107 protein-coding genes (2 of these 107 cut by a window edge) are annotated in these 115343 nt (G+C 34.6%); 73 read left to right on the top strand and 34 right to left on the bottom strand.

All coding sequences use genetic code 11. From position 1 onward, the window contains the following. On the top strand, positions 1 to 2069 hold the 3' portion of the coding sequence (locus tag B4N66_RS11670; RefSeq protein ID WP_291094980.1) for a gliding motility-associated C-terminal domain-containing protein. Its footprint begins 1411 nt before the window's first position; only the last 2069 of its 3480 coding nucleotides appear in the window; its start codon lies beyond the left edge, outside the window; its stop codon occupies positions 2067 to 2069. 1 nt (position 2070) lies between these two features. Here the strand turns inward: B4N66_RS11670 and B4N66_RS11675 are convergent, their stop codons facing one another. The 7 genes from B4N66_RS11675 to gcvP form a co-directional block, all read right to left on the bottom strand. Then, positions 2071 to 2835, bottom strand: a complete 765-nt coding sequence (locus tag B4N66_RS11675; protein WP_291094981.1) for an ABC transporter ATP-binding protein — start codon at positions 2833 to 2835, stop codon at positions 2071 to 2073. Next, the gene (locus tag B4N66_RS11680; protein WP_291094982.1) at positions 2832 to 3575 is read right to left on the bottom strand and encodes an MlaE family ABC transporter permease; all 744 of its coding nucleotides are present in this window, start codon (positions 3573 to 3575) and stop codon (positions 2832 to 2834) included. The genes B4N66_RS11675 and B4N66_RS11680 overlap by 4 nt, the downstream gene beginning before the upstream one ends. Before the next feature lie 84 nt (positions 3576 to 3659). After that, positions 3660 to 4508 (bottom strand): glycosyltransferase family 2 protein, encoded by an 849-nt coding sequence (locus B4N66_RS11685; protein WP_291094983.1) that lies wholly within the window; start codon positions 4506 to 4508, stop codon positions 3660 to 3662. A 29-nt stretch (positions 4509 to 4537) separates the two neighbouring features. Next, positions 4538 to 5059 (bottom strand): methyltransferase, encoded by a 522-nt coding sequence (locus tag B4N66_RS11690; protein ID WP_291094985.1) that lies wholly within the window; start codon positions 5057 to 5059, stop codon positions 4538 to 4540. Positions 5060 to 5260: 201 nt separating this feature from the next. Next, positions 5261 to 6319 (bottom strand): 3-oxoacyl-ACP synthase III family protein, encoded by a 1059-nt coding sequence (locus B4N66_RS11695; RefSeq protein WP_291094987.1) that lies wholly within the window; start codon positions 6317 to 6319, stop codon positions 5261 to 5263. 127 nt (positions 6320 to 6446) lie between these two features. Further along, entirely contained in the window at positions 6447 to 6824 is a 378-nt protein-coding gene (locus B4N66_RS11700) for a group III truncated hemoglobin (protein WP_291094989.1), read from the bottom strand. 72 nt (positions 6825 to 6896) lie between these two features. After that, on the bottom strand, positions 6897 to 9740 hold the full coding sequence (gene gcvP, locus B4N66_RS11705) for an aminomethyl-transferring glycine dehydrogenase (protein WP_291094990.1): 2844 nt from the start codon (positions 9738 to 9740) through the stop codon (positions 6897 to 6899). A 291-nt stretch (positions 9741 to 10031) separates the two neighbouring features. On the opposite strand from gcvP, the gene B4N66_RS11710 reads away from it, so the two are divergent. From B4N66_RS11710 to B4N66_RS11720, 3 genes are all read left to right on the top strand, one after another. After that, positions 10032 to 13379 carry a CotH kinase family protein gene (locus B4N66_RS11710; RefSeq protein ID WP_291094992.1) on the top strand — a complete coding sequence of 1116 codons (3348 nt, stop codon included), beginning with the start codon at positions 10032 to 10034 and terminating at the stop codon, positions 13377 to 13379. A 148-nt stretch (positions 13380 to 13527) separates the two neighbouring features. Next, entirely contained in the window at positions 13528 to 18450 is a 4923-nt protein-coding gene (locus tag B4N66_RS11715) for a putative Ig domain-containing protein (RefSeq protein WP_291094994.1), read from the top strand. 107 nt (positions 18451 to 18557) lie between these two features. Continuing rightward, complete coding sequence (locus B4N66_RS11720; protein WP_291094995.1) at positions 18558 to 19331, top strand: hypothetical protein; 774 nt, start codon at positions 18558 to 18560, stop codon at positions 19329 to 19331. On the opposite strand, the gene B4N66_RS11725 is transcribed toward B4N66_RS11720, so the two are convergent. From B4N66_RS11725 to B4N66_RS11750, 6 genes are read right to left on the bottom strand one after another with little or no spacing between them, the layout of a single operon-like run. Then, on the bottom strand, positions 19311 to 19766 hold the full coding sequence (locus B4N66_RS11725) for an SRPBCC family protein (protein ID WP_291094996.1): 456 nt from the start codon (positions 19764 to 19766) through the stop codon (positions 19311 to 19313). The two genes, B4N66_RS11720 and B4N66_RS11725, sit on opposite strands and share 21 nt — an antisense overlap. Positions 19767 to 19821: 55 nt before the next feature. Beyond that, positions 19822 to 20208, bottom strand: a complete 387-nt coding sequence (locus B4N66_RS11730; RefSeq protein ID WP_291094998.1) for a hypothetical protein — start codon at positions 20206 to 20208, stop codon at positions 19822 to 19824. A 10-nt stretch (positions 20209 to 20218) separates the two neighbouring features. Beyond that, entirely contained in the window at positions 20219 to 20566 is a 348-nt protein-coding gene (locus B4N66_RS11735) for a hypothetical protein (protein ID WP_291095000.1), read from the bottom strand. Positions 20567 to 20570: 4 nt separating this feature from the next. Then, entirely contained in the window at positions 20571 to 21011 is a 441-nt protein-coding gene (locus tag B4N66_RS11740; protein ID WP_291095002.1) for a hypothetical protein, read from the bottom strand. A gap of 3 nt (positions 21012 to 21014) precedes the next feature. Next, the gene (locus B4N66_RS11745) at positions 21015 to 21323 is read right to left on the bottom strand and encodes a hypothetical protein (protein ID WP_291095004.1); all 309 of its coding nucleotides are present in this window, start codon (positions 21321 to 21323) and stop codon (positions 21015 to 21017) included. Between the two features lie 54 nt (positions 21324 to 21377). Then, positions 21378 to 21881: a GbsR/MarR family transcriptional regulator gene (locus B4N66_RS11750; RefSeq protein WP_291095006.1), complete on the bottom strand. Its 504-nt coding sequence runs from the start codon at positions 21879 to 21881 to the stop codon at positions 21378 to 21380. 283 nt (positions 21882 to 22164) lie between these two features. Here B4N66_RS11750 and B4N66_RS11755 point away from each other — a divergent pair, with 283 nt between their 5' ends. Beyond that, the gene (locus tag B4N66_RS11755; RefSeq protein ID WP_291095008.1) at positions 22165 to 26052 is read left to right on the top strand and encodes a GEVED domain-containing protein; all 3888 of its coding nucleotides are present in this window, start codon (positions 22165 to 22167) and stop codon (positions 26050 to 26052) included. 239 nt (positions 26053 to 26291) lie between these two features. On the opposite strand, the gene B4N66_RS11760 is transcribed toward B4N66_RS11755, so the two are convergent. Both B4N66_RS11760 and B4N66_RS11765 read right to left on the bottom strand, forming a co-directional pair. Further along, a complete protein-coding gene (locus B4N66_RS11760; protein WP_291095010.1) occupies positions 26292 to 27242 on the bottom strand; it encodes a hypothetical protein in 951 nt (316 codons plus the stop codon). Between the two features lie 30 nt (positions 27243 to 27272). Beyond that, positions 27273 to 29294 carry a M3 family metallopeptidase gene (locus tag B4N66_RS11765; protein WP_291095012.1) on the bottom strand — a complete coding sequence of 674 codons (2022 nt, stop codon included), beginning with the start codon at positions 29292 to 29294 and terminating at the stop codon, positions 27273 to 27275. 132 nt (positions 29295 to 29426) lie between these two features. Here B4N66_RS11765 and B4N66_RS11770 point away from each other — a divergent pair, with 132 nt between their 5' ends. Continuing rightward, entirely contained in the window at positions 29427 to 30104 is a 678-nt protein-coding gene (locus B4N66_RS11770; protein WP_291095014.1) for a hypothetical protein, read from the top strand. 87 nt (positions 30105 to 30191) lie between these two features. On the opposite strand, the gene B4N66_RS11775 is transcribed toward B4N66_RS11770, so the two are convergent. Genes B4N66_RS11775 through B4N66_RS11790 form a run of 4 tightly spaced genes read right to left on the bottom strand, consistent with a single transcriptional unit; the run spans position 30192 to position 32738 of the window. Next, the gene (locus B4N66_RS11775) at positions 30192 to 30425 is read right to left on the bottom strand and encodes a hypothetical protein (protein WP_291095016.1); all 234 of its coding nucleotides are present in this window, start codon (positions 30423 to 30425) and stop codon (positions 30192 to 30194) included. Positions 30426 to 30440: 15 nt separating this feature from the next. Then, positions 30441 to 30926: a 5-(carboxyamino)imidazole ribonucleotide mutase gene (gene purE, locus B4N66_RS11780; protein ID WP_291095018.1), complete on the bottom strand. Its 486-nt coding sequence runs from the start codon at positions 30924 to 30926 to the stop codon at positions 30441 to 30443. A 54-nt stretch (positions 30927 to 30980) separates the two neighbouring features. Continuing rightward, positions 30981 to 32144 carry a 5-(carboxyamino)imidazole ribonucleotide synthase gene (locus tag B4N66_RS11785; RefSeq protein ID WP_291095020.1) on the bottom strand — a complete coding sequence of 388 codons (1164 nt, stop codon included), beginning with the start codon at positions 32142 to 32144 and terminating at the stop codon, positions 30981 to 30983. Between the two features lie 48 nt (positions 32145 to 32192). Further along, positions 32193 to 32738: a hypothetical protein gene (locus B4N66_RS11790; RefSeq protein ID WP_188362703.1), complete on the bottom strand. Its 546-nt coding sequence runs from the start codon at positions 32736 to 32738 to the stop codon at positions 32193 to 32195. A 94-nt stretch (positions 32739 to 32832) separates the two neighbouring features. On the opposite strand from B4N66_RS11790, the gene hpt reads away from it, so the two are divergent. The 5 genes from hpt (at position 32833) to B4N66_RS11815 (ending at position 38785) form a co-directional block, all read left to right on the top strand. Then, positions 32833 to 33363 carry a hypoxanthine phosphoribosyltransferase gene (gene hpt / locus B4N66_RS11795; protein WP_291095024.1) on the top strand — a complete coding sequence of 177 codons (531 nt, stop codon included), beginning with the start codon at positions 32833 to 32835 and terminating at the stop codon, positions 33361 to 33363. Positions 33364 to 33399: 36 nt separating this feature from the next. After that, the gene (locus B4N66_RS11800; RefSeq protein WP_291095026.1) at positions 33400 to 33975 is read left to right on the top strand and encodes an adenylate kinase; all 576 of its coding nucleotides are present in this window, start codon (positions 33400 to 33402) and stop codon (positions 33973 to 33975) included. Positions 33976 to 34144: 169 nt separating this feature from the next. After that, positions 34145 to 35368 carry a hemolysin family protein gene (locus tag B4N66_RS11805; protein WP_299518002.1) on the top strand — a complete coding sequence of 408 codons (1224 nt, stop codon included), beginning with the start codon at positions 34145 to 34147 and terminating at the stop codon, positions 35366 to 35368. A 97-nt stretch (positions 35369 to 35465) separates the two neighbouring features. Further along, entirely contained in the window at positions 35466 to 36470 is a 1005-nt protein-coding gene (obgE, locus tag B4N66_RS11810; RefSeq protein ID WP_291095030.1) for a GTPase ObgE, read from the top strand. A 167-nt stretch (positions 36471 to 36637) separates the two neighbouring features. Beyond that, complete coding sequence (locus B4N66_RS11815) at positions 36638 to 38785, top strand: S46 family peptidase (RefSeq protein WP_291095032.1); 2148 nt, start codon at positions 36638 to 36640, stop codon at positions 38783 to 38785. A gap of 72 nt (positions 38786 to 38857) precedes the next feature. Here the strand turns inward: B4N66_RS11815 and B4N66_RS11820 are convergent, their stop codons facing one another. After that, positions 38858 to 45385 carry a carboxypeptidase-like regulatory domain-containing protein gene (locus B4N66_RS11820; protein WP_291095034.1) on the bottom strand — a complete coding sequence of 2176 codons (6528 nt, stop codon included), beginning with the start codon at positions 45383 to 45385 and terminating at the stop codon, positions 38858 to 38860. A gap of 142 nt (positions 45386 to 45527) precedes the next feature. On the opposite strand from B4N66_RS11820, the gene B4N66_RS11825 reads away from it, so the two are divergent. The 3 genes from B4N66_RS11825 (at position 45528) to B4N66_RS11835 (ending at position 48103) form a co-directional block, all read left to right on the top strand. Then, complete coding sequence (locus B4N66_RS11825) at positions 45528 to 46217, top strand: tetratricopeptide repeat protein (protein ID WP_291095036.1); 690 nt, start codon at positions 45528 to 45530, stop codon at positions 46215 to 46217. A gap of 52 nt (positions 46218 to 46269) precedes the next feature. Continuing rightward, positions 46270 to 47625 (top strand): UDP-N-acetylmuramate--L-alanine ligase, encoded by a 1356-nt coding sequence (locus tag B4N66_RS11830; RefSeq protein ID WP_291095038.1) that lies wholly within the window; start codon positions 46270 to 46272, stop codon positions 47623 to 47625. A gap of 169 nt (positions 47626 to 47794) precedes the next feature. Next, complete coding sequence (locus B4N66_RS11835) at positions 47795 to 48103, top strand: GIY-YIG nuclease family protein (protein WP_291095040.1); 309 nt, start codon at positions 47795 to 47797, stop codon at positions 48101 to 48103. A gap of 139 nt (positions 48104 to 48242) precedes the next feature. Here B4N66_RS11835 and B4N66_RS11840 read toward each other — a convergent pair whose 3' ends face one another. The 3 genes from B4N66_RS11840 to B4N66_RS11850 form a co-directional block, all read right to left on the bottom strand. Further along, positions 48243 to 48827 carry a DUF1287 domain-containing protein gene (locus B4N66_RS11840; protein WP_291095042.1) on the bottom strand — a complete coding sequence of 195 codons (585 nt, stop codon included), beginning with the start codon at positions 48825 to 48827 and terminating at the stop codon, positions 48243 to 48245. Between the two features lie 102 nt (positions 48828 to 48929). After that, positions 48930 to 52010, bottom strand: a complete 3081-nt coding sequence (locus tag B4N66_RS11845) for a WD40/YVTN/BNR-like repeat-containing protein (protein ID WP_291095043.1) — start codon at positions 52008 to 52010, stop codon at positions 48930 to 48932. A 69-nt stretch (positions 52011 to 52079) separates the two neighbouring features. Beyond that, positions 52080 to 52814, bottom strand: a complete 735-nt coding sequence (locus tag B4N66_RS11850; protein ID WP_291095044.1) for an outer membrane lipoprotein-sorting protein — start codon at positions 52812 to 52814, stop codon at positions 52080 to 52082. Between the two features lie 96 nt (positions 52815 to 52910). Here B4N66_RS11850 and radC point away from each other — a divergent pair, with 96 nt between their 5' ends. The 7 genes from radC (at position 52911) to B4N66_RS11885 (ending at position 58470) form a co-directional block, all read left to right on the top strand. After that, positions 52911 to 53606 (top strand): RadC family protein, encoded by a 696-nt coding sequence (gene radC, locus B4N66_RS11855; protein WP_291095045.1) that lies wholly within the window; start codon positions 52911 to 52913, stop codon positions 53604 to 53606. Positions 53607 to 53615: 9 nt separating this feature from the next. Next, the gene (locus B4N66_RS11860; protein WP_291095120.1) at positions 53616 to 54182 is read left to right on the top strand and encodes a PepSY-associated TM helix domain-containing protein; all 567 of its coding nucleotides are present in this window, start codon (positions 53616 to 53618) and stop codon (positions 54180 to 54182) included. Between the two features lie 71 nt (positions 54183 to 54253). After that, positions 54254 to 54883, top strand: a complete 630-nt coding sequence (locus B4N66_RS11865) for an ABC transporter ATP-binding protein (protein WP_291095046.1) — start codon at positions 54254 to 54256, stop codon at positions 54881 to 54883. Next, on the top strand, positions 54884 to 56269 hold the full coding sequence (locus tag B4N66_RS11870) for an FtsX-like permease family protein (protein WP_291095047.1): 1386 nt from the start codon (positions 54884 to 54886) through the stop codon (positions 56267 to 56269). Then, positions 56262 to 56834: a hypothetical protein gene (locus B4N66_RS11875; RefSeq protein ID WP_291095048.1), complete on the top strand. Its 573-nt coding sequence runs from the start codon at positions 56262 to 56264 to the stop codon at positions 56832 to 56834. The genes B4N66_RS11870 and B4N66_RS11875 overlap by 8 nt, the downstream gene beginning before the upstream one ends. Positions 56835 to 57002: 168 nt before the next feature. Beyond that, entirely contained in the window at positions 57003 to 57695 is a 693-nt protein-coding gene (locus tag B4N66_RS11880) for a YjjG family noncanonical pyrimidine nucleotidase (protein WP_291095049.1), read from the top strand. Between the two features lie 16 nt (positions 57696 to 57711). Further along, entirely contained in the window at positions 57712 to 58470 is a 759-nt protein-coding gene (locus B4N66_RS11885; protein ID WP_291095050.1) for a hypothetical protein, read from the top strand. A gap of 570 nt (positions 58471 to 59040) precedes the next feature. On the opposite strand, the gene B4N66_RS11890 is transcribed toward B4N66_RS11885, so the two are convergent. Beyond that, a complete protein-coding gene (locus B4N66_RS11890) occupies positions 59041 to 59535 on the bottom strand; it encodes a hypothetical protein (RefSeq protein WP_291095051.1) in 495 nt (164 codons plus the stop codon). Between the two features lie 112 nt (positions 59536 to 59647). Here B4N66_RS11890 and B4N66_RS11895 point away from each other — a divergent pair, with 112 nt between their 5' ends. The 6 genes from B4N66_RS11895 (at position 59648) to B4N66_RS11920 (ending at position 64200) form a co-directional block, all read left to right on the top strand. After that, entirely contained in the window at positions 59648 to 61171 is a 1524-nt protein-coding gene (locus B4N66_RS11895; RefSeq protein WP_291095052.1) for a hypothetical protein, read from the top strand. Between the two features lie 432 nt (positions 61172 to 61603). Then, on the top strand, positions 61604 to 62542 hold the full coding sequence (locus B4N66_RS11900; protein ID WP_291095053.1) for an IS1595 family transposase: 939 nt from the start codon (positions 61604 to 61606) through the stop codon (positions 62540 to 62542). Beyond that, positions 62532 to 62672 carry a hypothetical protein gene (locus B4N66_RS11905; RefSeq protein WP_291095054.1) on the top strand — a complete coding sequence of 47 codons (141 nt, stop codon included), beginning with the start codon at positions 62532 to 62534 and terminating at the stop codon, positions 62670 to 62672. The genes B4N66_RS11900 and B4N66_RS11905 overlap by 11 nt, the downstream gene beginning before the upstream one ends. Next, the gene (locus tag B4N66_RS11910) at positions 62656 to 62880 is read left to right on the top strand and encodes a hypothetical protein (protein WP_291095055.1); all 225 of its coding nucleotides are present in this window, start codon (positions 62656 to 62658) and stop codon (positions 62878 to 62880) included. The genes B4N66_RS11905 and B4N66_RS11910 overlap by 17 nt, the downstream gene beginning before the upstream one ends. A gap of 189 nt (positions 62881 to 63069) precedes the next feature. Continuing rightward, on the top strand, positions 63070 to 63684 hold the full coding sequence (locus tag B4N66_RS11915; protein ID WP_291095056.1) for an outer membrane beta-barrel protein: 615 nt from the start codon (positions 63070 to 63072) through the stop codon (positions 63682 to 63684). Between the two features lie 87 nt (positions 63685 to 63771). Beyond that, positions 63772 to 64200, top strand: a complete 429-nt coding sequence (locus B4N66_RS11920; protein ID WP_291095057.1) for a hypothetical protein — start codon at positions 63772 to 63774, stop codon at positions 64198 to 64200. A 181-nt stretch (positions 64201 to 64381) separates the two neighbouring features. Here the strand turns inward: B4N66_RS11920 and B4N66_RS11925 are convergent, their stop codons facing one another. Continuing rightward, positions 64382 to 64552 carry a WYL domain-containing protein gene (locus B4N66_RS11925; RefSeq protein ID WP_291095121.1) on the bottom strand — a complete coding sequence of 57 codons (171 nt, stop codon included), beginning with the start codon at positions 64550 to 64552 and terminating at the stop codon, positions 64382 to 64384. Between the two features lie 126 nt (positions 64553 to 64678). Here B4N66_RS11925 and B4N66_RS11930 point away from each other — a divergent pair, with 126 nt between their 5' ends. After that, positions 64679 to 64876 carry a hypothetical protein gene (locus tag B4N66_RS11930; protein ID WP_291095059.1) on the top strand — a complete coding sequence of 66 codons (198 nt, stop codon included), beginning with the start codon at positions 64679 to 64681 and terminating at the stop codon, positions 64874 to 64876. 180 nt (positions 64877 to 65056) lie between these two features. Here B4N66_RS11930 and B4N66_RS11935 read toward each other — a convergent pair whose 3' ends face one another. Then, complete coding sequence (locus B4N66_RS11935) at positions 65057 to 67534, bottom strand: WG repeat-containing protein (protein WP_291095061.1); 2478 nt, start codon at positions 67532 to 67534, stop codon at positions 65057 to 65059. 35 nt (positions 67535 to 67569) lie between these two features. Between B4N66_RS11935 and B4N66_RS11940 the strand changes: the two genes are divergently transcribed. The 3 genes from B4N66_RS11940 (at position 67570) to B4N66_RS11950 (ending at position 70289) form a co-directional block, all read left to right on the top strand. Continuing rightward, positions 67570 to 68052, top strand: a complete 483-nt coding sequence (locus B4N66_RS11940) for a hypothetical protein (RefSeq protein ID WP_291095063.1) — start codon at positions 67570 to 67572, stop codon at positions 68050 to 68052. Positions 68053 to 68383: 331 nt separating this feature from the next. Beyond that, complete coding sequence (locus B4N66_RS11945; protein WP_291095065.1) at positions 68384 to 68758, top strand: helix-turn-helix domain-containing protein; 375 nt, start codon at positions 68384 to 68386, stop codon at positions 68756 to 68758. 238 nt (positions 68759 to 68996) lie between these two features. After that, on the top strand, positions 68997 to 70289 hold the full coding sequence (locus B4N66_RS11950) for a mechanosensitive ion channel family protein (protein ID WP_291095067.1): 1293 nt from the start codon (positions 68997 to 68999) through the stop codon (positions 70287 to 70289). A 283-nt stretch (positions 70290 to 70572) separates the two neighbouring features. Here the strand turns inward: B4N66_RS11950 and B4N66_RS11955 are convergent, their stop codons facing one another. After that, positions 70573 to 72006 (bottom strand): T9SS type A sorting domain-containing protein, encoded by a 1434-nt coding sequence (locus B4N66_RS11955; RefSeq protein WP_291095069.1) that lies wholly within the window; start codon positions 72004 to 72006, stop codon positions 70573 to 70575. 238 nt (positions 72007 to 72244) lie between these two features. On the opposite strand from B4N66_RS11955, the gene B4N66_RS11960 reads away from it, so the two are divergent. The 3 genes from B4N66_RS11960 (at position 72245) to B4N66_RS11970 (ending at position 73475) form a co-directional block, all read left to right on the top strand. Next, a complete protein-coding gene (locus B4N66_RS11960) occupies positions 72245 to 72685 on the top strand; it encodes a thioredoxin family protein (protein WP_291095071.1) in 441 nt (146 codons plus the stop codon). A 120-nt stretch (positions 72686 to 72805) separates the two neighbouring features. After that, positions 72806 to 72952: a hypothetical protein gene (locus B4N66_RS11965; RefSeq protein ID WP_291095073.1), complete on the top strand. Its 147-nt coding sequence runs from the start codon at positions 72806 to 72808 to the stop codon at positions 72950 to 72952. 94 nt (positions 72953 to 73046) lie between these two features. Further along, the gene (locus B4N66_RS11970; RefSeq protein ID WP_291095075.1) at positions 73047 to 73475 is read left to right on the top strand and encodes a hypothetical protein; all 429 of its coding nucleotides are present in this window, start codon (positions 73047 to 73049) and stop codon (positions 73473 to 73475) included. Positions 73476 to 73494: 19 nt separating this feature from the next. Here the strand turns inward: B4N66_RS11970 and B4N66_RS11975 are convergent, their stop codons facing one another. Next, positions 73495 to 74772 carry a replication-associated recombination protein A gene (locus B4N66_RS11975; protein ID WP_291095077.1) on the bottom strand — a complete coding sequence of 426 codons (1278 nt, stop codon included), beginning with the start codon at positions 74770 to 74772 and terminating at the stop codon, positions 73495 to 73497. A 245-nt stretch (positions 74773 to 75017) separates the two neighbouring features. Here B4N66_RS11975 and B4N66_RS11980 point away from each other — a divergent pair, with 245 nt between their 5' ends. Further along, complete coding sequence (locus B4N66_RS11980) at positions 75018 to 75773, top strand: rhomboid family intramembrane serine protease (protein ID WP_291095079.1); 756 nt, start codon at positions 75018 to 75020, stop codon at positions 75771 to 75773. On the opposite strand, the gene rlmB is transcribed toward B4N66_RS11980, so the two are convergent. The 5 genes from rlmB to B4N66_RS12005 form a co-directional block, all read right to left on the bottom strand. Further along, complete coding sequence (rlmB, locus tag B4N66_RS11985; RefSeq protein ID WP_248432884.1) at positions 75774 to 76508, bottom strand: 23S rRNA (guanosine(2251)-2'-O)-methyltransferase RlmB; 735 nt, start codon at positions 76506 to 76508, stop codon at positions 75774 to 75776. Positions 76509 to 76572: 64 nt separating this feature from the next. Beyond that, positions 76573 to 77544, bottom strand: a complete 972-nt coding sequence (locus tag B4N66_RS11990) for a hypothetical protein (protein WP_291095082.1) — start codon at positions 77542 to 77544, stop codon at positions 76573 to 76575. Positions 77545 to 77553: 9 nt separating this feature from the next. Continuing rightward, positions 77554 to 79209 (bottom strand): SusD/RagB family nutrient-binding outer membrane lipoprotein, encoded by a 1656-nt coding sequence (locus tag B4N66_RS11995; protein WP_291095084.1) that lies wholly within the window; start codon positions 79207 to 79209, stop codon positions 77554 to 77556. A 10-nt stretch (positions 79210 to 79219) separates the two neighbouring features. Further along, on the bottom strand, positions 79220 to 82411 hold the full coding sequence (locus B4N66_RS12000; RefSeq protein ID WP_291095086.1) for a SusC/RagA family TonB-linked outer membrane protein: 3192 nt from the start codon (positions 82409 to 82411) through the stop codon (positions 79220 to 79222). A 146-nt stretch (positions 82412 to 82557) separates the two neighbouring features. Further along, a complete protein-coding gene (locus tag B4N66_RS12005) occupies positions 82558 to 84231 on the bottom strand; it encodes a hypothetical protein (protein ID WP_291095088.1) in 1674 nt (557 codons plus the stop codon). A 416-nt stretch (positions 84232 to 84647) separates the two neighbouring features. On the opposite strand from B4N66_RS12005, the gene rpsL reads away from it, so the two are divergent. The 34 genes from rpsL (at position 84648) to eno (ending at position 104770) form a co-directional block, all read left to right on the top strand. After that, complete coding sequence (gene rpsL, locus B4N66_RS12010) at positions 84648 to 85052, top strand: 30S ribosomal protein S12 (protein ID WP_129463124.1); 405 nt, start codon at positions 84648 to 84650, stop codon at positions 85050 to 85052. 23 nt (positions 85053 to 85075) lie between these two features. Further along, positions 85076 to 85552: a 30S ribosomal protein S7 gene (rpsG, locus tag B4N66_RS12015; RefSeq protein ID WP_129463123.1), complete on the top strand. Its 477-nt coding sequence runs from the start codon at positions 85076 to 85078 to the stop codon at positions 85550 to 85552. Between the two features lie 10 nt (positions 85553 to 85562). Continuing rightward, positions 85563 to 87719, top strand: coding sequence for an elongation factor G (gene fusA, locus B4N66_RS12020; RefSeq protein ID WP_291095093.1), 2157 nt, complete (start codon positions 85563 to 85565; stop codon positions 87717 to 87719). 11 nt (positions 87720 to 87730) lie between these two features. Further along, on the top strand, positions 87731 to 88036 hold the full coding sequence (gene rpsJ, locus B4N66_RS12025; RefSeq protein WP_026710316.1) for a 30S ribosomal protein S10: 306 nt from the start codon (positions 87731 to 87733) through the stop codon (positions 88034 to 88036). Between the two features lie 117 nt (positions 88037 to 88153). Beyond that, on the top strand, positions 88154 to 88771 hold the full coding sequence (gene rplC / locus B4N66_RS12030) for a 50S ribosomal protein L3 (RefSeq protein WP_291095095.1): 618 nt from the start codon (positions 88154 to 88156) through the stop codon (positions 88769 to 88771). Continuing rightward, a complete protein-coding gene (gene rplD, locus B4N66_RS12035; protein WP_291095097.1) occupies positions 88771 to 89400 on the top strand; it encodes a 50S ribosomal protein L4 in 630 nt (209 codons plus the stop codon). Before rplC ends, rplD begins: the two co-directional genes overlap by 1 nt. 6 nt (positions 89401 to 89406) lie before the next feature. After that, on the top strand, positions 89407 to 89697 hold the full coding sequence (gene rplW, locus B4N66_RS12040; protein WP_291095099.1) for a 50S ribosomal protein L23: 291 nt from the start codon (positions 89407 to 89409) through the stop codon (positions 89695 to 89697). 6 nt (positions 89698 to 89703) lie between these two features. Next, on the top strand, positions 89704 to 90528 hold the full coding sequence (rplB, locus tag B4N66_RS12045; protein WP_248432891.1) for a 50S ribosomal protein L2: 825 nt from the start codon (positions 89704 to 89706) through the stop codon (positions 90526 to 90528). A gap of 10 nt (positions 90529 to 90538) precedes the next feature. Next, positions 90539 to 90817: a 30S ribosomal protein S19 gene (gene rpsS / locus B4N66_RS12050; RefSeq protein WP_129463117.1), complete on the top strand. Its 279-nt coding sequence runs from the start codon at positions 90539 to 90541 to the stop codon at positions 90815 to 90817. Positions 90818 to 90823: 6 nt separating this feature from the next. Next, complete coding sequence (gene rplV / locus B4N66_RS12055; RefSeq protein ID WP_112086728.1) at positions 90824 to 91234, top strand: 50S ribosomal protein L22; 411 nt, start codon at positions 90824 to 90826, stop codon at positions 91232 to 91234. A gap of 8 nt (positions 91235 to 91242) precedes the next feature. After that, complete coding sequence (gene rpsC, locus B4N66_RS12060; protein WP_112086727.1) at positions 91243 to 91992, top strand: 30S ribosomal protein S3; 750 nt, start codon at positions 91243 to 91245, stop codon at positions 91990 to 91992. 19 nt (positions 91993 to 92011) lie between these two features. Further along, positions 92012 to 92431 (top strand): 50S ribosomal protein L16, encoded by a 420-nt coding sequence (gene rplP, locus B4N66_RS12065; protein ID WP_112086726.1) that lies wholly within the window; start codon positions 92012 to 92014, stop codon positions 92429 to 92431. 13 nt (positions 92432 to 92444) lie between these two features. Continuing rightward, positions 92445 to 92636, top strand: coding sequence for a 50S ribosomal protein L29 (gene rpmC, locus B4N66_RS12070; RefSeq protein ID WP_248432892.1), 192 nt, complete (start codon positions 92445 to 92447; stop codon positions 92634 to 92636). A gap of 17 nt (positions 92637 to 92653) precedes the next feature. After that, positions 92654 to 92914, top strand: coding sequence for a 30S ribosomal protein S17 (rpsQ, locus tag B4N66_RS12075; RefSeq protein ID WP_129463113.1), 261 nt, complete (start codon positions 92654 to 92656; stop codon positions 92912 to 92914). 2 nt (positions 92915 to 92916) lie between these two features. Continuing rightward, positions 92917 to 93285, top strand: coding sequence for a 50S ribosomal protein L14 (gene rplN / locus B4N66_RS12080; RefSeq protein WP_007803649.1), 369 nt, complete (start codon positions 92917 to 92919; stop codon positions 93283 to 93285). Between the two features lie 11 nt (positions 93286 to 93296). Then, complete coding sequence (gene rplX / locus B4N66_RS12085; protein WP_291095122.1) at positions 93297 to 93611, top strand: 50S ribosomal protein L24; 315 nt, start codon at positions 93297 to 93299, stop codon at positions 93609 to 93611. A gap of 2 nt (positions 93612 to 93613) precedes the next feature. Continuing rightward, positions 93614 to 94165 (top strand): 50S ribosomal protein L5, encoded by a 552-nt coding sequence (gene rplE / locus B4N66_RS12090; protein ID WP_290858793.1) that lies wholly within the window; start codon positions 93614 to 93616, stop codon positions 94163 to 94165. 3 nt (positions 94166 to 94168) lie between these two features. Continuing rightward, on the top strand, positions 94169 to 94438 hold the full coding sequence (gene rpsN, locus B4N66_RS12095) for a 30S ribosomal protein S14 (RefSeq protein ID WP_291095103.1): 270 nt from the start codon (positions 94169 to 94171) through the stop codon (positions 94436 to 94438). A 140-nt stretch (positions 94439 to 94578) separates the two neighbouring features. Next, positions 94579 to 94977 (top strand): 30S ribosomal protein S8, encoded by a 399-nt coding sequence (gene rpsH / locus B4N66_RS12100; RefSeq protein WP_112086721.1) that lies wholly within the window; start codon positions 94579 to 94581, stop codon positions 94975 to 94977. Positions 94978 to 94993: 16 nt separating this feature from the next. Continuing rightward, a complete protein-coding gene (gene rplF / locus B4N66_RS12105) occupies positions 94994 to 95536 on the top strand; it encodes a 50S ribosomal protein L6 (RefSeq protein ID WP_291095104.1) in 543 nt (180 codons plus the stop codon). A 12-nt stretch (positions 95537 to 95548) separates the two neighbouring features. Beyond that, positions 95549 to 95902, top strand: a complete 354-nt coding sequence (gene rplR, locus B4N66_RS12110; RefSeq protein ID WP_291095105.1) for a 50S ribosomal protein L18 — start codon at positions 95549 to 95551, stop codon at positions 95900 to 95902. A gap of 6 nt (positions 95903 to 95908) precedes the next feature. Then, the gene (gene rpsE / locus B4N66_RS12115) at positions 95909 to 96433 is read left to right on the top strand and encodes a 30S ribosomal protein S5 (RefSeq protein ID WP_112086718.1); all 525 of its coding nucleotides are present in this window, start codon (positions 95909 to 95911) and stop codon (positions 96431 to 96433) included. 14 nt (positions 96434 to 96447) lie between these two features. Continuing rightward, positions 96448 to 96630 carry a 50S ribosomal protein L30 gene (gene rpmD, locus B4N66_RS12120; RefSeq protein WP_291095106.1) on the top strand — a complete coding sequence of 61 codons (183 nt, stop codon included), beginning with the start codon at positions 96448 to 96450 and terminating at the stop codon, positions 96628 to 96630. An 11-nt stretch (positions 96631 to 96641) separates the two neighbouring features. Beyond that, complete coding sequence (gene rplO / locus B4N66_RS12125) at positions 96642 to 97094, top strand: 50S ribosomal protein L15 (protein WP_129463104.1); 453 nt, start codon at positions 96642 to 96644, stop codon at positions 97092 to 97094. Between the two features lie 12 nt (positions 97095 to 97106). Next, the gene (secY, locus tag B4N66_RS12130; RefSeq protein ID WP_291095107.1) at positions 97107 to 98453 is read left to right on the top strand and encodes a preprotein translocase subunit SecY; all 1347 of its coding nucleotides are present in this window, start codon (positions 97107 to 97109) and stop codon (positions 98451 to 98453) included. A 5-nt stretch (positions 98454 to 98458) separates the two neighbouring features. Next, positions 98459 to 98674 (top strand): translation initiation factor IF-1, encoded by a 216-nt coding sequence (infA, locus tag B4N66_RS12135; protein WP_112086714.1) that lies wholly within the window; start codon positions 98459 to 98461, stop codon positions 98672 to 98674. A gap of 12 nt (positions 98675 to 98686) precedes the next feature. Then, a complete protein-coding gene (gene ykgO / locus B4N66_RS12140) occupies positions 98687 to 98803 on the top strand; it encodes a type B 50S ribosomal protein L36 (RefSeq protein WP_084139925.1) in 117 nt (38 codons plus the stop codon). Positions 98804 to 98805: 2 nt separating this feature from the next. Then, the gene (gene rpsM, locus B4N66_RS12145) at positions 98806 to 99180 is read left to right on the top strand and encodes a 30S ribosomal protein S13 (protein ID WP_188362659.1); all 375 of its coding nucleotides are present in this window, start codon (positions 98806 to 98808) and stop codon (positions 99178 to 99180) included. An 8-nt stretch (positions 99181 to 99188) separates the two neighbouring features. After that, positions 99189 to 99572 carry a 30S ribosomal protein S11 gene (gene rpsK / locus B4N66_RS12150; RefSeq protein ID WP_112086712.1) on the top strand — a complete coding sequence of 128 codons (384 nt, stop codon included), beginning with the start codon at positions 99189 to 99191 and terminating at the stop codon, positions 99570 to 99572. Between the two features lie 116 nt (positions 99573 to 99688). Next, entirely contained in the window at positions 99689 to 100294 is a 606-nt protein-coding gene (gene rpsD, locus B4N66_RS12155) for a 30S ribosomal protein S4 (RefSeq protein ID WP_248432898.1), read from the top strand. A 21-nt stretch (positions 100295 to 100315) separates the two neighbouring features. Next, positions 100316 to 101308 (top strand): DNA-directed RNA polymerase subunit alpha, encoded by a 993-nt coding sequence (locus B4N66_RS12160; protein WP_291095123.1) that lies wholly within the window; start codon positions 100316 to 100318, stop codon positions 101306 to 101308. A gap of 63 nt (positions 101309 to 101371) precedes the next feature. After that, positions 101372 to 101878: a 50S ribosomal protein L17 gene (gene rplQ / locus B4N66_RS12165; RefSeq protein ID WP_291095108.1), complete on the top strand. Its 507-nt coding sequence runs from the start codon at positions 101372 to 101374 to the stop codon at positions 101876 to 101878. Between the two features lie 318 nt (positions 101879 to 102196). Then, entirely contained in the window at positions 102197 to 103315 is a 1119-nt protein-coding gene (gene carA / locus B4N66_RS12170) for a glutamine-hydrolyzing carbamoyl-phosphate synthase small subunit (RefSeq protein WP_291095109.1), read from the top strand. A gap of 162 nt (positions 103316 to 103477) precedes the next feature. Beyond that, positions 103478 to 104770: a phosphopyruvate hydratase gene (eno, locus tag B4N66_RS12175; protein ID WP_291095110.1), complete on the top strand. Its 1293-nt coding sequence runs from the start codon at positions 103478 to 103480 to the stop codon at positions 104768 to 104770. 52 nt (positions 104771 to 104822) lie between these two features. On the opposite strand, the gene B4N66_RS12180 is transcribed toward eno, so the two are convergent. Further along, positions 104823 to 105614 carry a helix-turn-helix domain-containing protein gene (locus B4N66_RS12180; RefSeq protein ID WP_291095111.1) on the bottom strand — a complete coding sequence of 264 codons (792 nt, stop codon included), beginning with the start codon at positions 105612 to 105614 and terminating at the stop codon, positions 104823 to 104825. A 576-nt stretch (positions 105615 to 106190) separates the two neighbouring features. On the opposite strand from B4N66_RS12180, the gene B4N66_RS12185 reads away from it, so the two are divergent. The 4 genes from B4N66_RS12185 to B4N66_RS12200 all read left to right on the top strand — a co-directional run. Continuing rightward, a complete protein-coding gene (locus B4N66_RS12185) occupies positions 106191 to 108815 on the top strand; it encodes an autotransporter-associated beta strand repeat-containing protein (protein WP_291095112.1) in 2625 nt (874 codons plus the stop codon). Between the two features lie 193 nt (positions 108816 to 109008). Beyond that, positions 109009 to 113388 (top strand): lamin tail domain-containing protein, encoded by a 4380-nt coding sequence (locus B4N66_RS12190; protein WP_291095114.1) that lies wholly within the window; start codon positions 109009 to 109011, stop codon positions 113386 to 113388. 272 nt (positions 113389 to 113660) lie between these two features. Beyond that, positions 113661 to 114014 (top strand): hypothetical protein, encoded by a 354-nt coding sequence (locus tag B4N66_RS12195; RefSeq protein WP_291095115.1) that lies wholly within the window; start codon positions 113661 to 113663, stop codon positions 114012 to 114014. 338 nt (positions 114015 to 114352) lie between these two features. Then, on the top strand, positions 114353 to 115343 hold the 5' end (the start) of the coding sequence (locus tag B4N66_RS12200; RefSeq protein ID WP_291095116.1) for a fibronectin type III domain-containing protein. It continues 4907 nt past the right edge of the window; 991 of the gene's 5898 nt are visible here — the first part of the coding sequence; it begins with the start codon at positions 114353 to 114355; its stop codon lies beyond the right edge, outside the window.

Genomic DNA, 115343 nt, shown 5'->3' on the forward strand with positions numbered 1-115343 from the left:
TTGTAATTGAAGGTTGTGAAGTAGGATTTGGTTCATTAAATTTGAATGGAGTGAATACATTTCAATCAGTTGTTTTAATTAACGCTCCTCAAAGTTTTCCATTCCCTCTTCCGTATGATGTAAGTTCCAATATCAATACAAATGGTGATTTAATCCTCACAGGATTGCCAGCAGGGAATTATGTTTTCGAATGGATTGATGAATGCGGAGCTCAATCATCTAGTAATGTTACAATTCAGGGATATTCTTTCACCACAAATGTTGAGGTGTTTGAAAATTGTGGTTCTTTTGATTTAGGGTTGTATCATACAAGTAATAATTTTGCAGCTCCCTCATTTTGGTTGCAAAAATTCTATCCTGAATCCGGAAATTGGGGACATCCGGTCACCGGAGTTATTTATGTTGATGGAACTCAACTTTCTGCAATTAATTCTATAAATTTAACTAACAATACAATTAATTTTAATTTATCTTATTTTGGTGAATTCAGAATTATGAAACGCTATCAAGTTGTTAGTAATGGAAACACAGCTCAATATTGTAATGAATTTCTTTATGAGTTTGAATTTACTGGCCTACCCAGAATTAATACTGTTTATAGTTTTTCTTGTGGGAACAATTTGAGAGACGTCATTGTGGACGCATCAGGTGTACCCCCATTGTTATATAGAATTATCGAGAAAGATGGTGAACCCTTTTTAATTGAAAATGGAAACTCAACTACTTTTCTTTCATTAGAAACTGGAATCTATACTTTTCAAATTGAAGATAGTTGCGGGAATTTAAGAAATAGTGAATTTGAAATTTCTGATTCGGTTGTTTTTGAAATTACACCTTCATCTATTTGTACCGGAGAAACAGTGACATTATCAATCCCCAATTTCTCGTTTTTAACGTATCAATGGTGGTTCAATGACAATGTATTACCAATTATAAGTACTTCGAACGTACTGGAAATTCCAAATTTTTCACCTGACGTTCATAATGGAGTTTACCATGTTCTTATAACCAATCCGAATAATCCAAGTAGTTGTATAAACTTGGAACTAGAATTTGAAATTAATTCAACCGATTTATTACCGGAAGCAGGAGAAGGATCTACAGAAACTTTTTGTGGACCGCAAGCCATTTTAGATTTGTTTACATTTTTAACAGGAACGTTTTCAACCACTGGAGTTTGGACGGAGATTACAACAAGCGGTACTCTAAATGAAAACAATTGGGATACCTCAAATTTGAGTCCCGGAGAATATCAATTTAGATATAGGGTTGAAGGAAATTGTGATTCTTTTGATGAGTCATTTGTAAATCTAACCATTTTAGAAACGCCAGGAAATCCAACAGCTTCTGTTGATTCGCTTATTTGTGAAAGTAATTCAGTTCAGCTTTATGCAACAACAATTGAAGATGCAGTTTATCAATGGGTTGGGCCAAACGGATTTTCATCCAATGAACAAAACCCTATAATTGATTCAATTTCTTCAGTAAATAATGGAACATATACAGTTTCAATAGAAACAAATGGCTGTCCATCAACTCCATCATCCGTTGAGGTTTTTGTTAGTGAAGTTCCTGAATTTAGTTTAGAAAATCTTTGTATTAATGATAGAATGATGGTCACGGCTTCACATTTAGGTCAAACACTCGATAATCCAAATCTGATTTTTTCATGGACTGGACCAAATGGATTTACAAGTTCTCAAAATCCGATTGATATAACCGGACTTACAAAAGGAATTTACACTTTAATTGTAACCAATGAATTTGGTTGCTCTGCAGAAGAATTTATTGATATTACTAAAACAATTTGTGCCATTCCAAAAGGACTTTCTCCAAACGGAGACGGTCTCAACGATACATTTGATTTAACTGATTTAGGCGAAAACCTGACAGTAAAAATTTACAACCGTTATGGAATGGTGGTATATGAACTTGATGGTTATGTTAATCAGTGGAGAGGACAAGACAAGAAAGGAAATCTATTACCAAGTGCGACCTACTACTATTATGTTGAATTTGATAATGGAGAAGGCAGAACAGGTTGGGTTTACTTGATGACGACAGAATAGTTTATTCTCCTTTATTTTGAGCTTTTCTGATTTTTTTAAACAGATTAGAAGAATAGACAAAGTCGACAATGGCTTCGTTGTCTGTTTTAAAGATGTCTTTTTTTGTGCCTTCCCAAGCGAGAATTCCCTCTTTGAGGAAGATGATTTTTTCACCAATTTCCATCACAGAATTCATGTCGTGGGTATTTATAACTGTAGTAATGTCGTATTCTTCCGTAATTTCTTTAATCAAATTATCAATTACAATCGCTGTTTTTGGATCAAGTCCTGAGTTGGGTTCGTCACAAAATAAATATTTAGGTTTGTTAACAATTGCTCTTGCAATGGCAACCCTTTTTTGCATACCACCCGAAATTTCAGAAGGTTTCTTTTTGTGAGCATCAACTAAATTTACTCTTTTTAAAACAAAATCAACTCGTTCCTGAATTTCTTTGGGAGTTTGTTTGGTAAACATTTTCAAAGGAAAACCAACATTTTCTTCCACGGTCATGCTATCAAACAAAGCACTTCCTTGAAAAACCATTCCGATTTCTGTACGCAATTCTCTTTTTTCATCAGCAGATAATTCCGAATATATTCTTCCGTCAAACGAAATTGTTCCCGAATCTGGTGAATGAATTCCTAACAATGTTTTGAGTAAAACTGTTTTTCCTGAACCACTTTGACCAATAATTAAATTGGTTTTTCCGGTTTCAAAAACTGAGGAAATCCCTTTTAAAACTTTATGTTCGCCAAATGACTTTTCTATGTCTTTAATTTCTATCATTTGCTTAAAAGTAATTGGGTTAAAATATAATTGGCCAAAATAATCGCCACCGAAGACCACACAAAGGATACAGTACTCGCTTTACCAACTTCTAATGCTCCACCTTTCATATAATAACCGTGATAAGATGGAATGGTCGCCAAAATAATGGCAAAAATCATGGTTTTGATAAATGCATACGCAATGTGAAAAGGAATGAATTCTGTTTGTAATCCCATAATAAATTCGTCACTAGAAGTAAAACCACCATAAACGCCGGCCATCCAACCACCAAAAACGCCTAAAAACATACTAATTCCAATTACAAAAGGGTAGAGTAGAAGGGCGATTATTTTTGGAAAAACCAAATAATTCAATGAGTTAACACCCATTACTTCCAAGGCATCAATTTGCTCGGTAACACGCATGGTTCCTATGCTTGAAGTGATAAACGAACCCACTTTTCCGGCCATGATGATGGAAATAAAAGTTGGTGCAAATTCCAGAATTACCGATTGTCTTGTGGCAAAACCAATGAGGTATTTTGGAATCAACGGATTCGTGAGGTTTAATGCCGTTTGAATTGAAACAACACCTCCCACAAAGAAGGAAATAAACGCAACAATCCCTAAAGAACCAATAATTAAATCATCGATTTCTTTAAAGATTAACGTCTTCATCGCACTCCATTTCAGGGGTTTGTTAAAGACTTCTTTAAGCATCAGGAAATATTTTCCTATATGTGTAAGCATTTTTAGCATGAAGCAAAAATAGGAAAAAGTTTCGGTTTTGGGATTTAGAATTTCCGTTTTATAAAAACAGTTTTGTAAATGAAAGAGTTGTCTTTAAAAAATCTTCCCTTTCATTTTCTCCCAACGATATTTCCGAATGAATTTCGCTTGTTCAGAAGTGACCAAAAGTGGTTTTTTTGCCGATTTGGCTTTCCAAAAACCTTGAAGATAATCGAAAAATAAGAAAGGTTTTTTCTTGAGTAGTGCCAATTTTAACGAAGCAATTGCAGTGATCCAAAATCCATACCCTAAACTATAAAACGCTTCGCCTTGTTTGAAGCGTGCGGCTTGGTTATAATTGGCTCCCGTGGGCTTGAGGTGTTTGACTTGTAATGATTTATCAGTAACGACTTCCCAATTGTAAAATTTACAAAGCAATTCATCTACTGTGTCCCAACCCATAGCTGGTTTTAATCCGCCAATTTGTTCAAAACAGGCTTTTCGGTAGGATTTGAATGCCCCACGAATGTGGTCTTTGTCAGTTAGATTTTCTAAAATCCATTCACCATTTTTTTCGATGTAAGCAAATCCGCCGACCATTCCAATTGATGAATCCGATTGAAAATGATTGATAATTGTTTCAAAGTAATTAGAAGGAAAAATCAAATCGGCATCTGCTTTTACAATAAAATCATAGTTGTCATCAACTGTTTCTAATCCTTTGTTGAACGCTTGTATCACTTTACTTCCAGGAAGATGAATAGCTTCTGAAGATTTATTTATTAAAGAAATAAATGAATATTTTTCTACAAATGATTGTATAATTTCTTTCGTTTTATCCGTAGAACCATCATTAACCACCACAATTTTAGAAGGCAAAACCGTTTGTTCCACGATCGACTGTAAAGTGAGTGAAATAAATTTTTCTTCATTGTAGGTGGGTATGATGATGTAGTAGTTCATTTGGCTAATTACTATTCACTAATTACTAATCACTTTTTTTCTGCGTAAACCAAATAATATCGATTCGTAAAATATCTTAATATAGGTCGGAAACCAATTTTGTTAGTGGGATGCGTAAATTTTACACTATCTATAATTTTAAATCCGTTTTTTTCTAACAACCAATCGAGTTGCCAGTCTTCAAATTCGTGGTAATGGCGATCCCATTTATCTGTCTTGCTGCGGTAGGCCGATGAAAACCAAAGGCGAAGCGGAATGGAGATGAAAAGCTTATCGCATTTTACATTTTGTAAAACGGTGTATGGATTGAGTAAATGTTCGAAAATTTCAAAAGCAGTAACTACCGAATAACTCTCGTTTTGCAAAGCAGATTGGTCGTTGTCTAAATCTTCGCCAGTAGTGTTTTTAACGGAAAAACCATTTTGAATCATGATTTTGGAAAATGGATTTGTAACCCCTAAGTCAAGAATGGTTTCTGATTTTGAAAGGTGTTTTTCCAGAAATTCAAGGGTAATTTTGAATCGTTTGTTGGGAAATGTTTTTTCGTACATGGTTTGTTTTTCGTGACACAAATGTACTAAATAATTTGATGTTTGCACGATATAGCCCTGATTGAAGTGGAAAGCCTTGTGCCACAAAACCTGATTTTTTCTTGCTGAACCAAAGCGACCTTGGGAGCTCTTGGTGCGGCTTAGAAAAAACAGTTTTTGCAAACAAGCTTGTAACGTAAAGCAGGATTAGCTCCTGAAAAATTACATTTTGTAAACAAATGCATTGATGTTCATACCCGAACCTACCGAGGCAAAAATGACGATGTCGCCTTTGTTTATTTCTTGGTTTTCGAGTTGACCTTTCAATAGTAAATCATATAAAGTTGGTATCGTTGCCACACTGGAATTGCCCAAATGATGTATGCTCATGGGCATAATATTTTCCGGGGTTGGCAAGCCATAGAGTTTGTAAAAGCGTTCGATAATAGCTTCGTCCATTTTTTCGTTGGCTTGGTGAATGAGGATTTTCTTTACATCATGAATTGAAATTCCGCTTTCATCTAAGCATTCTTTCATGGCTTTAGGCACTTGACTTAATGCAAATTCATATATTTTTCGGCCGTGCATTTTGATGTAGCGAATGTTTGGATCGTGTGTTTTGTTAAACGATTCGCCAAAAAAGAGGTAATAAGCCTCGTCATAGGTAAATGTAGCAGTGGCATGAGCTAAAATTCCGCCTTCTTCATTGGTAGCTTCCAAGATTGTTGCTCCTGCACCATCGGAATAAATCATGCTATCGCGATCGTGTCTGTCGACCACACGGGAAAGAGTTTCGGCACCAATCACAAGGCATTTTTTAGCCATTCCGGCTTTCATGAATGCTTGTGCTTGAATAATTCCTTCTATCCAACCCGGACAACCAAAAAGCACATCGTAGGCCACACATTTTGGGTTTTTAATTCGCAAACTGTGTTTTACGCGTGAGGCCAAACTTGGTAGCAAATCGGCTTGAATAGCTCCTTTTTTTACATCGCCAAAGTTGTGGGCAAAAATAATATAGTCAAGGGTTTCAGGGTCAATTTTAGCATCGGCAATAGCTTTTTGAGCGGCTATAAATGCAATTTCTGAAGTGGTTAAATCGTCTGTCACATATTTCCGTTCGCGAATTCCTGTAATTTCAAGAAATTTTTCGGCTACCACCTCGTTTGATTGAGCAAATGGAGTACCGTCGCTATTGAGAAAGTGATGTTGTGCAAAGTCTAAATTTGTTACCGTTTGAGTTGGGATATAACTTCCTGATCCGGTTATTTTGATATTCATAATTTATTGCAATATAGAGAGCGAAATTATCAATTATAAACGTAAAAAAGTAAGAAACCATTAATATTGTGATGATTATTATGAAAAGAGTAAGATTATGGTTGAAAAATTATGCAACTCTTAATTTTTAGCCTTTTTTTTGCGATATTTTTATCTGCATAACCGTAGCAATACTCAAGGCTTGAGTTTTAATTTGCTCTGATTTTTCTCCTTTAAAATTTTCGTCAACGGAATGATTAAAATGAGTGAGCCAAATTTTAAATAATTCCGGCGACAGGTACTCTTTTTCGTTGATGTCTAAATGTATTTGAGTCAGGTTTTTAGAGTAACCGCCGGTTCCTAAAATTCCCTGTGACCAAAACGTAACTAAAATAGGAAGATGTTCCTCTATTTTTATTTTGACAACATCGGTAAAAATATAACTGATAGCTGGATCTGCCAAAAGCTTTTTGTAAAATTCGTCAACTAAATGATAAAGGTCTTGTTGGGTTTGGATGTCGTTCATAAGGTTTTTTAGTTTCAGGTTTCAAGTTTCAAGTTGCGAAAACCTGAAACCTGAAACTTGAAACAAATTTATTTACATATAAGCCTCAATCGGAGCACAGCTACAAATCAAGTTTCTATCGCCATATGTTTCATCTACACGACGAACGCTTGGCCAGAATTTATTTTCGGCTACATACTCCAACGGATAGGCGGCTTTTTCTCTTGTATAAGGTAAAACCCAATTGTCTGTCGTAAGCATTGCCAACGTGTGCGGAGCGTTCTTCAATACATTGTTTGAATCCTCTGCACTGGCTTCTTCAATTTCTTTGCGAATGGAAATCATCGCATCACAAAAACGATCTAATTCTGCCACATCTTCCGACTCGGTTGGCTCCACCATCAACGTACCCGCCACAGGGAAAGAAACGGTTGGAGCGTGGAAACCATAATCCATCAAACGCTTGGCGATATCTGTTACTTCAATGCCTTTTGCTTTAAAAGCTCGGCAATCTAAAATCATTTCGTGAGCGGCTCTTCCTTTTTCGCCTGAATATAAAATAGGATAGTGCTCTTCCAAACGAGCTTTCATATAATTGGCATTCAAAATCGCGTATTTTGTTGCGTTCGTAATGCCTTCTGAACCTAACATACAAATGTATCCATAGGAAATTAAGCAAACCAATGCCGAACCATACGGTGCTCCCGAAATGGCTGTGATAGCTTGTGAACCACCTACATCCACCAACGGATTACTTGGTAAAAACGGAACTAATTTTTCGTTTACGCAAATTGGTCCAACTCCCGGTCCGCCACCACCATGCGGGATAGCGAAGGTTTTGTGTAAGTTTAAGTGACACACATCAGCACCAATTGTCGCCGGATTGGTCAAACCAACTTGTGCGTTCATATTTGCACCGTCCATGTACACCAAACCGCCATTGTCGTGAATAATTTGAGTGATTTCTCTAATGGCACTTTCAAAAACGCCATGAGTAGATGGGTAAGTTACCATCAAACACGATAATTCATCTTTGTATTGAATGGCTTTTTCACGCACATCTTCTACATCAATATTACCGTTTTCCATCGTTTTGGTCACGATGATTTTCATACCGGCCATGGCTGCCGAAGCAGGATTAGTTCCGTGTGCCGAAGCAGGAATCAAGCAAACTGTTCGTTGATGATCACCTCTTGATTGATGATACGCACGAATGGTCATCAAACCGGCATATTCGCCTTGAGCACCGGAATTTGGTTGTAATGTAGTTCCGGCAAAACCGGTAATTACGTTTAATTGATGCTCTAATTTTTTAAGCATTTTAGTATAACCTTCCACTTGATCCAGTGGAGCAAATGGGTGAATGGTGTTCCAATACGGCATGCTTAACGGCAACATTTCTGCAGCAGCATTCAATTTCATTGTGCATGAACCCAACGCAATCATCGAATGATTTAACGATAAATCTTTGCGTTCTAATTTTTTGATGTAACGCATCAAACTTGTTTCCGAATGATATTTGTTGAAAACTTCGTGCGTTAGAAACTCCGATTTTCTGTTTAAATGCGACGGATAATTATTTTCTGTAAGATAATCAGAAACTTCAAAAGCTTCTTTTCCGACTGCTTCAGCAAAAATGGCAATTACTTGATTTAAATCGCTAAACAAAATTGTTTCATTCAACGAAATGGAAATGGTTTCATCATCAATATAAAAGAAATTCACTTCATTTTTTTCTGCAATTGCTCTTACTTTTTTCGCATCAGCTTTCACGACAATTGTATCAAAAAACGCGGTATTCGTTTGATAAACGCCTAATTTATTTAATGCATCGGAAAGCGTAGAAGCCATTCCGTGCACTTTATCAGCAATGTATTTTAATCCTTTTGGTCCGTGATAAACGGCAAACATTCCCGCCATCACCGACAATAAAACCTGAGCTGTACAAATATTTGATGTTGCTTTTTCACGTTTGATGTGTTGCTCACGCGTTTGAAGTGCCATGCGAAGAGCACGATTTCCATCGGCATCTTGTGAAACACCGATAATTCTTCCGGGCATCGAGCGTTTGTATTCTTCTTTAGTGGCAAAATAGGCAGCGTGAGGTCCGCCATAGCCCATTGGGATTCCGAAACGTTGTGTGGTTCCTACGACAACGGCAGCACCCATTTCGCCGGGAGGAGTTAATTTTACTAACGATAAAATATCAGCAGCTACGGCCACTTTTATTTCGTTGTCATTTGCTTTTTTGATAAAATCGGCATAATCATAAACTTGACCATATTTTCCGGGATATTGAAGAATGGCTCCGAAATATTCATTTGAAAAATCAAATTCTTGGTGATTTCCAACTACTAATTCTACTCCAATTGGTGTGGAACGTGTTTGAAGAACCGATAACGTTTGTGGTAAAATTTCTTCGGAAACAAAGAATTTACAAACGTTGTTTTTCTTTTGGTCACGCGAACGAACATCAAATAAAAGTGCCATTGCTTCTGCGGCAGCGGTGCTTTCATCTAACAAAGAAGCGTTTGCAATCTCCATTCCGGTTAATTCAATAACCGTGGTTTGGAAGTTTAAAATTGCTTCTAATCTACCTTGAGCAATTTCTGCTTGGTAAGGAGTATAAGCGGTGTACCAACCCGGATTTTCAAAAATATTTCGTTGAATCGCAGGCGGTACAATGGTTGGATGATAACCCAAACCGATGTAGGATTTAAAAACTTTGTTGGTGCGACCTAACACTCGAATGTGATTGGCATATTCATATTCGGTCATGATGTGTTCTAATTCGAGTGGTTTTTTCAATCGAATATCAGACGGAATGGTTTCAAATATTAATTGATCTAATGTTTCAACACCAATGGTGTCTAGCATTTTTGGTAAATCGTGTTCTCTTGGACCTAAATGTCTTAAAGCAAATGCATCTGTTTTCATGTATTTTCTTGAGGTAAAAAAGTGTGTTGTTAATGAAACTGAAACGGGTTCAGTTTTAAGCACACAAAAGTAATTATTAGTCTTCTAATTATTAGTTAAACAACGGCTAATATTTTTAGAATTTTTCAACCAAAAAAGCAGTTTATCAACAAATTTTTATGATTTGGAAGATTTGGGTTTGCTAAAAATTGAATTTTGGTAGTTTAACGAGAATTGAATGTATTACAACGAGTATGTTGCCATAATGTTAATTTCTTGTTTAATTTCGATAAAATTTAATGATCTCAAATTATGAAAAAAATTACTTTTCTAACATTTTTACTTTTAACTTTTCTTCAGTTAGGTGCTCAAAATGTTGTGATTAACGAAATTATTACATCAAACTCAACAGTAATAACTGATGATGACGGTAGTTATGAAGATTGGGTGGAATTATACAACACCGGAACAGAAGCCATTAATTTAGAAGGCTACGGGTTAACAGATTTATCTACAAATCCATATCAATGGGTTTTTCCCGCTTATTGGATTGAACCGGGCGAACATTTACTTGTTTGGTGTTCAGATAAAAATAGAACTGATATTAATTTTCCATTACATACTAATTTTAAAATTAGTTCGGGTGGGGAGGTAATTACGCTAACAAAACCAAACGGAGATGTTGAAGATAGTTATCCGGCTGTTTTGGTACCACAAAATTTTACTTACGGAAGGCAAACAGATGGTTCTGCTATTTTTGTATATTTTCCTGTGCCAACTCCCGGTGAAACCAACAATACATCAACCGGTTATACAGATGTTTTAGATCCGCCAAGTTTTTCTGTAAATGGAGGTTTTTATACATCAAGTTTTGGATTAACAATTAGTCATCCTGATCCTGAAGTAACGATTGTTTATACCACAGATGGTTCTGATCCCAACATTGATAATTTGGCAGGAACCACTTATCAATATAAAAATGAATATCCTTATGAAGTGGGGCAATTGCCATCGGAAACATTTTTGACGAAAAGTTTTCAATCGATGCAATATTCTGCTCCGCTAACCATTGTGGATAGAACAAGCGAACCGAATGATATTTCAACTATTTCATCTACCTATGATGCTGATCCTTCTTATTATATTCCTGATTTTAACATCTTTAAAGGAACTGTTGTTCGTGCAAGAGCATACAAAGCCGGAGCATTGACTAGCGGAATTGTTACAGAATCGTATTTTGTCTCTCCAGAGGGATCAAGCCGTTTTGAAATTCCGGTTATTTCATTAAGTGTTGATGAAAATAAATTTTTTGAATACAATAATGGAATTTATGTTGCCGGAGCCGATTTTGACAATTGGCGTATAGAAAATCCTGATACACCGGCTTTGTTTAATGCAGATGCAAATTATGATCGTTCAGGCGAAACAACCGAGCAAATTGGTCATTTTAATTATTTTGTAAATGGAAATGAAGTATTAAATCAACGTGTTGGTATACGAATTAATGGTGGAGGAACTAGAGCTTTTCAACATAAATCATTACGATTATATGCACGATCAGAATTAGGAGCAAGTACTTTTAATTACCCAATTTTTGCAAATGAAAATTATACCAGTTATAAAAGATTGGTTTTAAGAAATTCAGGTAATGATTTTTTTAACACCTATTATAAGGATGCTTTTACACACGAATTAATTGAAAAAACAGGTTTGGATAATCAGGCATATCAACCTTCTGTAGTTTTCCTTAACGGAGAATATTGGGGAATGTTGAATATCAGAGAGCGATTAGACAGACATTATTTTGAGAGAAAATATGGAATTGTTGAAGCTGATATTGAAATTTTAGCCGATGGTTATGTAATTGATGAGGGTAGCGATGCTCATTTTCAAGCTATGTATTCGTATTTTCAAAATAATTCTTTAGTTGATGATGCTAATTTATCTTATATCAATACCCAAATGGATGTTGATAATTTTAGAGATTATTTTATTACTAATATCTTTATTCAAAACACCGATTGGCCAGGTTGGAATACGTTGTTTTGGAGAAAGAAAACAGCCGCTTTTGAGCCTGATGCTCCTTATGGAAACGATGGTAGATGGAGAACAGCCATCAAAGATACTGATGCAGGTTTTAGTCTGATGTTGGATATAAACGACCACAACACTTTAGAGTTTGCAACTGCGTTAGGAGGTCCAATTTGGCCAAATCCGGAATGGTCAACATTAATTTTGCGTAGATTATTAGAAAACGAAGCGTTTGAATTAAGTTTCATTAATCGTTTTGCAGATATGATGAACACGTTCTTTTTACCGGAAAGAGTGGTTGATTTATCCAATCAATTTGCAGCGGTAATTGAACCTGAAATTGCGGAACAATATAATCGTTGGGCTGCCCCATACAGTTTTGCTTGGTGGTTAGAAAGTCAGAATGTAGTAGAAACATTTGCTATGGAAAGACCGGATTACCAAAGAGAACACATTCGTGCGAAGTTTGGAATTTCAAACGATATTAATGCAACATTAAATGTGAATGATGATACAAACGGATATGTAAAAATCAATACAATTGATATTACTTCTGATACTCCTGGTGTTTCTGCCAATCCATATCCTTGGACAGGAATTTATTTCCACAACATTCCTGTAACGTTAACAGCCATTCCGTTAGAAGGTTTTGCGTTTAGTCATTGGAGTGGTGATGTGGATAGCACAGATGCTGAAATTACATATACTCCAATAGGAAATTTTTCAGTAACTGCGAATTTTATTCCTGCTGAAGTTCCTGCAACCGAGGAACCTATTTATTTTTGGATGATGGATGGAAGTGTAACAAACGATACACCACTAACTGCTTTAAATTCATCTTTTGAAGTAGGAACAGAAGGCGTTTTAAACTATCAATCTTGTTTGGTAGGTTATCCATTTGATAATACACATCCAAACTGGAGAAAAGCATCGATGGAAAGAAGAAACAGTCCGACTGACATTAATTATATGCCGGAAGCTAATAATAATTTGCCTTTTGCTACTTCTAATATGAGAGGTTTGCAAATCAAACAACCTTTCCAAAATGAAGGTTTTGAAAATGCTATGATTTTCAGTTTTTCAACTTTAGGTTATGAAGATATTGTGTTTGGTTTTGCTGCCAAAGATGAAAATGCTGCCGACGGAATTGTGATGGATTATTCAATTGATGGTTCGACTTTTACAAATGCCGGATTAGCCAATTCAAACATGCCATTAACAGCAACTTATCAATTATTTGAAACCGATTTTTCGGCTATCGCTACAGCGAACAATAACGCCAACTTTAAAGTAAGAGTTCGTTTTTCAGGAGATAATTTAACAGCCGATAATGGTGATAGAGTAACCTTTAATAACTTCAGTGTCAAAGGTGTTGAAATGCCTTTGAGTATTCCTGAAAATACAAGTTTAATTTTCAAAGTTTATCCAAACCCTGCGTCTGAAGTTTTGAATATCAATCATTCTTACAGCGATGTTACATTTAATTTATTTACCATCGATGGAAAAATAATTAAAGCCGGAAATTTAGAAAATCAACAAATCAACATTAGCGATTTACAAAGCGGAATTTATTTGTTACAATTAAGTTCTGATGGAAAATCGGAAACCAAAAAGATTGTAAAAAAATAAACTTTTATTTACATAATTAATTGAAAGGAGGGAGTTTATCTCTCCTTTTTCTTTTTATCGATTAATTGGGTTAATGGTCGATAAAACAATTGTAAACATTAAATAAAAGTTAAATTTGAAGATATTTCCACCCAATAATTTTATGCACATGAAAAAAATTATGCGACTTTTTGTTGCCTCAATTCTTATTGCTTTTTATCAGCCAATTGCTGCTCAAAGTTTAGTTGTAAATGAGGTTTTAGCCAGTAATTCATCGGTAAACACTGATGAAGATGATAGTTATCAAGACTGGGTTGAATTGTTTAATGGCACATCAAATCCTATCAATTTAGAAGGATATGGTTTGACAGATAATTCTACTAATTTATATAAATGGGTTTTTCCTGCAGTAACCATAAATCCGGGAAGCTATTTACTAATTTGGTGCTCTAATAAAAATAGAATCATTCCCGGGCAACCTTTGCATACCAATTTTGCAATAAGTGCTAGCGGAGAAACAATCTTATTAACCAATCCGGAAGGATTAGTAGTTGATTTTGCTCCTCCAACTCCTATGTTAGCCAATGTTTCTTATGGTCGTTTGCCAAATGGAACAGGAAATTTTGTGTTTTTTCAAACACCAACTCCGGAAGCGGAAAACATAGGAACTGGCTATACAGAAACGCTAAATCCTCCTCAATTTTCTCAAAATTCAGGTTTTTTTACAACCGGATTCGATTTAACTATTTCGTCCGAAGATGAAGACGTTACTATATTATATACAGTTGATGGTTCTGAACCGGATGAAAATAATTTGACAGGTACAACTTACAGCTATAAAAATCAGTACCCACGATTACCTGGGCAGGAGTTTGGACCTTTTTTGAATAATTCGTTTGAAACATTAACTTATGCAGAACCTATCAGTATCATTGATCGTTCTCCTTTACCAAATAAGATTTCAATGATTTCTTCCACGTATGATTTTGTGGCTCCTTATCTTCCGGATGTGCCGATTTTTAAAAGCACCGTTGTACGTGCAAAGGTGATTAAGCCCGGAGCAATGGCCAGTGATGTTGTAACCAGAAATTATTTTATTACGCCTCAAGGTAACAATCAATTTTCGTTGCCTGTTGTTTCGTTGAGTATTGATGAAGACCAATTATTTGATTATAATGACGGAATATATGTAGCGGGAACTGATTTTGATACTTGGCGAACCAATAACCCAAATCAAGTACCCGATTGGGAAATTGGGAATTTTGCCCGCAAAGGCATTACCGCAGAAAGAGTGGCAAATTTCAGCTACTTTGTTGAAGGTAATGAAGTGATAAATCAAAATATTGGTATTCGAATTCGCGGGAATTATTCCAGAGTTTATCCTAGTAAATCGTTTAATTTTTATGCCAGATCAGAATATGGGGATAACGATATGGACTATGCCTTTTTTTCTGACAGAACGGATGAAAGTTATACTCGACTTTCGTTAAAAAATTCAAGTGGCGATTTTTATCATACTAACTTTAGAGACCCGTTAAATCACGAATTAATTAAAGGTTTACGAGTTCAAACAGAAGCTTATCAACCGACTATTACATTTATAAACGGAGAGTTTTATGGTATTTTAAGTTTCCGTGAAAAATATGATGACAAGTTTTTTAAACGAGTGTATAATATTGATGAAGACGAAATTGATGTTTTAGAAAATAATGCCATAGAAGAAGAAGGTGATAACGTACATTATCTTCAAATGATTAATTATGTTCAAAACAATTCATTAGCAAACGAAGAAAATTATGATTACATCCAAACACAAATGGACACCGATAATTTTCAAGATTATTTTATATCCAATATTTTCTTTCAAAATGTAGATTGGCCTGGGAATAACATTGTGTATTGGCGAAAAAAAACAACAGAGTATGAACCAACTGCACCTTATGGTTTAGATGGAAGATGGCGTTGGGCAATTCACGATATGGATTCAACTTTCGGATTAAGTGGTGGAAGTATCTCCATCAACTCGCTAGAAAATGCAACAGCTACAGGAGGTACAAGCTGGCCAAATCCAGATTGGTCAACGTTGTTACTCAGAAAACTATTAGAAAATGATGAGTTTAAATATGAGTTTATCACTCGTTTTGCCGATGTAATGAACACCTATTTTCATACTGATAGAATTCTCACCAGAATTGAAGAAATGAAAACGGTTATCGCACCGGAAATGCCACGACAATATGTTCGATGGAAAGCACCATCAAGTGATTACAGTTGGAATTATTTCTTGAATAAATTAATTCTTTTTTCAAACGAAAGACCAGAAATTCAACGTGGCCACATTCGCGATAAATTTGAAATCGCAAATGATATTGATGTTACTGTTGATGTTTCCAATGATGAGCATGGTTTTGTTAAGGTGAATACGATTGAAATTGTGCCAACAATTCCCGGAATTGCTGCTAATCCATATCCTTGGACAGGAATTTATTATTCTAATATTCCCGTAAAATTAAAAGCAATTGCTAAAACGGGATATGTTTTTAGTCATTGGGAAGGAGCTTCAACCAGTACAGAAGAGGAAATTATAAATGATTCAGCCGACAGTTTTTCAGTAACTGCCGTATTTATTCCTGAAGGATTTTCGATTGAGGAAAGTGAGCCAATTTATTTTTGGATGATGAATTCAGCATTGCCAAATGATGCTCCAATTGTGTCGATTAACTCAACATTTGAAGTTTTAACTGAAGGTGTTTTAGATTTTCAATCGTGTTTGGAAGGTTATCCGTTTACCAATGCTCATCCCAATTGGAGAAAAGCATCGATGGAACGAAGAAATAGTCCGACAGCGATAAATTATATTCCGGAAGCCAATAATAATTTAGCTTTTGGAGCTTCAAATATGCGTGGGTTACAAATCAAGCAACCTTTTCAATTTGAAGGTTTAGAAAATGCAATGGTTTTTAATTTTTCAACAGAAGGATATAAAGATATTGTTTTCGGATTTGCTGCCAAAGATGAAAATGCCGCCGATGCTATTGTTGTAGATTATTCAATTTCTGAAGGCGATCCGGTTTGGATAACATCCGGTTTAACCGAAACTTCTTTGCCACTTTCATCCGATTTTGAATTGTTTGAAGTTGATTTTTCTTCTATTTCAGGTTCAATAAATAATCCAAATTTTAAAGTCAGATTGCGATTTACCGGTCAAAATATGACGGTTGACAATGGTGACCGAGTTACTTTTAATAATTTTTCTGTGAAAGGAGTTCAATTACCGTTGCAATACCCAACACCAAATGTGTTTACAATTGGCACCGAAATATCACCTTTAATTCCTACCGTTACAGCTGTGGCGGATAGTTATTCCATCGAACCAACTTTACCAAACGGATTAAGTTTTGATGTATCAACTGGAATTATTTCTGGAACTCCGACCGAACTTTCAGCAGTGACTGATTATACAGTAACCGCAACAAATTCTGGCGGAAGTACGAGTTTTGTTTTATCGATTGAAGTGATTGATGTTACTCCATCTTCATTATCCTATTCTACACCAAATGTTTTTACAGTTGATGAAATGTTTTCAAATTTAGTTCCAACAATTTCAGGTGGAGCAGTTTTAAATTATTCCATCGAACCAACTTTGCCAAATGGATTAAGTTTTGATATATCAACCGGAATTATTTCCGGAACACCAACTGAACTTTCTTCAGCAACAGATTACACAGTAACCGCGACAAATTCTGGCGGAAGCACGATTTTTGTACTGTCGATTGAAGTGATTGATGTGGCTCCAACAAGTTTGACGTATTCAACTCCAAATATTTTCACGGTTGATGAAATGATTTCAAATTTAGTTCCAACCATTTCAGGTGGAGCAGTTTTAAATTATTCCATCGAACCAACGTTACCAAACGGATTAAGTTTTGATGAAACAACTGGAATTATTTCCGGAACACCGACCGAACTTTCAGCAGTGACTGATTATACAGTAACCGCAACAAATTCAGGCGGAAGCACGAGTTTTGTGTTGTCGATTGAAGTGATTGATGTCGCACCATCTTCATTATCCTATTCCACACCAAATGTTTATACGATTAATGAAACGATTTCAAATTTAGTTCCAACCATTTCAGGTGGAGCAGTTTTAGACTATTCCATCGAACCAACTTTACCAAACGGATTAAGTTTTGATGTATCAACTGGAATTATTTCTGGAACTCCGACTGAACTTTCTTCAGCAACAAATTACATCGTAACCGCAACAAATTCAGGCGGAAGCACGAGTTTTGTGTTGTCGATTGAAGTGATTGATGTCGCACCATCTTCATTAACCTATTCTACACCAAATGTTTATACAATTAATGAAGCGATTTCAAATTTAGTTCCAACGATTTCAGGCGGAGCAGTTTTAAATTATTCCATCGAACCAAGTTTACCAAACGGATTAAGTTTTGATGAATCAACCGGAATAATTTCAGGAACACCAACTGAACTTTCTTCAGTAACAGATTATACAATTACAGCAACAAATTCAGGCGGAAGCACGAGTTTTGCGTTGTCGATTGAAGTGATTGATGTCGCACCTTCTTCATTAATTTATTCCACACCAAATGTTTATACGATAAATGAAACGATTTCAAATTTAGTTCCAACCATTTCAGGTGGAGCAGTTTTAAATTATTTCATCGAACCAGCTTTACCAAACGGATTAAGTTTTGATGAATCAACCGGAATTATTTCTGGAACTCCGACTGAACTTTCTTCAGCAACAAATTACACCGTAACCGCAACAAATTCAGGCGGAAGCACGAGTTTTGTGTTGTCGATTGAAGTGATTGAGCCTTTATCAATCGATGATACTTTAAAATCAGGTTTTGTACTCTATCCAAACCCGTTTGAGAGTAGTATAAATGTAATTCATTCTTTTGGAAGAGTAAATTATACTTTGTACTCTTTAGATGGAAAATTAATACGAAATGGAGTTTTAGATGCATCTGAATTAGTGATGCCTGAATTACCAAATGGAACTTACTTATTACAATTAGAAACCGAAGGGAAAATTCAAAATTTCAAAATTATTAAAAAATAGATTTTTAGAAATAGAAGTTCAAAAGGAGTTTGTTTATTCAAGCTCCTTTTTTTGATAGCATTTTTCAGTAAAAAGCTGTTTCTTGCAGAAAAATTGTCCTTTTTAATTTGAAATTTCTCAAAAACATACTCGATTTTTACATTCAATCTTCGTTACATATTGCGTTTGCGGTTTTTGCATTGGTTCGAATAACTGAAATTTCACTTCAACTTTCAAGCGATACAACTTTAGAATTGACCATCTTTTTCGGAACAATTGTAGGTTATAATTTTTTAAAATATTTTGAAGCTTTTCAAAAAGGAAATTTCGATTTAAATAGAAATCGCTATTTAGTTGGATTGACTTTTCTTTCAGTAATTGCCACGCTTTTTTATTTTTTACAATTGACTAATTCTCTTCAAATTTATTTCATCAAAATAGGATTGTTGGTTGCACTTTATCCAATTTTGCGAAAATTTGGTTTTTGGAAATTGTTTTTGGTCGGTTTTTGTGTGACAGCAATTACGGTTTATGCACCGATTATTCAGCAAAATGCATTTTCTGATGATGAAAAAATTATTTTGCTTCAACGATTTTTTATCATCTTTAGTTTGATGATTCCGTTTGAAATTTTAGACAGTCAAACCGATGATGATTTGATGAAAACCCTTCCGCAAAGATTCGGAATTTTTAAAACTAAACTGTTCGGAATTGTTCTTTTATTTCCGTTTGTTTTGTTGGAATTTTTTAATGATAAGATTGAAATTTTAAATTTTGCAGCTGCCATTATAACTGCACTTTTTATTGGATTTACTACTTTTAAAAGAGATAAGTATTACGCTTCATTTTGGGTGGAAAGTGTCCCGATTTTGTGGTTAGTTTTATTGCTGATTTTCAGCTAAATTCTTTAAAATTTTATTTCTTGTTTTGATGAAATTTGTCAAATACTTTTTCAAAACAATTTTATCAAAGAATAAATCTAAAACTCCATAAGGTGTTTCATAGTCTAATCGATCAATCATCACTGTATAGTCATTTTCAAATTGAAAGAAATGTTCGTGTTTAAATGATTTAAAATGCCCTACTTCCATTTCGTCCACAAAATAAGAAGGAAATGTAAAATGTGTAATTCGGCTTTTATGCAAAAGTTGTAACCCTAAATGTCTTCCGCTCCAAGTAACGGTTTCGTTTAATTCAATCAAACCTGAAGTTTTTCCATCAATCGCTTTTTCATTTGATTTTGCCGCAGAAAGTTGATGAATATCGATGTTTCTGGCTATATCAAATACAATTTCGATGGGTGCTCTTATCTTGGTGGTAACAATTATTGTTGTCATTTATTTGATCTTTTTTAGACCTGACAGGTTTCAAAAACCTGTCAGGTGTTGTAGATTATCCTCTAAACACGATTCGTTCTTCTACTTGTGGCTGACTCGCTTTTCTTTTTCCTCTAAAAAATAAATACAAATTGATGAAAAGCATAATTCCTAAATAAATAGAAAAACCACCAATTTTACTGCTCAATTCTTCAATCATAACTTGATAGGAGTTGTTGTATAAACTCATTTCCATAATTTTTAAAGCAAATCCGATGTTGAGTAAATAAAATCCGGTTTCAAATAGTTTGTTGGTGGCTTTGGCAATTTCTTCGCGACCTTTAAAAATATCGGTCATATAGACCAAGCTGTTTTTGAACAACGTTTTTGAAACATAAATGGTTAATGCGATTGCAACCGGAAGATAAATTGCGTAGGCGAGAATTGTTTTTGTAGTTTCCATAATATAAAGATTAATTGATTAATTTTTTAATGTAATTTGTAATCATAAAAATGTTGATGTAATGTAGAATTCCGATGATAAAAAGGATAATTGATGTTTTGTAAGCGATGATTCCAACTAATTGATTTACTGTTTCGATTTTCTCCCAACTCAAAATCGTAATCGCACAATAACCGAGATTCAGTAAATAATAGCCCAACAATAAATTTTTATTTACTTTTTTGCATAAATCTTCGTGATTGGGAACCAATTGTGAGACAAACACATTGCCGTTTCTGTACAAAATTTGTCCCACAACAAAAATGATAATTGCTGTTATGGTAAGGTAAATAAAGTAGGAGAGGATGTTGAGGTTCATGGTTTTACAATTTATAATGACCAATTAAATTATGAATAAACAAAGCAGAATTCACAATCGCAAAAAGAACAAATAAGGAATTCATACCATAACTTCCAACTTTAAAAAGTGTTCTTTTAGGGATTTCATACATCGGATAATAGGCAATTTGAGTAGCTACTTTTCCCACCCAATAAGCTGCAATTAATACGGTTAAAGCTACTGCTAAAGCAGATTGTTCTTTTAATTCGTTTGTAAATAAAATAGCAATCAACCCAAATGAAAAGTTTAAACCCTGAATATACCTTCCATACGTTTTGGCGATTTCCTGATTCAAAGGTTTGAGCTGTTTTACATCATTATACCAATCAAAAACTTGATGACGGATGTAAGGATAAATTAGAGCGGTTAAAATTTGACCTATTCCGCTTAGAATAATTAGCCAGTTTGGGATAGTATTAGTCATAATTTAATTTTTTTGAGTGTAAACAAGTAATGATAAATAAATGCACAAAATAGGTGGCATTATCCAAAATCCGTCAGAATTAGTTATTGAAATTCCTACGAAAAATAGTATCACACCAACTAAATAACTAATGATGAAACTATTTTTCAATTCTTTAAACCAAAGTATTATCCCAACAATCACTTGAATAAATCCGGTCGCCATTGTTGAGATTAAAGCAAACACCAACATTCCATCATCAAATATTCCTAAAAAGGCTATAAATAGTGGAATTCCAATTGCAACGGTATTCAAAATCTTTAATTTTCTCATCTTATCTATTGTTTTAAACTTTCAGAAAAAAATGAAAGTTATTATTAAAAAAATTTACTTCATTATTTTCACGACCAATTTTGCCAACCAATTGTCTTTGTATTCAGTGATTTTATCCAAAACATTGTCGGCTTTCAACACAAAATCATACAATTTAGAAGTTTGATCAACAAAATGTTTTTCGGCCGCTGTTCCATCTGATTCAATTGCCGAAACTTCTTTCAATACTTTCAAAGCGGGTTTGATTTCACGTTTGCTGCGTTCTCTCGAAATTTTGACGGCTAACTCGTCTAAATCTTTTTCGGCAGTAAAAAACTCTTTGCGTTCGCCGGCTTTGTATTCTTTGTACACAATTCCCCAATCCATCAAAGCTCTCAAATTCATCGAAGCATTTCCGCGAGAAATTTGCAATTCATCCATAATGTCTTCCATCGAAATCGGTTCGTGCGAAACCATCAACAACGCATGAATCTGTGCCATGGTTTTGTTAATTCCCCATTGCGAACCTAAAGCTCCCCAGGTTTGAACGAATTTATTTTTTGCTTCTTTGAATTCCATGAGACAAAGATATATAAAAGTTTTTAAACTTTCAAAAAAAAATGAAAGTTTATTTTTTCAAATTATAAAAAATTATAAAATTGTCAGACAATTAATCTTTTCAGAATTAATAATAGAGAGAATTTAACTTTTGTGCGAAATATAGTAAACTATAAAGGTTAAACATTTTTTATAAGCTTCGATATATTTCTAAAACATATATTTTTATGATTATTAACCAAATTATTTATTAATGAAAATTATTACAATTTCAAGTTGTTTTCGAGCTGTTAAAACAGTAACGATGAACAACATTTTTTATCTTCTATGCCTATTTGCCTTTTTATTTGGACAAAATGCAATTGGTCAAACTGTTTTGATTAATCCTTCTGCAGAAGGAGGATTTGAAAATGGCTCAACTTTTGAAGCCAACGGATGGACTCCAGTTGGAGATGTTACAAACACATGGACTGTTGGGTCAGCCCCAGGATGGTTTACTGGTTCTGCAGGAGCTTATGTCTCAAATGACACAGGGACTTCATGGGCTTATACAAATAACGCCATCAGTCGTGCTTCATTCTACAGAGATGTTGCTTTTCCGGCAGGGTCTGAATCAATCACATTAAATTTTGATTGGAGAGCCAATGGAAATGATGGTAATTGGGATAATTTACTAGTATATGTCATGGATACTTCAATTGTTCCTTCTAATGTTGGGCCAACAACAACCAATACTACCACAACAGGATGGCCAGGTTATACAAATGGAACAACAGGTTATTTTTTATTACAACGCAATGGTACATCTGTGCCAACTGAAACAACAAATGTAAATTATACTTTTAGTGCTGCACAAATTGCTTATGTTGCCGGTTCAACTAAACGTTTAGTTTTTGTTTGGAAAAATGATGGTTCAGGAGGTGCAAATCCACCTGCTGCAGTAGATAATATATCACTTTCAGCTCTAGTACCAACTTGTACAGTGCCTTTAAATCTTTCTACAAACTCTTTAACATTTAATTCAGTAAATTTAGAATGGAATGAACCAGTTTCTGGATCAATTGGATTTGAATATGAATTAAGAACAAGCGGAGCACCGGAAAGTGGAGCAACCGGACTTGTGTCAAACGGAAACTTAGCTGATGGAGTTTTAACTACTGATTTTCAAACATTGACAGAAAATACAAACTATACTTTTTATTTGAGATCAAATTGTGGTGGTGAATTCAGTAGTTGGATTTCAGTATCTTTCTTAACAGGATATTGTGTTCCTTCATCAACATCTGCTTTATCCTATATTAATAATTTTTCAACAACAGGAGGATCAACAAATATCTCTAATCTAGGTTCTGGATATACAACCGGAGGTTATCAAGATAATTATGACACAGCAACTGTTAGTCAATATGAAACCGGAATAGTTAACTTTTCTACAGCAATTGTTGGTGGAACAGTAGGAACTAGTATTTGGGTAGATTGGAACAATGATTTAGTTTTTGATAACGCAACAGAACGAGTTTTTGTAACAACAGCTTTTGGTGGAAATCAATCAGGTAGCTTTGAAATTCCTGCAGGAACGCAATTAGGCGATTACAGAATGCGAGTTAGAATTGATTTTAATGCAATCGCTCCAGATGCATGTGCGAGCACAAATACAAGAACTGAAGCAGAAGATTATAAACTAACCGTAATTGAAACACCAAGTTGTTTACCACCGTCTAATGTTACAGCAGAAGCAAATTCGCCATTTACTGCAACTATAAATTGGGCAGCTTCCATCACAGAACCAAGTGAAGGTTACCAATACTATTACTCAACAGAAAACACAGCTCCTTTAGCTGGAACAACTCCTTCCGGAGAAGTTGGTGCCGGAATCTTAAATGCTGAAATTGATGAGTTAGAGTCTAGTACAACTTATTTTGTTTGGGTTAGATCGAACTGTGGTTCTGATACCTTTAGCGATTGGACATCCGATTCTGTTAGTTTTAAAACAGAATGTAATCCACCGGTAATCACAGAAACTACTCCCGGATCAGTTTGTGGTCAAGGAACAGTAGATTTGTCTGCAACGGCAAGTGCAGGCACAATTAAATGGTATAATGCAGAAATAGGAGGCGAATTATTAGCAACCGGTGGAACATTTACAACACCAACTATTACTGAAACTACTTCTTTTTGGGTAGAAAGTGCAACAGGTTCAACAGAATCTGCTGGAAAACCGGCTCCACCGGCATCGGCTACAGGAACTTCTATTGCAAATTGGGGAATTGTTTTCAATGCAACAGATGATGTTGACTTACAGTCAGTTTCAGTTTATTCAACTGCAGCAGGTACATTGAACATTAAAGTAACTGATTCAAATTTAGTAGAATTATATTCAACAGGAAATATTAATATTACTGCCGGAGGTACAACAACTCCTAATGTAGTTCCGCTTAACTTTACAGTACCTGCTGGAACAGGGTATAGAATTTTAGTTAAAGCATTCTCTGGTGTAAACTTAATAAGGGATTCAACCACTTTATCTTTTCCTTATGTAGGATCCGATGGTGTTGTTAGTGTTACCTCTTCAGAATGGGGCGGAACTACTACCGGAACGTATTACTATTTTTATGATGTAAAATATTCTACAGGTTGTGCTTCTGAAAGAACAGAAGTTATTGCAACAGTTACAACCGCTCCTGATTTTTCATTAAGTTCAGACAATTTAGCAATTTGTCCGGGAGAAACTTCTGAAGCTTTAATCATCGAAATAGGAGATGAAGACTATGATACATATGTTTGGTCTCCATCAGCAAACGTAACTGGCGACGGTCAAAACGGATGGGTATTTAATCCTTCTGAAACAACAATCTATACATTAACTGCTTCTCAATCTGCAGGAGCATTGTGTGAAACAACTACAGAATTAACAGTAACTGTTAATCCGGAACCGGTTATTACTGTTAGTGATGATACCAGTATTTGTGCAGGAGAATCATCAACATTATCCGCAACTTTATTAGAAACGGTTGTTTTGGGAACAGATACAACATTAACTTCTGCAACAACTCAACCAACAGCATTCTGTAATCGTTGGGATCAGTATTGGAATCAAACCATTTACACTGCAGCAGAGCTTCAAGCAGCTGGGTTTTCAGCCGGATCAATTAATGCAATAACCTATGAAATTACAACAATTGGTTCAGGAACAAATGTTACAAACTTTTCAATAAGAATTGGAACCACAACCGAAACAACTGTGTCATCTTTTGCAACTTCAGGTTTTACAACTGTTTATGGTCCTGCAACGTATGAACATGCGATTGGCTTAAACACCATCACGTTTGATACACCTTATGTTTGGGACGGAGTTTCAAACATAATTATCGATGTTAGACAAGATGGAGCTGATTCAACAAATAACGCAATTACCTATTACACCGCTACAGCACAACCAATGACAATTTCGGCAATAACATCTACAGATTCTGCAGTAACAACATTGCAAGATTTAGTATCTGCTGCATCTGTAACACCATCCACTTCATTACAAAGATTAAACGTTGTTTTTGATGTTACAGGAGATGCTTCTGCCATAGAATGGTTATGGACACCGGGTAACTTGACAACAAGTTCAATCGATGTTACACCAACTCAAACTACAACTTATACCGTTAGAGCAACCAATACAACAACCGGATGTTTTACAGAAGAAATAGTTGAAGTTACAGTTAACACAGTAGCAGCTCCAACCGGAAATGCATTTCAAACACTTTCAGAAGGTCAAACCCTTGCTGATCTTGTAGTAAACGGAGAAAACTTAACGTGGTATTCAGACGATAATCTACAAAACGAAATCCCATCAACCACAGTTGCAGAAGATAATACAACGTATTTTGTAACGCAAACCGTGGGCGAATGTACTAGCGAAGCTCTTGCAATTACAGTAGAAGTAACGCTAAGCACAGGCGATTTCAACCTAGTTTCGTTAAAAGCATATCCAAACCCAACAAGCGATTTCGTAACCGTTTCATACAGTAATGACATCACAAATGTTTCCGTAATCAATATGTTAGGTCAAACGCTTATGACAAAAAATGTGAATGCAAACACAACACAAATTGATATGACATCACTTCCAGCCGGAAATTACTTCATAAAAGTAACCGTTGAAGGAGCTGTAAAAACAATCAAAATTGTGAAAAACTAATTCCACATTTCAATGCACACAAAAGCCACCGCGAGGTGGCTTTTTTTATACAATAAACCGAAACTAATTTTAATTTGGGCGTTCCCCTCCGCAAGCTACGGGTCAGGCTTTTCGTTACAAGTCCTCGTTCGTCGTGCCTCCTCTCTGTGGGCTTTCCACTTCAATCCTTAACGCGGGGAAGTGCTAAGAAGAAAATCAGTGATAATAAATAATTTCAAAGTTAAATTTAGAAGTTGATTTTAGTCAAAATTTATACATTCATCCCTAACTATAACACCGTAGCTTCTTAATTCTTTTTTTAATGTTATCCATTTTTTATCAGATAGTGTGGCACCAGGATAAAGATTTGATTTAAAGTCGTGAGTAATTACCCTTAAACAGTTTGGCATTTTACCTTCACATTCAAATACTACTTCTTTGATGTTGTCTAGAAAATATATTTTTTCTTTCCATGGCAAGTTTGTGTTTTTAATTATCAAGAATTTTTTTGAAACCCCATAATAATGCATTAACCATGAACTAAAATAAAACCAAAATACTGCAAATAATCCAAATAACATATATCCGTTGAAGTTTTCATCTTGTTTTACAAAAAGCAAACCATATGATAAAGGAATCAAAAATCCCCAAAGCATTAAACCTCTAAAACTAAAAATTTGATTGCCACTATAAAAATTGAAAGATTCAAAACGTTCAATATTTTTTTTAATTTCTTGTGGTTTTTCTAATTTATAAATTTCTTTTTTCAAATAGACACTGTTTAGATAGTCTTTAATTTTCCATAAATTAGTATACATATCATCATACAAGAAAATTTCTTCTTCGTTTTTTAATAATATATAACAACCTTCCATTGGAAAAGTCAAAATATATTTGAATGGCATTTTACCAGTCAAATCAATGTATTTAATATCTTGAAAGTTTATTGTTTTTTTATTTATTTGGATTTTTTTATCAAATACTTTTACAAATGGAGCATTTTTATGGTATTTAAAAATTGTGTAAAAAGATAGTATTATAACTGCTATTCCAAAAATTAACATAAATAGTAATTTGTACTCAAATCCTTTTTCTTCAATTTCATCAAAAAATGTTTTGATCATAAATGTCCCTAGTAGGGAAAAGAATAAAAAGCCAAAATATGTGGCAAAGTAAAATTTTAAAATATTTCTTTTAGTTTCTATTATCATAGATAATTTTTTTATTAAAATACTTTTAAATTAATTTACCAACCCCGCTCTCTTCAACAATGCCTCCACTTTCGGTTCCTGACCTCTAAATTTTTTATACAATTCCATCGGTAATTCTGTTCCCCCTTTTGATAGAACGTTGTCTTTAAATTTTGTGGCAACTTCTTGATTAAAAATCCCTTTTTCCTGAAAATAAGCAAACGCATCGGCATCCAAAACTTCCGCCCATTTATAACTGTAATAACCAGACGAATAGCCACCTTGAAAAATATGCGAAAAAGACGTACTCATGCAATTTTCTTCCACATCCGGATACAAAGAAGTTCCTTCAAATGCGGCTTTTTCAAATGCTTTTACATCAGCAATCGTTTGTACTTTGGCGTGATAGGCAATGTCCAACAACCCAAAACTCAACTGACGCATCGTCGCCATTCCTTCCAAGAAACTCGCACTTTCCTTGATTTTTTCCACATACTGTTGCGGAATCACTTCGTCCGTTAAATAATGCTTCGCAAACAAAGCCAACGCTTCCGGTTCGTAGCACCAGTTTTCCATCACTTGACTTGGTAATTCCACAAAATCCCAATACACCGAAGTTCCCGATAAACTCGGATACGTCGTGTTCGCCAACATACCGTGCAACGCGTGACCGAATTCGTGAAACAATGTCGTCACTTCATTAAAGGTTAGGAGGGAAGGTTTAGTTTCTGACGGTGGCGTAAAATTACACACAATCGAAACGTGCGGTCTTTCGTTCACACCATTTCTACTATATTGCGGTTTAAAAGATGTCATCCAAGCACCATTTCGTTTTCCTTTTCTTGGAAAAAAATCAGCATAGAAAACAGCAACTAATTCATCTTGAAAATCCAACACTTCAAAAGTTTGCACATCGTTGTGGTATGTATCGATATCAAAAACTTCTTTAAACCTAATTCCGAATAATTTTTCAGCAATCGTAAAAGCTCCGTTCAACACATTTTCCAATTTGAAATAGGGTTTCAACAATTCATCATCCAAACTAAATAATTTCTGTTTTAATTTTTCAGAATAATACGCTCCATCCCATTTTTCTAACTGATCGATTCTATCAATTTCCTTCGCAAAAGCCGTCAATTCAGCAAATTCTTTTTGAGCGGCAGGTTTGGCTTTTTCCAACAAATCATTCAAAAATGATTTCACTTTTTCCGGATTTTGAGCCATTCGTTCTTCCAAAACAAAATGCGAATGCGATTCATAACCCAATAAATTAGCTCTTTTATGACGTAATTCTACAATTCGTTTTACATTTTCTTTGTTGTCAAATTCATTATTTTGAAAGGCTTTTTTTCCGGCAGCAATGGCGATTTCTTTTCGCAATTCACGGTTTTCAACATACGTCACAAACGGCAAATAACTCGGAAAATCCAACGTGAAAACCCATCCTTCCATTCCTTTCGATTTGGCTAAACTTGCCGCCATTTCTTTCGTCCCATCAGGCAAACCTTTTAAATCAGCTTCGTTGGTAATGTGCAATTGATAATTGTTGGTTTCGGCTAAAACATTTTCGCCATACGTCAATTTTAATTTGGCTAATTCAGTGTCAATTTCACGTAATTTCAGTTTATCTTCTTCCGAAAGTAATGCTCCATTTCGTGAAAAACCTTTGAATTTTTTATCTAACAAAGTTGCTTGTTCAGTCGTTAAAGTCAATCTGTCTTTTTGATCATAAACAGCTTTTACACGTTTGAACAAATCTTCATTCAACGAAATATCATTGCTAAAAGCGGTTAATAAAGGCGAAACGTCTTGAGCAATTTTTTGCATTTCATCACACGTTTCAGCCGAATTTAAATTAAAAAATATCGACGATAATCGATCTAACGCTTCACCTGAAAAATCTAATCTTTCAATCGTATTTTCAAAAGTTGGCGTTTCAGAATTGTTGATGATTTCGTCAACTTCTGCCTTTGCTTTTGCAATCGTTTTTTCAAAAGCCGGTTTGTAATTTTCTAATTTTATTTGTGAAAAAGGTGCGGTGTTGTGTTTGGTTTGAAATACTTCGGTCAACATAAGTTCAATTTTTTATTTTTCAAAAGTACGGATTTCGATACGTTTTATCAATCGATGAATTAGGGTTTATTTTAGAATAATTAGCTTTCCTCATTAAATTTCACTACCTTTTCAATTAATTGAATTTAAAAAATGAAATACAACGTCACGATTAATAGCATTTTGAATGTAAATGAAATTCCGGAATACTGGAACGAACAAGATTATTTAAAATTATTGGAAATATTTAATTTTCCAAACCCTCAAACAATTGCAAAAGAAAACCTTTTGGAATATTTGAAAATGGCCATCACCGATGAAGAACCAACCGATGCGGCGGTTATTTTATTGACTTATAAATTAAGCGAGGAATTAAACGAAGGTCAGATTTCCCAAATTTCAAACGATATGCTTTTGGATAAAGTTTGTGAAGAATATCCTGAAATTGATTTGCACGAACCTTTATTTCACATCAATCAATTATTGTATCTAGCTTACAACGGAAAATTTCCGAATGCAACGGCTACGATTTTAAACTGTGAGATTATCGCTGATAATGAAGACGATAAAAGCGATTTAGGTAACGAACAAATCCTGAAAATTCTAGCTCAAGGTTTAGGCGAAAGTGCGTTGTTAAAACGTTTATTTCCCGAACAACTTTCAGGTAACAAACCTTTTCCGGAAGCCAATGATATTGTGTGGGGATTGGAATCATTAGGTTCAAACCAATACAAATTAATCACTTCGGAATATTGGCTTTCTAAATCCGACTTTGATAAAGGAGAATACCAAGCCGATATCGTTTTTGAAGAAGAACTGGAGGAGGAATAGATTTTATTCAAAATATATTTTAAAAAAAACGGACAAATTACGAATTGTCCGTTTTTTTATGTTTTAATAAATTAGTAGTGATATTATCTAACTAAAATATTTTGAATAGCGGTTTTTAGTTTCTTCCATCCCCATATTATGAGCAATTCCTTCGTTCTTTTCAAGAGAAATAAGAGCTTCATCAATAGCCGATTTTTGTTTTTCGGCCAAAGTAGATTTTGATTGAATTAAATGAATAATTTCTTCAATCAATGCAGGGTTTTCAAGATCTAAGATAACCTTTGCCAATTCTATTTTTGAAGTTTTAATATCCATATTCATTTTTATCAAAGATAATTATTTTTTCAATCCTTCCGAAGCTTTTAAAACTGCATCTTTCAAACTTTCTTTATAAAAAATAATTTTATCCAGCACACATTTATCGTGACTTCCAATAATTTGTGCAGCTAAAATTCCGGCATTTTTGGCTCCGTTCAAAGCGACAGTCGCTACCGGAACACCGCCCGGCATTTGCAAAATCGACAAAACGGAATCCCAACCATCAATTGAATTACTTGATTTCACCGGAACGCCAATCACAGGCAACGGCGACATCGAAGCAACCATTCCCGGTAAATGTGCAGCACCACCGGCTCCGGCAATAATGACCGAAATGCCACGCGTGTGAGCATTTTTACTAAAATCAAACAATTTTTCCGGTGTTCGGTGTGCCGAAACGATATCGACTTCTGTTTCTATGTCAAATCCTTTTAAGATGTCGATGGCTTCCTGCATGACCGGTATGTCGGAGATGGAACCCATGATGATGGCTACTTTGCTCATTGGTTTTTTTGTTTCAAGTTTAATGTTTCAAGTTAATTTGGTCTTTAAAACTGATTACTGTGACTGACCACTGATTACTCTTATGCTATTCTTCACTTCCTCCGCAACTCTTCTCGCTGCCACCATATCTTCATTCACAATCGTTACGTGACCCATTTTGCGGAAAGGTCGTGTTTCTCTCTTGCCGTAAATATGAGGAGTTACTCCATCAATCGACATAATTTTTTCGATGTTTTCATAAACTACTTGACCGGAGAAACCTTCTTCACCCACCAAATTTACCATAATTCCGGCAACTTTGCTAGCTGTATTTCCCAAAGGTAAATCTAAAATGGCACGAAGATGATTTTCAAATTGCGAAGTATAACTAGCTTCAATGCTGTAATGTCCAGAATTGTGGGGTCGTGGAGCTACTTCGTTGACTAAAATTTCATCATTTTCGGTTTGAAACATTTCTACCGCTAATAAACCAACATGATTGAATGATTCGGAAACTTTCAACGCAATTTCTTGAGCTTTTTGAGCCACTTTATCGTCAATTCGAGCTGGGCAAATCACATATTCTACTTGATTGGCTTCAGGGTGAAACTCCATCTCCACCACAGGATATGTTTTGACTTCGCCCGAAACGGAACGAGCCACGATCACAGCTAACTCATTTTTAAACGGAACCATATCTTCAGCAATGCATTCTACATCAGGAAGTTTAACCAAATCTAACGCAGAACGACAAATTTTTACACCGGTTCCATCATAACCAAATTGAGCACATTTCCATACGAAAGGAAAATCTATTTCATCTTTTTTGATGGATTCCAATAATGATTTTAAACTCACAAATCGTTTGAAATTTGAAGTTGGAATGTCATTATCCGCATAATGATCCTTTTGTCTTCCTTTATTTTGAATTTGATGCAATGTTTTTGGGGAAGGATAAATCGGTAAACCTTCTTCTTCCAATTTAACAAGTGCTTCCAAATTTACATTTTCAATTTCAATCGTCAATAAATCAACCATTTTACCGAAACGATATAAGGTTTCAAAATGCATCAGACTTCCTTCAAAAAATTGATTGCAACCAAATTGTGCAGGAGCTTCCGGACTTGGATCTAAAACAAAAGTTTGTATGTCAAATTTTCGAGTTTCAGCCAAAAGCATTTTGCCTAATTGGCCTCCTCCCAAAATACCTAATTTAAAATCGGATGAAAAGTAGTTCATTGTGTTGTTGTTTGGGCAAAGATAAGTAACAATTTATTGAATGAAAAGTTATTTCAGTCGTTTCAAAATATTCCTCGCCGCCGCCTTATAACCCGCAGAATGATTTGAATAATCCTGACTTAAAATTGGTTTTAATTCCTCATAAATCCAATCATATTTTTTTCCTAAAACAAATAATGCTTTCATTGCGTATGCTTTTGAAGCTACTTTTTCGTCTTGAATTAATCGGTCAATCAACGCTTCAATCAGAATGTGTTCTTGCTCTTTGGTCAAATTAATTCCGTTTTTTCGATGATTGCTTTTAGTTAAAAACATTGCAATTCGAGTGGCAGGTCGCAACGAAGAATCATTTTTGATTTTAGGTAACACTTCGCAAAATTCATCAATATAAGGAACTAGCAATTTCAACTTTTTTTCACCTACCAAATCCAAACTCCAAAAGGCTTTGACGTGTAATTCATGCGAAATATCAAAAGCAATCGAAATCAATTCTTTCAAATTTTCTTCACTTTTCATGGCAAAATTACTCACCATAACTCGGCTTTTCACATGAGCAGTGCTTCCTTCTATTTTTTGATATATCATTGAATTCATTCGGTAAATATACCAATTTTACAAAAAAGTCGGAATTCTTACTTCGTAATACTGAAGACTTCCTTAAATTTGCACTTTATTAAAAACCACAACTATGATACACCTTCACGACAAAACATTTGTACCGTTTATTTCTTCGGAAGAATTAAATTTTGCAATTAAAAATTTAGCCAAACAAATGGACGATGATTTTTTTGATGAAGTGCCCGTTTTTGTTGGAGTTTTAAACGGAGCTTTTATGGTTTTGTCCGATTTAATGAAAGAATATCGTGGAATGTGTGAAGTAAGTTTTGTAAAGATGACTTCTTATGAAGGAACGCAAACCACCAATGAAGTAAAACAATTGATCGGTTTAAACCAAAATTTAGAAGGTAGAACGGTTGTCATTGTTGAAGATATCATCGATACAGGAAACACAATCGAAGAATTAAAATCAATTTTTAAAGATCAAAATGTAAAACATCTAAAAATTGCCACTTTGTTTTTGAAACCGGATGCATACAAAAAAGACATCAAAATTGATTATGTCGGAATTCGAATTCCAAACAAATTCATCGTAGGTTATGGTCTTGATTATGATGGTTTGGGCAGAAATTTGCCAGACGTATATCAACTTGCAGAATAACTCTAAAAATCTAACTATCTAACAATCCACATTAAAATGATTAACATCGTTCTTTTCGGAAAACCGGGTGCAGGAAAAGGCACACAAGCTGAATTTTTAAAAGAAAAATACAATTTAACGCATTTATCAACCGGAGATATTTTTCGATTCAATATTAAAAACGACACCGATTTAGGGAAATTAGCCAAAACATTTATGGACAAAGGCGATTTAGTTCCTGATGAAGTGACCATTCAAATGTTGCAAAGCGAAGTAGATAATAATCCAGATTCTGCCGGATTTTTATTTGATGGTTTCCCAAGAACAATTGCTCAAGCCGAAGCGTTGGATGCTTTTTTAGAATCTAAAAATCAAGAAATTACAGCAACGGTAGCATTAGAAGCTGATGATGAAATTTTGGTTCAACGCTTATTAAAAAGAGGAATAACTTCCGGAAGAGCAGACGATCAGGACGAAGAAAAAATTAGAAATCGTTACCAAGAATACAATGAAAAAACAGCTCCGTTAATGGAATATTACAATCAACAAGGTAAATTTCATTCGGTAGACGGAATAGGTTCAATTACAGAAGTAAACGAACGATTGAATTTTGTATTCGATAACTTGAAATAAATACTTATTTATCTAAAAATTGGCAAATTAGTGCTGTTTTTTTTAGATATTTGCAAAATTAAAAGGAGCTTCATCCGGTTCATCGGAATTGTTGCTCTTTTTTTGGTAAATAACACATATGGAAATTTTAATAATTTTATTTTTAATTTTATTGAATGGTATTTTTTCGATGTCCGAAATTGCACTAATTTCAGCTAGAAAAAGTCGTTTAGAAACTGCCGCTAAAAAAGGAAATCCTGCCGCAAAAGTAGCATTGGATTTGGCGAATTCTCCCAATAAATTTTTGTCAACCGTTCAAATCGGAATCACGTTAATCGGGATTTTAACCGGTATTTATTCGGGTGATAAAATTACAACTGATGTAAAAACATTTGTAGCCGGTTTTGAAATTTTAAAACCGTATGCGGATTCTATCGCGGTTGGAATTGTTGTTGTTGTTTTGACCTTCTTTTCACTCGTTTTGGGTGAATTAGTTCCAAAAAGAATCGGTTTAAATTATCCTGAAACAATCGCAAAAGCAGTGGCTGTTCCGATGAAAATTGTATCAAAAATTACAGCTCCGTTCATTTGGCTTTTGACGATTTCTACTGAATTTATTTTAGATTTATTCAGAATCAAACCTAACGCTGACGGAAAAGTAACAGAAGAAGAAATAAAAGCAATAATTAAAGAAGGTACAGAAGTAGGCGAAGTTCAGGAAATTGAGCAAGACATTGTTGAACGTGTTTTTCATATTGGTGATCGAAAAGTGAACTCGTTAATGACACATCGTTCTTCGGTTGATTATCTTTCATTAAATGATTCGATGAGTGAATTAAAAGCAAAAGTATTAGAGGATTTACATTCATTTTATCCGGTTTGTAAAGAGAATTTGGATGAATTAGAGGGTATCGTATTACTAAAAGACTTGTTTACAATTTTTGAAAAAGGTGAATTTGATTTAAAAGCAATAATTAAAGAACCTGTTTATTTAATTGAACATACATCTGCCTACAAGGCTCTTGAAATTTTTAAGAAATCGAAAGTCCATTATGCGTTAATTGTTGATGAACACGGTGTTTTTCAAGGAATAATCACGTTGAATGATATTTTAGAAGCGTTGGTTGGAGATGCGTCCGATTTTTATGAAGAAGAATTTAAATTAGTCTCTCGTGAAGACGGAAGTTGGTTAGTTGACGGACATTATTCGCTTCACGACTTTTTAACTTATTTTGATATGGATGAGCATATTAACGATTATGATGTAACAACAGTAAGCGGATTTATCATCACCGAATTAGGAAATATTCCAAAACAAGGACAAAAATTAATTTGGAACAAACTGGAATTTGAAGTAATTGATATGGATGGCGTTAAAATTGATAAAATCCTAATCAATAACTTAAAAGAATAAAGAATTAGTGGTCGGTTTTCAGTTTTTGTAATCAGTTAATTAATTTTCAGATAACAGATAACAGATTGCAGACAACCGACAACAGAAAATAGAAAAAATGACAGAGGGAAATTTTGTAGACTACGTAAAAATATATGTTTCATCCGGAAAAGGTGGGAAGGGTTCATCGCATCTTCACCGTGAAAAATTCATTGAAAAAGGTGGTCCCGATGGTGGTGATGGTGGTCGAGGTGGTCACGTTTATTTAAAAGGAAACAAAAGTCTTTGGACATTATTTCATTTGAAATTCGTTAAGCATATTCGTGCCGGACACGGTGGTGATGGTGGAAGCTCAAGAAGTACCGGACACGATGGAGAAGATAAATTTGTTGAAGTTCCACTGGGAACAGTAGTTCGCGATCAAGAAACAGGGGAAATTTTGTTTGAAATTACCGAGCACGATGAAGTTAAAATCATCGCTAAAGGTGGAAAAGGCGGATTAGGAAACTGGAATTTTCGTTCGTCAACCAATCAAACACCACGTTATGCTCAGCCCGGAATGCCTGTGGAAGAAGTCGATGTGACGTTAGAATTAAAAGTTTTAGCCGATGTTGGGTTAGTAGGTTTTCCAAACGCTGGAAAGTCAACGTTACTTTCGGTGATGACTTCGGCTAAACCAAAAATTGCAGATTATCCATTTACAACGTTAAAACCTAATTTAGGAATTGTGTCATACAGAGATTTTCAATCGTTTGTAATGGCCGATATTCCCGGAATTATTGAAGGTGCTGCCGAAGGAAAAGGACTTGGACATTATTTTTTACGTCATATCGAACGAAATTCAATTTTACTGTTTTTAGTTCCTGCCGATGCTGCGGATATCAAAAAAGAGTACGAAATTTTGTTGGATGAACTTCGTCGATACAATCCTGAAATGTTGGATAAAGACCGAATTTTAGTTGTTTCCAAATGCGATATGTTGGATGATGAACTAAAAGGAGAACTTGAAAAACAAATGAAAAAAGAGTTCAAAGGAGTGAAATATCATTTCATATCTTCTGTTGCCCAACAAGGTTTACAGGAATTAAAAGATATGTTGTGGAAAATGTTGAACGAAGAATAATTAAAAATTATATATTTCTTACAAAAGCATCCCTAATCGGATGCTTTTTTTATGGAATTCTAAAAATTAAGTTAAAAAATACGATATCGTTGTAGTTTTTAAGTCAAAAATCAAGTGGGAAAACACAAAAAAAAGTATATTCGCAAACATTAAAAATTAATCAAAAAATGAAAAAAATTATTTTAAGTTTTGTGGCATTAATCGCTTTTGCTCCGGCAACCGTTTTTGCTAACGAAGGTATGTGGTTTTTGATGCATATTCAACGTCTAAATCAACGTGATATGCAAAAAATGGGATTGCAATTAACCGCAGAAGAAATTTATAGCGTTAACAATTCCAGTTTAAAAGATGCAATCGTTCAATTTAATGGTGGATGTACGGCAGAAATGATTTCCAAAGACGGTTTGGTTTTAACCAATCACCACTGTGGATATGATGCAATTGCTGAATTATCTTCGCCTGAAAGCAACTATTTAAGGGATGGATTTTGGGCTCAAAACCGCAAAGCCGAATTAAAACCAAAAAGTTTGTTCGTTCGTTTTTTCGTACGTATGGACGATGTAACCAAACGAATTTTAGGTGTTGTAAATGATAAAATGACCGAAGCAGAACGTGAAGCGGCAATCAATCAGGAAACAGCAAAAATTCAAAAAGAAAATGATGGTGGAGGGAAATATACTGTTTCTGTTCGTCCGTTTTTCCAAGGGAATGAATATTACTATTTTGTGTATGAAGATTTTACCGATGTTCGTTTAGTTGGAACTCCAACAGAAAGCATTGGAAAATTTGGGGGTGATACAGACAACTGGGAGTGGCCTCGTCACACAGGAGATTTCGCTTTGTTCAGAGTATATGCTGATGCAAACGGAAGTCCTGCTACCTATTCAGAAAACAATGTTCCATTAAAACCAAAACACCATTTACCAATCAGTTTAAAAGGTGTTCAGGAAAATGATTTTGCAATGATTTTAGGTTATCCGGGTCGTACAAACCGTTGGATGCCGGCTGAAGGAATTGAGCAAAACGTAAAATATGCCTATCCTGCTTGGGTTGAAGGTTCAAAAATGTCGATGGACAAAATGAAAACGCATATGGATAAAGACGATGCAGTTCGTTTAAAATATGCTTCAAAATATGCTTCAATCGCCAATTACTGGAAAAACAGACAAGGAATGATTGATGCTCTTTCTCAATTTAAAACAGCTGATTCTAAAAGAAAAGTTGAAAAGAAATTTGATAAATGGGCAAATAGCAAAGCAAACAAAGAAAAATACGGAACAGTTATAAAAGACATCAACGCTTATTATGCTTTAACAAATGAAAAAGCAAAGCACGATAATTATTTGATGACTTTCTTACGTGGTTCTGCTTTTGGAGTTTTACCTGGTCGTTTAGGAACGCAACTTACCAATTATGCTAAAGCAGATGCTGCTCAAAGAACGCAAATGAAACCTCGTTTAGTAGAAATGATTGAAGGAACATTTGAAACCGTTTATTTGCCTGTTGAAAAAGACGTAATGGCTGGTCAATTATCACTTTATGCAGATAAAGGAAAAGGTTATGCATTGGCTCCAAGCGTTGCAGAATTAGTAGCAAACAAAACCGATTTGGCAAAATATGCTGCAAATGCAATTGATTTAAGTTTATTTACTTCAAAAGAACGTTTATTAGCCTTTTTAGAAATTCCGAATGTAGAATTAATCAATAACGATCCATTGTACAAATTGTCTTCGGATTTATTAGACCATTACAACAAAAAATCGGACGAGTTAAAAGCTGCTGAAGAAAAATACCAATCAGGTTTCAGAAAATTAGTGGCTGGTTTACAAGAATCGAAATTAAGTCCGATTTTATATCCGGATGCCAATTCAACATTGCGTTTGTCTTATGGAAAAGTTCGTTCATTGCCGGCAGATAAGAGAAACGATGCAAAAATCAACAATTATACAACGTTGGAAGGAATGGTGAAAAAGCACAAAGCAGGTGATCCAGAGTTTGATTTATCTCAACCTTTGATTGATTTGTATAACAAAAAAGATTTCGGTCAATATGCTGATAAAGCTGGATATATGCCGGTAAATTTCCTTTCAGATAACGATATTACAGGAGGAAATTCAGGTTCTCCGGTATTGAATGGAAAAGGAGAATTAATCGGATTAGCATTTGACGGAAACATCGAAGCGATGGCTGGCGACGTTATTTTTGATGACAAATTACAAAGAACAATTAATGTAGATATCCGTTTCGTATTATTCATTATCGAGAAATATGCCGGAGCAAAACATATTATTGACGAGTTAACTATCGTTAAATAAGGATTAATATTAATTCAATTAAAAAATCTGCTTCAGAAATGGAGCAGATTTTTTTATTATTAAATTTATGAATTACTCAATTTTTACTTTGGTACTTATAGAATGAGCAGAAAATTCAGGAGCATACATACTTTGCAACGTTGAAATTCCGTCAATAAAACTACCGGAGTGATTGATGCGAACATCGTATTCCAAAACATAAGTTCCTTTCTTAATTGTGTCAAAGAAAAAGTGTGTAGCAACATCTTTTGTACTACGATAAAAATGTAAACCATCTTTCCACTCATATTTCGAAATCACATCAACAGGTTCAAAACTCGAAGCTCTCAAGTCTTTTAAGTGAACAAATTCGAGATCGTTTTCAGTTTTTAAAATTAATCTAATCGTAATTAAATCCCCTGGTTTTACTATTTCTTTGTTCAATTCAAGTAATTTATCTCCATCAGAAGATTTTACTTTTTTATATAAATTTTTAGTAATGGATAAAACCGCTGTACTGTCTGATTTGATGTTTTCTAAATTCTCAAAATATTGCCAATATAAACCACCAAATCCAGCTACAGCCGATTTGTTTTCAACGGAAATAGAACCCATTTCTTTAGTAATTTCCTCTGCATTCCAATTCATTTTGATATAACCTGTTTCTGCTTCTTTATCTTTTTCAGATAATTTTTTGGTCAATATTTTTTCGTTACCAATTTTGAATTTTGTGTTGTCTAAACTATTTGTCCAATCTCTTCCTTGTAATAATAAAGCATAAACTGCTTCAGTAGTAGCTTTTGTAGTTGGCCAATTTTGTAATTGCTTTTGTTTAAGCAACCAAACTTTCATTTCATCGATATATTTTTTATCTTTTTCAATTTCAGCAAAAGCTTCAATTAGTAAAGCTTGTGTTTCAATTGCCGATTGATACCAATAATATCCGTTTTTATTTTCAACCCAATACATACCAAAATCATCATTTCTTGCAACTGTTTCTTTTAAATTCGTTATAATTTTTTCAGCAAAATTTTTGTCTCCAAAACGATGCATCGTTAAAGCCAAAAGTGCTTTTTTGTATAACGAATACTGTAACCAATTCATTTTGAATTCTACTTTCTGAATAGTAATAATAGAGTCAATTTTCTTTGAAACAGGCATTTTTTCAATATAAAAACTTCGAGCATATAAATAATGTAAATTGGAATAGGTATAATAGTTTATACGTTCATTTTTTAAAGTACTGTTTTTGATAAAATTAGCATCAAGATGTGGAACCGCTTTGGATGTAATTTTTTCAAATTTGGAAATGTTCCCAGGAAATAATTTTCCTAAATGACCCAGCCCGGCAACGATGTGTTGTGTGATAAACATATTTTCATCACCACCATCAAACCAAGGAAATGCACCAGATGGCAATTGTTTTTCTTCTAATTTTTTAAATGTATTTTCTTGTGATTCTTTCATCTTATTCAAATCCATGAGCAAAGCCAATCGTTTGTTTTTCAATTCCTCACTTTCTGCATCCAAAAGCCATGGCGTTTCGTTTAACACAATGGATTTGAGTTCTTCATTTTGATTTAATTTTGAAACGGATGTTGGATTCTTTTTCCATGTTTCAAATAAAGCAGCAATTTTTGGGTTGCTGTTGATGATTTCTGTGGCAATGAAATTTCCGTAATACCTTGAAAAAGTCTGCTCTGCACATTCATGTTGAAATTCCATCAAATAGGGAAGTGATTGCAACGCCAACCAAGTTGGATTGGAAGTATATTCCAATGTAAATTGATGACTTTTTAAAGTTTCAGAGGAATTGTTTTTTAAGTTTTCAAAAACATATTCTTTCTTAGAATTTCCTTTCACCCAAATCGGAATACTTTCGGTGATTAGAATTTTATTGCTTAAAACTGGAAGAATATTTTCTTCACCATCCGAAAAATTACCTGATTTTGCTACAATTTTATACTGTAAACCTTGCAACCCCTCCGGAATTGTAATTCTCCAAGTTACCGGAACACTTTCTTTTGGTTTGCAATCGAAATTTCGTGTGTTATTGTTGTTTAATGCGATGCTGTCGATTGCTTTCATAGTAGTGGCATCAAATAGCATTAACATTGCAATTCCTGATTTTGTCTCATTTGTCATATTGACCACTTTAGCAGAAATTGAAATGGTATCTTTTTCTCGCACAAATCGCGGCATATTAGTTTGAACCATCACATCTTTTTGAGAAATTATAGTCGATTCAAAATAGCCGGATTCTGCTTTTTTATTATGACCATATAAACGCAATTTCCAACTTGTTAATGATTCAGGATTCGTAAAATTGAAACTAAATTTTCCATCAGAGTCTGTTTTTAAATGTGGATAAAAGAAGGCTGTTTCATTAAAATTGGTTCGGGTTTTTACTTGAGCGAGTTCTTTTAAGGAGTTTTTAGTAGTGATAACTATCACTCCCGCTGCACCTCTTGAACCATATAATGTGGTAGCAGAAGCATCTTTTAAAATACTCATGGAGGCTACATTTTCTGCTAGAAGTTTTGTGAAAGTTTCATCATCAACTAGAACTCCGTCAACTACATATAATGGATTTCTAGTGCCAGATAATGATGATGTGCCTCTAATCCTTACGCTAACCGAAGACCCAGGTTGACCGGAACCAGTTGATACAGTCAAACCAGTTACGTTACCTTGTAAAATTTCATCTAAATATGCTATTGGAACTTTCTCAATCTCATTGTTAATCACAGCAGTTGAATAAGCCAGCGTACTTTTTTTAGTTGAATTATAACCAACTACCACGACTTCATCTAAAAAAACATCCGTTTCTAACTCAATTTCATAAACTCTATTTTTATCAATTTGAACATGTTCCGATTTCATGCCAACATAATGAATCGCCAACACTTCTCCTTTTGCTGCTTCTATGCTAAAGTTGCCATCAAAATCTGTAGTTGTTCCACGATTTGTTCCTTTAACCAGAACAGAAGCTCCCGGAAGTGGTAGTCCTGATTCAAATACAACTCCTGAAATATATTTAGCATTTTTAGGTGTTTCTGTAACTGGTTTAATTTTATTTAAATATGTTTTTAAAACATGACTATTTTTTGGCTCATTGAAGTTAAAACCAAACCAATTAATTTGAGGGTTTTGAATGTACTGGGAATTATATTTTAAATCTCTTCCTAAATTTTTGATTGTTTTATGGCTAATATTGTAGAAATTCAAATTTGGAAAATTTGGACGGTTTGAATGATTAGAAAAATAAACACCTGACCAACCCCCCGTAGCAAATTGATCCAACGAACTATCATACATGCTAGCTAAAACTTCGCTTTCAATTTTTTGATCAGTAATTTTAAATGACCAGTTTTCCAAACTTCCGGGTTCGATTTTATTTCGAAGACTGATAATTTCAAAATTTAATTTGGATTCAATTGTTTCTTTATCAATGGTATGAGTTTTTATAGCTGAACTATTTTCCCATACAGAAGAAAAATGAAAATAAATATCTGTTTTATATTCCGATTTTTTATTGAATTTAAAAGTTGCTTTTCCATTTTTTAATTGAATAACTTGTTCGTTTTCCGGTACATTGTTTTCACCATAAAATCGAGCGGTTATCCATAAATCAGGAATAATCGATTGGATTTCAATTGCAAAAAAGGTTTCGTTTGGTTTGGAAATGTCGTTGAAAGTAAATAATTCACTCTCCGAATAAGGATTTATTTTTGAATTTAAATCAAAATAATTTTCAATTCTTATGTAATTGTTTTTAACATCATAGGCTTCGCCGACCACTTTGTAACTTCCATTTTTAAAAGTTTTTAAAAAATTTAAAGAAATGTCTTTGCTAATTTTGGTATCAAATGAAATTGTTTTTACTAAAACTTCCTTTGTTTCATGAACCGATTGATCAAACGGTTCGTGGGGAAAAAGTTGCTCAAATTCAACTCTCTCAACTAGTTCGATTTCTGGAATTCCAAATAACCGGTTCTTTAAAAATTTCTTTTGCTGTATTTCATAAATTTTAATTTCGCCTTTTGCATCAATACGATAATTATTTAAAGTTGTGCTTTTTATAATTAATTTGTTTTCATCTTCTTTTATTAAATTACTGTTTAAAATTAATTTTAAATCTAACATTTCTTTCCCCACTTTAAAATATTCTGAGGCACTTCTTGTTTCGCCTTGAATATCTGTAACATCAACTTTGACATTATATCTAATCATTGTGATATTATCATTTGAAACACCTTCTTCCACAGCAGGAAATTGAATGGTAAAATTTCCATTTTCATCTGTAGTTGTTTCAGAGTTTATATAGTCATCCTCACTAGAGTAATAACTATCTTTTGCACCTGTATTTTTTGAAACGGTATAAGCAACTTTCGCATTCGTTAGATTGTTTCCTGCCAAAGCTTTTGCATTTCCACTAATTTTTATTAAATCTCCAATCGTGTAATTTTCTTTAATTTCATCAAAATTTACTTCAAAAGTTGGTCGTTTATATTCTTCAACTTTAAAACTGAAACTATGCTCATTAAAATCAACATAATCCCAAAACTTGTGTTCTTCTTCTTTTTTGTCATAATATTTTGAATCAACTTTATCGTTATTAGGTTCATCCACAGTTAGATAAAAATCCCCGGCCAACGTGTTTTTTGGAATGTCAAATTCTCCTGAGAACGAACCAAATTCGTTTGTTTGAACATCAAATTCTTTTAACTTCGTTCCATTAACAGCTTTAATTTCCACATGCACACTTGCAAAAGGAACAACACTTTTTACATTGTCTTTATTTTGAATTAAAACTCCTTTGTAATGCATTTTTTGTCCCGGTCGATAAATGGCACGGTCAAAATGAACCATTACTCTGGCATCGAAATTTTCATAATCATCTTCTTCGTCTTCCTCTTTTTCATAAATAAAAGTTCGTTTGTATTTTTGTAATAGGGTGTCTTGCTCTTTAATAACCAAAACATCATTATCGTAAATTTTATTTTTAATGTGTTTTTTCAGTTTAAATTGTGCTTTACCTTCTTTGTTTGTATAAACTGTTTCGTCTTCATTTTTAATACTTGCATCTGCGATTGGTTTTCCTGTTTTTCTATCTAAAATATAAAATGAATTGTGTTTTTCATTTTGATCTTCTACCACAAAAAAGTTTGTGACTTGAAGGTTTTCATAGGTGTAAGCATTTTTATTTTTGATGGTATCATTTGGAGTTTCTATAAAAACCAAATAGTTTCCAACATCCATTTTTTCTAAAAGAATTTCAGTAGAATGATTGAAATAATCAGCAGTAGTAGGTAATTTTTGAGTGAAGCTTTTTACGGGTTTGTTTCGAAGTATAAAATTGAGTATTAGGGAATCTTTGTTTATTTTTCGATTGAATTCTTGATTATAATTGTATGAATTAGCTAATAAATAATTTTGTTTCACAGGAAATCGATAATAGCTTACCTTAACCGAATCTATATTTTTAAACTCTACAAAAGCACGATTGTTTTGGTTAGGATAAATTGATTTTTGTAGATTAATTGATAACGATTTACTTAAAATTTTATTCTGAATTATTTCTACTTCTGCTAAGGCATTGGGGCTGTTTTTTGCATTTAAAACTGTATCAATTAGGGCTAGTGCCTCTTTATACTTATTGATTTTTGTGTATTTCGAGGTTTGACTGTAATAATTTTTAATTCTTTCAACTCTTAACGATTGTTTTAAAAATGCGTTAGAAGTATTTTTTTCTAATTGTATAATTTTTTTCAAATATATTTCATGGTCTGCATAAATTGAATGTGCATATTTTAATCTTTCAAAATAAGCTAAATTTGCTTTTTCTAAGTCATTTTTTAGATAAAAACGTTCATTATTTTGTAAAATTTCAATGAATTTTTGTAAATCGATATTCTCTGATTTAGATGTTTTATAAGCAATAAATTTTTTTGTTTCAGCATATAAATTTTCAAATAAGTCTGTTTCAGTTTTCTGATTTTTAAATTCCCAACTATTTACTTTTGGTTTAAAATGTGTTATGCTTTTATCAACTAAAAAATCATATAAATTATAATTTTTTGCATCGGTGCTGGGTGAGATTTCAAAAATTTCTTTGACAGATTCGAGCGATGTATCCCGAAGAAGTTTTTCATCTTGCAAACAAGCATTCATTTTTTCATCAATTTCAGTAGTAAAATCAATCGATGTCCATGATAAAAAATCAGTATTTTTTTGATTATCTAATACTGTTCTTTCATCAATACTATAGGAATAGCGTTGAAAATAATTTTGTAAAATAGTCGCATAAATATAATTTAGCAGTGCTTTTGAAACCGGTTTAGCATCTTTAATTTCCTTCTTTAAATTAGAAATAATCTTAGATTGAGCGTTCTCATCAAAAACTTGTTCAAATTTTGATAGATAGAAAAAACATTTAACGATTTGTATTTCGTTGTTTTTCTTTTTAGCTTTTTTGTAAATTTCCTCAACCTCTTTTTGAGCAGATTGGATTTTTCCTTCTAATTCATGTTTGTAAACTTCCTTCCATTGTTCATCAAAATTTTGACCAAATGAAAAAGATAAAATAAAGAGGAAGTAAAGGGTTACTAATTTACGCATAAGTGTTTTTTATTTAATAGAGTATAAAATGGCTTAGAAGGTTGGATTTGATGAAAAAAATTATTCACTAAAATACTTAAAATTTGTACAACTAAATGGAAACGCAAAAACATTTCCTTACTTTTGAATACAAATAAAAACTATGTCAATTTTAAAACTGGTAATTTTTCTAATTTCATTTCAACTCATGGCCAATTCAGATTTTGAAAAAGCAGAGCAGCTATTCCAAAAGGAAAAATTTGCCGAAGCTAAAGTTTTGTTTGAAAATCACTTAAAATCAAATCCAAATCATACCAAAACTTTAGAATATTTGGGTGACATCGCCGGTAAAGAAAAAAATTGGGATGAAGCTATTTCGTACTATAAAAAAATAAAAATTCAATTTCCTAAAAATGCAGATTACCACTATAAATATGGTGGTGCAATGGGAATGAAAGCCAAAGATTCAAATAAATTTACTGCTTTGGGTATGATTGACGAAGTAGAAGAATGCTTTTTAACTGCCGCAAAATTAGATGCAAAGCATATTGATTCTCGATGGGCTTTGGTCATTTTATATATTGAATTACCCGCAATTGTAGGCGGAAGCGAAGCAAAAGCCCAACAATATGCCAATGAATTGATGAATTTGTCAAAAGTTGATGGGTTTTTAGCCAAAGGTTACATTGACCAATATTTTAAAAGATATGCAAAGGCAGAAGCGAATTTAAAAAAAGCTCATGAAATTGGAAATTCAAAAAAAACGTTTCAAAAGTTATACGATTTGTATAAAAACAAAATGAAGCAACCTCAAAAAGCAGAAGAATTAAAAAAGAAATTTGAAAGCAAATAATTTTGTTATTAAGTGACCAATTACCCATTACCAATAACCCTTTACCATAAAAATGAGAACCCACTTTATCGCCATCGGCGGAGCCGCCATGCACAATTTAGCACTTGCCTTGCATCAGAAAGGTTATCACGTTACCGGAAGTGACGATGCTATTTTTGAACCTTCAAAATCACGTTTAGAAAAGTTCGGACTTTTGCCGAATGAAATGGGATGGTTTCCTGAAAAAATCACAAAAGATATCGAAGCAATTATCCTCGGAATGCACGCCAAAGCAGATAATCCTGAATTGTTAAAAGCAAAAGAATTGGGTTTGAAAATTTATTCCTATCCTGAATTTTTATACGAACAATCAAAAAACAAAACGCGAGTTGTAATAGGTGGTTCTCACGGAAAAACGACCATTACTTCGATGATTTTACACGTGATGCATTACCACAATATCGAAGTAGATTACATGGTAGGAGCACAGTTGGAAGGTTTTGATACAATGGTTCATCTCACCGAAAAAAATGATTTTATCGTTTTGGAAGGTGATGAATATTTGTCATCTCCAATTGACAGAAGACCGAAATTTCATTTGTATCAACCTAATATTGCTTTGCTATCCGGTATCGCTTGGGATCATATTAATGTGTTTCCGACATTTGAAAATTATGTAGAGCAGTTTGAAATTTTTGTCAATCAAATTACAAAAGGTGGCATTTTGGTGTATAACGAAGAAGATGAAACGGTAAAAAAAGTAGGTGAAGAAACGACCAACACCATCCGAAGATTGCCCTATCAAACTCCGAATTATTCCGTTGAAAATGGAACAACTTATTTGGATACTCCTGAAGGACCAATGCCAATTGAAGTATTTGGTGCTCACAACTTGAACAATCTTGCCGGAGCCAAATGGATTTGTCAAAATATGGGTGTCGATGAAGCTGATTTTTACGAAGCCATTGCCAGTTTTAAAGGTGCATCCAAACGCTTAGAAAAAATTGCCGAAGGAAAAGGAAAAGTAGCTTACAAAGATTTTGCTCATTCACCAAGTAAAGTTTCTGCAACTACCAAAGCTGTAAAAAATCAGTATCCCGATAGAAAATTAGTAGCTTGTTTAGAATTGCACACTTACAGCAGTTTGAATGCTGAATTTCTAAAAGAATATGAAGGAGCTTTGGATGCTGCCGATGTTGGCGTTGTGTTTTATTCGCCAGATGCTGTTAAAATCAAACAATTGGAAGAAGTAACGTATGACCAGATCGCACAATCTTTTAAACGAAATGATTTGATTATTTACACGAATCCAACTGAATTTAAAGATTTTTTATTTTCTACTAATTTGGATAATTCTGCTTTGTTGTTAATGAGTTCCGGGAATTATGGTGGTCTGGATTTTGAGGAGGTGAAGCAGTTAGTCAATTAGACAATTCATTTTTAACGAGATTCCTACGGAATGACAAAATTGCGGGTAAGTTGTGCTGAAAATTACATCAAAAATGTCTCAGAAACTTTTTAGTATATGTAAAGCTCACCGTCTAGTTTGTCATTCCGTAGGAATCTCAAAATCGATTACTTTTTAAATTGATTTTATTATGATTGAGTTTACAGAAGGAATTTATAATTTTTATGTATACATTTTAACAAATAAAAACAAAACAGTTTTATATACTGGTGTAACTAATAATTTGAAGTTACGCTTACAACAACATCAAGATAAACTAAATCCAACTAGTTTCACTGCTCGTTACAATACTCATTTTTTGATTTATTATGAAAAGTTCGGTTGGATTCAATTAGCAATTGCAAGAGAAAAGGAAATTAAAAACTTATCTAGAGAAAGAAAATTGAATTTGATTAAAGAAATGAATCCTGATTTGGAATTTTGGAATGATTTTTTTTAAGTGATAGAATTAGACTACTACGAAAGTATTTAAATTCTGAGAGTTCAACATCTAGTTTGTCATTCCGTAGGAATCTCACGCAAATATGTTCTACTTTTTTAGATTCCTACGGAATGACAAGATTGCGGTAAAATTGGTTCTAATTTTTCGGATTATAGGTGTAATGCCCCACAATCTTCCAACTAAACAAACAATCCTCCAACACCTGTCCGCTTCCTACATTGTGAACAATTAAATTGCGTTTCCCATCAGCTGATTTTTTGTGTGTAACAATACCGATGTGCGGAAGTTTGTCGCCAATCATCCAAGTTACTAAATCACCTGTTTTGTAATCGGAAGGATTTTTAGTTACGGTTAATTTTTCTCCTTTACGTTCAAAAAACACTTCTAAATTGGGAACTCTACGATGATCGATATTAGTATCCGGTTTTTTTAATCCCCACTTTTTTAAGTTTGGGTATTTTGAAAAATTTGCTTTCAAATCTTCGTGAACTTCTTTTTGCAAATCGATTCCTAATTTCCGATAAGCTCGGATAATCACATCTGTGCAGACTCCTTTGTCTTTCGCCACATCTCCGTTTGGATATTTCAACTTCACATAACTGGGATCATAAGTAACTTTGTCTTTGGTAAGTTCCAAAGCAGCATTAGACAATTTTAAAGAAAATGATTGCTGATTTATTGGTAAAAGAAGAAAAAGGAAAATGGATAGAAAGAGTTTCATAAAAATTAAATTTAATTGATAACGAAATGCACTTTCAGTTTAGTACAAAAAAAATGCCTCTTTTTGTAAAGAAGCATTTTTTAGAAAAAATAGTTTATAAAATTAATCTTTTAAGTATTCTTCAAATGATTTTAATGAAAATGGAATTTGAAGTTTTGCTGCTTGTTCAGATAATTTGTTTTTGTACTTCGATTTCAAATTGTCAAAACCACTTTTTGCGGTATTGAATTTATCCATCACATTTTCAATATTTGAAATCTGCGATGGAGAAGGAGCATCAAATTGTGAAGCAACCGTAGCATAAATAGCACTTAATTTTTCTCGCAATTGTGGTTCTGCAGCTCCAACATACATATCACCCGTGGTTACAACCATTGTATTTTTTAAAGAATTAAATTCTGAATCAATTTTGCCATTTGATTTCGCTAATTTGGCATCTTTTTCCATAATTTTCTTATTCAAAGCAATCATTTCATCCAACTCATAAACCATATAAGCCAACTCTTCATTTTTATCAAATAGCATTTTTGTGGTTTCGGCTTGTTTTTTTCTTTCCTCAGATGAAATAACGCTTTTCGGATCATTCACAACTTTAAATTCCTGTGTATACGTTTCTTTTCCTTTCGTTAAAACGGCTTTGTATGTGCCTTCAGGAACTCTTGGTGCAGTAAATCCCCCGTAACTCAACGTTTTTCCGGTAGCTACTTTTGGATTTCTAGTATTAAAACCCCAAGTAACAATATTAATTCCTTTTTGGTTTCCTGCAGGAAGGGTAACTATTTTGTTACCATTCATGTCTTGAATTTCTAATTCCATTTTACCAAATGTGTGACGCTTTTTTAAATAATAAACAATTTGTGCTGCAGTATTCGGATTCGGACCAACAAATTCTAATTCTGAAGCTGTTCCACCAAAACTGGATTGTTCTTCGATAGCGAATGGTTTCATCTCAAAAAAATGAACATCTTTTTTCAAAATATCCGGTGTAATTTGACGTAGCGGACTCACATCATCTAAAATAATAATTCCTCTTCCGTGTGTAGCCATCACCAAATCATTCGTTTTTGGATGCAAATCAAGGTAATGAACAGCAACGGCCGGCATGTTATTTTCAAATTTCGACCAGTTTTTTCCGCCATCAACGGTGATGTAAAGCCCTTTTTCGGTTCCTAAAAACAATAAGTTTGGATTTTTGTAATCTTCTTGAATATTTCTCGCAAAACCATCAATGTCAGCGGTTACAATTGAAGTCCATGTTTTTCCATAATCGGAAGTTTTATACACGTAAGTTGCATAATCATTTTTTGAGTGACCATCAAAAACGGCATAAGCAGTTCCTTCATTAAAAACGCTTGCTTCAATGTGATAACACCACGTATTTTTTGGTAAATTTTTTAAATTCAGTGTTACATTTGTCCAGTTTTTTCCACCATCTCTAGTAATTTGAACATTTCCATCATCGGTTCCTGCCCAAATAATTTCTTTGTTTAAAGGAGATTCCGCAATTGTAAAAATGGTACAGTGATTTTCAGCACCCGAATTATCAACAGACAAACCTCCTGATTTTTCGGTGTTTGTTTTTGTTGGATCATTGGTTGTCAAATCGCCTGAGATTTTTCGCCACGTTTGTCCCATATCATCAGAAACGTGTACAAATTGACTTCCCGCATAAATTCTGTCCGGATTATGAATTCCGGTTACAATCGGCGTATTCCAATTAAAACGTAATTTCGGATCGCCTTTTACCGCAAGTGGTTGAATGGTTTTTAATTCTTTTGTTTCTAAATTATATCGCCAAATATTTTCGGCACCTTGCATTTCACTGTAGATGATTTTTTTTGTGGGATGTTTCAAGACGCGGAAACCATCACCATATCCTACAACGTGCCAGTCGCGAGCTTCGATACCGCCATCGCTTTTGCTTGGTCCATACCACGAACCATTATCTTGTAAACCTCCATAAATATTGTATGGTTCTTCATTATCCAAACTCAAATGATAATATTGTGAAAGTGGTAAATTCTTAACAATATCCATTGTATTTCCAGAATCCCAACTTCTGTATAAACCACCATCGGTTGCTACATAAATTCGGTTGCTATCATTCAAATCAACGGTAATATCGTGAATATCAGCGTGCATATTTCCTAGCGGTTTGAATGTTTTTCCTCCATCACGACTAATCGAGCCTCTTAATCCACCTTTGTATAAAATATCAGGATTTCGTGGGTCAATCGTAATTCTTGAAAAATAAAAAGGACGAACGACCAATTCGAAATCACTGTTCAAATGTTTCCAAGTTGCTCCGGAATCATCGGAACGATATAAACCTTTGTCTTTGTCTTGTTCCGTTTCTAAAACAGCATATAAAGTCTGCGGTTTTGAAGGAGCAACACCAATCGCAATTCTACCTAATTGACCTTTTGGAAAGCCATTGTGAATTTTATTCCAAGTTTTTCCTCCATCGATTGTTTTATATAAGGCAGAATTGTTTCCTCCCGAATTAAATGACCAAGCCGTTCTTCTGAATTCCCAAAAACTGGCATACATTATTTCAGGATTTGATGGGTCAATAACCAAATCGGCACAACCGGTTGTTTGATCAACATAGAAAACTTTGTTCCACGTTTTTCCGCCATCGGTTGTTTTATAAATCCCTCTATCTTCGCTGTCACCCCAAAGAGCACCTAAAACTCCTGCCCAAACCACATCGCTATTTCTTGGATCAACAATAATTGAAGTAATTCGGTCGGATTTTGGTAAACCCATATTATTCCAATTCAAACCACCATCGGTAGATTTATAAATACCATCGCCAATAGAAACACTGTTTCTTGGCCAAGGTTCACCTGTTCCAACCCAAATTGTATTATCCGGATTGTTTGGGTCAATAGTTACACAACCAATAGATTGAATGTGTTTATCAAAAATAGGAGAGAAGGACGCACCTCCATCGGAACTTTTCCAAACTCCACCACCGGCCGCTCCAATGTAAATAATTTTGTTATTGGTGGGATGATTAGCAATATCCGAAATTCGTCCACTCATAATAGCAGGACCAATTTGTCTTGCTTTAATATCACCAAAAAGTTCCTTTCCCTTTAAAATCACATCTTCCTGAGCTTGTGATTGAAAAGACGAAATCAAACCTACTGTTAAAAATAATTTGTAAATGTTTTTCATATCTTCGTGTGGTTAAAAAAAATCCCCGTACTAAAATTAATAAGGGGATTTTGTATGATTATGATTGATTTATTCTTTGAAAGTGAAAGCACTTGGATCAACTGTTGGATTCAAAGTCACTTTTTTAATTTTCATTGGTTGACCACCTTGATTCATGGAGAAAGGGAAATACATTCCTTCCACTTCTTGATAATCGCTCATCGTTGAAACCGACATTTGACCTTTCATCGGACCTGATTTAATTTCGGATTCGGTTAGAATAGGAACATTATTTTCTGTATCAAAATAGTAAAATACTACGTTGTCTACTTTTTGGCCATCAATTGTTTGTGGTTTTTTTGTTACTTTTACCTTGTAGCATTCTGTTCCTTCTTTTGTTTCTTTTCCAAGGTATTCTGCGGTGTAACCTTTTGCTTTGTAGTCAATTAGCGGGTCTGGATAATCTCCGGCTTCCAATTTGATATTTTCAACCATTTCAGATTCCATCTTTTCTGCTTTCATCGTCATAAAATTGGTTGACCATGCAGTTGTTCCATCAAATGCCATTTGTGTAATTTCTTGTCCTTGAAAATTAATTTTCAAATACATTTTTCCACCTTTTAATTGAACAAGTTCAACCGGAATTTCCATTCCTTGGTAGTTTACATTCATTTCCATTTTTGTACCGGTCAAACTTTTAAATTTTTCGGCACCACCAATATTTGTAATATAAGTGTTTATAATTTCGTCTGCAGTTTGAGCTTGAGCTGAAAAAACATTAATTACAAAAAGCATAACACTGAATACGATTCCTAATTTTTTCATAGTTTAAGTTTTAAATTTTAAAATAAGTCTTAAAATTAGTAATTATGTTACAAAAAAATCTTTATTTGCACTAATAATTTTTAAAAGCCATACAGAATGGAGCAAAACAACCCTTTTTCAATAAAAAATTGGGCAGAAGATGATAAGCCCAGAGAAAAATTAATGTTGAAAGGAAAATCGGCACTCAGCGATGCTGAATTACTAGCAATCATCATTGGTTCAGGTAATAGAAATGAAAGTGCAGTTGATTTAAGCAAACGGATTTTGGCTCACGTTCAAAATAATCTAAACGCCTTAGGAAAATTATCCCTTAAGCAATTGATTGAATTTAAAGGAATTGGCGAAGCAAAAGCAATTTCCATCATTGCCGCTACGGAATTAGGCAGACGTAGAAGAGAAGAAGAAGTTCCGGAATTAATAAAAATAAATTCAAGTCGAGTAATTTTTAATGTGATGCAACCCATCATTGGCGAATTACCTCACGAAGAATTTTGGGTTTTATATTTGAATAACGCAAATAAAATCATCCATAAAGCACAATTGAGTAAAGGTGGAATTACCGGAACTGTTGTAGACATTCGGTTGGTGTTAAAAATGGCTTTAGAACATAACGCACTATCCATCGTGTTGACGCACAATCATCCATCTGGGAAATTAATTGCAAGTGATTCGGATATTGAATTAACACAAAAAGTAAAATTGGCAGTAAAACAATTAGATATGAATCTTATTGACCACGTTATCATAACAGAAAATGGATATTTCAGTTTTGCTGATCAAGGAATATTATAATTTAAAGAAATAAAAGTGTCTGAGACCAGAAAAAATCAAGCCAAAATACTTAGAGTTTTTAGAAAAGTGCATCGAACAACGGGAGCTCTTTTGTTTGTTTTTTTCTTTATTGTAGCTGCCACAGGATTTTTGTTGGGAATAAAAAAGCACAGTGGCGGCATGATTTTACCCGAAACAAAAAAAGGAACGTCAACCGAATTAAGAAATTTTCTTCCGTTGGATAGTCTGCAAAATAATGCAAATCGTTTCATCACAGCACACTTAAAAGAATCAAATCCTTCAGAAATTGATAGAATCGATGTTCGTCCTGAAAAAGGAATGGTGAAGTTTACTTTTAAGTCTAATTTTTACGAAGTACAACTCGATGGTGCAACCGGAAATTTATTGCACATTGATTTGAGACGATCTGATGTTATCGAAAAAATTCACGACGGTTCAATCATTGATTATTATTTAGGATATGAATCGGGTGTTTTTAAATTGATTTATACCATAATTATGAGTCTGGCTTTGATGCTGTTTACCATAACAGGTTTTTGGCTTTGGTACGGACCCAAAAAAATGCGAAAATCTTAGGCTAATTTTTAGAATTGATTAACAACTCATTTTTTAAATTATCAGTATCTTTCGAATCTAATTAAAATGGAATGATTTATACAGAAAATTTAACTTTCTCATTTAACGAAACTACTCATTTTTCCTTTCCGAATATCACAAATAATGCATCAGAAATAGTATTGATAACAGGAAATTCAGGAAAAGGAAAAACCACCTTATTGCATCTTTTGGGTGGGTTGTTGCGACCAAAATCGGGATCTATTTTTATCCAAGACATTAACATTTCTTCTTTATCTGAAAAAGAATTAGATCGCTTTCGCGGAAGAAATATTGGCTTAGTTCTGCAACAATCGCATTTTGTAGCTTCTTTGAATGTGCTTGAAAATGTGGTGTTAGCTTCTTGGTTAGCCACCGGAAAAAAAGCAACTGAGAAAGCAAAATCGCTTTTAAAACAATTAGATTTAGAAGATCAAATGTATAAATTGCCTTCCAATTTGAGTGTTGGACAGCAACAACGTGTTTCGATTGCTAGAGCTTTAATTAATGAACCAAAACTGCTTTTAGCTGATGAACCAACCTCAAGTTTAGATGATGAAAATGCATTTAAAGTAGCCGATTTATTAGCTCATTTATCCAAAGAATACAAAGCTGCGTTGATCATTGTGACGCACGACCAACGATTGAAAGATAAATTTTCTAACCAATTAAACTTAAACTAAATGATAGCAAAATTAGCTTGGAAAAACCTTTGGTTTAAGCCGTTGAATACCGTTTTAAGTTTGGTTTTATTAACTGCTTCGGTGGCGATTATTTCGTTGTTGATTTTATTGCAAGAACAATTTGAAAAACAATTTTCGAGTAACATCGATGGTGTCGATTTGGTTTTGGGAGCACAAGGAAGTCCGTTACAATTGATACTTTCTTCTGTCTATCACGTTGATGCTCCAACCGGAAATATAGATTATAAAGAAGCCGAAGTTTGGATGAAACATCCGTTTGTAGAAACTGCCATTCCGTTAGCTTTTGGTGATAATTATCGCGGATTTAAAATTGTGGGAACAACACCCGATTACATCAAAAAATACACAGCAAACATTTCCGAAGGAAAAGTGTTTGAAAAGAATTTTGAAGTAGTAATTGGAAGTGAAATTGCCAAAAAACTTAACATCAAACTCGGAGATAAATTTTTTGGAACCCACGGCGATGCTGAAGAAGGCCACGTACACGAAGAATATGCTTATGTTGTTGTCGGAATTGCCTCGCCAACCGGCAAAGTAATTGATAATTTAATTTTATGTACCGTTGAAAGTGTTTGGAAAATGCATTCCGGACACGATCATGGTGGAGAAGCACATTCGGAAGATGAAAATCCGCTACACGGAGAAGAAGGTCACATCCATGTGGAAGGCGATGAACACGACCATGAAGAACATGTTCACGACGAAAATTGTAATCATGACCACGAGGAAGATCACGCCCATGAAGTTTCTGAAAATCCCGCTCACGGCGAAGAAGGTCACGTGCACGAAGAAGGTGATGAACACGACCACGACGAAGCCAAAGAAATTACGGCTGTTTTAGTGAAATTTAAAAATAAAATGGGCATCATTTCCTGGCCAAGAATGATTGCTCAAAATACCAAAATGCAAGCTGCTTTACCGGCAATTGAAATCAATAGATTGTTTTCGTTATTCGGAATTGGTTTGCAAGCTTTACAATACTTAGCCTACGGAATTATGTTGATTTCAGGAATAAGTATTTTCATCGCCTTGTATAATCGACTAAAGGAACGAAAATATGAATTTGCCTTGTTGCGAGTTTCCGGTGCATCACGAATTCAAATGTTAGGTTTAGTATTGTTTGAAAGTTTATTACTTTGTGTGGTAGGCTTTATCTTTGGTACGCTTTTTGGAAGATTAGCATTAGTTATGATTTCTAGCACCACGGACGAACAATTCAAAATGGCGTTTAATCCTATGACAATAATTTGGGAAAAAGAAGGAATTTTATTTTTGGTTACTATCTTTGTCGGGATTTTAGCAGCCGTTATTCCTGCGGTGAAAGCCTATCGATTAAATATTTCAAAAACATTAGCAAATGCGTAAAATTTATATAGTTTTTATTCTACTATTCGGAATTATAATTGTGTTAGACTCTTCTTTGGAAGTTAACTATCCATTTTCTAACACTAAATCATCCGATGAAATCGCGGTTCAGAAAGCCGGATTTATTTCATCCTTTGATACAAAAGTTGATCTGGCAGAAGATGCTTTATTCACGCAAGTGAAACCTGATACCTTATCTTGGAAATTGTTGGGTGTGATTAAATACATCAAAAAACCAGACAAAGATTACCCGGATGGGGTTATGTTTCCCATAATAAATTCTGATTTAAAAGCAAAAAGCAAAAAGAAAATCGTGATGAGCGGTTTTATTATTCCGATTGATAATGTGTCGTATGCGTTGAGTAAAAATGTTTTTGCTTCTTGTTTTTTCTGTGGTCAAGCCGGTCCAGAAACCATTATGGGAATCAAGTTTAAAGGCCCAACTCCAAAACTAAAAACTGATCAATATGTTACGATGGAAGGAACTTTTCGTTACAACGATAATGACGTAAACGACTGGATTTATCACATTGAAAACGCCGTAATTGTGAAAGGCGGAAAATAAGAACTTAGTTTTTCTGTCATTCCGAAAGATGACGAAGTCGAAATAGGACACGAGCCTAAGCGAACTGGCGAAGCAATCTTCTACGAAGTAGGCAGTATTATTTAATTATTAACTAATTTAACTTTCAACATCACCTTTTACCCATTACCTTTCACCAATTACCATAAGATGAAGCCTTTCCAACACAAATCCGACATCTTTTTTGATTTAGATCATACGTTGTGGGATTTTGAAAAAAATTCGGCTTTGGCTTTTGAAACGATTTTTAAAAAGCATGAGTTGGAATTGGATTTAGCCATTTTTTTAGAACATTACATTCCTACCAATCTTAAATTTTGGAAATTGTATCGTGAAGAAAAAATTTCACAAGAAGAGCTTCGCTATCAACGGTTGAAAGAAGTTTTTAATTTGATGGAAAAGGAAGTTTTAGATGATATTATTCATCTTCTTTCTCGGGAATATATCCATTATTTGCCACAATTTAATCATTTGTATGAAGGAGCGAAAGAAATTTTAGAATACCTATATCCAAATTACAATCTTCATATTATTACCAATGGTTTTCAATCAGTTCAGGATGGGAAAATGAAAAATTCAAATCTTTTACAGTACTTCAAAACCATTACCAATTCTGAAAGTGCAGGTGTTAAAAAACCAAATCCGATTATTTTTAATTACGCCATACAGTTAGCCAATACTGAAAAGGAAAAATCAATTATGATTGGTGATAGTTGGGAGGCTGATATTGAAGGGGCAATTAACAGCGGAATGGATGCGATATTTTTTAACGAATTTAATATTCCGGTTGAAAATAATTTCCCGCAAGTGAACCATTTATTACACTTAAAGAATTATCTTTAATTTTATATATTTTAAGATGAAAAAATTGCTTTTTATAGTTTTATTGTTGAGTTCGATTCAACTTTTTTCTCAGGGTTTGAATGACTATCAATACGTTATTGTACCCACAAAATTCAACGATTTTAAGGTTGAAAATGAATACAGATTAAGCACCATTACAAAGTTTAATCTGGAGAAAATGGGTTTTATTGTATTCTATGAAAATACGGATATACCTAGTGAAATTACAAAGAACAGATGCGATATTTTGACGGTGAATGTTACAAAAGGTAATAAATTTTTATTTACAAGTTTATTAATAACTTTTAAAGATTGTTATGAAAAAATAGTTCATCAAAGTGAAGTTGGAAAAACAAAAGAAAAGGAATTTAAAGTTGCTTATCCCATAGCATTAGATGAAGCATTTCAATCACTTTTTGCATTGAATTATAAATATAATGGAACAAAAAAAAGCATTGCAGAGCCAGTTGTAGAAGTAACTTTGCCTAAAACAACTGTTCCAGTAGAAAAACCAAAAGCTAGTTTACCTCCACCGGTTTCAGAAACAACAGATTATTCCAACTTGTTATTCGCTCAGCCAACCGCTAACGGATTTCAATTGGTAGATTCTACTCCAAAAGTGGTTTTTAAATTATTCAAAACAGATAGTCCAACCATGTTTATCGCTCAAAAAGGCAATCAAAACGGTGTTGTTTCTTTAAAAGACGGCAGTTGGCTTTTTGAATACCAGGAAAATGAAAAAGTGGTTTCGGAGAAATTGGAGATTAAGTTTTAATAGTTTCCGACTCTATTTTATTGTTAAATACTTCTGTGCTTACTCTATTTGACATAATGTTTTTCATACATTACTCATACACTATCCATACTTGGGATAGGTGGATGCGATTACGGTGACTCGTAGTTGACCCGTCCTGATTTAGCTATACAGTTTGTATTAATACAGGTTTTAGTTTACAGTTATAGGTTAATACTTTTTATTGCTTATAAGAAGATTCTATTAACCCGCTGGGTGTAATTAAATTTTGGAATAGTTTTGCCACTAATTCACTAATTTTTTTAGGATGATTATTCGATTTAATTCGAATTTTCATCATAGATGAACAAATTATCGCGGTTGTTTATTTTAAAATTCGAGAATTCGAGGTAAAATAGTTACAGTATTCTTGAATTAAGTAATTACACCCAACGGGTTCTATTATTTTATTTTTATCTCATTTTTAATTTTGCGGATTGCAAATGGGTTTGATTACTTTATTTTTGGCAATAACATACTTGTGTAACCCAAAAAAATTAAAATTACTTAAAACTAAAATTTGTAATTTTTTTAAAGATAATATTTATTATCTTATTCTTTTTTCTTCAAGTAGAAAATTGTATCGCTCTCTTTTAAACGAACAAGATTCTCGCTTTTTTTGGCTTCCGATGAAATATGCGATTTGGGTTGTTCCGTTGTGGATTCTATTTTGGTTGGTGGTTTTTCTGCGAATGATTTTATTATGTTAAATATGCTGTAAAAACCACCAATAACACCCAGAATAAGAGCTGGCCAAAGAGTGTAATATTTGAATCTTGATATTTTTAGGTCTAAAATTTCTTTCTCTATTAATCTTTTTTCCTTTAAATCTTTTTTCTCTATATATGATTTCCAACTGCTACATTGCAAAACTTCTCTTCCTAAATCACTTGGTTCAAAGATGTCGGGGTTAACGTAAGGTGTTATCAAATATCCTTTACTTTTTAACATAAGAACAACTGTGCGTGAAGGATTATTAAAGCCAGCAGTAATTTGACCATTTATTAATAATGTGGCAAAAATTGATTCTACGTGTTCGTCGAACATTTTTATAGATTTTTGGTATATTCAAATATAATAAAAAACCCTGATTAATTTTGGGGTTTTTTATTGGTTCGAATTTTTTGTTTACATTAGTTGTGGAAACCAAACTATTATAATGGACTTTAAAGAGATTTACGAATCTTTCGAGCGTGAAAACCGTATCGATAAAATTGCCAACGAAGAAGATGTAAAAAACTATACAGGTGTTACTTCTGTTGGAGATAAGTTTTCTATTTTTCCACCACCCGAAACACGAGAAAAAGCCTTAGAATGGCTTGAAAAATACTACGGAGCTATAGAAGCTGAAGTTTTAGTAAGTCAATTTAAAAGTAAATTTCCGATTGAAGTAAGACCTTTGCAAGACCAACTAAAAAAAATTAACCAATTCATAGAAGAAGCGGATAGTATGAACAGCGTTGATGCGGTTGAGGGTACTAATTTAAACAAATCAAATAAAGACCATTACGAATATTTGAAATGGAAATGTGGGCATTACAAAGTTGCTCCCTTTTACAGTTCACATACATTTATTTCTTCCGATTTAAAGCGTGTTTATGGTAAATATGTTCTTTATAAAAAATGGCTTGAAGAAGAATTAAGAAATATATTAGTAAGCACTCCTATTATAAAACAGAAAGAAGCGTTGAATTTTTTTGAAACAAAAAATACTCAAGGAGAAATTACAATTTTTGAAAGAATTAAAAGAGAATTAAACACAATTCAATGGATATGTTCTTCTCAATCAATGACTGTAGAAAATGATTTTGATGGCATTATTAATGAAGATGGCAGAGTTTGTTTGACAATAAACATTAGGTCAGATAGACCATTAAACTTAATTGAAGATTATAAGCAACATTATACGGATAGGTTTGAAAACGCAAAGACTCAAGTTGTAGTTAGAAATGAGTTGATAGAGATATATCATAAAGCACGATACGTATATAATCTGTTCAAAAAAGCTATATTTCCTGCACTTAATGATTTATTGGTTTCTTATGATAGTAATCCTAAATTAAGAATCGAAACAGAATCTTACAGATCAATGATAATATTGGTTGTTGATTACCATCCTAAAAATATATTATTTGGATATAAAAGTAACTCAACTGACCAAAGAACATTGTTTACAATCCGTGACTATAATTATGTTGTTAAGAATGCTGATTTGGTTGATTTTTGTTTGGATTTAATTAACTTCATTAATACGTTTGAAATTCCCGCATTAATGTCTAAAGAAAATGAAGAAACGATTACTATGAAAGACGATTTAGAGGTCGAAATTGCCCACCGTTCAGAAAAGCCATTCTTGTTTGAAAGCAATCAATCAGCCGAATTAAATACTAAACATCCTAAACATAACCCAAATATTTGGAATGCAAGGTGTTACGAATTATTCAAATATCTTTTTGAAAACTATTATAGCGGGAAAAAGACCCAATTAATGAATATTTGGTTTTTCCTTAAAAGCGACATTGGAACAGATTATACACCTAACCCTCCTAGAGATTTATATTTGAAGTTTATTTTTGAAGAATACGAAGTTAAAATAACAAACTATGACAAGCCTGATAATTGGTTTGAAAAGCACTTACCTATACTTAAAGGACATCTTAGTAATTTTGAGGAAAATATTTAATAACGCAAATTGCAACGCAAAAAATAACGCAAAAAACGCAATTCGCAACTCTTTTTTAAAACTTTTTAACGCACGTACTTTGTAACATCAAACATCATAAACTGCGACAACCTCATTGTTGATGTGTTCAGAAGTTTGTAAAACGAAAAGTACCACATTAGAGTGCTGATTGAAGAAAGCTTTGTTAAAGACGTGCCAAACAGATAGCCGTTGAAAGTCTAAGTAGCTCCGGTTCATACCAAAAGCGAAAAACGGAACAGACAGAGTGAATGACAAGGAGTTACAGCGATTCCCGAAAGCCGTGAGAAGTAAGTAGGGAACCGCCGTAACAAATATAAAAACAAAATTTGTAATTATATCACGAAATAATTACAGAATTGCTTGTTTATGTAAATTTAACAACGTATATTTACACCATCAAACAGCAACAATATGAAAACCGCTAAAGATTTAAGAGATTTCGACAGTTTGTTTCAACTACTTGACTACTTCACAACAGAAGAAATTTGCGAACAACATTTAGCTGTTATTCGTTGGAACGGTGTTCCTACTTGTCCTTATTGCGAAAGCGATAGAGTTAACTCTTTAAAAGGAAAAACACAACGTTACAAATGTTACGGATGCCGTAAACAATTTGGTGTAAAAGTTGGAACTATATTTCACGATTCTAAAATATCTTTGCGTAAATGGTTTGTTGCTATCTACTTGGTTACTTCACACAAAAAAGGTATTTCGTCACATCAATTAGGACGTGATTTAAAAATCAGTCAAAAATCGGCTTGGTTTATTTTACAGCGTATTAGAGAAACCTACAACCCGAAAGCGGAAGTTTTCACAAATGAAGTAGAAATTGACGAAACTTATATCGGTGGAAAAGAGAAAAACAAACACGCTAATAAAAGAACCGAAAACACACAAGGTCGTAGCATCAAAACTAAATCGCCTGTACTTGGAATTTTAGAGCGTGATGGTAAAGTTTATGCCGTTCCTGTTAAAGATACTAAAGCACAAACTATATTGCCAATTATGGTAGCAAAAGTAGATGCCGGAGCAACGGTTTATACTGATGAATACCGTTCTTATTCTACGTTACACAAAAACTTCAATCACGAATTTGTTAGACATAGTGCAAACGAATATGTAAGCGGAAATGTTCACACAAATAATATTGAAAACTTTTGGTCGTTATTAAAAAGAGGATTAGATGGAATTTACCACCACGTTTCAGACAAACATTTAGGACGTTATGTAAATGAATTTACTTTCAGATATAACAACAGAGGATTGTCAGAGGGAAGTAAATTTGATGTAGCTTTGGCAAACGGAGCGAACAAAAGATTAGATTATAAAACGCTAACTAATGACAAATAAAAAACCCAAAAAAGGCGACATACCAAAACCAAAAGAAGATGTACGGATTGAAAAGGATAAACCTAAATTCAATTCCGTACTTTCCTCTATTGTAAAGCCTAAGAAAAAAGACGATGAAAGCACTACGTAAATTATATACTGCTAACCTTGATAATGAAGTTGTACTATTTGCAACCAATTTAAAAGACTTTATAGAAGCGTTTGACAAACTTGAACCTGCTGCAAATGTGCGAAACTATGCATATTATAGACGTGAATTTATGAAAACGTCTATTATACCATTTACCGTAAAAGACAACAAGATATATAATTTACAAGAAGTGTATAAAGGAGATTAGTTTTTTTAAGTTTAAAAAGAATAGATTTATATATTTGTAAAATAAAATATCGGAAAATATAGCGTTAGCTATTATCGTGGTCTTGAAATCTGACAGTTACAATACGCCACAAGATAATAAGTCGATGCTCATGCTATGGCGTGGGTGTGCTTTATCTTGGCGTAGGGTTTTGTCAGAACCTCAAGACGGATGAAGCTACAAACCCACGCTTGTTATTTTAAACAACTTCATTTTTTGGGTTTAAATGAAATAAAAACAAAAAAGATGAAAAACACTTTACTAATTGTATTTGCTTTAATCGCATTCGAATCTAATTGTCAAATTAATTTTGGACTAAAAACAGGTGTAACATTTATTGATAATCGAAATGAAAATGAAGAAGTATTTTATTTAGATCCTTCTGCATTTATCTCGGGGATGCTTGAATATAAAAATGAAAATTTGACTTATGAGTTTGAATTGTTGTATTATCAAGCTTCTGGAGAATCACAAACAAATGATGTGAAAACAAAGTACAATGTAACTTCTTTTTTACCTTCATTAAGTTTTAAATACTATCCAGTTGATAAGTTTAATATTAAAACAGGACTATATATAAATCCGTCAAGAGTTGTACGCTCATCAGTTACTCAAAACATTGAAACTCAAAACAAAACATACCTAAAAGACATTGGTATAATATTAGGGATGGAAGCTTTTTTATACAAAGGACTGTTCTTAGATGGAAGATTTTTAATAGATTTGAATAATTCCGATGATATAAAAACAACTCACATGATACTAGGTATAGGGTATAAATTTTAGATTAAAAATACCACTATTATAGAATAAACAAAGCCCCTAATAACTTAGGGGCTTTTTCATTACATTTGATAAGACTAATAGTAAAATATGAAAATACAGTATATTGAACCTATAATAAAATTTGACATAAACAATGATGCTATCACGCAAAGAATACCATGCGGAGAGGTCTTAAATTATATTGAAGAACAAATTGGTGTTGAAAATGCACCAAAAGGGCATATATGGATTAGAATTTATATTCAAACAGAAATATACGAATTAGCTTCAAAAAAAATAGTTCTTCATTATGAGTTTGCTTTTACGGGGTTCGCCGTCCCAAATACCAAAGAAAAAGATGCCAATGATATTTTATCTTTTGTAAAAAATACCTTGATAAGTCACCAAATGTACTTCCAAGAGAACGCTCCAAAAGAAATATCTGATTTCCAGTTAATAGATAAGCCAAACTATGAACTTTACGTGAAAAATATGATGGACGTTTTAATTCGTAGTGGAGTTTGTTACCAACAATAGTGTGTTTATTTTTATGTGTTTCCATTTTTTTACATCTTTGATTATTCAAGCCAACCAAACGAACTTTCTTTTGTAGTGTTGGCGAAATTTATTTAATTAGATTTTTTATTCCTACCAAAAAAATACATATTAGGTAGCTTAAGGATTTCGGGCAATTGGGTTACACAAGTATGTTATTGCCTTATTTTTTTATTGCTTCATTGTTTTCTGAGTATTTATTACCAGCTCTTCCTAAAATAGCCTTGATTCGATTGCGTAAACTTTCAGGTTTCAGAATTTCAATTCCGTCGCCGAAGCCAAGTAGTAGCCTTTCCATTTCATAATTTTCAATTAGAAAGAGGTTAACGATTATGCTACCGTCTTCGTTTCACAGATAAAATATTTTCTTTGTGAACGGCGGTCCTTTTATTGGTTAGTTATTAAAATCTACTTTTACAAACGATTTTGAAGTTACTATTTTGAAACACCAAATGAAGATATGACTAAGGATAGTATAAAAACTGATTTTGGTATTTCTGCCGGAGTGGGTAAAAACTTTGAATTAGGAAATAGTAAAGTGATTCATCTTGAAATCAGAAACAATTTAGGTTTAGCTAAAATCAATAAAAATAACGTTTGGAATGGCGGTCATGTACGAACAAATTTCCTTAGTTTTATGGTAGGTTATTCGTTTTAGGAGGTTGAGGATATTCACTTTTTATCCAAAGACAAATTTTAAATTACGTTTAATTATTTTTTAAACGCATGAACTTTGAAATGTGGCCGCATGCTATCGTTACCTTGGTGTTGGAAAGTTGACGAATAGAGTAAGTAAGAGCTACACTTTTCTTTTACAAAAAGAATGGATTGACTTGTTTTAATAATTGCCTTTCATGAAATTGCTGCTAATCCAAAAGCCATTAATTTTTATCGCGTTTCTTAGGAAATCCCCTAGTATTTTTGAGGTGTAATTACTATTGTCCCGTCTTTTATTGGTAACGCCAAATTGAGTGTAACCTGTATAATCTACCGTGTCTGTTAATTCCGCTTTATAGTAGGTTAACCCTTGATTGGTGTTGTTCCAGTAGTTGTATTTATAATCTATCAATACATTCAGGTATTGTTCTTTGATGTAGGGGATGTTTACATACAACAGTTCTGTTTTTTTGAAAATATTGTATTTTAAAAAGTAGAGCAGATGTTCTGAAGGAGCTATTTTTTCAACAAATTCTTTTAGCAACACATCTTTTGGGTGTTCTAAGGCTTCGATAAATGCTTTTTTTAACTCATCAAATGTTGCGTAACCCACATGCATTTGCCCTTTTTCTTCAGGAGTTAAAATGTTACCTTTTTGGTCGATTGCCTGCATTTTACCCTTATCAAAGGTCAACGCTTGATAATAAATAATTTGATTTTGATCATTGGTCACTCGTTCAAAATTAGACACTTCATCAAATGATTTTGAAACTACGGGTTGGTTATTAAAATCAATGAGTTGGTATTTATCTTTTTTAATTGCTTTAAATATTCCTGAAGGCGATACTCTTTTCAGCACTTTGTATTCAAAGGGAATTTTTACTTCGTTTTTTAGATTCACCGTACCGTATTTACCATTTTTAGCGACTATCAGTTGAATGTTATCGCCAATTGAATCATAGTAATTGAACACAAAATCTAGGTTGATATCCTCATATACTATGGGAATAATTATCTCATTTTTTTCATTAATTAAACCGTATTTTTTTTCTTTCTGAACCGCAAAAAAGACATTTTTAGTATCATCAAATTGTTGTATGATATTGTCATACATTGCCGGAGCTACTATTTTGCCGGTTACTTCATTGATTAATCCATATTTTCCATTTTTGTCTTTAAAATATAAAAGGTGGATATTGCTGTAGCTGTCATTGTTATTTAAACGCTCTTCATTTGGCACACAACCGTATTCTGAAACATTTTCTGAAAAGAGGATGTTGTTTTCAGGTGAAAAAAAATTGAACGTTTTATCAGAACTGTCTAAAATGAATAGTGTACTGTTTCGGGTGTTACTCTTTGCAATCCAATGGTAATTTAAAGGCACAATTACTTCTCCCTTTTTATTGCATATCCCCACTCTATTTGGGTTTCGCATCCCCACTTTAAACATATCGTTTTCAGCGTCAACAAAATCATATTCAATCGGGATGACTATTTCACCATTCAAATGAATAACACCCTGTTTTCCGTTGTTTTCAACTTGTATATAGTCTTTGAAATTACTTTGATACATAAAATTATAATTGTCATACATCGCCGGTATGATCACTGTACCATTTTTATCGATCATGCCTTTTTTTCGGTCTTTTGTAAATGAAAAATTATTATTCGAAAGTAATCGTATGCTGTTTGAATCATATATAAAGGGAATTATCAATTTACCTTCGGTATTAAAAACGCCCGTTTTATTATCTTTAACCGCCATTATGTGTTCTGAGCCCTCTGCGTAAACCGACTGGTATTCAAAATTTGTTTTTACATTGGTTTTTGTAAAATAGATACTGTACAGGTTATTTTTCTTTATTAAGTAATGATGTTTTTGCTTTATTCTTTCAATGTTATCATTATCAGGCTCATAGAGTATTTCACCTGTATTGCTTAACAGTCCGATTTTTTTATTTTTTACGGTAAATAAATCATTTACAAATGTTTCGCTTACTTTTAAAGTGGATGGTTGATTATAATTGGATTGTTGAGGTTTATGTTCAACATAGAGTGAATCATATACAAAAGGGGAGTTGAAGCTTTCTGAAATAACCCCAAATTTTCCATTTTGTTTGGCAATAAGTAGGTTTTGATAGGCCGTAACAATTTCTGTATTTTTTGGTAATGAAATTTTAGCATCAATCACTACCATTTTTTTATTTCCTTTTTTGTCTTTTACAGATGCCGCCAGTTTATTGCTTATAAGTATCTCACTGTATAGGATGGGTAGTACTATTTCGCCGGTATTAGAAAGCAAACCGAATTTCTTATTTTTCTTTACTTTATAAAATGATTTAAAGGTTTCGATGTGGTCATAAATGATTTTTGATTTCAACGTTCCTTCTTCGTTGGCTATTCCGAACTTATTGTCTTTTTGCACAATAAAGCCAAAAAGGCCATAAGTGATATTATCATAGATTGCTTCTTGTTTATTATTTTGGTAATCTTCAAACCCAAATTTAGAATTGGCTTGGTATATTTTTACAAACTTGCTTTTGACTTGTGCTGTTTTTTCAGTTGGATCGTTTCCATCAGCGTAACCCGTATTTCCTTTGTTTTGACAAACGATAAGGTTGCTCACCATCAAAAAAAATAAGAGTATATTTTTTCGCATAATTTTTTTACATTTGTTGCCTATACTGCTAAAATATGAAATATTCACTGATATTACCAGCTTTATTTTTATTGATTTTTTCCAACTTCGGAATGGCTCAAACAGTTGAAAAGCCGAGAGAGAATACCGTCACTGTTGAAGAAACTGTTCAAATGGTCGAAGAACCGGATTTCGAAGTGCCAATAGCAGTAGTTGAAGTACCACCTATTTATCCGGGATGTACTGCTTCACGAGAAGAAAGCATAAAATGTTTATTTGAAAAAATAAATGAAAAGTTCAACAAAGAATTTGTGTTTCCAAGTTCTTTAGAAAAAAAGGAACAACGGATATTTGTGAGTTTTAATGTGTCTCATGAAGGGGTTGTTAAAATTGCAGTGCTCAGAAGTCCACATAAGGATATTGATGAACAAGTCAAAAAAGTGTTCAGTGATTTTCCACAACTATTTCCCGGAATCCAAAGAAACAAGCCTGTGGTGGTAACTTTTTTAGTTCCTTTTACGCTTAATAAAGGGTTGTAAGCGGTTATTTTGATGGGGATCTTATGGTCTCGTTTAATAACTTTAAACAGTAACTACCTGCCATCGTTACTTTGGTGTTGGGAAATTGGAGCTTTGTTAATGTGTCAATTTGACAATTAGTCAATGTGTCAATTAGTGGTATAGCCATAAAGGGTAATGATTTCAATTTTTTACTTTCGTTGGGAATCAATCATTAAAATTTGTATTTTTGTTAGAACGCTACATTCGATGAGGTTTTTGTTGAGGTAGTATTTTAATCAATTTGGTTTCTTACCAAATGGATTGGTTTTTTACCAGTATATCGTTTTTAATTTTTTAGTATTTTTACACCATGAGCACAGCAAAACCTAAACACATCGGACGAAATATTAGTCGTATCAGAGAATTACGCCAAATGAAACAAGAAGCATTAGCACAAGCAATGGGTGTTAGTCAGCAGACTGTTTCCAATTTAGAAAATAGTGAAACGATTGATGACGAAAAACTTTCAGAGGTGGCTAAGGCACTAGGAGTTAGTCCGGAAGGTATAAAACAATTTAGTGAAGAAGCTGTTTTCAATTACTTCAATAACTTTAATGATCAGAGTAGCGGTTTCAACACTAATTGCACTTTCAATCCCCTCGACAAAGTCGTAGAATTATACGAGCGTTTAGTTCAGGCGGAAAAGGATAAGGTGGCATATTTGGAGAAGTTGATGGAGAGGTAATTTGGCAATTAGTCAATTAGTCAATTTGTCCATTGGTGGATTTGTTGAGGACTTCTAGCACACTTTTGCTTATTATTTAAAATCGTTTTTAATTCATCACTCGCTTATCACAATTCGTCGTTAAACTACCGCTCTTATCGTGTTATAATGCGTACCTTACTCAAACGAAAAGACAAATTTTTCGTCTTGTCTTTTTATTTTCTACAACTGTAAAAACGCTCTTAACAATACTAGCAAAATGGCAGGATTTGAGTACATCGAAACGTGGGTGGATGAATTGTTACTGGCGTCCGGCATTGCACAAGAGTGGGCCATTTACCTTCGCTTGTTGTTGCTTCTTGTTGCTTTGGTGCTTCTTGCGGTGATGGGTTTTTATGTTGCCAAAAAAATCATTCTGCCTTATTTTTACAAACAAGTTAAAAAGTCACCCGCCCAATGGGATGATTTACTCGTGGACAAAGCTGTGTTTCACAACTTTTCTCATCTGGTGCCGGCCATTTTTGTTCGGCTACTCGCACCGAGTATTTTTGATGATTTTGAAACCGTTTTGCCGATAGTTATCAAGTTAACCGACATTTACCTGATTATCGTGGCGTTAAAAATCATTATTGCCGTGATTAAAGTTGCGGAGTTTGCTTTTTCGTCGCTGCCGGCTTTTCAAAATAAACCGCTTACGAGCTACTTTCAACTGCTTCGAATTTTGTTTTACATTGCCACGGCTATTTTTCTTTTTTCAATACTTTTAGGCAAATCGCCGGTTTATTTTTTAAGTGCTTTTGGTGCGATGACTGCTATTTTGTTGCTGATTTTTAAAGATACCATCCTTGGTTTAGTCGCCAGTGTTCAAATGTCAACCAACGATATGGTTCGCGTAGGCGATTGGATTGAAATGCCCAAATTCAATGCCGATGGCGATGTAGTAGCGATCAATCTAAATACCGTGAAGGTGCAGAATTTTGATAAAACCATTACCACCATTCCCACGTTTTATTTTATCACCGACAGTTTTAAAAATTGGCGAGGCATGATTCAAAGTGGCGGACGTAGAATGAAACGCTCGCTTTTTATTGATGTCAATTCGATTCATTTTTTAGACGCTTCGCAACGGGATGAACTGAAAAAAATTCACCTGATTGAACATTTTATGTCCGATAGACAGGAAGCGATTGAAACGTCGAATAAAAAAAACACCATTGATAACTCCGTTTTACTGAACGGACGACGCATGACCAATATTGGTGTTTTCAGACATTATGTTGAATTGTATCTTCAATCGCATCCGGGCATCAGTCAAGAAATGACGGTCATGGTTCGGCAGTTAGCCATTGAAGACAAAGGAATTCCGTTGGAGATTTATTGCTTTGCTAACACCACCGAATGGTTGCAATACGAACGCACTCAAGCCGATATTTTTGATCATTTGTATTCGGCTGCAAAATATTTTGACCTTACGTTGTTTCAACAACCGAGTGGGAAAGATTTGACAAAGGGGATTGAGAATTGGAAGGGTGGAGTAGGTGGTGGGTTGTAGGTTGTTAAACCTCGAAGGGTTTTACATAAATGGGAAAGGAAAGCAAAGGAAACCATACAGCATTTGCCTTATTTTTTTTGGGGGAGTTGATAAGAGTTGATTTGATTAACGATTAGCGATTAATGATTTTTGAATAACGAATGATGAATAACGATTTTTGAATGTTGATTAACGAATGATGATTTTTGATTTAAGTAAAAAGTACTAGTTTGCGTAAAAAAAAAGAACTTATTTCAGTCATTAACTGCATATAAGTTCTCTTTTTTTGAATTACATTTATTGCTTACTGAATCACAATTTTTTTAGTGAGTTGTGCATTTTCCATGTTTATTGTGGCGATATAAAGTCCTTTTGGCAAATGGTCGGTGTTGATGGGTGTGACACTATTTGAAAGGATGTGTTCGCTTACTTTTCTACCTTGAACATCTACGAGGGTAAGGGTGGCTTGGGAAAAGTTAGGTGTTTCAGCTAAGTCTATGTACAGCATATCTGATGTCGGATTTGGATAGATTTTGACCGTGTTTAAGCTTGTTTCATCAGACAGGTTGAGGTTTGGCGTATCGCCAACAACCCGCATTAAGCCTGATGGATTATAGGAAAACCATCCACCAATCACAATGTTGCCATCATTTTGAACGATGCAGTGTCTGGCCCAATCGTTAAAAGAAGTTTCGGGAAAGGAAGTGTCTACCGCTCCATTTTCCAAATACCTTCTAAAGGTATAAGGACCACCGGCAGAGGCTAGAATTTTTCCATCGGATTGCACGGTCATGGCTGTTACATTGGAAAGGTCTAAGGCTAATGAAGTGTCTACACTCCCATCAGAGTTTAATTTTACAATTGCTTTATTGTTTGCCCCTGTGTGACGGAAGTTTCCGGCGGTAATGATTTGACCATTGGGAAGCAAGACTGTTTCCCATGCTTCACCATAAAATCCGGCAATTAGTGAAAAATTATTACCAGCGTCAAAGGTGGTATCCAAACTGGCATCTTCGTTTAAGCGTGCTAACAAAATTCGGCTTACGGACTTATAGGCAGTAAATAATCCACCACACAAAATTTTACCATTTGGTTGCACGATTACGGTGTGTATCCGATTTTGACCGGCAGTGGAAGTAAAACCGGTTGCGGAGTCGAATGAAGTGTCTAACGAACCATCACTATTTAATCGTGCAATGGCTTGTCTATTAATACCACCCTGATTGAGCCAATCAAATTTTGAAAATATTCCTCCCACCACAATTTTACCATCGGATTGAAGGGCAATACTGTTCACATCACTGTCGAAACCGGTAAGTGGGTTAAAACTAGTGTCTAATGACCCATCCGGATTTAATCGGGCAATACGGTGGCGTGTTACCCCTTTGTAGTCAGAAAAATTTCCTCCTACCAGAATTTTACCATCCGGTTGAAGGGTAATCGCATTAACATAAGGAGAAGTTCCGTTGAAACCTACTCCCACATTAAAAGAGGTATCTACGCTTCCATCCAAGTTTAAACGAACAATACGTCTGCTTTCCGTACCATTAAATTCGGAGAACCATCCGCCAAGGAGTAATTTACCATCCGGTTGTTGCACGATGGTTTCCACCCTTTTTTGAGTAAACGTAATTCCTGCTCCGGTTCCAATAGCAAAGTTAGGGTCAATTGTACCCAATTGAGCAAATGCCCAAAACGGAAAAGCCAGTAAACAAAGTAGTGTAATGTTTCTTTTCATGTTTTATCTATTTTGAATTAAACTTTCGTTTTTACAAAATTGATAAAGGAATGAATGGCAAACCATACGACATTTGCCCTATTTTTGCTGTAAGGACCAATGAGCCTGAAAATATTATTCATGTAATGCTCGAATAAAATGACCTATCGAACGTGTAAAAAGTAGAAATCATGCTTTACTTCAGCTATATGCAATACATTCATTTGTAATTATTTCATAATTTTACTAAAAAATAGCGATGAAAAAACTAATTATTTTCTTTAGTGTACTTTGCTTGGGAGTTCTTTTTCTTTCTTTTTCTGCTCCAAACAAAGAAGAAACGGCTGCCAAAGGAATTGATTTTTTTAAAGGAACATTTCAAGAAGCGTTGGCTTTAGCTGAAAAGGAGAAAAAGTATGTTTTTGTAGATGTGTATGCCACATGGTGTGGCCCTTGTAAACAGTTGAAACGAACCACGTTTAAGGACAAAGAAGTGGGTACTTATTTTAATAAAAACTTCATCAATATCGCCATAGATGGTGAAACCGAAGAGGGAGACGAAATCCTTAATCGATATAACATCCGTTCGTATCCTACTTTGTTGATTTTGGATGCAAAAGGTCGCGTGCAAACACGTCATTCCGGTTTTATGAAACCTTTTATTTTGATTAATTTTGGTAGACGAATTGTGCCTTTGTAACGGTTTAGAGCGATGAACGGGACTATTCTTTTAAGTCAGTATGTTTGCGGAGCGAGTGCTGATTTTCAAAATCAATTAAGATTCGCATAAATTATTTATATTTGCTAAAATTGATGCAGCATGAACTACAAACTATCCTTTCAGGAAAGAGCCCAGTTGAGTTTGGAACAATTAGAGAAGCAGCCACCGATTACGTTAGAAAAAGCAAAAGCTCAAGCCGAGTGGTTACGAAAAGCTAGTCAATTAAAAGATAAGAAACAACGTTAATCAAACACGATTTATCATCGAAATTGTTTCCCGAAAGCCAGTGAAACTCCTCAAAAACATTTTCCTATTCGCGTTTGTCGTTGTAATCATTTACTTGGCATTCTTTATCCCGAAACGTATCCGTATTGATGGGACTTGGTCTGTTTCAAAAATTCTATTGGACGGCAAATCATTAATCGATAGCAAAAAGGATACACTTTTTTATCATTCGTTAGAGCTTTTTAAACCAAAGTATGTAGCACACATTGATGGAGATTCTCTGATTATTAAAAAAGGGGAACATAAAATAGGAACGAAGTACATTATTCAACAAGGCAAAAACGGAAACCATTTGATTAATTTAACCTCCAATGAACAAACATTAAACGGAACTTTTCAGATCACCTTTGACACACTGGTTACCAGTGCAAGTTTTTATAATGTATATGTTGACATTGTCTCCAATTCTACACAATTGTCGTTGCAAAAAGAGGTTTACGTTAAACCCTGGAAACCCAGACCTATTGAAAGAGGTAAACCTTAATGGATTGATTTTCTTTTTTTTAATACCCATATTTATCCTTCCACCGATTCTTCAAAAAATTCCGCAACTCTTTCTCCCTCGCATTATTCCCCGGTTCATAAAAAGAAGTATTTTGAATTTCATCAGGTAGAAATTCCTGTTCGGCAAAATTATTTTCAAAATCGTGGGAGTATTTATATTCATCACCATAACCCAATTCTTTCATCAATTTGGTAGGAGCGTTTCGCAGATGTAACGGAACAGGCAAATCGCCGGTTTGTTTGACGATTTGTTGAGCTTTTCCAATCGCTAAATAACTTGCATTGCTTTTGGCAGATGTTGCTAAATAAATTGCACATTGACTCAATAAAATTCTACTTTCCGGATAGCCGATTGTTGTTACGGCTTGAAAGGTATTGTTCGCCATAATCAACGCTGTCGGATTAGCATTGCCAATGTCTTCGCTGGCTAAAATGAGCATTCTTCGGGCGATGAATTTCACGTCTTCGCCACCTTCAATCATTCGGGCTAACCAATACACCGCACCATTCGGGTCGCTTCCGCGGATAGATTTAATAAAAGCCGAAACAATATCATAATGTTGTTCACCCGTTTTGTCATATAAAACCGTATTCTTTTGAACCAATTGCATCACTTTTTCATTGGTGATTTCAATTGAATCTTCTTCGGTTGCATTCACGATTAATTCAAAAATATTGAGCAATTTTCTTCCGTCACCTCCGGAAAGTCGCAAAAGAGCTTCGGTTTCCGTTAAAGTAATATTTTTAGTTTTTAAAATTTCATCTTGTTCAATTGCTCGATGTAACAATTGTTCTAAATCATCTTTGGAAAATGCATTTAACACATACACCTGACATCTTGACAATAGAGCAGGAATCACTTCAAAACTAGGATTTTCGGTGGTGGCACCAATCAGCGTAATCCATCCTTTTTCGACTGCAGCTAATAATGAATCTTGTTGCGATTTACTAAAACGATGAATCTCATCAATAAACAAAATTGGGTTTTTGGCTGTGAATAATCCGCCACTCATTTTTGCTTTTTCGATAACTTCCCGAATGTCTTTTACTCCCGAATTAATGGCACTCAACGTAAAAAACGGACGTTTACTTTCCTGAGCCATTATTTGAGCCAACGTGGTTTTTCCGGTTCCGGGTGGCCCCCATAAAATTAAACTCGGAATAATTCCTTTTGCAATTTGATGCGTCAACGAACCTTGTTCGCCAACCAAATGCAACTGACTAATGTATTCCGATAAATGTTGAGGCCGGATGCGTTCGGCAAGTGGTGCTTCCATGGTGTAAAAATACTCATTTCTGACAAAAAAGCACTATTTTCGTTTTGGATGTGTTTTTGATATTGAATTTGCGTTCGGAATTACTCGTACTTATTTTGGCCACTAATTCACTAATTTGTGGGCTATCTTAATTTGGATTAATTCGGATTTTCATCCACGATGATCGAATTTGGTTTTTTAAATTAGACTTTTATTTGTGAATTCGTGGTTATCTAATATACCGAACCTATGTAACGAATAGAATTATGAAACAAAAATCCTTTATTTTTTCAACTTCGGTAATTGCCTGGCCTTTATTTTTTGTATTGGCTTTGTGGATTGTTTTTTGGGTAGAAGTTCGATTCAAAATCGATTTGGGCATTTACGGTGTTTTACCAAGAACTGTCAGCGGATTAAGAGGCGTTATTTTAAGTCCGTTTTTACACGGCGATATCAAACATTTGTATAATAATTCGATTCCGTTATTATTCTTAATTGCTGTTTTACGTTATTTCTATAGAGAAGTTTCGTTGCAAGTTTTAGTTTTCGGGATATTAATTTCCGGACTCGGAACATGGTTAATCGGTAGAGAAAGTTACCATATTGGAGCCAGCGGATTGATTTATGTTTTGGTCAGTTTTATCTTTTTCAAAGGAATTCAAACCAAACATTATCGATTAGTCGCCCTTTCGTTAGTGATTGTGATGTTGTATGGCGGAATGATTTGGTATATTTTTCCTGAAGTTGAAAACGGTATTTCGTGGGAAGGTCATTTGGCCGGATTCATCACCGGATTTTTATTTTCACTTTTATACAAAGCTGAAAACTATAAAAAACCCATTCGTTACGATTGGGAAAAACCCGATTTTAATCCCGAAAATGATCCGTTTATGAAACATTTTGATGAGAATGGTAATTTCGTCAACACTCCAAAACCGGAAGAATTAGAAGTAGAGTACACTTTTTTCAACATCGATAAAAATGTGTTTTACGAATTCAAATCGGAGAGAGAGAAGGAGTAACTATCGTCTCTGTCTCACCACTTCATACAAAAAAGCTCCACAAGCAACCGAAACATTCAATGAAGCAATGGTTCCAAACATGGGTAATTTTGCTTTTTCATCTACAATTTTCAAAACCGACGGATTGATGCCACGGTCTTCACTTCCCATAATAATCGCTAACGGTTCATTTAATGCTAAATCATAAATAGCATCATCTGTTTTTTCCGTGGCTGCAATTGTTTTGATTCCTGAACCTTGCAGGTAAAAAATGGCATCTTTAATATGTTCTACTTTACAAATTGGCACATTAAAAACGGCACCGGCACTGGTTTTTACGGTATCTCCGTTCACGGGAGCAGCACCTTGTTTGCCAATTATGATTCCGTCAACACCGGTACATTCTGCTGTGCGGATAATTGCACCAAAATTACGTGCATCCGAAAGTTGGTCTAAAATTAAAAATAGGGGAGTTTTGCCACTTTCCAACACATTGGAAATCAAACTTTCCAAATCATGAAAATTCACCGGAGCAATGGTTGCCACCGCACCTTGATGATTTTTGGAAGTAAGACGATTTAATTTTTCTACAGGAACATAGGTGAAATTCACTTTGTGTGATTTCATCACTTTCATTAATTCACGCATTAAGTCGCCTTGAATGTCTTTTTGCAAAAACACTTTGTCGATTTCTTTTCCTGCTTGAATTGCTTCAATAATCGCTCTAATTCCAAAAATTTGATTGTCTTTTTCCATGCGGCAAAGGTATAAAAAAACCACTCTGTTTCGGAGTGGTTTATAAATAAAACGAATGTGTTGATTAATCTTGGAAAATTGCCGGCCAAGGCTCGTTGCCTTCACGTGTTAAAACGGTTGTTCCGGTTTCATTGTAGGTACTAGCAAAATTGATTGTCATTTGAGCACCACTAACACTTACAATTTCGTAAGTCCACGTTTCGCTGTACTGATCTGAACCTAATGTTAAAAGATTTTTGCAAAACCATTTAATTCCTGAACCTTCACTGTAGGCAGGATCATCAAACCAACAAGACGATTCAAATAGTCCAAAAGAGTAATCGGATATTCTATAGGTTCCTTCCGGTAATGGATTTCCTCCCTCGTCGGTATCAAACCATGTTACAGTTCCAGTTGCCGTTCCTCCACATGGACTTGCTCCGGGAATTGACATATTTGTAGTTACATAACTGTGTGTGCCAGCCAAACTAGATTCAAATGGACAAGTTACATTAACGTTGTATCTAAAAGGAGAACGATAAAATGCTCCACCCAATACGTTTGCACTGGAGTTTTCCCAACTGAACGTTCTTCCATCTGTAGTTAAATATTTGAATCGTACTTCAAATTGATCTCCACCGTTAAATTCACCTTCCTGCACACCTAACTCTTCGAGCATTTGAGCAAGCGTAATGTTTACAGTTGTTCTCGGTAAACCAATAGGTCCAGTTGCAAAGTCACTTGGTAGCAAGTCATAAAGAAATGTTTCTTCTACACCATAATCAATACCATCGTCAGTATTGTCTTTAAAACTCGCATACACTTCTACTTTTTCCATTAAGCCACCGTTTAGCCGGTCTTGTGCTTCAAGAATTACTGTAAAAGCGGCATCATCAGCACCTAAAGCAATTTCACTGCTAACTAAATCTATTGTTCTTAGAACGGCACCACTTGTAGTTTCGTCTAAAATACCATCAATTGAGTTGTCACTATCACTACATCCGATAAAAAGTGATAGCAACCCAATACTACTTATTTTTACTATTTTATTTTTCATTTTATTTTTTTAATTACCTACCGGAAAACCTGTAGTTGGATTAGTATCCCAGAATACTCTGGTTGTTACATTATTTTTTTGTGTTACGTTTGAGTTAGTGTTAGCTTCACTTGCAGGATAGAAAAACGAGCGAATATATTCACCGGGATTAGGATCTATGTTCGGTTGAATATCTGTGGGAGCTCCGGTTCTTCTATAGAAATTATAACCGTCAATTCCATTTCCAAACAAAGTTACAAAGAATTCTTTGGCAATAACATTTAATTTTTGTTCGTTTCCAACAGCATTATCCATCAAAGTTCCAACTTCATTCAAATAGGTGACATCAACTGTTGGACTTGGAACAAAGGAAGTATTTGCATCAACATCTCTTGATATAAAAGCTCTTACTTTAGAGAATGATTTTTGAATTCCAGCTTGAACAAATGCCTTAGCATCACCTGACCCGCCATATAAAGAAGCCTCTGCTCTAAGAAAATCTATTGTAGAACTTAAAAAAATGGGCGTAATTCCATTTCCTTTTGCTCCTAGATTTAGGTCAGTTTGACTAAACGTATTGTCATCAAATCTACCGCCAACCGGATATAAACCGTAAGCTGTTTTTTTAGTTCCATCAGGAGGAAGACCCTCATCGTTTCCATGATCTCGTCCCCAATACCCTTGATTATCATCAATTCTACAATAAACATGATTTCCGGCAGCGTAGTGAGCAGGAATTGGTTCTACAGAACATCTCAAATCTTGTTCACTTACCGGAACGTCACTTACTTGTCTGTAAAAATAAAATCGCATTCTTGGGTCAACCACACTTTTTGTATTTTTCATTAAATCCATTAGCCAGTTAGACATATATCCTGTGGCTCCGGCAGTACCGGTAGGAGTATAGTTTGTAGCATAAAGCGGATGTCTCGTGTCTGGATTGGTATTGTTTGTTCCCCAAGTGAATTGAAAATCGTCTTCAACATTTGTCATATAATTGCCTTCTGCAATAATACTTTCAAAAGAGGTAATAGCTGTTGGGTCGACCAACCTTCTTTGCATGTAGATTTTTAACTTCAACGAATTGGCAAGTTTAATCCATTTAGACCAATCTTTTTGATAGTAAAAATCAAAAGTAGGATCTGCCGGAGCATCTGTTTCAAAATTCACGATAGCTTGATCTAATAACAGTAATGCAGTGTTATAAATAGACTCTCCAGAATCTGCTGCTGGATTTAAATTTGTAATATCAAAGGCTTCGGTGTAAGGAACATCACCAAAGAAATCAACTAAGGTTACCATTAAAAATGCTTCAAATACTTGGCCCATTCCAGTATGTTTTGTCAAGCCATTTTCTTCGGTAGCTTGATTTAACAGTTTGATGTTTTTAATTGTTCCTTGATAAGTGTCTTCCCATCTTGTATCAAAAAAAGAAGGGTCATAGGCAGCAAAGTAGTTTCTGCCAAACATATAATGAATTCGACTAACTTCTCCAGCTGTTGTTCCATAACGTTGGACAACATCTGCAAAATTTAACTGAATTGCGTTGAGCAAAAAGTTAGGATCTGATTGTTCCGGAGACAAACCATTTGGATTATCTACGATATCTAATTCTGTGCTTTCACAGCTTATTAAAAGCGTAAAAACAGCCAGAATTGCACTTGAAATTTTTATTATTTTTTTCATATTATTTTTTTTAAAAAGAAGCTTTTACACTAAATCCATATCTTCGAGAACTAGGTCCGTTTAAGTAATCGAAACCTCTACCGTTACCAACTCCGGTTCCTGCTACGTTGGGGTCAAAGTTCACACCTTTAGGAGTATTGATTGCTTCATACCATAAATTGTTTCCGGATAATGTAAAACTTAGACCTCCAAAGAAGGTATTGTCTAACCATTTTTTAGGTACTTCATATCCCAATGAAATTTCTTGTAATCTAATGACAGATGCATCAAAAATTCTCATTTCGTCTGGTCCGGAGAATAAATTATCAAAATAATAGCCTGAGGCATTAATTTGAAAATCGTTTACTCCACCACTTTCATTAACTCCGGGAAGAATAAAAGTATTAAGTCTGTCTTCCGTATCTGTAGTTAATCCTCTACCTAGTAATGTCGCAATAGTTTCAGAATAGATATCTCCACCATGTACATAACTAATTAAGAAATTAAAATTAAAATTTTTATATTTAATAGTGTTCCCAACGTTTAAAACCCAATCCGGATTAGGGTCTCCCAAGACAGATAAATTGGGATCTTCAATATAATTTCCAATACTGTTTACTACGTAATTTCCATTTTCATCACGTTGAATAGCGTTACCAACAATTACGCCTAAGGGCTGGCCCACAATTGCAGCATTTCCTAAATTTGTAAATCCAGAGAAAACTATGATTTCTGAATCACTGGTTAGTTCTTTTACTTCGGTTTCGTTTTGAGTAAAGTTTCCATTCACATACCAATTGAATCCACCAGGATTATCATTTTTAGCCAGATCAATTCCTAAGTCAATTTCATAACCTGTTCCTTGTACTCGTCCAATATTTGTTTGAGTGAATAAAAATCCTGTTGAAGCCGGTAAAGGTCTGTCTGTAATTAAATTTTTGGTATTTCTATTATAATATGAAACATCTAATGAAACTCTATTTTTAAGGAATTTAGTTTCAAATCCTAACTCAACTTCATCGTAACGTTCCGGTTTTAAGTCTGGATTTCCTAACTCTGTTGCGGAGGTTATTCCGGGAACAGGTTCTGATCCGTTTAAGAAAGTTCTGGAGTTTAATCTTAGAATACTTGATGTTGGATACCCTGTAGCAAAACCCGCCGATGTTCCGTAACTAGCTCTTAATTTTAAGAAGTTTAATCCGTTGTCGGATGATATTCCGCTAAATGCTTTAGTTGGAATAAACGACATACTTGCACTTGGGTAAAAAATAGAATTATTATTAAAGTTTGAAACCCAATCATTTCTTCCTGCCAATGTTAAGTATAGATACTTATTAAAATCAACTTCTGTTTGACCATATAAGCCAAGAATATTTTGTTCTTCATATAATTGAACCGGAGATTGTTCTGTAAAATTGAAATGTCTCAATACACCAAACACTAATTGGTTTTCACTATTTACACCTTGTCTGTCATAGGTTGTTCTTCTTGATGTTGCTCCAACGTTAAAGGACATTCCAAATTTCTCGTTTAATTCATAATCACCATTTAAAACCAAGTTATGATCCCAAATCGTGTTATTGTTATCAAAGGTTCGATATGAGCCAAGTGGATTTCCAGTGACTCCTCCTTTGTTTTGGGCAACTTCGTTTCGTTCATTATAAAAATCTAAACCTACTCTATAAATTAAATTTAAATTATCATTAAAGTTATATTGTACAGCAGTATTTCCGAATACACGATTTGTGATTTGCCTTGAATATGAATTTGCTGCTGTCCATCTTGGGTTTTGAATTCCATTATCACTTCTGTAGTAAACAGAACCCCCTGTTAAAGGGTTTTGGAATGGCATTCCCATTAAGTCAATACTTCTTGGTGTATAAAATACATCTCCAAAAATCGAAGAACCATCACCAACCACACCTGAACCTTGGCTGGCTGCTACGGGTGGGGTGTCAAAATCAGTTCTCGAATAATTGAATGTCCCACTTACTGTAAATTTATTAGAAAGAATCGCACGACCTCCAATGCCAATATTGTTTCTTGTTAGTTCGTTGCCTGGAGTAAAACCTACGTCGTTTAAATGACCATAGTTTGCATTATAGGAAACCTTCCCGTCATCAGATGTTCCGCTAAAGTTTACAGAAGTATTAGCAACATGTCCTGTTCTGAAAAAATCTTTCACATTATCATAAGATCTCCATGGTAATCTTGCTCCCGTAAATTGAGGAAAGGCATCTGATAATGAAGCTCTGTCGTAGGGGTGTGCTATCGTAGCATCAGCAGCAACACCTGAATTAGGATCTCCCCAACCTCCAAGTCCGTCTTGATAAAATCCAGGTCCCCAGTTACTGAAAAACAAACCGTATGACTGATCAAAACCATTTCCAAATTTATTTTGATAATCAGGTAATGAGGCAATTTCGTTATTAAAATAGGATTGTGTGATAGTTACTTCGTTCTTTTTTGGCCCTTTTCTAATACTACTGCTTTTGGTAGTAATTAAGATTACCCCATTTTTTCCTGCACTACCATAAAGTGTGGCGGCAGCTAATCCTTTAAGCACACTAACATTTTCAATATTGTTTGGGTCTAAATCCAAAAACCTACTTGAACCACTATTTCCATCCACAAAGTCTCCATTTGTATTGGTGTCGCTACTAAATGGAACACCATCTACAATGAAAAGCGGTTGGTTAGAGCCGGTAATACTGTTCAAACCTCTGATTACAATATTTGTCCCTGAACCAGACAAACCACTTGTTTGGTTAATTAAAACCCCTGATGCTTTACCGTTTAGTACCCTTCCGATATCACCTTCAGAACGCTGTTCAAGAGCTTCCGATTTAACCTCACTAATAGCATAACCTACAGCTTGCTTTTCTCTTTTTATACCCTGTCCCGTTAGAACCACACCCTCAAGTATTTGAGCGTCTTCTTCCATTTTAACATTAACTTTGTTAGAGCTTACAATAATTTCTTGTTTTAGCATTCCAACAAAGCTAAAAACAAGTGTTTCGCCTCTTTTCGTGTTAATAGTAAAATTTCCGTCAAAGTCGGTTTCTGTTCCATTGGTAGTATTTTTTACTATAATACTAACACCCGGAAGAGGAAGTCCGCTTTGATCAGTTACATTTCCTGTAACTGTCATCTCTTGTCCAAAACTGAGCTGAACAAGAAAAATTAGCAGCAAAACTAATTTTAATTTTTTCTTTGGTTTCATTAATTTATAATTTGAGTTAGTTATCTCAAAAGTCTTAAATTAATGTTAAACAAACAAGTGTTTTTGTTAATTTGTTCATAAAAAAACAACATATGATTTAATGTATTGATAATGAGACGGTTGTTGCAAGTGCTGTTTGTGGTTGTTTAAAAGTTTGTTTTAAAACTAATATGCACAATCGAATTAGAAAGTTTAATCTCCTGATTGCCCACACTACCATTAGCATAAACCAAGTTTAAAAGTCCATTTTTGGTGAGTACACCAAAACCGAAACCTAAGCCCAGCAACGAATCGCTACTGTCTGTTGTTTGGTCTTGATAATAACCATAATCAATAATCGAATGAACATACATTCCTGAAGACAAAACATAACGGTATTCCGTTAGAATAGACGAAAATAAATTCCCTTGCAAACTGTTTTCATTAAAACCCCGAATCGAATTAATTCCGCCAAAGCGATGTAATTCATTCACAATATAAGCATCACTTTTGAGGTAGTAATTTTGCGATTTCAGATGCACAATGTTTTTCGCATTCAAATAAACGTTATGCCTTAGTTCTAACTGACCAAACAACTGGCTTTGTGAATCGGTTTTAGAATCCCGACTTCCTAAACCAACTTTTAAATGCAAAGCAGTTTTTTCCGGAAACAAAAAATCATCGGTTTTAAAATCGGTATATTCAAACTGTCCTGTTACGAAGGAGTTTTTAAAATCACTAATAAAACTTGAATTGGTATTTTGAATATCGCTTGATTCTGTGGATTGATAACCCAAATAAACTCTTGTGTTATACGTAAAAAGATAACCCAAATCAATCGACGTACGCGTGTTTTGAAAAGTACTATCTTGTTTAAAAATCTGTAATTCCGTTTTCAATCCCAACGAGCTTTTAAAGAGATACGGAATTTGCAAACCGGCATTAAATGTAGTCTGCTCATTGCCGTCGCTTTTCCAAAATATCGAAAACTGTTCGCCGGAATTCAACAGGTTGTGCAAAAGCAAATCTACATAACCATTAAAATTTATTTTTCCGCCTTCGTCGTTATTAAAGCCCACAAAACCATCAAATCGGTTGGCTTTTGCTTTTTCCAAATAAACATACACTTTGGTAGAATCTTGTGTAAACAAAATTTCAGGATATTTCGTTTGTCGCACAAACCGAAAACCTTCTACTGTTTTATACAGCTTGTCTAAATTCGATTGATTAAACGTTTGTTTGGCATACATTTTTTTCAAATTTTTCCGATGACTTTCAGGAAATTTCTCAAAACCATCAATCACAATGTCGTTTAAAGCTCTTTGCTTGTTTGGTTTAATCAACAAATCTGCATAAAGCAAATCTTCCTGATTTCTAAAGTTTTCTAACTTTAATTGAGCCAACGAATAACCGGTTGCTTCCAATCGTTTCAAAATGCCGGACATAAAAGGTTCCACATTTTCAATCGGAAGCTTTAATAATCCATCATCCGCTTTATAATCTTCACCTAAAAAAGGCAGCATTTCGTTACCTATATATATATGTAGGTTTGAAGTTCTTTTTCCTAACCTGTATTCAAACAGAAAAGTAGAATCGTTTGCTTTTTTATTACTCAGGTTTTCGCTTTCCAAATAACCCAACTCAAAAAGCTTCTTGCTAAACAGTTTCGTTTCATCCACAACACCTTTTGCATTTACAAATTGCTTGGCATAACCAATCGAATCAATTTTTTTTGTTTCTTCAGTAGTCGAACCTTCGATGGTTAAATAGACATTTTGAGCCTTTCCAAAACAGAAAAACAACAAGAAGAACACGATAAACAAAAGCCTTTTCAAATCCATTTTAATTTCGATAAAAGTAACGCAAAAAAAGGAGATATGGTATAGGGGCCTTTTACCTGCTTCCTGCCTGCCGGTAGGCACGGTCCATTCCAAGTCCGTTTGTTGGGGTTGGTTCGGCTAAGCTCCGCCGAGAGCTTCCTCCGGTCGCTTTGGCAAAGCAAGCCTCATACAACCCCAACAAGCCGGGCTTTCCATTTCAATCAGGGGCAGGGGAGTGGTGGTTAAAAGAAGTTTCAGGTTTCAAGTTTCAGGTTGGATCGTGAAACCTGAACCTGAAACTTCAAACCTGAAACTAAAAATTTCCCAACTCAAACAAAATAAATAAATTATGATTTGTTTTAACAAAAAAAAGTACTACATTTGCAACCCCTTAAAATAGGGTAATTTTAAAAACATAGAAATTTTTAGTATTAATTATGCCAACAATTCAACAATTAGTAAGAACAGGGAGAGCCCAAATAACTAAGAAGAGTAAATCGGCTGCTTTAGATTCTTGTCCTCAAAGAAGAGGTGTGTGTACTCGTGTTTACACAACGACTCCAAAAAAACCAAACTCAGCGATGAGAAAAGTTGCAAGGGTTCGTTTAACAAACGGAAACGAAGTAAATGCATACATTCCCGGAGAAGGACACAATCTACAAGAGCACTCGATAGTATTAGTTAGAGGCGGAAGGGTAAAAGATTTACCAGGTGTTAGATACCATATCGTACGTGGTGCGTTAGATACTGCTGGAGTAGCAGGTCGTACGCAACGTCGTTCAAAATATGGAGCAAAACGTCCAAAACCAGGTCAACCAGCAGCACCCGCAAAGAAAAAGTAATTAGAAACTTTTAAAGAAAAGACATGAGAAAAAGACAGGCCAAAAAAAGACCTCTTTTACCAGATCCAAAATTCAATGATCAATTGGTAACACGTTTTGTAAACAACTTAATGTGGGATGGTAAGAAATCTACCGCTTTCAAAGTATTCTATGATGCTTTAGAAATAGTAGAAACAAAAAAGCAAGATGCTGAAAAATCTGCTTTAGAAGTATGGAAAGATGCATTAACAAACGTTATGCCTCACGTAGAAGTTCGTTCACGTAGAGTGGGTGGAGCTACTTTCCAAATTCCAATGCAAATTCGTCCGGATAGAAAGATTTCCTATGCTATCAAATGGATGATTCTTTATGCAAGAAGAAGAAACGAAAAATCAATGGCAGCTAAATTAGCTTCAGAAATTTTAGCAGCAGCTAAAGAAGAAGGAGCAGCAGTTAAGAAAAGAATGGATACGCACAAAATGGCAGAAGCTAACAAAGCGTTCTCTCACTTTAGATTTTAATTCATAAGAAATGGCTAGAGATTTAAGATACACAAGAAATATCGGAATTGCAGCTCACATTGATGCAGGTAAAACTACAACAACAGAGCGTATTCTATTTTATACTGGAAAATCACACAAAATTGGTGAAGTACACGATGGTGCTGCAACAATGGACTGGATGGCACAAGAGCAAGAAAGAGGTATTACAATTACTTCTGCAGCAACTACTTGTGAATGGAATTTTCCAACCAATCAAGGAAAACCAACAGCGGAATCAAAACCGTATCACTTTAACATTATTGATACTCCCGGACACGTGGATTTTACCGTTGAGGTAAACCGTTCATTACGTGTTCTTGACGGTTTAGTTTTCTTATTTAGTGCAGTTGATGGTGTTGAACCACAATCTGAAACTAACTGGAGACTTGCTGATCAATACCGAGTACCAAGAATGGGATTTGTTAACAAAATGGACCGTCAAGGGTCTAACTTCTTAGGAGTTTGTCAGCAAGTTAGAGATATGTTGAAATCAAATGCGGTTGCAATCACATTGCCAATCGGAGATGAAATTGATTTTAAAGGAGTTGTAGATTTAGTTAAAAACCAAGCTATTGTTTGGCATGACGAAACACAAGGAGCAACTTTTGACATCGTTGATATTCCTGCTGACATGGTTGATGAAGTGAAACAATATCGTTCAATTCTTATTGAAGCGGTGGCGGATTATGATGAAAACTTGTTAGATAAGTATATGGAGGATGAGAACTCTATTACTGAAGAAGAAATTAACAATGCATTACGTGCAGCAACAATCGACATGGCTATCATTCCTATGATTGCCGGATCTTCTTTCAAAAACAAAGGAGTTCAATTTATGTTAGATGCTGTTTGTAAATATTTGCCATCTCCAATGGATAAAGAAGGTATTGTCGGAATCAACCCTGACGATAAAGATTTATTGGAAGAAGATCAAAGAAAAATTTTACGTAAACCGGATGTTAAAGAGCCATTCGCAGCTTTAGCATTTAAAATTGCTACTGACCCTTATGTTGGTCGTTTGGCTTTCTTTCGTGCCTATTCAGGTCGTTTAGATGCAGGTTCTTACGTATTAAATACTCGTTCAGATAACAAAGAGCGTATTTCACGTATCTATCAAATGCACGCCAACAAACAAAACCCAATCGAATATATCGAAGCAGGTGATATTGGTGCAGCAGTAGGATTTAAGGATATCAAAACAGGAGATACATTGTGTGATGAAAAACACCCAATCATTCTTGAGTCAATGAAATTCCCTGATCCGGTAATTGGTATCGCGATTGAGCCTAAAACAAAAGCTGACGTTGATAAAATGGGTATGGCTTTAGCTAAATTAGCTGAAGAGGATCCAACGTTTACGGTTAGAACAGATGAAGCTTCCGGACAAACTATCATTTCAGGAATGGGTGAGTTACACTTAGATATTCTTGTAGATCGTATGAAAAGAGAATTCAAAGTTGAAGTTAACCAAGGTGAACCACAAGTAGAATACAAAGAAGCTTTCACAAAATCAGCACAACACAGAGAAACTTATAAAAAGCAATCAGGTGGACGTGGTAAATTTGGTGATATCGTATTCAAACTTGGGCCAGCTGACGAAGTTGACGGAAAACCATTCGTAGGTCTTCAGTTTGTGAATGAAGTAAAAGGTGGTAACGTTCCTAAAGAATATATCCCTTCTGTTGAAAAAGGTTTCAGAGAAGCTATGAAAGCAGGACCTCTTGCAGGTTATACTGTAGATAGTTTGAAAGTTACACTTTTAGACGGATCTTTCCACCCTGTGGATTCTGATGCATTATCTTTCGAATTGGCTGCAAAAATGGGTTACAAAGAGGTTGCTAAGGCTGCCGGAGCTGTAATTCTTGAGCCGATTATGAAAATCGAAGTAATCACTCCGGAAGAAAATATGGGTGATATCGTAGGAGATTTGAACCGTCGTAGAGGTCAAGTAAACGACATGGGTGATAGAGCAGGTGCAAAAACGATTAAAGCGTTTGTTCCACTATCTGAAATGTTTGGTTATGTAACTACTTTAAGAACATTGTCTTCTGGTAGAGCAACTTCAACAATGGAATTTTCACATTACGAACAAACTCCTTCAAACATCTCTGAAGAAGTTATCAAAAAAGCAAAAGGTAACGCTTAATTCTAACGAAAATGAGTCAAAAAATCAGAATAAAATTAAAATCTTACGATCACATGTTGGTGGATAAATCAGCAGAAAAAATCGTAAAAACGGTAAAAAGTACCGGAGCTGTGGTAACTGGACCAATTCCATTACCTACGCACAAAAAAATATTCACAGTATTACGTTCTCCACACGTTAACAAAAAAGCGAGAGAGCAGTTTGAAGTGAGTTCATACAAAAGATTGTTAGATATCTATTCTTCTTCTTCTAAAACTATTGATGCTCTAATGAAATTAGAGTTACCAAGTGGTGTAGAAGTTGAAATCAAAGTGTGATAGAAAATAGTATTAAGATGAAAGTATTAAGTATTAAGACATTCTCTTAATGCTTAATACTCTTGTCATACTACAAAATAAAAAAGAATTTTTTTAATCATTTATAAATAGTTTAATATGTCTGGGTTAATTGGAAAAAAAATCGGCATGACTAGCATTTTCGACGAGAACGGGAAAAATATTCCTTGCACCGTGATTGAAGCAGGTCCATGTGTCGTTACCCAAGTCAGAACCAAAGCGGTTGACGGGTATGAAGCGTTTCAGCTTGGTTTCGATGACAAAACAGAAAAACACGCAACTAAAGCGGCCGTAGGTCACTTTAAAAAAGCGGGAACTTCTGCTAAGAAAAAAGTCGTTGAATTCCAAGATTTTGAAACAGAGTATAAATTAGGTGATTTAGTCACTGTAGATCAATTCAGCGAAGGAGAATTTGTTGATGTACAAGGTGTATCTAAAGGTAAAGGTTTCCAAGGGGTTGTAAAGCGTCACGGTTTTGGTGGTGTTGGACAAGCTACTCACGGACAACATAACCGATTAAGAGCACCAGGTTCTGTAGGAGCTTCTTCTTATCCATCAAGAGTATTCAAAGGAATGCGAATGGCAGGAAGAACTGGAGGAGAAAATGTAACAATTCAAAACCTTAGAGTTTTAAAAGTAGTAGCAGATAAAAATTTGTTATTAGTTAAAGGATGCGTTCCTGGACACAAAAACTCTTATGTAATCATTCAGAAGTAATGGAAGTAAAAGTTTTAGATATCAACGGAAAAGAAACAGGTAGAAAAGTACAACTTTCTGACGCTGTTTTCGCTATCGAGCCTAACAAACATGCTATCTATCTTGATGTAAAGCAATATCTTGCCAACCAAAGACAAGGTACTCACAAAGCAAAAGAGAGAGCAGAAGTAACAGGAAGTACTCGAAAAATTAAGAAACAAAAAGGAACAGGTACAGCTCGTGCCGGTAGTATTAAGAATCCATTGTTCAAAGGTGGAGGTACAGTTTTCGGTCCAAGACCAAGAAGCTATTCTTTCAAATTGAACAAAGCTTTAAAAAGATTAGCTCGTAAATCGGCCTTCTCTCAAAAAGTAAAAGATTCAGAATTAGTAGTGGTAGAAGATTTTAATTTTGACACACCAAGTACTAAGAATTTTATTACAGTTCTGAAAGCCTTAGGGTTAGAAAATAAAAAATCTCTATTTGTGTTGGGCGATACAAATAAAAATGTATATTTGTCGTCACGCAATTTAAAGGCTTCTAAAGTTGTAACTACCTCAGAATTAAGCACTTATGCCATTTTGAACACGAATAACTTAGTGCTTTTAGAGAGTTCTTTAGAAGGAATTGAAGAAAATTTAAGTAAATAATAGGCCATGAGTATCATAATTAAACCTATCATAACTGAAAAAATCACGAAGCAAAGTGAATTAAACAATCGTTATGGTTTTGTAGTGGATAAGAAAGCAAACAAAATTCAAATCAGAAATGCTGTGGAAGCAGCTTACGGTGTGAAAATTGTTGCCATCAACACTATGAATGTTAGACCAGACCGTTCTGTAAAGTACACAAAAAGTGGAATGATTAGTGCAAAAACGAATTCTTTCAAGAAAGCAATCGTACAAGTACAAGAAGGAGAAACAATTGATTTTTACAACAATATCTAATAAGAAATGTCAGTTAGAAAATTAAAACCTATTACCCCGGGTCAGCGTTTTAGAGTTGTGAATGGTTTTGACGCCATCACGACTGATAAGCCGGAAAAGTCATTATTGGCACCGAAAAATAACTCAGGAGGTAGAAATAGTCAAGGAAAAATGACCATGCGTTATACAGGCGGTGGTCACAAACAAAAGTATCGTATCATTGATTTCAAAAGAACTAAAGTAGGAATTCCTGCTACAGTTAAATCAATCGAGTATGATCCAAACAGAACAGCATTTATCGCTTTGTTAGCTTATGCAGATGGTGCTAAAACCTATGTGATTGCACAAAACGGTTTAAATGTTGGTCAAACAGTAACTTCAGGCGAAGAAGCATCTCCGGAAATCGGAAATGCACTTCCTTTAAGTAAAATTCCATTAGGAACTGTAATTTCTTGTATTGAGTTACGTCCTGGTCAAGGAGCTATCATTGCTCGTTCGGCCGGAACATTTGCTCAATTAATGGCAAGAGATGGAAAATATGCCACTATCAAAATGCCTTCCGGCGAAACAAGATTAATCTTGTTGACTTGTATGGCTACTATTGGTGCAGTGTCTAACTCAGATCATCAGTTGATTGTTTCCGGTAAAGCCGGTAGATCAAGATGGTTAGGAAGAAGACCAAGAACAAGACCAGTTGCAATGAACCCTGTCGATCACCCAATGGGTGGTGGTGAAGGACGTTCTTCTGGAGGTCACCCACGCTCTAGAAACGGTATTCCTGCAAAAGGATATAGAACCCGTTCTAAAGTGAGCCCAAGTAATAAGTATATTGTTGAACGCAGAAAGAAATAATTAGATAGACATGGCACGTTCATTAAAAAAAGGACCATTTGTACATTACAAATTAGATAAAAAAGTTCTAGAGAATATCGAGAAATCAAACAAAGCAGTGATCAAAACTTGGTCAAGAGCTTCAATGATTACACCGGACTTCGTAGGACAAACTATCGCAGTACACAATGGTCGTCAGTTTGTTCCAGTTTATGTAACTGAAAACATGGTAGGACACAAGTTAGGAGAATTTTCACCAACAAGATCATTTAGAGGTCATGCCGGTGCTAAAAATAAAGGTAAAAAATAAGAAGCAATGGGAGTTCGTAAAAGAGAAACAGCAGATGCGAGAAAAGAGGCTAATAAGTCTATAGCTTTCGCGAAATTGAATAACTGCCCTACTTCACCTAGAAAAATGCGCTTGGTTGCAGACTTGGTAAGAGGTCAGAAAGTGGAAAGAGCACTAAATTTATTACGATTTAGTCAAAAAGAAGCTTCAAGAAAACTAGAGAAATTGTTGTTATCAGCTATCGCCAACTGGCAAGCTAAAAACGCAGAAGCTAGTATTGAAGAAGCAGCTTTATTTATAAAAGAGATCAGAGTTGACGGTGGAATGATGTTAAAAAGACTTCGTCCGGCTCCTCAAGGTCGTGCACACAGAATCAGAAAACGTTCAAATCACGTTACAATCGTGCTTGGAGCTAGTAATAACACACAAAGCAATTAATAATTAAGATGGGACAAAAGACAAATCCAATAGGAAACAGACTTGGGATCATCAGAGGATGGGATTCAAACTGGTATGGTGGAAATGATTACGGTGATAAAATTGCCGAAGATTATAAAATCAGAAAGTACATCCATGCTCGTTTATCAAAAGCTAGTGTATCGAAAGTAATCATCGAGAGAACTTTAAAACTTGTAACCGTTACTATCACTACAGCCAGACCTGGTATCATTATCGGAAAAGGTGGACAAGAGGTAGACAAGTTGAAAGAAGAACTTAAGAAAATTACTGACAAAGAGGTTCAAATTAACATCTTTGAAATTAAAAGACCTGAGTTAGATGCTTATTTAGTTGCAACAAGTATCGCTCGTCAAATCGAAAGCCGTATTTCATACAGAAGAGCTATCAAAATGGCTATCGCAGCAGCAATGCGTATGAATGCAGAAGGTATTAAAGTTTTGATTTCCGGTCGTTTGAATGGTGCTGAAATGGCACGTTCAGAAGGTTTCAAAGAAGGTAGAATTCCTCTATCAACTTTCAGAGCCGACATTGATTATGCTTTGGCTGAAGCTCACACTACTTATGGTAGAATGGGTATCAAAGTATGGATCATGAAAGGTGAAGTTTACGGAAAGAGAGATCTTTCTCCATTAGTAGGCATGGATAAAAAACAAGCCGGTGGTGGTGGTAACAAAGGTGGTGATGCTCCAAGAGGAGGAAAACCAAACGGAAAATCAAACCCACGTAAAAGAAAGTAATTTTTTAAATTAAAGAAAAATGTTACAGCCTAAAAGAACAAAATACCGTAAGGTACAAAAAGGTAGAATGAAAGGTGATTCTCAAAGAGGTCACGAGCTTTCAAATGGGATGTTCGGAATAAAATCAATGGATTCTTCGTTCTTAACTTCACGTCAAATCGAAGCAGCTCGTATTGCAGCTACTCGTTTTATGAAAAGAGAGGGACAATTATGGATCAAAATTTTCCCGGATAAACCAATCACTAAGAAGCCTCTTGAAGTACGTATGGGTAAAGGTAAAGGTGCAGTTGAATATTGGGCTGCCGTTGTTAAACCCGGAAGAATTATGTTTGAAGTAGGAGGAGTACCTTTGGCAGTTGCAAAAGAAGCGTTACGCTTAGCAGCCCAAAAGCTTCCTGTGAAAACTAAGTTTGTAGTTGCTAGAGATTTCGAAGCATAATCTTATATACATTATGAAACAATCAGAAATTATAAGTCTATCTGTAGCTGAGTTACAAGAACAACTTAGTCAGTCAAGAAAAACGTATGCCGACCTAAAAACGACTCATACTATATCTCCAATTCAAAATCCGCTTCAAATTAGAGCGATGAGAAGAACAATTGCGAGATTAGTTACTGAGCTAAGTAAAAGAGAGTTACAATAATTGTATTCTGCTGAAAGATGGAAGAAAAAAGAAATTTAAGAAAAGAGAGAATTGGTGTAGTTACTAGCAACAAAATGGAGAAATCTATCGTTGTTTCTGAAACAAGAAAAGTAAAACACCCATTATACGGTAAGTTCGTGTTAAAAACAAAGAAATACGTTGCACACGACGAAACAAATGACTGTAACATTGGAGACACTGTAAGAATCAGCGAAACCCGTCCTTTAAGTAAATCTAAATGTTGGAGATTAGTTGAAATCATTGAAAGAGCGAAGTAATTATGGTACAACAAGAATCTAGATTAAAAGTAGCAGATAACACAGGAGCAAAAGAAGTTTTGACTATCCGTGTTTTAGGAGGAACGAAACGTCGTTATGCCTCTGTTGGAGATAAAATTGTAGTGTCAATAAAAGACGCAACACCAAACGGAAACGTAAAAAAAGGTGCTGTATCTACTGCAGTTGTTGTACGAACCAAAAAAGAAGTGAGAAGAGCTGATGGATCTTATATTCGTTTTGACGATAACGCATGTGTATTGTTAAACGCGGCAGGTGAAATGAGAGGTACTCGTGTTTTTGGTCCGGTTGCAAGAGAACTTCGTGAAAAACAATTCATGAAAATTGTATCATTAGCACCTGAAGTGCTTTAATTCGATTAATGATGACAAAATTAAAAATTAAATCAGGAGACGTTGTAAAAGTTATCGCAGGTGACCATAAAGGTGCTGAAGGTAAAGTTTTACGTGTTTTTGTAGATGCAAATAAAGCGATTGTTGAAGGTACAAACATGGTTTCAGTTCACACTAAACCAAGTGCAAAAAACCCTCAAGGTGGAATCGTAAAGAAAGAAGCTCCTATTCAAATATCAAACTTGTCTTTGATTGATCCAAAGTCAAAAAAAGCAACTAAAGTTGGATATAAAGTAGAAGGAGATAAGAAAGTAAGATTTTCAAAAAAATCTAATCAAGTATTATAGTAATGGCTTATATCCCTAGACTAAAAGAAGAATATAAAAGCAGAGTTATTCCTGCTTTGAAAGAAGAGTTCGGTTACAAAAACGTAATGCAAGTTCCAAAACTTGAAAAAATCGTTTTAAGCCGTGGTGTCGGAGCTGCCGTATCAGACAAGAAATTGGTTGATTATGCAGTAGACGAGTTGACAAAAATTACAGGTCAAAAAGCTTTAGCTACTATTTCTAAAAAAGACGTTGCGTCTTTCAAATTAAGAAAAGGTATGCCAATTGGTGCTAAAGTAACTTTACGTGGCGAAAGAATGTATGAATTCTTAGATAGATTGATTACATCTTCTTTACCTCGTGTAAGAGATTTTGGTGGTATTAAAGCAACTGGTTTTGACGGAAGAGGTAACTACAATCTTGGAGTACTTGAGCAAATCATTTTCCCTGAAATTGATATTGACAAAGTAAACAAAATTTCAGGAATGGACATTACTTTTGTAACAACGGCTAAAACCGATAAGGAAGCAAAATCATTATTAGCAGAATTAGGATTACCTTTTAAAAAGAATTAAGATATGGCTAAAGAATCAATGAAAGCCCGCGAGGTAAAAAGACAAAAAGCGGTAGACAAGTATGCTGACAAAAGAAAAGCTTTATTAGAAGCTGGTGACTATGAAGGCTTACAAAAATTACCAAGAAATGCTTCTCCGGTTCGTTTACACAATCGTTGTAAATTAACAGGAAGACCAAGAGGGTATATGAGACAATTCGGTCTTTCACGTGTAACTTTCCGTGAAATGGCTAACCAAGGATTAATTCCAGGAGTAAAGAAAGCTAGCTGGTAGTTAGTTTATTTCAGCAGATAATTGTACATTTGCCAGCTTTTAGCAGGTAACGTACAATTATCTTCTTTAAAAAATGTGTTTAATGGTTTCAGGTTCAGCGGAATAGTTCCTCTGAAAACCGTTGCCAAAATTTTATAAATATGTATACAGATCCTATTGCAGATTATCTAACAAGAGTTAGAAACGCAGTAATGGCAAATCACAAAGTGGTTGAAATTCCTGCTTCTAACCTTAAAAAAGAAATCACAAAGATTTTATTCGATCAAGGTTATATCCTAAGTTACAAGTTTGATGACAGTTCTGTTCAAGGAACAATCAAAATCGCCCTTAAGTACGATAAAGTTACGAAAGAGCCGGTAATTAGAGATATCCAAAGAATTAGTAAACCAGGTTTACGTAAATATGCAGGTTCTTCAAACCTTCCAAGAATCCTTAACGGATTAGGAATTGCTATTGTTTCAACTTCAAAAGGTCTTATGACCGGAAAACAAGCGAAACAATTAAATGTAGGTGGAGAAGTAATTTGTTACGTATACTAATAAACAAGACTGAACGATGTCAAGAATAGGTAAAAATCCAGTTGAAATTCCATCAGGCGTAACTTTAGAAGTTAATGAAGGTGTAATTACAGTAAAAGGAAAATTAGGTCAACTAACTCAGGAGTTTTCGGACGTAACTGTAAAAGTTGAAGACGGTCAAGTATTAGTGGAAAGATCATCTGACCACAAAGATCATAGAGCTAAACACGGTTTATACAGATCATTAATCAGTAACATGATTAACGGTGTATCAAACGGTTTTACAAAAGAATTAGAGTTAGTAGGGGTAGGGTACAGAGCTTCTAATCAAGGTCAAAAATTAGATCTTGCATTAGGATTTTCTCACAATATCGTTTTAGAAATTGCTCCAGAAGTAAAATTGGAAACAGTTTCAGAAAAAGGTAAGAACCCAATCGTTAAACTAACCTCTCACGATAAACAACTTTTAGGTCAGGTTGCCGCTAAAATTAGAGGTTTCCGTCGTCCAGAACCTTACAAAGGAAAAGGAGTTAAATTCGTAGGTGAAGTATTAAGAAGAAAAGCAGGTAAATCAGCTTAAAAAAGTAAGATTATGTCATTAACAAAATCTGATAGAAGACAGAGAATTAAGTTCAGAATTAGAAAGATTGTAAGCGGAACTGCTGCTAAACCAAGACTTTCTGTATTCAGAAGCAATAAAGAAATCTACGCACAATTAGTAGACGACGTAAACGGAGTAACCATTTTGGCCGCTTCCTCTAGAGATAAAGGAATAGATGCAAAAGGAACAAACGTTGAAGTTGCTAACGCAGTAGGAAAACTAGTTGCTGAAAAAGCATTGAAAGCTGGTATAGATACAGTAACTTTCGATAGAGGAGGATACTTATACCACGGTCGTATTAAATCATTAGCAGAAGGAGCGAGAGCTGCCGGACTTAAATTCTAAGAAATTATGTATAACAAATACAAAAATGTAGAGTTAGTAAAACCTAGTGGTCTTGAATTAAAAGATCGTTTGGTAAGTGTAAATCGTGTTACCAAAGTAACAAAAGGTGGTAGAGCATTTGGTTTTTCTGCTATTGTTGTTGTAGGTGATGAAAACGGAGTAGTTGGACACGGATTAGGAAAATCTAAAGACGTATCAGAAGCAATCGCTAAGGCTGTGGAAGATGCTAAGAAAAATTTAGTAAAAATTCCTCTAAGTGGACAATCAGTTCCTCACGAACAAAAAGGAAAATTTGGTGGAGCTCGTGTATTTTTAATGCCTGCATCTCACGGTACAGGAGTTATTGCTGGTGGTGCTGTTCGTTCGGTACTTGAATCAGTAGGAATTCACGATGTATTATCAAAATCTCAAGGATCTTCAAACCCTCACAACGTAGTAAAAGCAACTTTTGATGCTTTACTTCAAATGAGAAGTGCTTATACAGTGTCTAAGCAAAGAGGAATTTCTTTAGAGAAAGTATTTAAAGGTTAATATACAAGGAAATTATGTCAAAGATTTTAGTAAAACAAGTAAAAAGTCAAATCAACTGTCCTCAAACACAAAAGAGAACATTGGTTTCTTTGGGTCTTAAAAGATTAGGACAAGTAGTAGAGCATGAAAATTCATCTGCTATCCTTGGTATGGTAAATAAAGTTAAACACTTAGTTTCTGTAGAAGAAACTAAATAACACTATTCAAAATGAATTTAAGTAACTTACAACCAGCTGAAGGTTCAACGCACAATCAAAATAAAAGATTAGGTAGAGGAGAAGGTTCTGGAAAAGGTGGTACTGCGTCACGTGGTCACAAAGGAGCAAAATCTCGTTCTGGTTATTCTAAAAAGATTGGTTTTGAAGGTGGTCAAATGCCACTTCAAAGACGTGTGCCTAAGTTCGGATTTAAAAATATCAATAGAGTAGATTATCAAGGAATTAACCTTGATACTTTACAAGCTTTAGTTGATAACGGAACAGTAACTGATACAGTAGATTTCGCTACAATCATCGACAACCGTTTGGCAACTAAAAACGAATTGGTAAAAGTATTAGGTCGTGGTGAATTAAAAGCGAAATTAAAAGTAACCGCTCACAAATTTACAGCAACTGCCAAAGCCGCTATCGAAGCTGCAGGTGGAGAAGCTGTAACTTTATAATTTACTGACTGTATGAAGAAATTTTTTGAAACACTCGCAAACGTATGGAAGATTGAAGAACTTAAGAATAGAATTCTTATCACTCTTGGGTTACTTCTAGTTTATCGTTTTGGAGCACAGGTTACTTTACCCGGTATAGACGCCACTAAATTAGAAGGTTTGTCTGCTCAAACAGATCAAGGAATTGGATCAATTCTTAATATGTTTACCGGTGGGGCATTCTCTCAAGCTTCCGTTTTTGCTTTGGGAATTATGCCTTACATTTCTGCATCGATTGTGGTGCAATTAATGGGAATTGCAGTTCCATATTTACAAAAACTGCAAAAGGACGGTGAGAGTGGAAGAAAGAAAATTAATCAAATTACACGTTGGTTAACAATTGCAATCACCTTGGTACAGGGTCCGGGTTATATCTATAACCTTTACAGAACTTTACCAGGCGATGCATTTTTGTTAGGATTTAATTCCTTCTCGTTCTTATTCTCAGCGGTTCTTATCCTTGTTACAGGTACAATTTTTGCCATGTGGTTAGGAGAAAAAATTACTGATAAAGGTATCGGAAATGGAATCTCATTATTAATTATGGTTGGTATTATTGCCCGTTTACCGGAAGCATTTATACAAGAATTCGTTTCAACCGTAACTAAAGATCAAGGTGGTCCTGTACTTTTAGTTTTCGAAATTATACTTTGGTTATTGATCATCGTTGCCAGCGTCTTATTGGTTATGGCAGTTAGAAAGATACCAGTACAATACGCCAGAAGAACTGCAGGTGGTGATTTTGAACAAGATATGATGGGTGCAAACAGGCAGTTTATTCCTTTAAAGCTTAATGCTTCAGGAGTTATGCCAATCATTTTTGCTCAAGCTATTATGTTCATCCCCGCAGCAGTAGCCGGTTTATCTGATTCTGAAACAGCTCAATCCGTTACAGGAGCTTTCAGTGATATGTTCGGTTTATGGTACAACATTGTTTTTGCTTTATTAATTATTGTATTTACATACTTCTATACTGCAATCACAGTACCTACAAACAAAATGGCTGATGATTTAAAAAGAAGTGGTGGTTTTATACCGGGTATTAGACCAGGTTTGGAAACATCTGACTTCTTAGACAAAGTGATGTCTTTAATAACACTACCAGGCTCTATTTTCTTAGCTCTTATTGCTGTGTTTCCTGCAATAGTAGTGAACTTAATGGGTGTTCAACAGAACTGGGGAATGTTTTTTGGAGGTACATCCTTATTAATTATGGTTGGAGTTGCAATTGATACTATGCAACAAGTGAATTCATACTTGTTGAATAGACATTATGATGGTTTAATGAAATCAGGTAAAAATAGAAAAGCAGTAGCTTAATTTTTATGGCAAAACAATCAGCAATAGAACAAGACGGATCAATCATTGAAGCATTATCAAATGCAATGTTCCGTGTAGAATTAGAAAATGGTCACGTAGTGATTGCTCATATTTCCGGTAAAATGCGTATGCATTACATCAAATTATTACCTGGTGATAAAGTGAAATTGGAAATGAGCCCTTACGACCTGACAAAAGCAAGAATTACTTATAGATATTAAAGCTATTTCACAATGAAAGTAAGAGCATCAGTAAAGAAAAGAAGTGCCGAATGCGTTATCGTTCGCAGAAAAGGCAGATTGTACGTTATTAACAAAAAGAATCCTAGATTTAAACAAAGACAAGGATAATTATGGCAAGAATCGCAGGGGTAGATATACCTAAAAACAAAAGAGGAGTTATTGCTTTAACCTATATCTTCGGTATTGGAAAAAGCAGAGCTATTGAGATTTTAGAAAAAGCTCAAGTTAGTCAAGACAAGAAAGTTCAAGATTGGAATGACGACGAAATCGGAGGAATCCGTGACGCCGTATCATATTACAAAATTGAAGGTGAATTGCGTTCAGAAGTATCACTACACATCAAACGTCTTATGGACATTGGATGTTATAGAGGAATTCGTCACAGATCTGGTCTTCCATTAAGAGGACAAAGAACTAAAAACAATTCCAGAACTAGAAAAGGTAAAAGAAAAACTGTTGCTAACAAGAAAAAAGCAACTAAATAATAAGTAATATGGCTAAAGCAACAGCAAAAAAACGTAAAGTTATCGTTGAATCAACGGGTGAAGCTCATATTAATGCAACTTTTAACAACATTATTATTTCACTTACCAACAAAAAAGGTGAAGTAATTTCTTGGTCTTCTGCCGGTAAAATGGGTTTCAGAGGATCTAAAAAGAACACTCCTTATGCTGCTCAAATGGCTGCAGAAGATTGTTCAAAAGTAGCACTTGAGGCAGGTTTAAAGAAAGTGAAAGTGTATGTGAAAGGACCAGGAAACGGACGTGAGTCTGCTATCCGTTCTATCCATAACGGTGGAATCGAAGTTACAGAAATTATTGACGTAACACCAATGCCACACAACGGATGTAGACCTCCAAAAAGAAGAAGAGTTTAATGATTAACTGATTCAATTCAGTTCTTTATAATTTTTATTAAGTATAACACAAGGTAGAGATCGATTATCGAAGGATTTGACCTGAATTCATAATCACTACCTTAAAACAATTTAAAATGGCAAGATATACTGGTCCAAAAACTAAAATAGCTCGTAAATTTGGCGAAGCTATATTCGGAGAAGACAAAGCCTTCGAAAAAAGAAATTACCCTCCAGGGCAACACGGTTTAGCTAAGAGAAGAGGTAAAAAATCTGAATATGCAGTTCAGTTAATGGAAAAGCAAAAAGCGAAGTACACTTACGGAATTCTTGAAAAACAATTCAGAAACTTATTTGAAAAAGCAGCAGCATCTAAAGGTGTAACAGGTGAAATCCTTTTACAACTTTGCGAAGCTCGTTTAGACAACGTGGTTTACAGAATGGGTGTAGCTCCATCAAGAAGAGCAGCTCGTCAAATCGTTGGACACAGACACATCACTGTAAACGGTGAAATCGTGAACGTTCCATCTTACCACCTAAAACCAGGCGATAAAGTTGCTGTTCGTGAAAAATCTAAATCAGTTGAAGCTATCAACAATTCGTTAGCTAATGCTAGCAAAGTTTATGAGTGGATTACTTGGAACAATGATACCAAAGAAGGTACATTTGTAACTGTTCCACAACGTTTACAAATCCCGGAAAACATCAAAGAACAACTAATCGTTGAGTTATACAACAAATAATAATTGACAGAAGTCGTAATTATGGCAATATTTAATTTTCAGAAGCCCGATAAAGTTATCATGATCGATTCAACCGATTTTGAAGGTAAGTTTGAATTCAGACCTTTAGAACCTGGTTACGGATTGACTGTTGGTAACGCACTTAGAAGAGTTTTGCTTTCCGCTCTTGAAGGATATGCTATTACATCTGTTCGTATTGAAGGTGTAGATCACGAGTTTTCTACCATCTCCGGTGTAGTAGAAGATGTAACAGAAATTATTTTGAACTTAAAACAAGTTCGTTTCAAACGTCAAATCGAAGATGTTGACAATGAAACCGTTACCATCTCACTTTCCGGTAAAGACCAAATTACAGCTGGTGATTTTCAAAAATTTATTTCAGGTTTTCAAGTTTTAAACCCTGAATTAATTATCTGTAACCTAGATTCTAAAGTTAACATCAATATGGAGTTAACTATCGAAAAAGGTAGAGGATACGTTCCTGCAGAAGAAAACAAAAAACAAAACGCAGCGATCGGAACCATTTTCACTGATTCTATTTTTACACCTATCAAAAATGTAAAATATGCAATCGAAAACTTCCGTGTTGAGCAAAAAACAGATTATGAAAAATTGGTTTTCGAAATCAAAACCGATGGTTCAATCAATCCAAAAGATGCTTTAACAGAAGCGGCAAAAGTTTTAATACACCACTTTATGTTGTTCTCAGACGAAAGAATTACACTTGAAGCTGACGAAATTGCACAAACAGAATCATACGATGAGGAATCATTGCACATGAGACAATTGCTTAAAACTAAGCTTGTTGATATGGATCTTTCTGTAAGAGCATTAAATTGTTTGAAAGCGGCAGAAGTTGATACATTAGGTGACTTAGTATCATTCAATAAAAACGACTTGATGAAATTCCGTAACTTCGGTAAGAAATCATTGACCGAGCTTGATGAGCTTGTGGCAATCAAAAACTTACATTTCGGAATGGATTTGTCAAAATATAAACTAGATAAAGAATAAATTTTCTTCATATTTTGCTCTCCAAAGCGGATAGATGCAAGATGAAGTTTTAAAAAACACGTCATGAGACACGGAAAAAAAATCAACCATTTAAGCAGACAACAAGGTCACAGAAGATCAATGTTGGCTAATATGGCTTGTTCATTAATTGAGCACAAAAGAATCAATACAACAGTTGCCAAAGCAAAAGCTTTGAAACAATTCGTTGAACCATTGATCACAAAATCAAAAGAAGATACTACGCACAACAGACGTATCGTATTTGCTTACTTGAGAAACAAATATGGTGTTACCGAACTTTTTAGAGAAGTAGCAGCAAAAGTGGGTGACCGTCCAGGTGGTTACACACGTATCATCAAGTTAGGAAATCGTTTGGGAGATAACGCTGATATGGCGATGATCGAGCTAGTAGACTTCAACGAACTATACAACGGAGGTAAAAAAGAAGAGAAAAAAGCAAAAAGCCGTCGTGGTGGAAAAGCTAAGAAAACCGAAGCCGCTGCTCCAGAAGCAAAAGCACCGGAAGCTCCAGCTGCTGATTCAACTCCAACAACCGAAGCTGCTGAATAATGAAATCATTCATTCAATAAAAATAAAGGATAAACTTTCGAGTTTGTCCTTTTTTTTTGATTTTTTCAGAAGCGAGTGGCTCGGGCTTTTTCAGGAAACCATTTTCCCGCTTTCCGCTATATCTTTTGTTCCGTAAACTACACAAAAGGATATCGCTGCAACCTGCCTGCCGGCAGGCAGGTCGGGGCTAAAAAGTAAACCATAAAAAGATTGAATTCCATAAGAAGCCATCATCAAAACCTTAGTGCCTCAGAACCTAAGAAAAAAAACTTTCCCAAATTCAGAAATTAAACTAAATTTGCAAAACAACACACAACAATGAACTACACCACACGACAACCCGCCATATTGTTACTAGCAGATGGCACCATTTTTCACGGAAAATCAATCGGAATCAGCGGAAAAACCTTCGGCGAAGTATGCTTCAACACCGGAATGACAGGCTATCAGGAAATCTTTACCGATCCGTCCTATTTTGGTCAAATTATGGTGGCCACCAATGCACACATTGGAAATTATGGCGTAAACGACCAAGAAGTAGAATCCGATTCCATCAAAATCTCAGGATTAGTTTGCAAGAATTTCAGCTTCAACTATTCCCGACCCGATGCAGCCGGAAGTTTATACGATTATTTCGAAAAACAAAACCTAATTGCCATTTCTGACGTTGATACACGAGCATTAGTAAGCTATATTCGCGATAATGGTGCACAAAACGCTGTTATCTGTACTGACGGAACGCATATTGACGAACTGAAACATCAATTGGCCAACGTTCCCGATATGAAAGGATTGGAATTAGCCTCTACCGTTTCAACCAAAGAACCTTATTTCTTCGGAGACGAAAAGGCAACTTATAAAATTTCTGCTTTAGATTTAGGTATTAAAACCAATATCCTTCGCAACTTAGCCAAGAGAGATTGTTACATCAAAGTATTTCCATACAACGCATCGTATGCCGATTTACAAAGTTTCAATCCTGATGGTTACTTTTTGTCCAACGGTCCCGGCGATCCGGAACCACTGACCGGCGTAATCGAAGTAGCCAAACAAATCATCGCCGACAATAAACCATTATTCGGAATTTGTCTTGGTCATCAAATCATTGGTTTGGCCAACGGCATTTCAACCTATAAAATGTTTAACGGACATCGCGGAATCAATCATCCCGTAAAAAATCTAATTACCGGAAAAGGAGAAATCACTTCTCAAAATCACGGATTTGCTGTTGTTCGTGAAGAACTGGAAAAACATCCTGATTTAGAAATCACACACGAACACCTAAACGACGGAACCGTAGCCGGAATGCGAATGAAATCGAAGAATTGCTTCTCGGTTCAATACCATCCTGAAGCAAGTCCTGGACCTCACGATTCATCTTATTTGTTTGATGATTTCATTTCCAACATAAAAAATGCAACGTTGCAAGAAGCATAAATTCAATTGAGCCTGACAGTTTTATAAATTGTCAGGCCTTTTTTTATACTAAAACGTTTGCGTTTATAACTTTCTCAATTTATATAAAAATCCAAATTTAGAATCGTTAAATTTGTGTATCATTCAATATAAACAACAAAAAAATAATAAATAAACAGTATCATGAGTATTATTATCAAAGTACATGCAAGACAAATCCTTGATTCAAGAGGAAATCCAACTGTAGAAGTGGATGTCATTACAGAAAACGGAATTTTAGGAAGAGCAGCCGTTCCATCAGGAGCTTCAACCGGAGAGCACGAAGCAGTAGAGCTACGTGACGGCGGAAAATCATATATGGGTAAAGGTGTGTTGAAAGCGGTAGATAACGTAAACACAACCATCGCAGAAGAAATTGTTGGAATGTCTGTTTTTGAGCAAAATCAAATCGACAAAACGATGATTGAATTGGATGGTACGCCAAATAAATCAAATTTAGGTGCCAATGCTATTCTTGGTGTTTCATTAGCTGTTGCCAAAGCTGCTGCTAACGAATTGGGAATGCCTTTATATCGTTATGTGGGTGGTGTTTCTGCGAATACATTACCGGTTCCAATGATGAACATCATTAACGGTGGGTCGCATTCCGATGCTCCGATTGCATTTCAAGAATTCATGGTTATGCCTGTAAAAGCAACCAGTTTCACTCATGCTATGCAAATGGGAACAGAGATTTTTCATAACTTGAAAAAAGTATTACACGATCGTCATTTGTCAACAGCAGTAGGTGATGAAGGTGGTTTTGCACCTAACTTACCGGGCGGAACAGAAGATGCGTTAGATTCTATCAAATTGGCTGTTGAAAATGCAGGTTATACGTTTGGTGAAGATATTATGATAGCCTTAGACTGTGCCGCTGCTGAATTTTATGTAAACGGAAATTACGATTACAAAAAATTTGAAGGTGAAACAGGAAAAATCAGAACTTCGGCTGAACAAGCAGAATATTTAGCTGAATTAGCTTCAAAATACCCAATCATCTCCATCGAAGACGGAATGGACGAAAACGACTGGGACGGATGGAAATATTTAACCGATTTAATCGGAGATAAAGTTCAATTAGTTGGTGATGACTTATTTGTAACCAATGTACAACGTTTATCCACCGGAATTCAAAAAGGAATTGCTAATTCAATCTTAGTAAAAGTAAACCAAATTGGTACATTAACTGAAACAATTGCTGCGGTAAATATGGCTCACAATGCGGGTTACACCTCTGTCATGTCGCACCGTTCAGGAGAAACAGAAGATAACACGATTGCTGATTTAGCAGTTGCTTTAAACTGTGGTCAAATTAAAACCGGTTCAGCTTCTCGTTCAGATCGTATGGCAAAATACAATCAATTACTTCGAATTGAAGAAGAATTAGGAAATGTGGCTTACTTTCCTGGTAAAAAAGCATTCAAGCAAAAATAATACTTCGATTATAAAGAAAAAGCCCGGAAATTCCGGGCTTTTTTTGTGACTACTATTTTGTGATTTCTTCTTTTATTTTATAAAGCAAAATAATCTGTAAAATCGTTAATGGAATTAATAAGAAAACACCAATTAGAAATAGAAAAACAAGAATTAATGTTGCTCCGGTTACAATTAGAACTATTCCGGTTAACGTAGGTAAATTTTTATCTAAATGAGATTTCAGTCTTAAAACGCCAATTCCATTCAACACATAAGCACATCCGAAAATGATGGATAAAACCACCAAGAAATATTCTTCAGAATCGAGCGGATTATACCAAGTAAAAATATCAAAAACATAACCCATTCCGAAAGTGAAAATGGCAACAACAGCACTTATTCGCAATAAATAATTTGAAAAAATAGTTCCACTTACCACAAATCCGGTGTATAAAAACACCATACTAACCAATGAAATAAGTTTTACGGTGATGTAAATTGGTGTGGAAGATTCTACTGTTTTAAAATCTTCAATATCAAGGTCAAAATACACTTCCACAAAACCGATAAAAAAGTAAATTATGCCGGCAATGATTGCTAAATTCAATGCCAAAACTTGATTTTTTGAAATAGTCCAATTGCTTTTTTCTTCATTGGGAAACAATGTTTTGATGTTTTCCAAATTATAATCTAATGCAGCCAATATGGTTTTGATCGTAAAACTTCTCGGCGTTACTTCTCCGGCTTCAATGCGTTGAATTGTTCGCACACTGATGTTGCATTTATCCACAAGTTCCTCTTGTGTAAGTCCTTTTTCGTTTCGTAAGTTGGTGATGATCTTACCTAATTCCGGTTGTTTCATGATGTGATGATTTAATTTTAGGCAATACTACAACCCTTCTCATTTTGTTGCAATTATTTGGTTGGAAATTAACCCGACATTCACCCGACATTTGATTTTAAACCATTAAAAAGTAATTTCATTGGTATAAAAACAATTATAAATTTAGGGTTATTTCTGTTGAATCATTTAATTAAACTAACCTGCTGGATGTAATTAATTTTGAAACAATTTCGCCACTAATTCACGAATTTTTTTTAGCATAATTATTCGATTTAATTCGAATTTTCATCAAAGATGAACAAATTATTGTGTTTGTTTAATTTTAAATTCGAGAATTCGTGGTAAAATACTCATAATAATCTTGAATTAAACAATTACACCCAACGGGTTAAACTAATCATTTTTTAAGAAAAAACTGTATGAAATAGTGCTACTTTGTTAATTTTCAACGAAAAAATATATTTTTTCTTCAAATTTATTAACACTAAAACGTTATAGTTTGTAATATTATCTTATAATATAAAAATAATGTTAAATTTACATCAAATTTTATAACTAAGAAATTTTACCCAAATTCAAAAAAATGACTGATTTATGAAAAAATTATTACTATTAGTGTGTTTGTTCGGTAGTCTTACTATAAGTGCACAAACCTACATAAATGGATGTGGAAACTGGACCAATACTTGGCGAAATGCTGCAGGTTGTTTTGCTCAAACTGGTGGTGTTGGTTTGTTTTCTAGTGCAAGTATAACACAAGGCGAAGTTAATGGAAGATTTATTACTGTAGATGGTTCACTTGGAGGAACTCAAGTTACATTAAATCCTGGACAAAAAATTGTAATGCGAATAGCTGGTCAGGATTCTAGCGGAAGAACTGGAATTGTTACTGATGGAATCATTGGTTTCTCACTTAGAAGTACAACTAGTTTATTTGATGGGGGTGCAGATTTAGATTCACGCTACAATAATAACGCTCTAACGAAAGTGGAGTTTCGCGGAGGAGATGGAAATGCAAGGTATTTAAAGAGTAGTGGATTAGAGTATGCTAATATGCCCAATTTTGCAACTTTCAAATCAGGAGTTACCTACGAAATTGAAGTGATATCAGACAAAGAATTTAATCTAATAATCGGTGGCACTAGAAATAATATTGAGCCTTTTGCGGGAGGTGGAGGTTCCATCAGACAAATTCAAATTAGAAATAGCGGTGCCAATATGGATGGAATTTTTACCAATTTGGTGGTTTCTAATTTACCTATCAATTTAACGTCCAATACTGGTGAAACTTTCACAGTAACCGGTGTAATGAGTGATAACGGTGCTAATGTAAATACGGTTAACAAAAACGGAGTTGGAACTGTTATTCTTACAGGACAAAATACATTTACAGGATTAACTTCTGTTAATGCCGGAACGTTACGTTTAAACAGAACCGGTGGAGCAACTTTACCGTCTACCAATAATGTAACAGTTAGTTCCGGAGCAACATTGCGAGTTGCAACAAACCAAACGTTGAATAATTTGACACTTCCTGCCGGTGCAAGTTTAACGGTAGATTCGGGTGCTACATTAACAATTAACGGAACATTTACGTATAGCGGAACCATTTCAGGAACGGGAACAATTGCTTATGGTGCAACAGGAGTATTAGTTTATGGTTTAACCGGAAATCAAACAACTGCTGCTGAATGGCCAAATGTAAACGGACCTTCATCTGTAACTATCAATTCAGGAAATTATACTTTAGATAATAGCAAATCACTTTCGGAAGATTTAATTCTTAGTTCAGGGACGGTATTAACTGTTCCGTCGACAATGAACTTAACTGTTGGTGATGATTTAATTAATAATGGTGGAAATGTTACAATTCAAAACAATGCCAACCTTATTCAAAACGGAACAACAAATGACAACGTAGGTGACATCGGTGTTCTACGTAATAGTGCTAGCTTATTCAAGTTAGATTACACATTATGGTCTTCACCGGTAGCAGGTCAAAACTTGCTTGATTTTTCACCATCCACGCTACCTAATCGTTTTTATACGTATGATTCAGGAAGTAATACCTACAGTCCTATTGCTCCTTCAACAAACAATTTTGAAGAGGGAATTAGTTACCTTATTCGTATGCCTGATGATCATCCTACAGCTACTGCAACTGTATGGAATGGAGTATTTAATGGTGTTCCTAACAATGGCGATATATCAATATCTGTTGGAAATGATACGTATAATGCTGTTGGAAATCCATATCCATCAACAATCGATGCTGATGATTTTATCACTACAAATTCATTGGTCGAAGCTTTATATTTTTGGAGAAAAACTAATAATGCAGCAACTTCTTCTTATGCAACGTACACCTTGGCAGGTGGCGTGGGAACAGGTTCTAATTCAGGTGACCCGTTAGGATTAGTTCCTAATGAAGTAATTCAAGTTGGACAAGGATTTATTGTTAAATCAACTTCGTCATCAATCAATTTTGATAATACGATGCGAATTGCAGACAATAACAACCAATTTTTGAGAAGCGATGATGAAATTGAAAACAACCGCATTCGATTAACGGCGATTGGTAGCAATGGTTTTTACAGTCAAGTTTTAGTCAATTACCGTTCGGAAGCAACTAATGATTTTGATTCCACTTTAGATGGGCGTTATATCAATGATAGTGGAAATGCATTTTTTACTCAATTAAACCAAGAGCCTTTTGTAATTCAGGCAAGAGCTTTACCATTTGAAAATACAGATGTTGTTAGCTTAGGTTTCAAAACCACAACTGCAGGAACTTTCTCGATTGTGTTGAATGAAAAGGATGGTGTTTTTGCAGACAATTCTGAAATTTTTATCAAAGATAATGCGTTGGGAATTTGGCATCCTATTGCCGAATCTCCTTATGAATTTGTAAGTGAAGCGGGAACATTTTCTGAACGTTTTGAGTTAGTGTATCAAGAAGCATTATCTGTAAATGAACCTCTAGTCAATGCAAATAGTGTTATCGTTTTAAAAGAAAATAATGGTTTAACTATTCGTTCTGTTCAAGAAGAAATTGCGACCGTTCATGTATATGATTTAAGCGGACGAATACTGGCTACTTCAACAAACAATTCTTCTACTAGTGTAATCATTCCTCTAGGAACAACACAAACACAAGTACTTTTACTACAAGTAATTACACAAAAAGGTGTTATTTTAACAAAAAAAGTAGTTTACTAAAAACAACAATAGAATTAAAAAACTCCCGTAAATCAGGGAGTTTTTTTTGTTTTATATTTTTCATACAAAAAAATAACTATTTAGTAACACAAAATTTCATATAATCGATAAAGTGCAAGAACTTTTTAAAGTTATATTTGCCGTCGCTTTAAAGATTTTTTTTTTAAAGTTTCCAAAAACTAAATTTTTTTATATGGTTAACTCTACTCAAATGTTTTTTGCTTCAAGTGAAAAATTATTCAAAATTCTTTTTTTTATTTTTGGTTTGTTTTTCATAACTCTAACAAGTTACGGTCAAACTAATCCAAGTCCACATAATTTGAGTTTATCAAATTATTCATTTACAGGGTTTGCTGCTGGTACAACTACAACTTATCCCACCTCCATGCAAGGACATAAATTCCCTTCAGAGAGAACAACTTTAAATTTAACTGCTGATGCAGATGGAGACAGAGTATTAGCTAATAATACATCTGGAATTGCTACGGGTTCCATTAGAAATGAAATCGCAAATGGAATTAGTTTATTAAATTCAGGGACAAATAATATTGGAGCGATTTTAGTAGCTTTAAATTCAACAGGAAGAGAATCATTATCAGTTACATTTTCAGCTGAACAATTATCCTCAGGTGGAAATGGTGCTACAGATAGACTTAATGGATTAAGGTTGCAATATAGAGTTGGAACAACTGGAAGTTTTACAGATGTAGCTTCAACAGAATATTTGACGACAATCACTACTTTGCTTAATGGTCCTCAAACATTTACTTCAGTTAGTTTACCAAGTGTTTGTAACAATCAATCTATAGTTCATTTGAGATGGGTTTATTATATTTCATCTGGAACTGCAAACGGAAGAGATAGAATTAGACTAGACGATATTACTGTTTCTAGCTCAGCAATACCAGCCGGTCCAACCGTAACTACAACTTCAAATAGTGGTTTAGAAGGTACCGTAGACGCATACTTAACAGGAACAATTAATGCCAATGGCACAACAACAGATGCCAGTTTTGAATATGGAACTACAGTTGCTTATGGAGAGACGGCTACAGCAACACCTAGTCCTGTAACAGGAACAACTACAACTGACATCGATGCATATGTTAGTTCATTAACTTTAAATACATTATATCATTATAGAGCCGTTGGAACTGTTGGTGGCGTACCAACTTACGGTAATGATTTAACTTTTTATACGTTAGCGGCAACGCCGGGTATTTTAGCGGTATCTAATCCGCAATTCACAACCTTAGACATTGCAATAGATGCAACTACTGAAAATGGAAATCCTTCTGCAACGGAATATGCAATTCAAGAAACAGGAGGTCAATATGTGCAAGCTAATGGTTCGTTAGGAGCAACTGCCGTTTGGCAAACAGCTGCTACATGGGCAACTACTACTGTAACAGGATTAACTGTTTCTACAACTTATACTTTTCAAGTGAAAGCCAGAAATGGTGCAAATGTGGAAACTTCCTTTGGAGCAACTAACTCGGGAACAACTTTATCACCTTTAACTGCGGACTTTAACATCGTGCAGTTTCCAAATACAACACAAAACATCACAGAAGGAACAAGTTTTACAGTTTATATTAGAGCTTATGAAGACGGCATTACCAATTTAGCCGGTTCTTCACCTCGTTTAAAAGGATGGGTAGGGTATAGTTCAACAAATGATAATCCGGCTAATGTGGGATGGACATGGATTCCGGCTACATTTAATGTGCAAGTTGGAAATGATGATGAATACCAAGCTGATATCCCGGGTTCATTATCGCCAGGCACTTATTATTACGCTGCACGATTTGAGATTGATGACAGTACAGTTTATACGTATGGTGGTGCCGGTGGAAACTGGAATAATAACAACGTTACTTTAAATGTAAATGCAGATGTAGTTGATTTTGCAAATATTCAATTTCCAACGACGGCTACCATTACCGAAGGTGAAACAGTAACCGTTTTTGCACAAGTTTTTGAACCTGGAATTACTCCTGGTGCAGGTGCAGGTGCCGGAATTACAGCTGAAATTGGTTACTCAAGTACCGACTCAACTCCTGACGGGACGTGGACTTGGTTAACAGCAATTTACAACACCGATTCAGGAAATAATGATGAATACCAAGTAAATTTAGGAACAGGATTAGCACCGGGAACATATTATTATGCATCTCGTTTTATAAAAACAGGAAGTAGTACTTATGTTTACGGTGGAACTGCCGGTGTTTGGAATAGCGACAATGGTGTGTTAACGGTAAATGCTTTAGGTGAACCTGTCGCTACAGCTGCAAATCCTATTGGTGTAACATCATTTACTGCTAATTGGAGTGCGGTTACCGATGCTACAAGTTATGAAATTGATGTGTATGAGCAAACAACCTCTTTTGCAACAGATTTATTTATTTCTGAATATGTTGAAGGTAGTTCTAATAATAAATATATTGAAATATTTAATGGTACAGGGGCTACTGTTGATTTAGCAAATTATGATTTGGTGAATTATTCAAATGGTAGTATATCACCAGGAGCTGCATTAGCTTTGTCAGGTTCTTTAGTGAATGGAGAAACTTTCGTTATTAGAAATAGCTCTGCTGTTGTTTGGGGCGGTATTTCTGACGTCAGCACATCTTCTAATGTAATGACTTTTAATGGTAACGATGTAATTGCTTTGCGTTATTTAGGAACAAATATAGATGTTGTTGGAACAATTGGCGATAGTGCAAATTTTGCAATAGATATAACTTTAACAAGAAATTCAAATGTTTCTTTCCCAACTACAACTTATAACAGTGCAGATTGGACAACTTCGGCTCAAAATACAGTTACCGATTTAGGTTCACACACATTTGCAGGCGGTTCATCAACAACCTATGTATTAGAAGATGTAAATGTTGGCAATGTAACTTCTTATCAAGTAACAGGATTAAATCCGGAAACAACTTATTTTTATGTAGTTAGAGCCATTCTTGGTGCTACTACATCAGAAAATAGTAATGAGATTGAAGTTACTACTTTATCAGGTACTTGTACTTGGAACGGTACAACATGGTCAAATGGAACTGGACCTACTTTTGAAATTGATGCAATACTCGAAGGAGCTTACGATACAACATTAGAAGGCGGATTTACAGCAAAAAGCCTAACAGTTTCTACAGGAGGTTCGTTGACTATTGGTGCTGAGACAAGTGTAACTGTTGTGAATGCATTAACTAATCAATTAGGTGCTTCTGCAGTAGTTATTAATAGTGACGGTAGTTTAATTCAACAAGGAACCACCAATACCAATTCGGGTGATGTTACCGTGTTTAGAAATTCGCAAGATTTAATGCGTTTGGATTATACTATGTGGTCTTCTCCGGTTGATGCTCAAAATTTAGGTGGGTTTTCTCCTTTCACAATGACGAATCGTTTTTATACCTATACTACTGCTACAGATATTTATACCACCATTGCAAATACGAATGATTTTGCAGTAGGTCAGGGATACCTTATTCGTACACCGGATAATCATCCAACTTCTCCAACGTCATGGTTGGGTCAATTTGTTGGTTTACCTAATAGTGGCGATTTAAACATCGGTTTATCTACTGCCGGTAACGGATACAATTTAGTTGGAAATCCATATCCATCACCAATTAGCATTAGTACTTTGCTTTCGGAAAATAATGGTGTGATAGCCGGAAATTTATATTTCTGGAGAAAAACAAATGGAGCTGCCGGAAGTGCTTATATTGCTTATTCAGGCGGAACATTTAATGATGGCCCACATGATTTTAACAATATCCAACCTGGTCAAGGTTTTATTGTAGAGGCAACCAATGCAGGAAGTCTATCATTTACTAACACGCAACGTCAAGCCGATAATGGTGTTTTTTACAGAAATGAAAATACAACTCTATCGGAAGGTAATTCAAGAATTTGGTTAAATGTTACTGCTAACGATGTAGTTGTAGGTCAAATGGCTATTGGTTATAACGCTACAGCAAGTAATGATTTAGATGATTCTGATGCTGCTTATATTAATGATAGTGCTGTTGCTTTAAACTCATTTGTAGCCAACTCAGAATTGGCTGTTCAACACCGTGCTGCTTTTGAAGCCACAGATGTAGTGCCTTTAAGTTTTAAAACAAATGCAGCCGGTTCTTATACTATTGCTATAAATGGTGTAGATGGTTTATTTACAAACGAAGCTCAAGCTATCTTCTTGAAAGATAATCTTTTGAATATCGAACATGATTTAAGAAGTTCATCGTATAATTTTATTTCAGAAATAGGATCTTTCTCTAATCGTTTTGAAATTGTTTATGAATCTACGTTAAGTGTAACTACTCCTGATTTAACCAATCAAATCATCGTTTTTGTAAAAGATGCTATGTTGAATGTGCAAACAAGTTCTGCCATTTTATCAGGAATTCAAGTATTTGATGTGCAAGGAAGAATTGTGTTGGATTTAAAAAATATCAATGCAGCTACTTTTATTACTTCTCTTAGTCAAATCAGCAATGGTGTTTTAGTAGTCAAAGTTATAACTGAAGACGGAATCATTACCACGAAGAAAATCATTAACTAATATAATTACTTACCAATAATTTTAAACCTCCGAATTTCGGAGGTTTTTTTTTGCCTTTTTTTCACAAATCAGACGAACTACGCTTTTTACCGTCCTATGGGAAGTGCCGTATTTAAAGTAACTATCGACGAAATGCATAATTTACCTTTCCATTTTCAATCGAGTATCCTTTTATCGAGTTTATCAACACGTTATCGAAAAAATAGGGTAGAAGTATACATTCAAGATACTTTTACATCAGAAATAAAAACAAAACGATTTTTAAAAAACATATGAAAGCAATCAACACTAAATTCTTAATCACTTTACTCTTAGTTACATTTTCAGCTTTTACAGGAGCTTTTGCTCAAACTAACGTTACAAACGAAATAGTTTCAGAAGAAAATGCACAAGAGATGATTCAAGAAAATACGGTTGAAACAAGTTCAATTGAAATATCGAATTGGTTTACTGGAGCAAAACAGGAATCAAATGTAACAACAACAAAAGAAGAATCAACAACCATAAACCGTTCTGCTTTAATTTCAAAAAAAGAACAATACTTAAAATCAGGAATGTCTAACAAAACACTTTTGATTCGTTCAATTATGAAAAAAGCAAACAGTTATGTAAACGCAACGGTTTAGTTTTATGTCAAAGAACTAAACAATCAGTTACTAAAACCCTTCATAACCCTTCTTTTAGAGGGGTTTTTGATTTAATAACGTTGAATTTTCATCATTGGTTTATAAAAGTCTATTTATAAGAATTATAAGATATGGATTTCATCAAAAGTGCATTTCATCGATTTTTTTTGTTAGTTGTCGAAATGTTAATTTTTTAAAATTAAAAAAATAGTTGGTTAATTCAAATGCTGTACTTTTATGATGAAGAAAACTGATTTTTAAGTTTTTAGCTAATTCCAAAAACAATATATACCACAAAAAATAAATGATAAATATCCTTTAGGGTAAAAGCTGTGTCTATGAAATACAATGAACTTTATTTAATGAGCGGTCTGTTGCGTGAATGGTTTTCTTTGAAAAAAGAATTTCAATGTTTTGTTGCACTATTGTTTTTAATGGTGTGCTCTACGAGTAATGCTCAAGTTAGTGCTTATACTTTTTCCGAAGATATTTCGGGATACACTCCACTACCGGTAACTGCTTTAGAGGTGTACCCAGGAGGTTGGGATAATCATACTGCAGGTGCGGCAACTTTAATTAATTATGGATTTGATTTTGTTTATAATGGTATAACCTATACAGAATGCTATGTAAGTCCCAATGGCTACATCACATTTGGAGCTACACAGCCTTTGCCAACTACCTACACTCCCATAAGTACTAACACTGCACATGAAGGTGTTATTAGTGCACTTGGCTTTAATTTGATTGATAATTCCGGTTCCTCTCCCATTCGCTATGAAATTCAGGGAACTTCACCTAATCGTGTTTTTGTTGTTCAATGGGAAAATGCTGAACGGACTACAGATCCCGGTGTGTTTAACTTTCAAATAAAGTTATATGAAACATCTAATCAAATTCAAGTTTCTTATGGAAATTGCGTTCCTGAAGGAACAACAGCCCGAGCAGTACAAGTTGGACTTCGTGGGCCCAATACTACTTTTCCTAATAATGGAAATGTTGGAAATGTTTTAAATCGATTAAAAACATCAAATACACCTTGGTTTGGCACCACACTACCCGGTACAGCTAATACAAGTAATGTGAGAACGATTGGAAACACATTGCCTTTTCCTGCTCCGCCTTCGTTAGCATATCCGGATTTGGGATTAACTTATACTTGGACGCCACCAACTGCAAACTGTGTTACACCATCGGCATCGCCAACTGGTTTAGTAATAGGTGGAACTAACACAACATTTAATTCTTTTGTTGGAAATAGTTTTACACCCGCCACACCGAATTCAACACATTATTTGGTTTTGAGAAGTTTGGTAAATACTCCTCCAA

This window comes from Flavobacterium sp. UBA2787 (genome assembly GCA_002352205.1).
In the GTDB taxonomy this organism is placed as follows: Bacteria; Bacteroidota; Bacteroidia; order Flavobacteriales; family Flavobacteriaceae; genus Flavobacterium.

What these genes read in the sequence shown, in the direction of transcription:
- B4N66_RS11675 (WP_291094981.1), bottom strand. Translation starts at nt 2,835, where the DNA reads ATGATAGAAATTAAAGACATAGAAAAGTCATTTGGCGAACATAAAGTT.
- B4N66_RS11680 (WP_291094982.1), bottom strand. Translation starts at nt 3,575, where the DNA reads ATGCTAAAAATGCTTACACATATAGGAAAATATTTCCTGATGCTTAAA.
- B4N66_RS11685 (WP_291094983.1), bottom strand. Translation starts at nt 4,508, where the DNA reads ATGAACTACTACATCATCATACCCACCTACAATGAAGAAAAATTTATT.
- B4N66_RS11690 (WP_291094985.1), bottom strand. Translation starts at nt 5,059, where the DNA reads ATGTACGAAAAAACATTTCCCAACAAACGATTCAAAATTACCCTTGAA.
- B4N66_RS11695 (WP_291094987.1), bottom strand. Translation starts at nt 6,319, where the DNA reads ATGAATATCAAAATAACCGGATCAGGAAGTTATATCCCAACTCAAACG.
- B4N66_RS11700 (WP_291094989.1), bottom strand. Translation starts at nt 6,824, where the DNA reads ATGAACGACATCCAAACCCAACAAGACCTTTATCATTTAGTTGACGAA.
- gcvP (WP_291094990.1), bottom strand. Translation starts at nt 9,740, where the DNA reads ATGAAAACAGATGCATTTGCTTTAAGACATTTAGGTCCAAGAGAACAC.
- B4N66_RS11710 (WP_291094992.1), top strand. Translation starts at nt 10,032, where the DNA reads ATGAAAAAAATTACTTTTCTAACATTTTTACTTTTAACTTTTCTTCAG.
- B4N66_RS11715 (WP_291094994.1), top strand. Translation starts at nt 13,528, where the DNA reads ATGAAAAAAATTATGCGACTTTTTGTTGCCTCAATTCTTATTGCTTTT.
- B4N66_RS11725 (WP_291094996.1), bottom strand. Translation starts at nt 19,766, where the DNA reads ATGACAACAATAATTGTTACCACCAAGATAAGAGCACCCATCGAAATT.
- B4N66_RS11730 (WP_291094998.1), bottom strand. Translation starts at nt 20,208, where the DNA reads ATGGAAACTACAAAAACAATTCTCGCCTACGCAATTTATCTTCCGGTT.
- B4N66_RS11735 (WP_291095000.1), bottom strand. Translation starts at nt 20,566, where the DNA reads ATGAACCTCAACATCCTCTCCTACTTTATTTACCTTACCATAACAGCA.
- B4N66_RS11740 (WP_291095002.1), bottom strand. Translation starts at nt 21,011, where the DNA reads ATGACTAATACTATCCCAAACTGGCTAATTATTCTAAGCGGAATAGGT.
- B4N66_RS11745 (WP_291095004.1), bottom strand. Translation starts at nt 21,323, where the DNA reads ATGAGAAAATTAAAGATTTTGAATACCGTTGCAATTGGAATTCCACTA.
- B4N66_RS11750 (WP_291095006.1), bottom strand. Translation starts at nt 21,881, where the DNA reads ATGGAATTCAAAGAAGCAAAAAATAAATTCGTTCAAACCTGGGGAGCT.
- B4N66_RS11755 (WP_291095008.1), top strand. Translation starts at nt 22,165, where the DNA reads ATGAACAACATTTTTTATCTTCTATGCCTATTTGCCTTTTTATTTGGA.
- B4N66_RS11760 (WP_291095010.1), bottom strand. Translation starts at nt 27,242, where the DNA reads ATGATAATAGAAACTAAAAGAAATATTTTAAAATTTTACTTTGCCACA.
- B4N66_RS11765 (WP_291095012.1), bottom strand. Translation starts at nt 29,294, where the DNA reads ATGTTGACCGAAGTATTTCAAACCAAACACAACACCGCACCTTTTTCA.
- B4N66_RS11770 (WP_291095014.1), top strand. Translation starts at nt 29,427, where the DNA reads ATGAAATACAACGTCACGATTAATAGCATTTTGAATGTAAATGAAATT.
- B4N66_RS11775 (WP_291095016.1), bottom strand. Translation starts at nt 30,425, where the DNA reads ATGAATATGGATATTAAAACTTCAAAAATAGAATTGGCAAAGGTTATC.
- purE (WP_291095018.1), bottom strand. Translation starts at nt 30,926, where the DNA reads ATGAGCAAAGTAGCCATCATCATGGGTTCCATCTCCGACATACCGGTC.
- B4N66_RS11785 (WP_291095020.1), bottom strand. Translation starts at nt 32,144, where the DNA reads ATGAACTACTTTTCATCCGATTTTAAATTAGGTATTTTGGGAGGAGGC.
- B4N66_RS11790 (WP_188362703.1), bottom strand. Translation starts at nt 32,738, where the DNA reads ATGAATTCAATGATATATCAAAAAATAGAAGGAAGCACTGCTCATGTG.
- hpt (WP_291095024.1), top strand. Translation starts at nt 32,833, where the DNA reads ATGATACACCTTCACGACAAAACATTTGTACCGTTTATTTCTTCGGAA.
- B4N66_RS11800 (WP_291095026.1), top strand. Translation starts at nt 33,400, where the DNA reads ATGATTAACATCGTTCTTTTCGGAAAACCGGGTGCAGGAAAAGGCACA.
- B4N66_RS11805 (WP_299518002.1), top strand. Translation starts at nt 34,145, where the DNA reads ATGTCCGAAATTGCACTAATTTCAGCTAGAAAAAGTCGTTTAGAAACT.
- obgE (WP_291095030.1), top strand. Translation starts at nt 35,466, where the DNA reads ATGACAGAGGGAAATTTTGTAGACTACGTAAAAATATATGTTTCATCC.
- B4N66_RS11815 (WP_291095032.1), top strand. Translation starts at nt 36,638, where the DNA reads ATGAAAAAAATTATTTTAAGTTTTGTGGCATTAATCGCTTTTGCTCCG.
- B4N66_RS11820 (WP_291095034.1), bottom strand. Translation starts at nt 45,385, where the DNA reads ATGCGTAAATTAGTAACCCTTTACTTCCTCTTTATTTTATCTTTTTCA.
- B4N66_RS11825 (WP_291095036.1), top strand. Translation starts at nt 45,528, where the DNA reads ATGTCAATTTTAAAACTGGTAATTTTTCTAATTTCATTTCAACTCATG.
- B4N66_RS11830 (WP_291095038.1), top strand. Translation starts at nt 46,270, where the DNA reads ATGAGAACCCACTTTATCGCCATCGGCGGAGCCGCCATGCACAATTTA.
- B4N66_RS11835 (WP_291095040.1), top strand. Translation starts at nt 47,795, where the DNA reads ATGATTGAGTTTACAGAAGGAATTTATAATTTTTATGTATACATTTTA.
- B4N66_RS11840 (WP_291095042.1), bottom strand. Translation starts at nt 48,827, where the DNA reads ATGAAACTCTTTCTATCCATTTTCCTTTTTCTTCTTTTACCAATAAAT.
- B4N66_RS11845 (WP_291095043.1), bottom strand. Translation starts at nt 52,010, where the DNA reads ATGAAAAACATTTACAAATTATTTTTAACAGTAGGTTTGATTTCGTCT.
- B4N66_RS11850 (WP_291095044.1), bottom strand. Translation starts at nt 52,814, where the DNA reads ATGAAAAAATTAGGAATCGTATTCAGTGTTATGCTTTTTGTAATTAAT.
- radC (WP_291095045.1), top strand. Translation starts at nt 52,911, where the DNA reads ATGGAGCAAAACAACCCTTTTTCAATAAAAAATTGGGCAGAAGATGAT.
- B4N66_RS11865 (WP_291095046.1), top strand. Translation starts at nt 54,254, where the DNA reads ATGATTTATACAGAAAATTTAACTTTCTCATTTAACGAAACTACTCAT.
- B4N66_RS11870 (WP_291095047.1), top strand. Translation starts at nt 54,884, where the DNA reads ATGATAGCAAAATTAGCTTGGAAAAACCTTTGGTTTAAGCCGTTGAAT.
- B4N66_RS11875 (WP_291095048.1), top strand. Translation starts at nt 56,262, where the DNA reads ATGCGTAAAATTTATATAGTTTTTATTCTACTATTCGGAATTATAATT.
- B4N66_RS11880 (WP_291095049.1), top strand. Translation starts at nt 57,003, where the DNA reads ATGAAGCCTTTCCAACACAAATCCGACATCTTTTTTGATTTAGATCAT.
- B4N66_RS11885 (WP_291095050.1), top strand. Translation starts at nt 57,712, where the DNA reads ATGAAAAAATTGCTTTTTATAGTTTTATTGTTGAGTTCGATTCAACTT.
- B4N66_RS11890 (WP_291095051.1), bottom strand. Translation starts at nt 59,535, where the DNA reads ATGTTCGACGAACACGTAGAATCAATTTTTGCCACATTATTAATAAAT.
- B4N66_RS11895 (WP_291095052.1), top strand. Translation starts at nt 59,648, where the DNA reads ATGGACTTTAAAGAGATTTACGAATCTTTCGAGCGTGAAAACCGTATC.
- B4N66_RS11900 (WP_291095053.1), top strand. Translation starts at nt 61,604, where the DNA reads ATGAAAACCGCTAAAGATTTAAGAGATTTCGACAGTTTGTTTCAACTA.
- B4N66_RS11905 (WP_291095054.1), top strand. Translation starts at nt 62,532, where the DNA reads ATGACAAATAAAAAACCCAAAAAAGGCGACATACCAAAACCAAAAGAA.
- B4N66_RS11910 (WP_291095055.1), top strand. Translation starts at nt 62,656, where the DNA reads ATGAAAGCACTACGTAAATTATATACTGCTAACCTTGATAATGAAGTT.
- B4N66_RS11915 (WP_291095056.1), top strand. Translation starts at nt 63,070, where the DNA reads ATGAAGCTACAAACCCACGCTTGTTATTTTAAACAACTTCATTTTTTG.
- B4N66_RS11920 (WP_291095057.1), top strand. Translation starts at nt 63,772, where the DNA reads ATGAAAATACAGTATATTGAACCTATAATAAAATTTGACATAAACAAT.
- B4N66_RS11930 (WP_291095059.1), top strand. Translation starts at nt 64,679, where the DNA reads ATGACTAAGGATAGTATAAAAACTGATTTTGGTATTTCTGCCGGAGTG.
- B4N66_RS11935 (WP_291095061.1), bottom strand. Translation starts at nt 67,534, where the DNA reads ATGCGAAAAAATATACTCTTATTTTTTTTGATGGTGAGCAACCTTATC.
- B4N66_RS11940 (WP_291095063.1), top strand. Translation starts at nt 67,570, where the DNA reads ATGAAATATTCACTGATATTACCAGCTTTATTTTTATTGATTTTTTCC.
- B4N66_RS11945 (WP_291095065.1), top strand. Translation starts at nt 68,384, where the DNA reads ATGAGCACAGCAAAACCTAAACACATCGGACGAAATATTAGTCGTATC.
- B4N66_RS11950 (WP_291095067.1), top strand. Translation starts at nt 68,997, where the DNA reads ATGGCAGGATTTGAGTACATCGAAACGTGGGTGGATGAATTGTTACTG.
- B4N66_RS11955 (WP_291095069.1), bottom strand. Translation starts at nt 72,006, where the DNA reads ATGAAAAGAAACATTACACTACTTTGTTTACTGGCTTTTCCGTTTTGG.
- B4N66_RS11960 (WP_291095071.1), top strand. Translation starts at nt 72,245, where the DNA reads ATGAAAAAACTAATTATTTTCTTTAGTGTACTTTGCTTGGGAGTTCTT.
- B4N66_RS11965 (WP_291095073.1), top strand. Translation starts at nt 72,806, where the DNA reads ATGAACTACAAACTATCCTTTCAGGAAAGAGCCCAGTTGAGTTTGGAA.
- B4N66_RS11975 (WP_291095077.1), bottom strand. Translation starts at nt 74,772, where the DNA reads ATGGAAGCACCACTTGCCGAACGCATCCGGCCTCAACATTTATCGGAA.
- B4N66_RS11980 (WP_291095079.1), top strand. Translation starts at nt 75,018, where the DNA reads ATGAAACAAAAATCCTTTATTTTTTCAACTTCGGTAATTGCCTGGCCT.
- rlmB (WP_248432884.1), bottom strand. Translation starts at nt 76,508, where the DNA reads ATGGAAAAAGACAATCAAATTTTTGGAATTAGAGCGATTATTGAAGCA.
- B4N66_RS11990 (WP_291095082.1), bottom strand. Translation starts at nt 77,544, where the DNA reads ATGAAAAATAAAATAGTAAAAATAAGTAGTATTGGGTTGCTATCACTT.
- B4N66_RS11995 (WP_291095084.1), bottom strand. Translation starts at nt 79,209, where the DNA reads ATGAAAAAAATAATAAAAATTTCAAGTGCAATTCTGGCTGTTTTTACG.
- B4N66_RS12000 (WP_291095086.1), bottom strand. Translation starts at nt 82,411, where the DNA reads ATGAAACCAAAGAAAAAATTAAAATTAGTTTTGCTGCTAATTTTTCTT.
- B4N66_RS12005 (WP_291095088.1), bottom strand. Translation starts at nt 84,231, where the DNA reads ATGGATTTGAAAAGGCTTTTGTTTATCGTGTTCTTCTTGTTGTTTTTC.
- rpsL (WP_129463124.1), top strand. Translation starts at nt 84,648, where the DNA reads ATGCCAACAATTCAACAATTAGTAAGAACAGGGAGAGCCCAAATAACT.
- rpsG (WP_129463123.1), top strand. Translation starts at nt 85,076, where the DNA reads ATGAGAAAAAGACAGGCCAAAAAAAGACCTCTTTTACCAGATCCAAAA.
- fusA (WP_291095093.1), top strand. Translation starts at nt 85,563, where the DNA reads ATGGCTAGAGATTTAAGATACACAAGAAATATCGGAATTGCAGCTCAC.
- rpsJ (WP_026710316.1), top strand. Translation starts at nt 87,731, where the DNA reads ATGAGTCAAAAAATCAGAATAAAATTAAAATCTTACGATCACATGTTG.
- rplC (WP_291095095.1), top strand. Translation starts at nt 88,154, where the DNA reads ATGTCTGGGTTAATTGGAAAAAAAATCGGCATGACTAGCATTTTCGAC.
- rplD (WP_291095097.1), top strand. Translation starts at nt 88,771, where the DNA reads ATGGAAGTAAAAGTTTTAGATATCAACGGAAAAGAAACAGGTAGAAAA.
- rplW (WP_291095099.1), top strand. Translation starts at nt 89,407, where the DNA reads ATGAGTATCATAATTAAACCTATCATAACTGAAAAAATCACGAAGCAA.
- rplB (WP_248432891.1), top strand. Translation starts at nt 89,704, where the DNA reads ATGTCAGTTAGAAAATTAAAACCTATTACCCCGGGTCAGCGTTTTAGA.
- rpsS (WP_129463117.1), top strand. Translation starts at nt 90,539, where the DNA reads ATGGCACGTTCATTAAAAAAAGGACCATTTGTACATTACAAATTAGAT.
- rplV (WP_112086728.1), top strand. Translation starts at nt 90,824, where the DNA reads ATGGGAGTTCGTAAAAGAGAAACAGCAGATGCGAGAAAAGAGGCTAAT.
- rpsC (WP_112086727.1), top strand. Translation starts at nt 91,243, where the DNA reads ATGGGACAAAAGACAAATCCAATAGGAAACAGACTTGGGATCATCAGA.
- rplP (WP_112086726.1), top strand. Translation starts at nt 92,012, where the DNA reads ATGTTACAGCCTAAAAGAACAAAATACCGTAAGGTACAAAAAGGTAGA.
- rpmC (WP_248432892.1), top strand. Translation starts at nt 92,445, where the DNA reads ATGAAACAATCAGAAATTATAAGTCTATCTGTAGCTGAGTTACAAGAA.
- rpsQ (WP_129463113.1), top strand. Translation starts at nt 92,654, where the DNA reads ATGGAAGAAAAAAGAAATTTAAGAAAAGAGAGAATTGGTGTAGTTACT.
- rplN (WP_007803649.1), top strand. Translation starts at nt 92,917, where the DNA reads ATGGTACAACAAGAATCTAGATTAAAAGTAGCAGATAACACAGGAGCA.
- rplX (WP_291095122.1), top strand. Translation starts at nt 93,297, where the DNA reads ATGACAAAATTAAAAATTAAATCAGGAGACGTTGTAAAAGTTATCGCA.
- rplE (WP_290858793.1), top strand. Translation starts at nt 93,614, where the DNA reads ATGGCTTATATCCCTAGACTAAAAGAAGAATATAAAAGCAGAGTTATT.
- rpsN (WP_291095103.1), top strand. Translation starts at nt 94,169, where the DNA reads ATGGCTAAAGAATCAATGAAAGCCCGCGAGGTAAAAAGACAAAAAGCG.
- rpsH (WP_112086721.1), top strand. Translation starts at nt 94,579, where the DNA reads ATGTATACAGATCCTATTGCAGATTATCTAACAAGAGTTAGAAACGCA.
- rplF (WP_291095104.1), top strand. Translation starts at nt 94,994, where the DNA reads ATGTCAAGAATAGGTAAAAATCCAGTTGAAATTCCATCAGGCGTAACT.
- rplR (WP_291095105.1), top strand. Translation starts at nt 95,549, where the DNA reads ATGTCATTAACAAAATCTGATAGAAGACAGAGAATTAAGTTCAGAATT.
- rpsE (WP_112086718.1), top strand. Translation starts at nt 95,909, where the DNA reads ATGTATAACAAATACAAAAATGTAGAGTTAGTAAAACCTAGTGGTCTT.
- rpmD (WP_291095106.1), top strand. Translation starts at nt 96,448, where the DNA reads ATGTCAAAGATTTTAGTAAAACAAGTAAAAAGTCAAATCAACTGTCCT.
- rplO (WP_129463104.1), top strand. Translation starts at nt 96,642, where the DNA reads ATGAATTTAAGTAACTTACAACCAGCTGAAGGTTCAACGCACAATCAA.
- secY (WP_291095107.1), top strand. Translation starts at nt 97,107, where the DNA reads ATGAAGAAATTTTTTGAAACACTCGCAAACGTATGGAAGATTGAAGAA.
- infA (WP_112086714.1), top strand. Translation starts at nt 98,459, where the DNA reads ATGGCAAAACAATCAGCAATAGAACAAGACGGATCAATCATTGAAGCA.
- ykgO (WP_084139925.1), top strand. Translation starts at nt 98,687, where the DNA reads ATGAAAGTAAGAGCATCAGTAAAGAAAAGAAGTGCCGAATGCGTTATC.
- rpsM (WP_188362659.1), top strand. Translation starts at nt 98,806, where the DNA reads ATGGCAAGAATCGCAGGGGTAGATATACCTAAAAACAAAAGAGGAGTT.
- rpsK (WP_112086712.1), top strand. Translation starts at nt 99,189, where the DNA reads ATGGCTAAAGCAACAGCAAAAAAACGTAAAGTTATCGTTGAATCAACG.
- rpsD (WP_248432898.1), top strand. Translation starts at nt 99,689, where the DNA reads ATGGCAAGATATACTGGTCCAAAAACTAAAATAGCTCGTAAATTTGGC.
- B4N66_RS12160 (WP_291095123.1), top strand. Translation starts at nt 100,316, where the DNA reads ATGGCAATATTTAATTTTCAGAAGCCCGATAAAGTTATCATGATCGAT.
- rplQ (WP_291095108.1), top strand. Translation starts at nt 101,372, where the DNA reads ATGAGACACGGAAAAAAAATCAACCATTTAAGCAGACAACAAGGTCAC.
- carA (WP_291095109.1), top strand. Translation starts at nt 102,197, where the DNA reads ATGAACTACACCACACGACAACCCGCCATATTGTTACTAGCAGATGGC.
- eno (WP_291095110.1), top strand. Translation starts at nt 103,478, where the DNA reads ATGAGTATTATTATCAAAGTACATGCAAGACAAATCCTTGATTCAAGA.
- B4N66_RS12180 (WP_291095111.1), bottom strand. Translation starts at nt 105,614, where the DNA reads ATGAAACAACCGGAATTAGGTAAGATCATCACCAACTTACGAAACGAA.
- B4N66_RS12185 (WP_291095112.1), top strand. Translation starts at nt 106,191, where the DNA reads ATGAAAAAATTATTACTATTAGTGTGTTTGTTCGGTAGTCTTACTATA.
- B4N66_RS12190 (WP_291095114.1), top strand. Translation starts at nt 109,009, where the DNA reads ATGGTTAACTCTACTCAAATGTTTTTTGCTTCAAGTGAAAAATTATTC.
- B4N66_RS12195 (WP_291095115.1), top strand. Translation starts at nt 113,661, where the DNA reads ATGAAAGCAATCAACACTAAATTCTTAATCACTTTACTCTTAGTTACA.